The organism is Roseicyclus sediminis, from assembly GCF_025515305.1.
Classification (GTDB): Bacteria; Pseudomonadota; Alphaproteobacteria; order Rhodobacterales; family Rhodobacteraceae; genus Roseibacterium; species Roseibacterium sediminis.
The window spans coordinates 1-113,062 of the sequence record NZ_JAOPHT010000011.1; the positions used below are offsets into that span (position 1 = coordinate 1).

A 113,062-nucleotide genomic window follows, 5' to 3' on the forward strand; every position below is an offset into this window, starting at 1 on the left:
GAGGAAATCGCCTATGGCCAGGGCTGGATTTCCGCCGAAGACCTCGCCGATCGTATCGGTTTGTTCACCAAGAACGCCTATGGCGACTACCTGAAGTCAATGCTCTGAGTCTGCCACGGATCGCGACGCTTCGGCGCCCCGAGGCTTCAACGTAGGACTGGTTCGTTGATCGATCCTTTGCAAGCACTGTTCATGCATTTGGCATCGTTGGTTTTTGTTTATCTAAATTAAAGCTACCCTCAGATTTCAGAAGCGTTACCCGAATTTACAAAAATCAACACCAAATGGCGCCCCCTCCCCCCCCCGAAATTGGCCAAGCGATGAAAAAAACTTCTGAGAAATTGTATCAGTCGTTGCAGCTCCTATCTCGAAGCCATCTGGATGCGCAACAAGGAAATATAACACTTCAGTTATTGCGCGAGGTTGAAGATTGGGATCTATTTCTGTCGACCGCAACGCGCAAGTTTGGCCTGCCGCTAATTTATAGAAATTGCCGAAGGTTAAGTAACGGCGTCGTGCCAGAGGAAGTGTTACAGCAAATGCGCCAAGGCATTCGAATTGCCTCGATGAACATGCTTGCGGCGAATTCAGCCAACATTCTTTTCCATAAGAAATGCATAGAGCCGCTGGCGGCACGGCATTTTTATATAAAGGGCCCAAGTCTATGGGCTCGTTATTACGATAAGGGAGTTGTGCGAAATTGTCGAGATATCGATATCGTAGTCGAGAAAAAGAAATTTTTCGAAATTCTAAATTTGGCGCAGGAAAACGGCTATCAAATTGTGGGTGAATCCACACAAAAATTAATATCACCAAACGAACAGTATTTAAGGGCAATCTCGAGATATCAAGATGTGGTGACATTGTTTTCTCCAGAAGGAATCATTATCGAGGTGCACAAGCGGATCGATAAGAGTATGGGCGTTTTTTCTTCCCAGAAATTGTATAATGATCTTGATCAGGTGGAGCTTGGCTCACGCAAAATCAACGTGTTGCCAACATCAAAATTAGCAGTCTATATTTGCTACCACAGCACTCAGCATTTATGGTCACATTTAAGCTGGATAACTGATTTCGACGCAATTATTAATGATGCGACCTTCAAAAGGACCGAAGCGCAAGAATATGCGAATAAGCTGGGGCTAGGCAGGCTTTTTACTGCGACCATTTCATTCTTTGAACTGATGGGGCGCTTTGATCAATCAAGTGGTCTTCCGGAAGGGGCTCTTGCTGGAAGTATGTACATGAAAAGTATTATGAGCTTAGCAGGTGATTTGGAAAACGAGCACAAGATGACCAGAGAGGAGTGGAGGAGGGGTATAGGAGAGCGCTATGCTGGGTCTTTAAAATTTGCAGCCCAGTCGTCTACTTCCACATTTCTGTTGTCACTCAGGCCAAAAATATGGCAATATGAAAAGCAGCCTTTGCCAGATTATTTGCAATGGGTTTATTTTCCCTTGCTGATGGCCGAATACTTAAGGCAGTTCGTTAGAAAAAGGTTGCTTAGAAAACTTTAGATTGAATTTATGGAAGTGAAAGACATTCGTTGCTACGGTGAGCCTGATCGCCGTGTCCCAGATCGGTGAGGCGGGGTATTAAATAACCGATGTTGAGTGAGGCGGGTAAAATTTTTTTTTTTTTTGAACGACATTCTAGTCTTGGATCGGTCTCAGGGAAAGTCATGTGGCATCTCAAAAAGGTCTTCTCGTGACGAATATCTTGGTTTGGCTGCAGGAGAAGGAGAAGCAAAGCGCCCAATTCGAATGGTTTGCCTTGTTGAGCGGATCCAAAGATTTCGTGGGGATTCTTCACCTGCGTTGCGCAAAGTTGGACTCTATTGATGCCGAACGTTTGTGCATTGATGCTGTGATGAAGTCAAACACAGAAAATCAAGAAAAAAATGGCCTTCGGGCTTGTACCTAGATTTTTCATTCACGGATCAGTTTGGGATGCCGGTCGCATGACATTTCTAAGTAAAATGCGGGATGTGTTGGGGCTCTACCGGCAAGTCTGGAGGCTTCTTAGCTACTCAAGTCGTAGTCTCAGCATCTTGGTGGCGCTGGTGACCCTTGGGGAGGCTGTTGCTGCCATCCTCGGTCTTTGGTTAATCAAGCTCTTGATAGATGTGCTGTCCGCGCCAGAGGCATTTGAGGACGGGATTTGGGAAATCTATTTGATCCTGGGCGGCGCGGGTCTGGTTACCTTCATCGCCCTCGTGGTTCAGTCTTATGGCAATCTCTTGCGATCCCGCCAGGGCATGATGGTGGCTGACTACATTGATCGTGAGATCCATGATCGCGCCATTGAGGTGGATTTAGGCTTTTATGAAAGCCCTGCTTATTTTGACTCCCTCCAGCGAGCTCGACAAGCGGGACCCCAACGTCCAGCTCAAATGGTTTCGGGTGCTCTCGTGTTTTCGAAAAGCGTGATTTTCCTTGCCGCCATCTTGGTGATGTTGGCCGGTATCGAGTGGAAATTATTGCCGGTTTTGCTTTTCACTGTCGTTGTCGCGCTGATTGTCCGGTTGTATTTCACAAGAAGGCTCTATCAATGGCAATACGAAAGAGCTCAACTAGAGCGACGCGCGTCTTACTTTGATTGGCTCTTGACTTCTGATCTGCACGCAAAGGAATTGCGTCTTCACGGTTTGGGTGGATATTTTCGAAATGTCTATTCTAATCTCAGGCGTGACATACGCGCCCAGCAACTGAAAATAGAGACTACTAAGTCGTTCGCAGAGATTGGGGTGGCGGCTGTCGGTGCCGCGGCCTTCATTGGAGCGATTACATTTCTCATTTCAAGAACTGTTGCCGGTGATTTTACTTTGGGCGACATCGTTCTGTTCGTGCTTTTATTTCGTCGAGCTGAGCAGAGCGGTCAGCAATGCGTGTCCAGTCTCAGTGGCCTGTTCGAAAATCAACTTTATCTTTCCCAGCTGTTCTCGTTCCTTGAGGTGAAGCCGAACATTCAAGGCCCTGCAGAGCCTGCAGCCATTCCCCGCAGGCTGGAGCGTGGTTTGGTGATGGATAATGTGTCCTTTCGATACCGCGACGCGGATCACGATACGCTGAAAGACGTGAGCCTTGAGGTGCCCCCCGGAAGGCTAGTGGCGCTGGTGGGCGAGAACGGCTCCGGGAAAACGACGCTCATTAAGCTACTGACCCGCCTCTACGACCCCGATTCCGGCCGGATAACACTTGATGGCATCGATGTACGCGAGTTTGACCCTCTGGCGTATCGCAGACTCTTCAGTGTAATTTTCCAAGATTTCGCAAAATATGCTGCGACCGCTGCTGATAACATTTGGTTTGGTGACGTCGCGCATCCACGTGATGATGAAAAAGTCCTGGATGCAAGCGACCGGGCAGGGGCTTCATCGTTCTTGCGCGAGCTTCCAAAGGGTTTCGACACGCCCCTTTCACGCATCTTTGATGACGGGCAGGAACTTTCGATCGGCCAATGGCAACGCGTTGCGCTTGCGAGAGCCTTCCTTCCGAATACACGGTTCATCATCATGGACGAACCCACGAGTGCAGTGGACCCGCGTGCTGAGATGGAGCTTTTCGATACGCTTCGTGACCGGATTGGAGACCGTGGCGCCTTGATCATCAGTCACAGGTTGTCGACCATTCGCCACGTCGACTACACGTACGTGCTTGACGACGGTCGCATGCTAGAGCACGGGACACACGAAGAGCTCTTGGCGAAGGGCGGTCGTTATGCGTCGCTTTTTGGCCGGCAGGCGGCTTATTTCAAGTAGGGGCTTCGAGCTGGAGCAGTTTGATTTTGTTCTCTCTAGAACGGATGGTGCCTTGTTTGGTCTTGAGAGCATATCGACTGGATGTCAGGCGTCTCGTTCGGAACTTTCTGTTTGGAAAAGGTATGTTGGTCATTTCAACATTGAGCCAAAAGTCATTGGATAAATGAAGCGGAATTACACACTCTATGGTCTTCGCGTAGAAAGCGAAGTAGAGCTTCCTGAAATCGCCGGATCCGAGGTTTTGGTAGACGAAGAACCAATCGTGATCGAGCGAGGCCACGTTCCTGAAGAATTGCGCAACGGTCGAAAGTTTGGCTCCTCGATGCAAGTGGCCGACAACCTGTGCCTCTATGAATTTCCGGGTGCCGGTCGCTATCTTGTTGAGGGAGGTAGAAGGATAGTTGTTGCTGCGCAGCGGGATGCTGCAGCAAATGATGTTCGCGCTTTTTTGTTCGGATCAGTTATGGGAACGCTGTTGCACCAAAGAGGCCTGCTGCCAATGCATATTAGCGCAGTCGTTTCATCGCGGGGGGTAATCGCCTTCACGGGACCATCTGGCGCTGGCAAATCTACGACTGCGGCTATTATTCACCAGCAGAAGGGTTGGCCGATATTATGTGACGATGTGGCCGTTGTGCGCATGACTTCTGGAAAGCCCGTTCTTTCGGCTGGCTTGGTGAGGCTGAAGCTTTGGAAGGATGCACTGAACCGTTTGGACATCCATGAGCACGGCCTGGATCGCGATCTTCTTCGCTTCGACAAGTTCCACGTCTCTGCGCCAAATATGTTTGCCGGAGACACGCAAGTGCTACAGAGCCTTTTTGAGTTGGCTTGGGGAGACAATGAAACGCTGGAACCATTAAAGGGGGTGGATGCGTTTCGGACGGTAATGGCTGCTGTCTATCGTCCTTACCTCGCGGACCTGGTCGGGGATCGAGCATTGATGACGGCGAATTGCATGGCCGTTGCGAAGAAAATTTCGGTTGCACGCCTGACGCGACCCAAAGACCACAGTCATATTCAACGTCTCGAGTTGGAAAGCACCGTGGACTCGTAAGACAAAAAAAAAATTATCAAAGTGACAATACGAAAAGCTTAGTGCGCGCAGATTGAATGATACTCCAATCTATTTGCGTATGGGACTGTTGGCTGCAGTTCATACGATATCGTCCCGGACCCGAGGAACCCCGAACCGGATATGGAGACGTCGGCCGAATATGAACAGAGTTTTCGTGATCGTATAAAAAAACAGCCCCACCGACGGTGGAGCTGTTCGGAAGCTTAGAGCTGGATCAATCACATCAGCGGAGCATGCCCCGATGCCAAGCAATCCAGGCTTCAGCTCGCGTTAAAGATCGGGAATGCTGGATCATCCTCGAGGCCCGGAAAGTCCGCTTCCGAAAGCGAGCTGTCACCGCCACCGAGTGTTTGCGCTACGTCAAGCTCTTCGAGCTTGGGTGCTGTATACTCTTTCTTCATCACATAACCCCCTAGACTAGGATACCGTCATTGTTCCCCAGTTTAAGGATTGTCGATGCACATGCAAGGGCCGCATAAGGTTGCAGGCGCGTCCGGGGCCCTTTTTTCCGGTGAAACCTACACAAAAGCGCGAGATGCACACTGCTGACAGCTTAAATTTTAGTCAAGATCTCGCATCGTGATGAGTGCGCGGGCATACAAGCGGTCACTGTCAACAGAGGCCTGAAGACGGAAAGCCTTGAAGTCATTCGGTTTGGCGATGTCTTGATTCGTGGAGCAACAGGGTAGCTTACCCCGTGAGGTACAGGACCCGGGTTGCACCGAAAATATTTGCGAACAGGCGTCGTTCGCCGCGAAGCTGGGCTGGTGACATTCGAGCTGCGGCAACCCGGGCCTCGCGAAACTTACCCTGATCCAACCATGGCGTGAGTTCAGCGCGCCGTATGGTGTCTTCGTGCTCAACGAGTTGTCTTAGGCAACGCATTCGCATCACCTGACGCTTTCGTTCGTTGACCACATCCGTCTTGCTGATCTTTTTGGGAAGCATGGAGCGGAACGCCTTTACAGGTAGCGTTCGACCGTAGCCATGATCGTATCGCTCATTGGGAGCCAGAGACAGGATAAAATCGAGCAGGCGACGATCTGTTAACGGGTAGCGATAAGTTATATTGCTCTTAGCTCCCCAAGAGACCCACGTTTCCATTCTTGTCGCGATATGCCCTCGGGCGATCATTTCCTGGTCAAGGATCGTAGGGGCTGAGTGAATCCGAAGGTTTTTTCTTTGAAAGACCCCTGATTCGTTTGCGTTTCTCATGAGTTCTTGATTGGCAAAACACTGATCTGGGAAGAGATCATAAAATGGTGAAACCCTCCGAAACAGTATGTTGGGCAGCATTGGAATTATCCCGCTTCGCCAGACGTAACCCGAAGTTGTTGCCAAGCCCAACTGCTTGCGCCGAACATTAATCGCTCGCGCAGCATCGCCAAACCGTTGATGTCGCAGCATCCATGCCAGATAACCAAATCCATGTGATGAGAATGCCTCATCGCCGCCCCAACCAGACAACAATACTCTTACTCCATCCGCCTTGGCCTTGGACAAAACATCGATCTCTTCTGCCAAGTCCGCGGTTCCCTCATAAGCCATAGGCCGAAACAGCGTTTGTAGTCGGGTTTCACTTTCCTGAGAATCGGAATATCGGAGCGTAAAATTGTAGCGCTCGCTGCAGTCTTTAAGTATTCGGCGTTCGTCATCGGGACCGATATCTGGGAACTCTCCGCTCACGCCGGGCGACCATGTATAGCCGCCGGCCAACGCCCGACCTTCAGCTGCCAGCGCTTGAGCGCTTAGGCCGGTGACGATTGTCGAGTCGATTCCACCGCTGATATGGGCACCTACCGGAAGTTCTGTATCGATGCGGCAGCGTACTGCGGTCTCCGTCAGATCACGAAAAACCTCTACCACTTCGTCTGGCCGTCGGTGCCCTGGAGCAGTCACCGCTTTCGGCTGCCACCATAGTTCAGTGCGCACGCCGACCGCATCAAGCGCAGTTATGCCGCCCGGATGAACACTGTTAATGTCCTTGAAGAACGTCTTGGGCATCGGCCTGTAAGGGTCGTCGAGATAGTGAGCAACCATGTGCTCGTCGATACCCCAGTTGAATTCGTCGAACGCGACGATTGCACGAATGTCAGTCGCGAATATGACCGTATCCTTGCGGCGTGACCAATAGAGCGGACGCGTGCCAATATGATCTCGGACGAGCCAGCAGCGTCGCTTTTCGTCCTCCCAGACACCAAACGCAAAATCCCCTACAAGTTTGTCAACGCAGGCAGAACCAAATCGATTCCATGCGGCGAGGATTAGGCCAATGTCACTATAATCCCGTGCCTCGCGGGTATCCATGCCCAGCGAAGCAGCTAACCCTGCACGATCATCTAGAATGACGTCGCCAACAATTGTCAGGCCATTCTGGCTGAGTGGTTCCGCCGCGATTGGCCGGCCACGCGCCACTCCTTGGTCGCACATTGCGAAGGCGCAATTTTGCTCAACCACTGAGCTGAAGTGCTGCTGACCATATGGTCGGATTATGTCTGCGGCTTTACGGAAATGCGCCTCAATAATGGGGCGACCGTCAAGCTCTATTCGACCAATGATCGCACCCATCACACTTCGCTCTTAGACTAATCGCCAGCGTGCACGCGGGCGATACTAACTGCCGCCGATGATGCCGACGAGAGGCGTTTTCTTCGTAGGGCACACCGAGAGACTCGGGCCCGGACGCCAAATGGCGACACCGCCTCGTATGGCTAGCTCTTACGACACCTTGATGAGCCCCCGGTTCTCAAGCGCATTGAGAAACTCGATCACGTCGGCCTCGCAGGTCGCGCGTTCGACTTCGAACTGCTCCATGAGGGCGTCGCAAATATCCGCGACAACACGTTCATCGGAGATCATCGACCAGATGCAATCGCCCACGGCCCCTGAACCGAAGTACGATCCCTGATCGGGATCGAAGAGTACAAGTTCATTGTCGATCGCCGTTGCGAAAACGTCTTTCCGCGCGATCACGGAATTATCCAAAGAAACTGCCATTAAATCAAACCCTTCAGCTTCGCGCTGCAAAATATGCGCCACATAGCTACAACATTCCCGTTCCCTCAAGCAAGCACTGTTCAAATCGTGGGTCTCTTGTACCGTGTCGTCAGGGCCTGGCGACCATGAGCCTGGAACACTTCGCTCGCTGATGTATCCATGGCGGAATCGCAACCTTGCCAGACGGCTCACCGCCCGATGCTACTCTGGTCAAAGCTGCAACGTGCATCGTTCAGCGTCTGCGAGGTGATGAACTCGATCGTCCAGGCTCTGGAAGATGACTGTTCACGTCGTGTGGTTACCTTGACGAGTCTCGCCATAGATTGGTTGGCGAAAGAGTGCCAAACATCCTATGACAAAAAATCGCAAACCTGCCGCGTTGCCATGACATTTACCGTGCCGCCTGATGCCGCTTGGGCGACCGTGCTGCAATCGATCAGTGGGCCGCTTGGGCACTCGAATTTTCAGCGCCAACGTTCATGGAAAAGATTGGCGTAAGATCCACGCGGACCATAGCTGGCGCGGAAGGCGTGGGTGCCGCAGGTCAGCTACCGCGCGACAACAGAAACGCTTGCAAGCCAAACGCCTGCCTGAAATTTCTCAGGAGCAGAAATCGTATCCAGGGTTCTTCCCGTTACCATTGCCCGTAAGGTCTTCGGGGGCGCTCGAGGGACAGTCAGTAAGGGTCATTCCGATCCCCAATTCTTGCAGAACGGGGCTTTCCCAAGCCATCTTCGACTGACTGTGCAGTGTTTCTGTTTCGGTTCGCATGTTCTGATCCTCCCAGCGCCCTACTGGGTACACCAAGAACATGTGCCGCGCACCAACAATCTGGTTTGAGAGCCATGCGCGGCCACCATCGAGGAAAAGGTTCAACCTAGAATTCGTGACACTGAATCACTTCTTCGGTAGTCGATCGTGAAGGTGGACCATGCGCATGGCGCCCAAAATATCACTGAATTTCAGAAGGTTGTCCGATTTCATGTCGTCCGGAACATTGCAAATCATGGCCCGTAGGTCTTTTGATCGAAGCCAGTTTTCGGGGATGTCCATGGTGCCGGCGATCACTTCACGCCTAAGCAACTCCCAGCACTCACGTTTGAAGCAAGAGCGGCTTCGCTGATTCGCTGGATCCTGGGTGCTCAACCTTTTCGGAAGTTCGTCTGAAAACGCCTTTCTTGCCAGGTGCCTCGACTGTCCATCGGCAAAAAGCAATTCCGCTGGCAGGCTGAGGATAAAATCCATGAGGCGGCGATCCGTGAGCGGATAGCGGTAGATAGTACCGCGTGACCACGCCCAGCTATCCCAGGTGCGCATTCGTTCGCCGAGATGCCCATATTCGATTAGGCGAGCCATGTATTCCTTCGGATCATTTCCAACCTGAAATGGAGCGCTGGCCTCGGCGACCGCTTCCGGATGGCGCCGCTCCAGGGCTTCGGAAATGAAACAACGTTCGGGGTAAATGGTGTCGAATGGCGACCAGATTGCCGATAACTTTTGGGGCAGATTTGGCGCGATACCGGACCTCCAAAGAACTTTCAGAATGCGTTTGGGATGCCTGCTGCGCGCATAGCGCCGCAACACGCGCCATGCTCGATCGAATTGTCCGGTCCGAAGAAGATATGCTAAGTAGCCCAACCCGTTCGCGGAAAACGCTTCATCGCCGCCCCAACCGGAGATGATCACCCGAATATTTCTGTCTTCCGCATCCTTGAGGGTCTCAAGCTCGTCCAAAAGGTTGGCGGGGCCATCGAGTTCGATCGGCCCCGCCATGAAGTGTCTGAGGTCTTGTCCGCTTGTAGACCCGAAATGACAGTCCAGTCCCTCTGCTTGGGCAAGTTGTTGTATGATGTGCCGTTCGTCCCTATCGCCGAGGTCCGGAGCACCATCGGAAATGGCGGGTGCCCAGGTATAGGTCCTAAGCGTTCGGCCTTGCCGGGACAGTTCTCTGGCCGCGAGCGTCGAGACAAGAACGGAATCAATCCCTCCGCTTAGGTGCGAAGCGATCGGGAAGTCAGTGTCGATCCTGCATAGAGTTGCATCTTTCACGAGGCCACGAAGCTCTTCTGAGCATTCCTCGGGAGTGAGTGAAGGACGCTGCGGTTTCCGAGCCGGCGTCCACCAAGTAGCCTCTGACACGCCATTGTTACGGAGCGTGGTGACTGTCCCAGGTCGCGCAATATGCATTCCTGACCAGAAGCATTTTGCAAGTGGGCGACTTGGGTTACAGAGGAAGCGGGCGACCACCTCTTCGTCGATGACCCAAGACAGATCTTCAAAGGCGAGCAAAAAACGAATATTGCTTGCGAAGACCACCGACTTTCCTTGTTGAGACCAGTAAATCGGCCGCGTGCCGACGTGATCTTGAACAATGTTCAGTTCCCGCTCTTCTCTGTCCCATACGACGAAAGAAAAATCGCCAATGACATGGCGCGGGCTATCGGCGTTCCAGCGGTCCCAAGCTGCAAGCAGGAGGTCGCAATCCGCCGCTTCAGGCCACGCCGAGGGTGATCCCGTGAGATCGCCAACGAGGGACGGGCGATCGTCAAGTATGGCATCTGCAATCAGGGTATGACGGCCATCAGATGCCACTTGGCGGGGTTCCTGCGATGTTCGGGATACCGGCAGATACAGACCTGCGAAAGCCATGTGCCTTGAAATGCGTATTTCTGGTGAGGTTAATCGCTTCGTGATCATCGCGCTTGCGGCGGTCCTGAAGGCGTCTTCATCTATCGGACGACCATCCAATTCGATGCGACCGAGAATGGCACTCATGCCGCTTGTCGCGGTCGTGTCCACGTCCGCATCGGAGCGGGGGACTCATGTCCGATTTCAACGGGCAAGACTGGCATGGATCGGCAAGGAAAAGCTTGGGCGGCAATGCGCGTCATTTCTTCAGTTAACAACGCGTTGACCCGACATGTCCAGATAACACTCGGCTAGCGCATATGGAGCGCACGGGAAACTCCTTGTTCTCAAGCCCACGGTTTGACCCACTTCCCCAAGGGACAGGCTCGCGATATGACGGAGCAACAGCCATCAGACATCCGCTTTTGTTCATGCGCGCTTTGACACTGCTCAAACAACCCCGGGCCCGGCGTCAACTGGTCGCCGAGGCTCTCCGCGAGCTTCTGCGCGCTTGGTGGCTGGTGCGGTTTCGAGAGTTCCGCACTTATTCTAGCGCCTTGGGTGAGGCGCATCCGGCCGGCTTCACGACAGAATTCGCCCATGGCGAAGTTGCGCTCCTTAGCGACATTCGATGGGCCATCGACGCGATCAACAGGACGGTCGGCGGCCGTTTCACCTGCCTGATGCAGGCCATGGCGGGCAAGGCCATGCTGAACCGCCGTGGAATGGAGAACACTCTTGTCCTCGGTGCGAAGTTGAAGCGAGACAAGGAGGATGGGGATGATGCGCCCATGGCTGCGCACGCATGGTTGCGCGTCGGCCGGACAGTCGTACTCGGTGGGGAAGCAAGTGTCGGATATGTTCCAGTAGCAAGTTATCACAGCGCAAAATGAGATACGAAATCAATGTGCGAAACTGAGCCACGGCGTTTGATCCGTTCGCTTGGTTGCTGACTTTGACTGTCGACCAGTGCCTTCTCGCGATGCCAGGGCGATCAAAAACCTCAACCTTGTTCTGATAGCCAAACGTCCAACAAATCACCCAAAAGGGTATCCGCCGCAGGCAGTTGCGTTGAGCGCTGGAGCTTGTAGAGGCCGATTGTATGGTTGCCCTCGAGAATAATTGGCCCATCTTCGCTGAAGATCACATCCCATCCGACAGCAACCATACGGCCTGGGAGTGCCGTGTGAGCTGCTCTGGTAATTTCACATGCTCTTTGCCAGTCAGGAACAATACTTGGGAGATTCGGAGGGGCGATAGAGGCCGATGGCCAAAAGGCGCGAGAAGGAGAAAGCGCCCCGTCCGACAAATCTATAGGCAGTTCGTATCCGTGTCCAATGTTGGACGCAAATTGACCTGGCTCGGGTAACGACAGATACGCTCCGAGAAGCTTAACGCTGCCACTTGGCCATCGGCCTGTCATAATCCTTGCCACGGGTGCGCCGAGGATCCCGGATTGAACAATTGCGTGGTGTTGCTTCACTTCTGGTTGGAGGATGCGCGCTTCGGTTCGGCTAACCTCCGCAAGGTGGTTGACGATCGCCTTTCTCGATACCACCGATGTTCCGTCGGTGTAGCCGTCGCCAATTTTCGTCCACCGGATAACAGCCCGCCCGCGAGCACCACGCGCTGGTTTTTCGACTATGTTGTCCGGCCACGGCTCAGAAATCGCTATCTTCTGGGCGCCGCCTTCCCAGTGCTCGAGAATATGAGGCGTCGGCAAGCCGTGAGTATTGCAGAATTCAGCAAATTTCACCTTGTCGTTCAGCAGCTGACGCGGACCGTTCGAATTCAGGAACCCCCAGATCAGAGTTGTTTCCCGGTCGTTTATCCAGGCATCCGGCCGCGCATCAGGTGCCAGCATGTCAAACTGAACGACATCGACCGGAGAATGGTTGTATCTCAACGCGGTGTACCAGACCGCGAGGGAGCCGTTTCGCTCCCGACCATGCAACCTGACGGCCTCGGGGGAAAAGCGAAGCACTTTGCGGCTCATGGTCAACGCTGCTACTGGCCAGCAAAGCAGCATGAGCAGTGGGGCGAGAGGTCGAAGATACCTGGGCCATCTCCGCAGCATCAGTCTTCGACCGGTTCGCCGCCGACGTGTGTCCGCCTCGGACGCGTTGGTGGCAGGGAGGTGGAAGGGGGCCCCGGAGTAAGCGGACAGATACATCAGATACCTGAGCTTTTCCTTTACTCTGAAGGCCATGCGGTAGATTACTCCCTTCTCCAATCGTGATCACTTTCGACCACTCTGGCACGGTACGATTGTCATCCCAAGTGTCTAGGGTTCCTGTTCTCCTTCTTTGTGGTTCTCGTTTCGCCATGATGCCGCGTTCCTTCCTCGTATCGGCCTGGTAATCGATGCACTCAATCGTAGGCAGTCCCAAAATCTCGCTAAATTATTCACGGTGCAGCGAGGCAGCCCCCGATGAAAGAGCAGCTCTATCTGAGAAACGATATCACCCGAAACGAAGGCCTATGGAGGCGCCTTTGCGCTGCAGACGGTGCTTTTCCTCGTCCCTGGTCCTGAAAGAACCTGAATATTGTATCGGAGGTCGCAGGTAGGGGCTCCAGGCCGGGGGTTGCACACCACGTCTCGAACGCCTCGACATCCGCGTGACAGCTGCGCATAGTGCCAGACGCGTGGGCGCCATCGAGGCGCCTTAACTCGGAGCACCAATCATTGTATGGGGCAACAAGTATGCGCAGAGATCATCCTGATCGCACAAAATCGGCAGTTCCTGGTCATTAACGGCAATGGTCTTGGGGTGCAGATACGAGGTGCAAAAGCAGTGCTGGGATGGTCGGCAGGCATGTTGGCGACCGCAAGCGGTCTTCCGCTCCGAACGATCCAAACGATCGAGAATTCCAAAAGCTCTCATCGGGCTTGCAAGAGCTCTTTCTGGGCCGTGAAAGCCGGTTTGGAGGGCGCTGGGGTTGATCATCGGCACATCGGGCGAAGGCCCCGGCATTCGCTTTTGGAAGAAAGTCGACCCGCTGCGGACAGTATCGAACGCAAGTCTGTCTAGCGTCCCGCAACCGTCTCTTCAGATCGAGTTTTTCCTTGCCACGTCATACCGACCACGCTGATTCCCGAAACGGTGGCACGAGGTTCCAGGCAGCTGCGCTGGTCGTGACGGCGTTGCTCGCCCTGGTCATCGCGGGCCTGACGCTGGCGCCATCGGTTTCGCCGCCGCCCACGAGGTTAGGTTTGACCGACAAAGCCTATCACGCCATGGCCTTCGCCGCCCTTGTGCTGCCGGCCGCCGCCGTGTTTCGGGGACGACTTGTCTGGGTTGCGACGGCGACCTTTCTCTACGGGGCGATGATCGAGGTGATCCAGCCGTATGTCGGGCGCGGCGCCGAGTGGGCGGATCTTGCAGCAAACGCCTTTGGCATCCTGTTAGGCCTCCTCCTGGGCCGGCTCATCCATTCAATGACGCGTTCCCTGAGCACCGTTCCGCCAGGCTCTTCCGATCCCTAGTTAGCTCTGATCCAGGCGCGCACCCGCTGGCGCGCTCGCGCCGCACCATGGATCCATGCTCTTATGTGCACGCGGGCAGGCCACTGAGACAGGAGCGCTGTCCTGGACTGCGAGTTTTCTTGGTGGCGCGCTGGATCGGGTGACGACGACATGAGCCCGCGCGGTGCGGCCCACTATTGCGCAACCCCCTGGTGAAATGCGTGTGGGTCTAGAACTCCAGGTGGGGTGCGGGCTGGTTGACGCCCTCAAAAATAGTATTCGGCGCTGAATGTCTTTGTAGACGGCCGCCAACCAGCCTCACTTCAGGTTTAATCCACGCGGTCCGGTAAGCAATCTGGCGGCTCCAAGAATTGTTGAGATGCAAGATTTGGAAACAAAATTTCAGAAACAATTAAATATATTTTTCGGAATTGAACAAATTTAGGAAACAACCGGCGACCGCGACCAATCGGGCAAGGCTCTTCAAAGGCCCATCGCAACCTCGTCGGAGTGCGGGGCAGTGAACGCGCTCCTCTGACGTGAGCATCATCAAGGGGCATGAGGTTTCCCGTGGCATCGGATTGGGCTCAGAGGGGGCAGTGTCGGTCGGGTTCTAGCCCACGAGATCGCGACACGCGTCACCATCTGTTCATGTTTTAGAACCAATAATGCATAAATCTGTTTATTTTCTCGAAATTATCAACAATGATATCCACATGCACGCTCAACATGTGTGGAGGCGCGTGATGCTGGGCCCAATCTTCGTCGGTTCCATCCTGGGATGGTTGATCTTCCTGGGCGCATGGTTTGCCCATATCGGCCTGTTTCCTGCAGTTTTTTGGGGACTGGCAACCGGCGTTCTGGCAACGATTTCGCTCTCCCTCTTCAACGCATTCGGCTCCTCCTTGCTCCGTGGGCAGGAAGGATACGACGTCAAGGCAGGCGCTCAGAATGCGAGGGCGACGCGCGACTGAGGTCTCCGTAAGGGTCAATTTGTTCTCTCTCCGAAACGGCAGGCGCCGCGAGGCCCTGTTTTCCGGCGGAGACAGGTATTCATGGGGTCGCCATGGGGCAGGCCATGCGGACGTTCACGGCCAGGCGTGCCTGGCAGGCCTTTTCGATCAACCAATGGGCAGAGCGCAATCGGGTGCAATGTTTCCGTCGTGAGAGCGGAAGGATTCGGAAATACGAACGAGAACAACGACCTGCTACACAGATGATGCTGCCGCTGCTAAGATGCATGGGCTGACGCATTTTCAAGGTAGGCTCCTTGCTCACGAAACGTGACGACGACTTCTCGGTCCAGTACAGCCTGCCCTCGAGCAGGACATTCTGGGTGCGGGTGGAGAAGCCCTTCGATCGGCTGAGGATCACGGATCTGAACTTCGCTGACGAGGAGACCGACAGCGCGATCGAGGCGCTCAGGGAGGTTTTCGGGAGCCTCGGCGATGACCGCCCGAGGGAGATCACCCTCACCAACATACTGCCGTCGCCAAAGGGTTTGGCCGCGTCAGAGGTGCCACCAGTTTTTGACCGCCTCGTACACGTGGTGCAGGCCGCGCTTCCGGAGCTTCATGCCAGGAAACTTGAGCCACGACTGGAGCTCAGTGGGACGCGGTTCGACATTTCTTTCCGGATCAGGACCTGATCGAGGAAAGCCCGTGACAAGTAGACTATGGTAAGGGGTTGGCTTTGAAGAAAATTCTGGTTCTTGGGCGGATGGTTCCCAGCTACGATGAAAGCCTTGCTCGCAGCGATGATACGATCAGGACTGCGAACATCGCGTCGGCTGCGATCGACAGGCTGCGCGCAGCGGGAGAGGTTGTCGATACCGAGTACAGCGTTGCGGCGCCCGTACTTCAAGGCGGTCGCCTGTTCTCCGGGTTCATGGACGAGCTCCTGGGCTCGGACCTGGTGATCTTCAATCTGACGGACGTTTCCGCCAACGTTGCCTACGAGTTCGGGATCGTTCAATCCTTGGGGAGACCCTACCTCTTCGTTTGCTCTGGGAAGGAGCTGCCAGCCTATTTCCAGGGCGAAATCGGGATTCTCAACTTCCGGAACGTCGAGGAGTTTGATGCAGAGGATGCCTCGCACATCGACCTCTACAACTCCCTGAAGGATTGTTTCTCGAGCAGCGCGATCCCGTTGCGCTTCTCGCGCACCCAGATCACCGAATACTTCGATGGTCTTGCTCTCAGTGACGTGTCCGCAGCGTCTGGCCTGGCGGCAGGTTACTTCAGAAACAGCCTTCGCAGGTTCGATCGAACGAATGGCTTTTTCGGCAGGAAATGTAGCGGAATGCTGCGGCCCGCCGGACAGGATCGCATTGAGTTTGAAGGCAAAATTCCGGAGATGTACATTGCCGTCGAACCGCCCTCACGTCTGACGGATTCCTATCTCAGGGACTTTGAGCAAGTTGAGGAGCGCCTTGGTGAACTGGGGTTTGCCTTGGTGGACTTCCACATCAACAAGGGGAAGGACGAGGCCGATTTCAGGAATTTTGGCGGTCACGTTCTCGCCAAAAGGGAACAGGGACAGATCATCGAACCTCGCGGCTTGGTCGTTTTCGAAGTTCCCACGTTCCTGTATGCGCTGCAATATTCCGCGCTCTACAGTGCGTTTTTCAAGACGGACCTGAATGCGGAAGAACTCGATCGAAGAGGCGCGATGGAGGAGGACCTCTTCGATGGCATGATCCTGCGCGTCAAGAGATCCATCGATCACTACTATCGCCACGACAAGGAGGTTCCCAATGCCTCGCGACGTTTCAAGTGGACGACGATCGAGGCACTTCCGGACCTCTTGGCTGAGATCGGTCCCCAGTTTCTTTGAATTTTATGCCTGTGGCAGCACAGTTTCTTTGGAGAATGGGAGCGTGCCGGGTTCGTCCCGGTCACCAGCTATCACAGTGCGTGATCATCCGCCGCCACGGCGTCGGAGCGTCGGGGCCATGGTTCGGCGCAGGTTCCCGTGTGTGTTGCCCCCAGGTCACGCGTCGGGTGAATTCGGTCGCAGCGACGAGCACGATTTTCCCTGAAACCACGGCTTTGTTCTGAAAATTGAAACAAACCAGCTGTGATTATCCTGTGCGCAATTGGCCTCAGCCTGTGGGTAAACCTGTGCAGTCTCGCCCGGGCTGTGGGCAGGTTCGGCATTTCGGCGACTTATCCAGAGCGGGTTTCCCATTCGGCGACAATGAAGCGAGAACGGCTCTCCTGTTTCCCGAAATGATGGCGCCCGGCGGCTGTCTTGCCGGTGAAACGAACGACGGCTAGCCTTTTGGAGAGCCAGCTCGTTCCCCAAGTAAGGTTTTATGTCGCAGGGATTTTTTCGGGACGGGCTGGTTCGCCTTCCTCCGAAGACAAGCGCCCTGAGCCTGCAATCCGCGGCCTTGGGAAACCGGTGCCCTAGAGCGCCACGATTTCGGGACGAAGCTCCATATCGGCGAGAGCTGTCCGGATCTCCTCGACATAGACGGGGTTCATGACGATGACCGTATCGGGTGGGTCGGCGGCAAGTGCGGCCGGCGCCGACACGACATGCCCCGTCCCGGGCAGATACTTTCCCTGCTTGTGCAGGTTGATGTCGATGACGTGCCCGATCTCCGCGCCGAGCCCGTTCGTCGTGAGGAAGGCCACGGCCTTCGACCCGCCGCCCCAGATCGCCGTCGCCCGACCGGCACTGTGCGCGGCCTGAACCTTGTCGAGCCAGAAGGCGCGCGTCTCGGCGATGCGCGCGGGGAACGCCTCGGCCAGCGCGAGCGTGGTTTCCAGGTCCCGCTCCTCGGCATGGGGTTCGCCCTGGCCCGGTTCGGCATACTGGATGATGTACTGGTCGCCATAGGCGAGGTAGCTCTTCGTCACGTTCAGGCCCGCCGCGCGGAACAGGCGCGCATGGCAGCCGAGCGTGAAGTACGAACAATGCTCGTGATAGATGTCCCAGAACGCGCCTTCCGCGAGGACGCGCGCGGCATCCGGCGTCTCGAACATCACCTGCACGTCGTCCCTGCCATGGGTGACGGCCATGACATCCTCCATGAAGCGGCCGACCTCGGGGATGTGTTCGAGCGTATGGCGGCAGACGATGAGGTCCGGTGTCTCCTTGATCCGGTCCGGGTCGAAATACTCCCTCAGGAAGCGGATGCGCCGCCCTGCTGCACCCGGCAGCCGCTCGGGGATGAAACCGGGGTCTACGCCCAGCGCCTGCGCGCCGGTGATATCAACGAGTTCCTCCAGGAAATCGCCCTTGCCGCAGCCGATCTCGAGGATCAGCCGCCCGTCGAGGTCCTGTCGCCCCGCGATCTCGGCGGCGAGGTCTTTGGCGAAACGGTTGAACGTACCCGAGAAATGCTGGCTCTCCTCGGTCGTCGAGGAATAGTCCACGAGGCCCGCGTCGAAGGTCGCGTTGAACATGAACCCGCAGCCCTGGCAGAGCGTCAGGGTCAGTTCGCCTTTGGGGTAGGCCACCGCCTCTTCCCGCGTGTCGAGCAGAACGACGCTCTGCGACGGGATCGCCGGAAGGTGGTAGAGCGCCCTAAGATCGGACCCGCCGCATGCGGGGCACGTCTTTCGCGGCGTCATGCCCCCACCATCTCCAGGTCCGGGATCGGCACGAGGATACGTCCCCCGCGCGCGAGATAGTCGCGCTGCTGGCGCACGATCTCGTCCCGGAAGTTCCACGGCAGGAGGATCAGGACATCCGGCGGGTCGGCCTCGAGACGTTCCGGCCCCACGATCGGGATGCGAACTCCGGGCATGTACTTGCCCTGTTTCGCCGGGTTCCGGTCGACCGCGAACTCGATCACGCGGGCGTCGAGCCCGAGGTAGTTGAGCATGATCGTGCCCTTGGCCGCTGCCCCGTAGGCCGCGATGCGGCCACCCGAGGCGCGGATCTCGCCGATCATGCGGCGGGCCTCGTTGCGGAAGGTCCGCACCTGAAGCGCGAAGTCCTCGTAGTAGGCGGCGGTGTCGAGCCCGAGCGCGCGTTCCTCGTCCAGCAACTCGGCCACGCGGGCCGTCGGGGCCGCGGTCTTGCCGAAGGTCAGTCGCAGGGACCCGCCGTGGATCGGCAGCCGTAGCACATCGTTGAGATGCAGGCCGTGGCGGGCGAACAGCGCCTGCGCCGAGCCGAGCGAGAAATAGCAGCGGTGCTCGTGGTAGATCGTGTCGAACTCGCCATGGTCGATCAGGTCGCGGACATAGGGGAACTCGACGACCACGACGCCGTCCTCGGCCACAAGCTCGGCCAGCCCGGCGACGAGGTCGTTCTGGTCTTCCACATGGGCCACGACGTTGTTGGCGATGATCACGTCGGCCTTGCGTCCCCGCTCGGCCACGACGCGCCGGGCCAGAGCTTCGCCGAAAAAGTCGTTGATCGTCTCGACGCCTTTCTCGCGGGCGATCTTGACCGGCTGCGACGCCGGGTCGATCCCGAGCACGTCGATGCCGGCCTGCAGGAAGTTCATCAGCATGTAGCCGTCGTTCGACGCGATCTCGGCCACGAGGTTGCCCGGCTTCAGCCCGCGCGCCTCGATCAGTGCCTGGGCGTGGTTCCGGCTGTGGGCCAGGAGATCCTCGGACACCGAGGAGAAATAAACGTAGTCGTCTCCGAACATCTCCTCCGGCGGCCGCGTCTCCAGCAGCTGCACGAGCCCGCAGGAGGCGCAGAAGCCCAGGCGCAGCGGAACCAGTCGTTCCTGCCCGCCGAGATCCTCCTCGCGCAGCAGGCCGTCGGACCGTGGCATCTCGCCGAGGTCCAGAACCGGTGCGAGGCCCACGCCACCGCAGGAAATGCAGCCGCAGGCGGCGGCATCGCGGGCGAACTCCGCCGTCGTGGCGGTCATCTCGCGGTCCCAGCTTGCGCGGGCCTTCTCCGTGTGGGCGAGGGTCCGGTCGATCCGCTCTTCCTCGATCAGCTGCATGATGTGGCCGATCCGCTGATAGCGCGGCCCCTCGAACTCCTCGAGCGTCAGGCCCGAGGACCGGCAGGCCTCGTAGATCTCCTCGGCTCCCTTCTTCGGTGTCCATTGCGGAACGAAGCCGGGCAGGACGCGGCGGATCTTGTCGCAATTGACGCGGTAGGACCGCAGGTCGGGGCCCGCGCCCTCGGCGAATTGAAGCTCGCAGTCGGGAACCACTTCGGCCACGATCTTCGCGAGGTCGCGGATCTGGTAGTTGTGCTCGGTCACGCCGACGTTGAAGGCCTCGCCGCGCACCACGTCCACCGGCGCCTCGGCCACGCATTTGAACGCAAGGGCGATGTCCTTGATGTGGGTGATCGGCCGCCAGGACATGCCGTCGGACTTCATGTGGATGCGGCCCGTCGTGACGGCCCATGCGACGAGATTGTTGAGCACGAGGTCGAAGCGCAGGCGCGGCCCCAGCCCGTAGGCGGTGGCCGACCGCAGGTTCGTCACGCAGAAGCCGTCATCGATGAGCCCGGCCAGTTCCAGCTCGGAGCGCACCTTGCTCTCGCCATAGGGAGTCACCGGGTTGAAGGGCGAGGTCTCGTCGATGAAGCCGCTGCCGGCCGCGCCGTAGTTCGAGCAGGTCGAGGAGAAGATGAACCGCTCCACGCCCGCGGCCTTTGCCGCGCGGGCGACGGCCATCGTGCCCTCGTAGTTGATCGAGAAGGTCGTTTCGGGACGGAAGTTGCCCAGCGGATCATTGGACAGGCCGGCCAGGTGCATGACCGCGTCGAAGCCGAGGAAATCCCCCGGCTCGGCCGCACGCACGTCCTTGCGGATCCACGGGAGGTCCGGGACCTCGCCGCCGGGGGCGAAGGTGCAGCGTTCATAGAGGTCGCTGTCGAGGCCGACGACCTCGTGACCGGCTTCCATGAGCATCGGTGTCAGGACCGTTCCGATATAGCCCTGGTGTCCCGTGACGAGAATTCGCATGGCTTCACTCTTTCTCCCAGACCGCCCAGGGGCGGCCGCCGTCGTTCCAGAGGTTCTCGAGCACCCGCTTGTCGCGCAAAGTGTCCATGGCCGACCAGAACCCGTCGTGGAAATAGGCCATGAGCTGTCCGTCGCGCGCGAGGTTTTCCATCGGCGCGTGCTCGAACATCACCATATCGCCGTCGATGTAGTCGAGCACTTCGGGTTCCAGCACGAAGAAGGCCCCGTTGATCCAGCCCTCGGCCGTCTGGGGCTTTTCCTCGAAGGCCACGACCTGGTTGCCCTCGAAGCGCATGTGCCCGTAGCGCGCCTGCGGCCGAACGGCCGTGACGGTCGCGAGCTTGCCGTGGCTCTTGTGGAATTCGATCAGCTTCTTGATGTCCACATCCGACACGCCGTCGCCCCAGGTCAGCAGGAATGTCTCGTCGCCCAGCCAGTCCTTGAGGCGCTTGACCCGTCCGCCGGTCAGGGTCTCGTCGCCCGTCTCGACGAGGTGGACCGTCCAGTCCGGCATGTCGGAGGTATCGCGGATGGCCGTCGCGTGCTCGCCCATCCGGAACGTGAGGTTTCCCGAAAGGTTCGTGAAGTCGTGGAAGTAGCGCTTGATGACCTCGCCCTTGTAACCGAGCGCCACGACGAATTCGTCGAAGCCGTAGTGCGCGTAGATTCGCATGATGTGCATCAGGATCGGCAAGCCGCCGATCTCGACCATGGGTTTCGGCCGCACGACGGTTTCCTCGGCAAGCCTCGTGCCTTTGCCACCTGCAAGTATCGCGACTTTCAAATTCTCGTCCTCGCTATGAGTTTGCCCCAAAAAAACGGGTGAAAGACTTTCAAAAAATTCTCAGGCGACGGAAGCCCGGACCGCGTCCTCCCTGAGTGCCGCCGCCGCATCTTCCAGCGTCTTCAACCTGCGCGTCAGGCCCTCGGGTTTCTCCAGGCCCTCGACCTCCAGAATCTCCGCAAGCCGGTGTCCCCAGTCATGGCGGAGCGACATCTGCACGAGGTTCTCGCGCGACGCACGGCGGATCCGTTGATCGTCGGCCAGAAGCGCGACCAGTTCATCGGTCGCCGTTTTCGGGTCGCCCGACAGGTCGATGACCGCATCCGTCCAGTCGAGAAGACGCGCGCGGTCCTCCGTCTCGGGCGCGCGGCCGATGACGACGGTGCCGGCGGCCAGGCTCTCGAACCAGCGGGGCCCGACGTAGGAAAGCTGCGCCTTGCCCTCGTTGGCGAAGAAGTGGTCGAACGCGGTCGACAGCCTGCTGCGCCGCAAAAGCTGCCAGAACATGTCGCGGTAGCGCCAGAGATCCGTCGCGTGACCCAGCTTCAGGAGGTTGGAGTAGTAGACCAGCTCGGAGCTGTCCGGACGGTTGAGCCGGTCGCAGAAAGCCTCCAGAATGTCCTTCTTCTGGCGCCCGAAGGCGTTGACGGCGATCGGCCGGTCGTCGCGGGACACGTAGGGCGCCGCCCCGACATCAAGAACGTTGGCCGCCATCGGCAGGTAGTGGGTCTTCACGTTCAGCCGGTCGGCGATCATGTCGGCGTCGTCGCCGATCCCCAGATACAGCCGGTCGAAGCGCGAGAACCACGCCTTGCGCCGACCCAGCATCCGCTTCACCGGGTTCAAGTTGACCGAATTGACGCCGTAGGACCCGAAAAGATAGCCGATCAGCGGACCGTCGATCCGGTCGCGCACCTTGGGAAGAAGCCGCGCGAGGCTGTCCTCGATCCTCGGATAGGAGATCCCGAAAATGAATGCGATGTCGTAGCGGCGTTCAAGCTGCGCCAGATCTGTCGCGGAGGTCAGGAGGTCTGCACCGAGCGCGTCGACAATCGCGTCTTCGGCATCGTAGGCACAGGCATCGGACAGATGCACGTGATCTGCCCTGCTACTGATTACAATCGCCTTCATGTCGGTAATCCAATTCAAGTTGTGTCATTAATTTCTGCAGGTGCATCGTTCCAAGGATGCGACCGAAACCCGGTGTTTCAAGTGGCAAACATCATATCTTCCAAACGGATTTTCCAAACGGACCTGGGCGTCGCTGCCCGGCTGTCGCTCGGTCTCGTGGTATGCGCCCCAGCAGCGCGCCATGAAATACCTGGCGTCCGCGTGAAGAGCTTCGAAACCTCCTTCCGAATCCAAAGATTTGGACAATCCCCTTGTTTGTCAATGGTAATGCGCCCCAAAGGGGGGCGCGCCGGGCAACTTTCCGATCCGTGCCCGATCTGACGGCGATATGCGTGTCCTCGCCTTCCTCGGCGCTTCGAATGAACCGCCGCGGCATCGCCGCAGTTGCGCGGTCGTCGGACCTGTGCCAAGAAGCCCAAGACAAGAACTAGACGAACCGGTTCAGTTTCATGGCGGATTTCGCGAGACAGCGGCTGACGATGGTCGACACGCAGGTGCGGCCCTCCGATGTCACCAAATTCCCAATCATCGACGCCATGCTTGCGGTCCCGCGCGAGGACTTCGTGCCGTCCGCCCGGCGCGACCTCGCCTATGTCGGCGGCCCGATCGAGATTGCTCCCGGACGGACGCTGCTCGACGCGCGGACCATCGCGAAGATGCTCGATGCGGCGGACCTCGAACCCGGTGACGCCGTCCTCGAGATCGGCTGCGGACTGGGCTACACCACCGCCCTGCTGGCCCACATGGTCGAAGCTGTCGTCGCGGTCGAGGAGGACGAAGCCCTCGCCGCCGAGGCCGAGACCGTTCTCGGCGCCCACGGTTGCGACAATGCTGCGGTGGTGACCGGCGCGATGAACGAGGGTCATGCCAAGGCGGGCCCTTATGACGCTATCATGATCTTCGGCGGCGTGGAGGAGTTTCCGCCCGCCTTGGCCGACCAGCTCAAGGAAGGCGGACGGATCGTCGCCGTGTTCATGGACGGCGCTTATGGCGAGGTGCGCGCGGGCCTCAAATCCGACGGTCGGATGAACTGGCGGATGGCCTTCAATGCCACCGCCGAGGTGCTGCCGGGTTTCGCGCGCGCGCCGAGCTTCACGTTCTGAGCCGCCTGGCCCGGCCATGTGCCGGGACTGGCGAGGTCATCCCAGCTGCTCTTGATGGATGGCCGGACAAACGGGATCGCAATCGCCTCGGGGGGGTGTGCATGTCTGGAACGATCGGTGGATTTGCACGCGCGGCGACGCTGTGCGGGGTCGTTGCGCTCGGTCTTTTCGCGGCGCCCGCCGTCGCGCGGGCCGACACGCTGCGCAGTGCCATGGCCGACGCCTACGTGCACTCTCCGCTGCTCGAGCAGAACCGCTATCTCCTTCGCATCGAGGACGAGGGCGTGGCCCAGGCCGTGGCGCAGCTGCGCCCGACGCTGTCCTTCGTGACCTCGGTCGACCGCGATATCGTTAACGACACGACCACCGGCACGGCCAACCTCGTGGCCGAATGGGTGCTCTATGCCGGCGGGTCGCGCCGCCTGAGCCTCGAGGCTGCGCGCGAGACCGTGCTGGCCGCGCGGCAGGGCCTCGTCTCGGTCGAGAGCCAGGTGCTGTTCGACGCGGTCACGGCCTACCTCAATGTCTGGCGCGACATGCAGGTGGTGAACGTGCGCGAGGCGAACGTCCGCGTCGTCACCCAGCAACTTCGCGCCGCCCGCGACCGTTTCGAGGTCGGCGAGGATACGCGCACCGACGTGGCCCAGGCCGAGGCGCGGCTCGCCGAGGCGCGTTCGGCGCTCGCCGCCTCGCAGGGCCAGCTCGAGATCAGCCGCGAACTCTTCGCGCTCGCCGTCGGGCGCCATCCGGGCGCCTTGTCGGGGCCGGGCGCTCTTCCAGGGCTGCCGCGCTCCGAGGCCGAAGCCGACGCGCTTGCGCGGCAGAACACACCCTCGATCCGCCGGCTTCAGCACGAGGTCGCCGCCGCCGAACTGGCGGTGCAGGGCGCGCGCGCGGCCTACCGGCCGACGATCACGCTCGACGGTCGGGTGGGCAACACGTTCGAATCCCCCTTTCCGGGCGGGGAGGGCGAGAGCGGCTCCATCGGCATCACGCTTTCTCAGCCGATCTATCGCGGCGGACAGCTCGCATCGCTCGAGCGCCAGGCGCTGGCACAGGCCGCCGCCGTCCGCGCGGCGCTGAACCTGCAGACGCTCGTCAACGTCCAGACCATGGGCGATGCCTGGGCGCGGCTCCGCATTGCCAACGCGCAGATCCAGGCCGCCGATCAGGGCATCGCAGCCGCCGAGCTTGCCTTCGAGGGGGTGCGCGAGGAGGCGTCGCTCGGCGCGCGGACCACGCTCGACGTGCTCGATGCCGAGCAGGACGTTCTGAACGCTCGCATCAGCCGGATCGAGGCGCAGACCAATCTCTATCTCGCGGCCTACTCGATTCTCTCCGCGGGCGGTCTCATGACGGTGGAGCATCTCGATCTCGACGTGCCCGGATATGACCCTTCGGCATATTCCGACCTCGTGTCGGGCGCGCCCGCCCGTGTCCCGAGTGCACAGGGCGAAAGGCTCGACCGTATCCTCGGGCGGACCGGGCGCGACTGATCCCGCAGGGCCGCTGCCCCGGGATCGGTATCGGGGCGCGGGGCAAGCCCCGGTTTAAGGTGAAGTTTTATGCGAGCTTTCCGTGAAGCGCGGCCGCAATCCGTTGTGCCGCGAGCGCCCTGCCGTTATCCTGCGCCGAGTCCGGGACAGGCGCAGCCGTCCCGCTGGGTAGGGGCTACACAGTCCGTGCATTGCGCGGGCGTCGTTTGAATTAGGGCCGGGCAGGGCCCGATTGAGGAGTGAGCGCTATGCCCGATCCGGTGAAATCCATGGGTGATATCGACGACGTCCTGTCGTCCATCCGCAGGCTCGTGGCCGATCAGCCGACCGCCTCTCAACGCAATCCGATGCGGACCGAGTCGGCCTCTGCCGCTGCCGATGGCAAGCTCGTCCTGACGCCGTCGTTGCGGGTGACCGACCCTGACGCGGCCTGGCCCGCGGGTCTGAGAACCGCCGAGCACAAGCCGCGAGAGGAAGAAGCCGTGGCCGTCGCGCCCGCCGAGGCGGCGCAGATGCCGGAGGATGACACCCTCGGCACCGAAGCGCCCGTCGACACCGGCGTCGAGCCCACGGACGCCCAAGCTGCTGCGGTCGAGGAGGAGGGCGCCACCGCCGCCGAGGAGCACGCGGAACTCCCCCAGGCCGCCCCCGTGACGGAAGAGCCGGTCTCCGACTTCTCCGAAGTCGAGCAGGCATTTGATGCCGCCGAGGAGGTTGCTGCGGCCCAGATGGAGGCGCAGCCGGAAGCCGGATCGACCGAAGAGGAAACCGCAACGCTGCATCTGTCCGATGCAGACACCCTCGAAGACACGATCGCCGAGGATGGCGTCCCGACCGCCGATGCCGAGCCGGAAGCCGGCGACCTCGTGGCCGAAACCGAATGGGCCGAGGAGGCGGACACCGCAATCTCCGAGGCCGTCGAAGAGGAATCCACGGTCGCCGCCGCCGTCGAAGAGGCCGTTGACACCGCCCAAGCGGCAGAGGCCGGTCTGGCCGCCGCTGAGCTGGAAGACAGCGATGACATGACGGCGGAAGGTCCCGCCGACACGTCCGGGGACCTCCCCACCGCGACCGGGCAGGACGGCGATGTCACGGCCGACGAGGATGCGCCGCAATCGCCGCGCGCGGTCGGGGGCGATGGTTGGCGGCCCGAGATGCGGCTCTTCGATTGGGGCCGCACGCCGACCCCCGAGGCCGCCGGGGCGGATATCCCCGCGTCGGTGGAGTTCGAGTCGGACACGGGCGACGCGGGCTGGCCGGATGCCGGTGCCAGGCGGGCGCTGCTCGACCTGGCCGCGGTCCGCGAGGCGGCTTCGTCCGCACCTGCCGAGGTCGGGGAAGCGGCCAACGACGCCCCCGAGCCCGCCGTCGAGCGGGCCGCACCGGCGTCACCCTACACGCCCATGTTCTCGCGCCGTGCCTCCGACCTCGCTCCCGTCAACGACGAGGGGGACGAGGCTCTGGCAGGCGCCGATGCCGCGCCGAACGTCGAGATCCCCGAAACCGCGGAGCACACCGCGGCAGAGGCTACAGCAGTCAGCCACGCGGAGGCCGAGGGTGACGCCGTTCAAACGGCCCTGCAGGAATTCGGCCTCTCGGGTGCCACGGATCCATCCGAGGCCGCCACCGGATCGGAGGCCGGGGATCTGACGGCCGAGGACGCTGCTCGCATTTCCGCAGATGCAGCCGAACCCGGTCTCGACTGGGCTGAGGTCGAGCCCGCCTCCTTCGAGGCCGTTTTGCCAGAGGCGGACCTCGCGGCAGAGGCCTGGGATGTCGGTTTCGAGAGCGACGAGCCCTCGACTTCGATGCCCGAGACGGCAGCCTCGGACGCGGGTTTCGAGCTCAACCTCGATGGCATGGACATCGCCGGCGAAGCCGACACCGCGCTTTCGGCGGAACTGACCGGAACCGACCTCGCCCTGGATGTCGACACGGCATCCGAAGAGGCGCTGGAGGGCACCGGCGACGAAGGCGATATGGCCGACCGCGAAGCCGCCGCCTTCGCGGAAATTGACCTTTCCGATGCCGATGACACGGAGGAGCGGCAACTGGACGAGACCGGCCATGCCGATCCGTTCGGCCCGGACGCGACCTCTTCCGCGGACGATGTGTCCGGCGAGGCCGCCGATCCCGCCACCTTTGGCCCGAACGAGGCAGCAGCCGTTTCCCCGCTTGGGGAGGCCGCCGCTTCGTTCGCGGAAAACAGCCCCGAGCCGCCCCTCTCGTTTCGGCGCCACGAAGACCGCCCGGACAACGCGATGCTGGTCTCGGCTCTCGCCGGTGCCGCCCTTGGCGGGAGCATTTCCGAAGCCACGCCCCGCATCATCGGCATGTCGGCTGCACGCGCCGCCGAGCACGAGACGGGCGGCGCCCAGGAAGAGGGAATCCTCGACGAGGAAACGCTTCGCCGCATCGTCGCCGATGTGGTCCGGCAGGAACTCCAGGGTGCCCTGGGCGAGCGCATTACGCGGAACGTCCGCAAACTCGTGCGCCGCGAGATCCGCCTGATGCTGGCCGCCGACGAACTCGACTGACGCCCCCGGGGGCGTCAGGGGCGCCCCCGTCAACCGCACCTGTCCTTGACATGCGGGGGCGGGCCACCAGCTTCGGTTCATGTTCCCGATCCGCGATCACAACCCGTCCGACCGCACGCCCTTTGTCACCTGGGCGCTGATCGCCGTGAATGTGGTCGTGTTCCTCAGCTACTTTCCCGCGCTCGCGGGCAACGAGGCGCGACTGCTCGCCTTCTACGACACGTGGGCGCTGGTGCCCGCCGAGGCGGTCAAGGGCGGCGAGGCCCATACCATCCTGACGTCCATGTTCCTGCATGGCGGCTGGATGCACCTGATCGGCAACATGCTTTTCCTCTACATCTTCGGCGATAACATGGAGGATCTGCTGGGGCATCTCGGCTTCCTGCTGTTCTACCTCGCCTCGGGTGTCGCGGCCGCGGGAGGGCAGATCCTGGCCGATCCGTCCTCATCGATCCCGATGGTGGGGGCCTCCGGTGCGATCGCGGGCGTGATGGGGGGCTATCTCCTGATGTTCCCGCGGGCGCGGATCGACGTCCTCGTCATCATCGTCTTTCTCATCAAGATCTTCACCATCCCGGCATGGCTGATGCTGGGCATCTGGTTCGGTCTGCAGCTTGTGAACGGACTGGCGATGGATGTCGCGGGCGGCGGTGTGGCCTACTGGGCCCATGCCGGCGGCTTCATTGCCGGGGTCCTGCTCGTGCTCCCGGTATTCCTGCGACGCGGCGGGCCGGACTACTGGGCGCGCACCCACGGCAAGCCCCCCCATGACGAGGTCGAATACGTGCTGTCTCGCGGTCGGCGGAGTCCGATCCCGTCTGTCAGTCGCGTGCGTTCGGTCCGCCAGGCGGAACGTCCCCTCTCCGATCTCAGCCGCGTCCCGCGCGCGGGCGGTCGGCGCGGATCGCGAGGGCCATGGACCGGCGGGCGCGACTGAGACCTGGCGGATCGATGCCGCGCCGCGAGACGGCCGCAGATCCAGTGCCACCGATTCGACGACGCGCAAAATCGGGGACGAGTCGAGCGGAGGAGTTGCTCCGGATGTGGCAAAATCTTGACAAAAGCTTGTTTGCGCCGTGACCCAACCTAGATATGGGGCTGGATTGGCGAAAGAGACACCTGCCCTCGTGCGAAATCCCGCCGAGCCATGCGCCCAGAGAATACCACACCTGCAAAAAACGCATCACAGTTCTGCATGGAAATTGGGCATAAGGGGCGCCACGCCAAAAATTGCAAGAGCAAGATCAAAGGACGACGAAATGCGAGATTTCGTTGATGGCACCGCCTTCAACTTCGAACAGGGTCAGCGCGCGCGGAAGCTTTTCGCGGCGGTGGTTCTGGCTGCGCTCGACGACGCGATCGCGGATGACAAGAAATACGGCAACGGCCCCGAGCAGATCGCCCGCTGGGCGCGTTCTCGTGACGGTCGCGAAGTGCTGAGCTGTGCGGGCATCGACCCGAACGAGCGGGTGGTTCAGGGCCTGATGCGGTTCGTCGCCGCCGGCGTGCGGACTTCCGTGGCGCTCAGCCGCGAGGAAAGCGAGCGTCGCAGCCAGGCCGAGGCGGAAGCCGCCTGAGCAACTGAAGACCATGCTGCCAAAGAAGACGCGCCCGAGGGCGCGTTTTTTTTGGCTGTCACTCCATCGACAGGACCCGCGCCAACGCGGGGTTGGGAAAACGCCGGGGCAGGGTGATGGCCCAGAAGGCCTCGTGCAGGTCAGGCAGCGGCAGCGCCTCGATCAGGAGCCCGCTTTCCAGTTCGTCCTGCACGACGATCGGCGGCACGAGGCCTAGCCCCGCATCCTCGCGCACCAGAAGTCGCAGCATCGCCATGTCGTCGGCTTCGGCCGCGATGCGCGGGCTCAGGCCCTCACGCGCCATCAACCGGTCGAAATCCGCGCGCAGCGCGCTTCCCTCGGCCGGCAGGACGAGCGGTGCGGCCGAGATCAGCGCGGCGAGATCGGCGTCCTTGGGGATTCGGTGGGCGTGGCCGACAAGGCCGACAGGCTGATCGTCGATCCGGTGTTCCCGCCAAGGTGTCGCCGCGTCGTGGCGCGGGGGCGCGTTGGTCAGCACCACGTCGAGGCGTAGAGCCTCAAGTTCCGCCAGAAGCTCTCCGATCGATCCCGAGCGCAGGACGACGGACACCTCCGGGTCCTGCACCAGGGGACGCAGGAGGTTCAGCTGGAAGTTCCGTGAAAGCGTGGCGAGTGCGCCGACCCGCAGCACCGCCTGCGCGCCCGACCGTCCGGCCAGTGTCTCGACCAGTTCGTCCCCAGCCGCGAAGGCCCGTTCGGCGCAGTCGTAGGCGATCCGCCCCGCTTCGGTCAGGGCCATCGTCCGGCCGCGCCGCTCGAAGAGCGCGTGCCCGAGGCGCGCTTCCAATGCCTTGATCTGGGTCGAGACCGCCGACTGGGCGACGCCAAGCTTCTCGGCCGCCCGTGTCAGGTTCCCCTCGGCGGCGACGGCACGGAAGGCCCGGAGATGGGTGTAGTTGAGAAGGCTCATGCGTTCTTTATAAACGAACGAAAGCCTCGGAACAATATATTTCACTTGAGTGCGGGCGAAGGCTACCTCTCTCGAAACGTGCCGTTTGACGGAGGTCGCCATGTCCATGCTCGCCTATCTTCTGCCGCTGACGCTGTTCGCTGCGGCGATCGTCTGCTTCACCGGACCGGGCCTGCGCCCGCGCCGGAGCCTCGCCATCGTGGAGGGTGCCGCGCTCGCCGTGCTCGCCGGCGCGGTGATCTTCGGGACAATGGCCGCCACCTACGGCGCCGCCGGCTCCGCGCTGATCGGCGCGAACGGGATAGGCCTCCAGATCCGCGTCGACGCGGTCTCGGCGGTCATGGTCCTGCTGGTTTCCTTCATCGGCTGGGTCGTCATCCGCTATGCACGCACCTACATGGACGGCGACGCGCGGCAGGGCACCTTCATGGGCCGCCTCGCGCTGACGCTCGGCTTTGTCCTGTTGCTCGTCACCTCAGGCAATGTCGGCCAGCTGGTCCTCGCCTGGATCGGCACGAGCCTGTCGATGCACAGGCTGCTCCTGTTCTACGGCGATCGTCCCGTGGCGCGGCTTGCGGCCGGCAAGAAGTTCCTCTTCGCCCGGATCGGCGACGTGTTCCTGATCTCCGCCGCCGTTCTGCTGGTACAGGGCTTCGGAACCGGCGAGATCGCTGCCATGTCCGCCGCACTCGACGAAGGTTTGGTGCCCCAAGGCACGGGCTGGGCGGCTTTCTGCATCGCGATGGCGGCACTTCTGAAGTCGGCGCAGTTCCCGACCCACGGCTGGCTGACCGAGGTGATGGACGCCCCCACGCCGGTCTCGGCGCTGCTCCATGCCGGCGTCATCAACGCGGGCGGTTTCCTCGTGATCCGCTTCTCGGACATCTTCCTTGCCGCGCCCGGTTTCGCCATGGCCCTCCTGGCCGTGGTCGGCGGCCTGACGGCGGCGCTGGCCTCGCTCGTCATGCTGACCCAGACCGCCGTGAAGTCCGCGCTCGCCTGGAGCACCGCGGCGCAGATGGGCTTCATGCTGCTGCAATGCGGGCTCGGGGCCTTCCCGGCGGCGCTCCTGCACATCGTCGCGCATTCCCTCTACAAGGCGCATGCCTTCCTCGGCTCGGGGTCCGTCGTCGATCTCGCGCGGGCCAAGCTCGGCCATCGCCTGTCCCCGGTGCGCCCACGGGACGCGGTCCTGTCGCTCGCGGTCGCGCTCTGCGCCGTCGGGCTGACCGGCTGGGCCTTCGGTGTGACCCTCGAGACCAAGCCCGCCCTCGTCGTGCTGGCCGCCATCCTCGTGCTGGGATTGGCTCAGCTGGTGGCGCTCTCGATGGGGCAGGGCGCGCGCGGTCCGCTCGTGATCCGGGCGAGCCTCGTCTCCTTCGGTCTCTCCGCGGTCTATTTTGCCCTGCAGCTCGGCGCCGAGACGCTGACGGCCGGCACGCTGCCCGAGACCGGCTCCGTCGGCCCCATGTTGCAGGTCGTGATGGGGATGATCCTCGCGCTCTTCGTCGCCACCGCGGCGGTGCAGATCCTTGCGCCGGTGCGCCTTGCCGAAGGGCGCTGGCGCCCGCTCGTCACGCATCTGCGCCAGGGGCTCTACGTGACGCCCGTTCTGAACCGCCTTCTGGCTCCCAAGCTCGCCTGATCCCCGGAGGACCCAAGCCATGACCCTGATGACCCAAGTCGATGCTGCCGTCACCGAGGACGAGGCGCTTGCCGCCGCTGACCAGGCCGGCCGCCTGATCGCCCCGCTCTGGCCGCTCTCGTCCTTCGTCGCGGTGAACCCGTTTCTCGGCTTCGCGGAACGCGATTTCGAGGCCGCGATGGTCGATGTCGCGCGCCTCGCCGGCGCCAGGATGACCCAGGGCCCCGGCGCCTATGCCGAGGCGATCGCCACCGGGCGCATTGCGCCCGATGATCTCGATGCCGCCGCGTCGCTGCATCCGGGTGTCGCCGCAAGCGGTGCCGCCTTGGCCGAGGCGGCGCGCGGCGCGGCCGATATCGCGCCCAAGGCGCTTCCCACCCTGGCGGATCTTGCGGGGGAGGCCACGGGCGAGGCCTGGCCGCAGCGCATCGCGGGCCATGTCTGCGACTACGCGGCCCAGCACTTCGACGCGGGCCAGGGGGCCTGGTCGGCCGCGCGCGGCGACCTCGGCCTGTGGCAGGCCTGGCGCCTCGACGCGGGGCACGACCTCGGACTTGCCGCCCTCGGACTGCAGGGGGCCTCGAAGCGGATCGCGGCGCTGCCGGATGCGCCCGGCGCAGCGCTCGCGGCGCTGGCCGCATCGCTCGACCTGTCGGGCCCCGCGCTCGAAAGCTGGTTCGCGCGGCTTCTCTATACCGTTCAGGGCTGGGCCGGCCACGCGCGCTACCGCCTCTGGCAGGCCGAGCTTGCCGGCGGCACGGATCCGGTGCTGACCGATCTCCTCGCCATCCGCGCGGTCTGCGACTGGTTGCTGGTCGACAAGGTTCCGTCCACGGCCTGGGAGAGCGCGAAGGCCGCACATGCCAACCCGCCGTCCCCCGGCGACAACGAGGCGCTTCTGGCCGCGCTGCAGACGGCCTACGAAGCCGGCTGGCGGCGGCATGTCTTTGCCGCGCTGGGCAAGGGCGAGGCCGGGACCGGCAGGCCCCCGGTTCAGGCGGCGTTCTGCATCGACGTTCGGTCGGAGGTCTTCCGCCGCGCGCTGGAGACCGCAATGCCCGGCGCCGAGACGCTGGGCTTCGCGGGGTTCTTCGGCGCGGCCGTGTCCTACCGGCCGCTCGGCGCCGCGTCCGAGACCGCGCGTTGCCCCGTTCTGCTTTCGCCGTCGGGCTGTGCCCATGACGAGGGGCCGGACGCGCTGGCCGCGACGCGGGCGGGTCGCATCGCCGCGACATCGGTCTGGTCGCGCTTCAAGCAGGCGGCGGTGTCGAGCTTCGGATATGTCGAGACCATGGGCCTCACCTATGCCGCACGGCTCGCGGCGCAGAGCCTCAAGGCCACGACCGCCCTCGCTCCGCGCCATCCCGGTCTGAAGACGGAAGAGGCGGCGCTTCTCGCCCCCTCGCTCGACGTGATCCCGCAAGACGCCCGGGTCGCAACAGCGGCGACCATCCTAAAGGCCATGTCGCTGACCGGTCCCTTCGCGCGGATCGTCGTCCTCGCGGGCCATGGCGGCACGTCGCAGAACAACCCGCATAATGCCGGTCTCGATTGCGGGGCCTGCGGCGGGCACGACGGCGAAGTGAACGCGCGCCTCGTGGCGCGGCTCCTGAACGACCCGGAGGTGCGCAAGGGCCTTCCGGCGGAGGGGATCGATGTGCCCGCGGACACCGTCTTCCTGCCCGCGCTCCACGACACCACGACCGACGAGGTGACGCTCTACGACACCGCGCGGTGGAAGGAGACGCATGGCGAGGACCTCAAGGCGCTTCGCGATGCGCTGGCTGAGGCTGGGAAGATCGCCCGGAGCGAGCGGGCGATGCTTCTGAACCTCGATCCGGACGTGCAGGTGGACGAGGCCGTTCAGGCCCGCGCGCGCGACTGGTCGCAGACCCGGCCCGAATGGGCGCTGGCCGGGTGCGCGGCGTTCATCGTCGCCCCGCGCCACCGGACGCAAGGGGTCGACCTCGGCGGCCGCGCCTTCCTGCACAGCTACGGCTGGAAAGCGGATGCCGCGAACGGCTACCCGGTGCTCGAGCTGATCCTGACCGCGCCGCTGATCGTGGCGAGCTGGATCAACCTGCAATACTACGGGTCGACCGTGGACAACGCCGTGTTCGGCGCGGGCAACAAGGTCCTGCACAACGTCTCGGGGTTCACCGGCGTTATCGAGGGCTCGTCGGGCGATCTTCGTCCGGGCCTGCCGTGGCAGTCCGTCCATGACGGGGAGCGTTTCATCCACGAGCCGATGCGCCTTGCCGCGATCGTCGAGGCCCCGGCCGAGGCGATGTCCGACATCATCGGCAGGCACGAGGGGCTGGCGGCGCTGCTCGACAATTCCTGGTTGCATCTCTTCCGGATGGACGAGACGGGCGCGGTGGCCGAGCGCTATGTCCCGGGCGGTGGCTGGGCCCCGCTCACGGAGCCGGAGGACACCGCGCGCGTTGCCCGCGTCGCCTGACCCGAGGGGGGCGGTGTCGCCCCCCTTCCGATTTGGCGGATGACCCGTTCGGCCAGCGTGTCGACGGCGTCTGCCACGTCCGGGGACAACCCGCTGCCATGGTCGAACCCGGCGGCTTCCACGGCAAGCAGGCGGCATTTGGGGGGCAGGCCATAGAGCCCACGCACCAGGTCGACCGCATCCAGGAGCGGCATGCCGTGGCTTGCCCGCCGCGCCGCCGGGGGGCTCGCCATCGTCAGGTCGTAGTCCCGCAGGCTTCCCGGTCGCTCGCCGGACCTGCACGCATCGACGAGGATGGCCACCCTGCGCCCCGCAAGGGCCGAGTGGAGGTCGCCCGGATCGGGCCGCAGGTGCAGAAGGTCCGCCATGGCCCCAAGCTCGGCCAGCCTGTCGAGGAGGGCCGGCCCCGCCCCGTCGTCGCCCCGGTCGCGCCGCCCGACAGCGATGACCACCGCATCATGCATCGAGGAAGCGCAGGTCTAGGAAATGCGTCGCGCAGGAAATGCAGGGATCGTAGTTGCGGATCGCCTGCTCGGCGAGATGCGTGATCTCCGCCTCGCTCCGCCCGGCAAGCGAGGGCAGGAAGGCGCGCAGGTCCGCCTCGATGGCGGGCTGGTTCTGCGAGGTCGGGGGCACGATCTGCGCGTGGGTGATGAGCCCGTCGCCGTCGATCTCATAGCGGTGAAACAGCGTGCCGCGCGGGGCCTCCGTCGCGGCAGCCCCCACGCCCGCGCGCGGCTCAACCGGCGCGGCGGAACGCTCGCCGGGCTGGTAGGCCTCGATCAGGCGCACAGCCTCCTCCAGCGCGTGCAGCGTCTCGACCATCCGCATGGTTATCGTGCGGAACGGGTTGCGGCAGTCGGGACCGAGGCCCGCGCGTCCCGCCGCCTCCCGCGCGCCTTCGGAGAGCCGCCCGAAGTTCAGCGCAAGCCGCGCCATCGGCCCGACGAGGTATTCGCCGCCCTCCCGGTCCCGCGCCTGAAGCGCGTTGGAATGCGGCACCTGGAATTCCTCGAAATGATCGCGCCAGGCATCGTTGGCGCAGTCGAGCCCGGCGGTGGACCTCAGCCGTCCCTCGTTCATCGGGTATTCGTCGGGATGCCAGAGGCTCACCAGCGTGTAGTCCCGGGCGTGGTCGGGGATGTCGAGCGAAGCCGTCCAGTCGAGGACGCGAACCGCCTTGGGGATCGCGGCTAGCAGCTCCTCGCGCAGTGCCGCCAGAGCGCGTCGCTCGGGCAGTTTCCAGAAGCCGCCGACGCGCACGTTGATCGGGTGGATCTCCCGCCCGCCGACGACGGAGACGATGCGGTTGCCGGCCTCCTTCACTTCCAGCGCGTCGCGCACCAGCCCCTCGTGGCCCGCTGCCGCAAGCTCGAAGGCGCTGCCGTATCCGAGATAGTCGGGGGCATGCAGGAGGATGGCGTGCAGGACGTGGCTCTCTATCCATTCGCCGCAGTAGAGCAGGCGGCGCACAAGGCGCACGGAGGGATCGATCCCGACCCCGAAGGCGGCCTCCATCGCGTGGACCGCGCTCATCTGGTAGGCGACGGGGCAGATGCCGCAAATCCGCGAGGTGATGTCGGCAGCCTCCTCGTAGCCGCGCCCGCGCAGGAGCGCCTCGAAGAAGCGCGGCGGCTCGAAGATGCGGAACTCGGCGCGCGTGACCTTGTCCCCCCGCATGTCGATCCTGACCGCGCCCTCACCCTCGACGCGCGTCAGGAGGCCGACCTCGATCCGGCGCTCAGTCATCGCCCTGTGCCTCCGCTTCGGCCCGGAACTCGGGCGCGTTGGTGTTGAAGGTTGAGAAGGCCCTCGCGATGCGGGCCGGGCTTTCCCCGAGCGCGCCCAACTGCGCCGAGAGGGATGCGGTGTTCGCCGTCTCCTTTGGCCCGAAACAGCCGTAGCAGCCCCTCGCATAACCGGGACAGAGCGCGCCGCAGCCCGCGTGCGTGACCGGACCGAGGCAGGGTTTCCCCTCGGCCACCATCACGCAGACCTGCCCCGCGAGCTTGCACTCGAGGCAGGTCGCGTGCGGCTCCGTCTGGGGCCGCCGACCCGCGAGAAGCGCCGCGATCAGCTCCAGCAGCTGGTGTTTGGAGATCGGGCAGCCGCGCAACTCATGATCCACCTTCACGTGGTCGGAGATCGCCGTCGCGCTCTCCAGCGTGTGGAGCCATGCGGGCGTCGGGTAAACCATCTTGAGAAACCCCGCCGCGTTGCCGCCGTTTTTCAGGGCCTGGATGCCGCCCGAGGTGGCGCAGGCGCCGATGGTGACGAGTGTCGTCGACCGCGCGCGGATGTCGTGGATGTGCAGCGCCTCGGCCTCGGTGGTCACGGAGCCTTCGACCAGCGCGACGTCGTAGTGGCCGGTATCCTCCGCCGACACGGCTTCGGCGAAATAGGCGATCTCGAGGGCGCCGGCGACGTCCAGCAGCTCGCGTTCGCAGTCCAGAAGGCTCAACTGGCAGCCGTCGCAGGAGGAGAACTTGAAGACGCCGAGGCGCGGGCGAGGGGGCATCAGAGGTCCTCCACCATCATCAGCGGCCGCGCGCGCGCCCAGTCGAGCACGGGACCGTCCCGGCAGAGAAGCACCGGGCCAAGCTGGCAATGGCCGCAAAGGCCCGCGCCGCATTTCATGTTCCGCTCGAGCGACAGGAAGATGTCGCCAGCATCGACGCCCAGTGCCTGAAGCCGCATCGCCGACACGCGCATCATGATTTCCGGCCCGCAGACATAGGCGACCGTCCGGCCCGGCCCCGCGCTGATGAGGTCGGTGACCACGCCGACCCGCCCGGGCCAGCCGGGTGGCGCGTGGTCCACGGTCAGGGCCAGGTCGATGCCCGCGCCGCGCCAATCGTCGTAGTCCTGGAGAAAGCCGAGATCGGCGGGGCTCCGCGCGCCGATCACGAGCCGCACGCGCCGGGCGCGCGCGGTCTCCGCGAAATGCCGGATCACGGGCCGAAGCGGGGCGAGGCCGAGGCCGCCCGCGACGATGGTGACCTGCGCGCCGTCAGCCGCCTCCACGGGCCAGCCCCGCCCGTATGGACCCCGCATCGTGAGTGCGGCGCCCGGTTTCAATGCCGCCAGGCCACGCGAGACGGGGCCCACGGCGCGGATCGTGTGCAGAACCTCGCCCGGCGTCCGCGTGCCGCCGGAGACGCTGATCGGGACCTCGCCGAGACCGGGCAGGCCAAGCATGTTGAACTGCCCCGGCGCGCAGCCCTCCCAGCCGTCCCACGCGATCCGGTGCGTGACGACGTCGGGCGCCTCGGTCCGGCAGGACAGGACCCGTCCGACGCCCGGCAGCATGCCGTCCTGGGGCAGGGGTTCAGCGGGGTGTGCCATAGACATCCAGAAGCTGGAGGCGCGTGCCCTGCAGGCGCTCGACGATGGGCTGCATGAAACGCTTGAGAACGGCATAGCCCACGGCCGGGTCCGCCTCGCACTTGGCCCGCAGGCATGTCGCGTCGATCTCGACCGCGCGGACCTCTTCCAGGGCGGTGGCGTCGTAGCGCCAGACATAGGGCGGGACGAGCCAGGACAGGCCGAGAACATCGTCGGGGCCGACCGTCTGGATGCGCAACCGCCCGCGTCCCGGCGCGACGACGTCGAGGCCCACGTGGCCCGCGCGCAGGAGGTAGAGGTGGTCGAAGCTCGCCCCCTCCCGCGCAAGAACGGTGCCCGGGCGGAACACCCGGTTCGCCGAGCATCCCGCCACGAGGTCGAGGAACGCGGGGTCGAGGCCCGCGAACAGTCGATGCTGGCCGATGACCTCGCCGAGGTCCCTGATCATCATGGCTCCGTCCTCCTGAGGCTTGCCGCCTCCTCGGTGATGTCGATGCCGACCGGGCACCACGCGATGCAGCGCCCGCAGCCGGTGCAGCCCAGTTCGCCGAACTGGTCCTCCCAGGTCGAAAGCTTGTGTGTAAGCCATTGCCGGTAACGCGCGCGGCCGCTCTGTCGCACCGCGCCGCCGTGCAGATGGCTGAAGCCCACGTTGAAGCAGCTATCCCAGCGCTGCTGCCGTTCGGCGTGCGCGCCGGTAAGATCGCTCACCTCCACGGTGGTCGAGCAGAAACAGGTCGGGCAGACCATCGTGCAGTTGGTGCAGTTGAGGCAGCGCGTGGCGACCTCGTCCCAGTGCGGATGTTCGGCGGCGGCGCGGATGTCCCGGGCCAGCCCCTCCGTCTCGATGGCGCGTGTCTGTGCGTCGGCGGCCGCGGCGGCGTTCCACCGCGCCTCGGCAAGGTCGGCCTCCGTCGCCGGAGCGACGTCGAGCGCCTCGAGAAGCGCGGATCCGGCCGCGCTCCCCACCTCGATGAGAAAGCGCGTCTGCGCGCCCGTGCCCAGTTCACTCAGCGCAAGGTCATATCCCGCGTCGGCGCGTGGTCCGCTCCCCATGGAGGCGCAGAAACACGTCTCCGCCGAGACCCGGCAGTTCACCGCGATGATCAGCGTGCCGTTCCGCCGCGCGGCATACCGGGGGTCGGGATGCGCGCCACCGGTCATGACACGGTCGAGGACCCCGATGGCCGCGAGATCGCAGGGCCTGACCCCGAGAAAGGCGAAGCTCGCTTGCGGAAGGGGCGTCGCCTCCACCTCGATCCCGTCGTCGCTCCGCGTCATCGAGTAAAGCGTCTCGCGCGGCGGGTGGAGAAAACGCTTCCAGGGCGTCGGTCCGATCACGTGGTCGAACCACGCCGTGCCGTCCCGTTCCATGCGGTAGTGTCCGGGGCGGCTGTCGATCCGGACGCCGCGCGCGATCTCGGCAGGGTCCTCGATGGCGTCGTAGACGACCGCGCCGTCCCGGGCCACCGGCGCGACAACGCTGCGGCCTTCGGCGAGCAGATGCGCGGCGAGCCGCTCGATGCCGCCGCCGTCCATCACGAAAGCCTCGCCCATGGCCCCGCTCTGTCGCACGTCTGGCATGTCCGTTCTCCTTTCAGCCATGGTGCAACGACCGGCGCGGGGGGGTATTGACCGAGATCAAGCGGACGCCCGACGCCGGGACCGTGCCGAAAGGATCGTCTTCACCGCCTCCGGCACGATCAGAAGCGGAAGGGCGAGCGCGGCGATCATCAGCCAGACGCCGCCATCCAGCGGGACCGTCTGCAGCATGGTCTGCAAGGGCGGCCAGTAGACCGCCGCCACCTGCAGGCCCAGCATGGCCGCGAACGCCAGCAGAAGCGTGCGGTTGGACAGGAAGCCGAGCTTCCAGCAGGGGCTCTTGAGCGACCGGAACGCGAAGACGCTGACCTTCTCGAACACGACCATCGCGGTGAAGGCCGCCGTGCGGGCCACGTCGACCCCCAGCGGCAGGAGCGCCTCGAAGAGCCAGACGCAGGCCAGGCCGGTATAGAGACCGAAGGCGAGGATCAGGGGCGCGCTCTTGAAACTGAGGATGCGCTCATTCCGCGCGCGAGGCTTCTCGCGCATCTGCGCACGGTCAGCGGGTTCGAGGCCGAGCGCCACGGCGGTGACCCCGTCGGTGACGAGGTTCATCCAAAGGATCTGGGTCGGCAGGAAGATGAGCGGCGACAGGAGGATCGTGTTGAGGATCAGCGCCACCACCTCGCCGGCGTTCGACGACAGAAGGTAGCGGACGAACTTGCGCGTATTGTCGAACTGCCGCCGCCCCTCGCGGATCGCCGCCACGATGGTGGCGTAGTTGTCATCGAGCAGCACGAGGTCCGACGCGTCCTTGGCCACGTCGGTGCCCCGTATGCCCATGGCGATGCCGATATCGGCCTTGCGCAGCGCCGGCGCGTCGTTCACGCCGTCACCCGTCATCGCGACGGTCAGGTCCTGGGCCTGCAGCGCTTCGACGATCCTGAGCTTGTGGGCGGGCGAGACGCGGGCAAAGGCGACATCGGTGGTGAGGGCCTCCTTCAGCGCCTCGGCGTCGAGCGCGTCGACTTCATCGCCGGTCAGGACCCTGCTCGCGCCGATGCCGAGCGCGTTGGCGATGTTGCGGGCGGTTGCCGGGTGATCGCCGGTAATCATCAGCGTCCGGATGCCCGCCCGGTTCGCGGCGCGGATCGCGTCGCCGACTTCCTTCCTCGGTGGGTCGATCAGGCCGACGAGGCCGAGAAAGATCATTTCCCGCTCTTCGATCTCACCGTCCTGCGCGTCGCGGAAGGCGAGGCCGATGACGCGCAGGCCTTCGGCCGCCATCTCTGTCGCGGCGTCGTGGAGCGCGTCTCGGTCGGCCTCGGTCATCGGCCGGGCCTGCCCGTCGCACCACACGAAAGACGAGATGGGAAGAACCGTCTCGGGGGCTCCCTTCATGCACAGGCGCAGGCCGTCGCCGTCCCGTTCCAGCACGCTCATCCGCTTGCGCTCGCTGGTGAAGGGAAGCTCCGCGACCCGGTTCACGGGATCCGGCGTCTCGGCCCATGCCTTGTGCGCAAGCACGATCAGTGCTGTCTCGGTCGGGTCGCCGATCGGTTGCCAGCGGTCGCCTTCCCGCACCAGCCGGGCATTGTTGCAGACCTGCGCAACATGGCAGACGAGCGCCAGCGTCGCGTCGCTCGCGGCATGGACCTTGATGCCCGCGCGCTCGACGTGGCCTGCCGGGTCATGGCCCGTGCCGGTGATCGAGTAGGCGCTGTCCTCGGTGCGCAGGCGGTTTGCCGTCATCGCGTTTTCGGTCAGAGTTCCGGTCTTGTCGGTGCAGATCACGCTCGCAGCGCCCAGCGTTTCGACGGCCTGGAGCCTGCGCACCAGCGCGTTCTGCCGCGCCATGGCGCCTGCGCCCAGGGCCAGCGTCACGGTCACGACGGCGGGCAGGCCTTCGGGAACCATGGCAACGGCCATGGAAAGGCCGAGCATGAACACCTGAAGCGCCTCGAGCCCGCGCCAGATGCCAAAGCCCGCGACGAGGGCCGCAACGCCGAGCGCGATGTAACCCAGCTGCCGCGCAAGGATTCCCAGCTCCCGCTGGAGCGTGGTTTCGCGGTCGTCCACGGCTCCCGTCAGGCGTGCGACCTCGCCGAACTGCGTCTCCATCCCGATCGCCGTCACGGTGATCTCGGCGTGGCCCGAGGAAACGGTGGTTCCAGACAGGGCCATGTCGTCGGGGCCCCGCGAAACCGGAACGGATTCGCCCGTCAGCGCGCTTTCGTTCAGCCTCAGGCCCGCCTCGGCGACGATCCGGCCATCGGCGGGCACCCTGTCTCCCTCGGCCAGAAGCACGAGATCGCCCGGCAGAAGCTCGCGCGAGGGGATGGTCGTCTCGCTGCCGTCGCGCAAGACCACCGCATGCGGCGTGAGCATCGCGCGCAGGGCCTCGATCGCGCGTTCGGCGCGCCATTCCTGCACGAAACCGAGCCCCGCGTTGAGGATCACGACCGCCCCGATGGCGAGCGCGTCCACCGTTTCGCCAAGCGCCGCGGCGATGCCTGCGGCGACGATCAGCATGACCACGAGAAGGCCGGTGAACTGGCGGGCCAGGACCTGAAGGGGCGTCGGCGGCGGCTCCACCACCAGCTCGTTCCAGCCGTGGCGCGCGCGCAATTCCGCGATTTCCGGCGTGGACAGGCCGCGCGGGCGCAGGGGCGCGGAGGCGCCGGGGGCCATGCCTGGCGTTTCCGTCGGGGCCTGGGTCACGGAGTTCGGGCGCTTGACTTGCGGTTCGCTCGGTACATCGGCGACAGGCTATGCCGCGGATGCGGACCCGCGCCTTGCGCTGCATCAAGGAAAGGCGCGCTACGCGGGGTGTCCGCGCGGCTGTGGTGCGGGCGGTGGGATTTGAACCCACACGGCCTTTCGGCCCACGGATTTTAAGTCCGATATGTCTACCAGTTCCATCACGCCCGCCGCTAAACCGGGCTACCGCGCGGGGCGGCGGAATTCAACTTGGCATGGATGGGTCACGATGGCGGCGAGAGTGGCTGCGTGCCCGCATGCGTCGCAGGTGTGGGGTAGGGCACGCAGCCGTCTCGTCGCTGCAAGTCGCAGAAGAGGCCCAAGGTCTTCGACCGTCGGGCCCGTCCATGTTTGTCAGGAATTGCTTAACAGGGCGTTAAGGCGCGCGGTCCAGACGCTTTGCGACAGATCAAGGTGGCCCGGTCCGTGATGCGGCATCTTCAGTGCGAAGCGCGCGCAATGCCATTGGAGGAGACCGCCATGCCGCGGAGCCTTCGCGATCTGGTGACCGTGTCGCCGCCGACATTCGACCGGACATCCTTTCCGGGCGTAGATCGGCAGCTCGGCGCGGCCCATGCCCCCTTCGACCGTGCCTGGCTCATGGCCCGGTTCGACGAGGGGCTTCAGATCCGCATGCTGCCACCGCCCCAGTGCGGGATCGTCCTGTTTCAACCCGGACGCCTCAGCTGGCGACCGATCGAGGGGCTGGAAGACGCCGTGGTGGTCCATGATCTGCGTGTCGATGCAAACGGCGCGCCGCGCGTCGCGGCCGAAAGGCTCTGGGACGGCGTCGTCGATTTCGCCCGGTTCTACGGGTTCACCAGCGTACTGGCCATCGTCGGAGCCGAAGAAGGCCTGATCGCCCCCGGCGTCGCGCCCGGACGCGGCTGGCTTGCGCTCGACCGGGGACCGGGCGGCGCCCGGCTCGTGGCGCGGATCCTGCAAGGTCCCGTGGCGATGCCGCGTTTTCCGCGCGACTGGAAGGCCCGGGGCGCATCGCTCGGGCCCGGCTGCATCCTTCAAACGACGGGCGAAAGCCCCGCGCTCGAGACCCGCGCCGCGCGGCTCGTCGCGCGCGCGGCCGAAGCGGGCATCGTGGTTCGGCGCGACCGGCTGACCTGCCCCGAGCAGGCTCGGGCGCGGGCGGTCAGTCCGGGTGCCACCTTCTCGGTGATCTGCGAGGGCGTGCGTCTGGGCGGGGCCGAGATGAGCGATACGGAGATCCTTGCGGCCTTCGCCTCTCAGAGGCCCTCGTAGGTGCAGATGGCGTGGACGGACATGCCCATGTCCTCCAGCCGTTTCCGCCCCCCGATATCGGGCAGATCCACGACGAAGGCGCAGCCCACGACCTCGCCGCCGAGCCGCTCGATCAGGCGGATGCCCGCCTCCGCGGTGCCCCCTGTCGCCAGGAGGTCGTCGACCAGCAGGACTTTCTGGCCCGGTTCCACCGCGTCGTCGTGAATCTCGACGATGGCGCGGCCGTATTCCAGTTCGTATTCCTGCTCGATCGTGGCGGCCGGCAGCTTGCCCTTCTTGCGGATCGGCACGAACCCCTTGGACAACTGATGCGCCACCGCGCCGCCGAGGATGAAACCGCGCGCCTCGAGCCCGGCGACGAGGTCGATGCGCTGGCCCACGAAGGGCGCGAGCAGCTGGTCCACAGCAAGGCGGAAGCCACGCGGGTCCTGGAACAACGTGGTGACGTCCCGGAACAGGATCCCTTCATGCGGAAAATCGGGGATCGTGCGGATGTAGTCCTGGACAACCTTGGTATCGAGCATCGTGGCAGAGCCTTTCGGAATGCGGCCATGGGAGGCGGCCGTCAGAGGCGGGGATAATGGCGGCGCAGCGCGGCGGCGTCCTGGCCGCGCAGCCGGGTCACGGAGTTCCCGTTCTCCGAGAAGATCGAATCCTCGTAGGCGGGCGAGACGATATCGGTCACGAGGCCGAGTGACTGCACCAGTTCCTCCAGCACGACCGAGGCGATCTCGCGCCGCTGGATGTCGGCGGAAATGGCGATGGCAGCACTCGTGATCTCGTCGCCGCGCGACCGGATGGCGACGCGCCCGATCGAGATTTCCGATCCGTCGAGGTCTGGTACGCTGGTGCCCGAGATCTCGCCGCCCTGGGGGGTGTCGACCAGGTAGACGGGGACGTCGAAGGGACCCTCGAAGGCGCGTTCCAGGAACAGGTGCGCCCCCGCCCCATTGATCTCGGCGATGGCCAGATCGAGGGCGCGGTCCACCAGGTCGAAACGGTAATTCACGAAGGTCTCGGAGATCTGGGCGATGCCCACGCGCAGCCTCAGGCGGCGCTCGACCGGCCACCAGATGAACGGCTTGGCGCAGTCGCCGCCGGGAGGGGCGGCGCAGGCGACCATGCGGTAGAAGGCCTCGTCCGAGACAAGGTCTGGCACGGCGATGTATTCCTGTGCCCCGCCCGCCCTTGGCAGGAGGAGGAAGGATAGGACCGCGACCATGACAGCCTTGCGCCACATGCCGATGTGATCGCAAGCCGCGCGCCCGGGATCAAGCGTCTGCCCGAGCGCGGCCCGCATCCTGTGGCGAAGAGAACGCGGACGCCGAAAACCGATCATGGCCCGAGCGCCTCGCTGAGGAACCGCAGGACGGCTGCGCGCATCTCCGGGGTCTCGACATGTCCGCCCGGGCCGTCTGTGACAACCTCGAGCCGTTCGTCGGCATGCATTTCGGCATAAGCTGCGCGAAGCCTGGCGAGCGCCGGGTCGAACGCTTCGGGCGGGGTCAGCGGATCGGCCAGCCCGGCGCAGACCAGCTGCGGGCGCGGCGCGATCAGGGACGCGACCCCCCCCATGTCGCCGTGCCGCAGCAGGCTGGGGACGGTCATGTAGATACCGTGGAGGTCGTGGCCCCCGCCGGCGATCAGTGGCCCCATGTCCGCGAAGGCGCAGAGGTGCGCCGCCGCCGCCACCCGGTCATCGAGCGCGGCGAGCCAGTAGGCATGCGTCGCCCCCATCGAAAGCCCCAGGGTGCCGATCCGGTCCGCATCGACCCGTGGATCCTCCGCGAGGATGCACAGCCCTTGGGCGAGGTCCCCGAGCATCCGGCCGAGAAGGGTCTCGCCCCTCCAGAGCGCGGCCTTCGCAAGCGCGCCTTCCGGGCCGTCGCCCTGCCGCTCCCCATGGCCGGTCATGTCGAGGCAGAGAACCACGTATCCCGCCGCTGCCAGAACCGGCCCATAGGCCCCGGAGGGGAGCGCGCGCCGCCCCTCCATGAGTTCGCGGCGCCCGATCTCCCAGGCATTGCCATGGGCGTGGCAATAGAGGATCGCGGGAAATGGGCCGTCCCCCGCTGGCCGCAGCCCTGTCGCGGGTATCGGGCCGCGGTCGGTGTCGAGGATCAGCTCCTCCCGGAGGAAGGCGCCGTGGTCGCACACCTCCCGAATACGCGCCGGCACCGGGTCAACGGGCCATGCCTCCACCCCCAGAAGCCGCCGGAGCGTGGACCTGTCCAGCCCCGCCTCTCTCACCCCTGCACCCGTCTGAGCGATGCCGTCAGCAGGCCCATCGCGATCAGCGACACGCCGCCCGCGCGGGTGAGCCAGGCTATGGCGCCCGGCGCCAGAAGCCGCGCCCGCATCGCGTCCGCCACGAAGGCGAACGACAGCGCGTTGAGCGTGGCGAGCGTCACGAAACTCGCGATCATCGTTACGAATTGCGGCAGGAGGGGCGCGGACGGGTTCAGGAACTGCGGCACGAAGGCCACGAAGAACGCGATGGACTTGGGGTTCAGTGCCGTCACTCCCGCTGCGTGGACGAAGGTCCTCCGCGCCGTGACCGGACCGGACGCCGCGAAGCGCGCATCGTCCGTCCCGGCCGAGCGGATCAGGCGGACGCCAAGCCAGACGAGGTAGACCGCGCCGACCCACTTGAGCCAGGTGAAGGCCGTGGCCGAAGCGAGGACCAGCGCGCCCAGTCCCGCCAGCGAGGCCGTCATGGTCACGAGATAGCCGAGCGCCACGCCCCCCGCCGTGGAAAACGCGACGCGCCGGCCCTGGCTCAACGCGTAGGACACGACAAGCAGCACGGTCGGCCCCGGAATGACGAGGAGAACCGCGGAGGCCGCCACGAAGGCGAGCCATGTGTCGAGCTGCATTGCCGGTCTCCCGTGCCGATGCCGCCACTCAACCCCAAAGCGGGGGCCGTGTCACCATCAGCCAGAAGACGACCAGAAGCGCCGCGAAGGCAGGCCAGCCAAGCGCGAACCAGAGCCGGTAGGCGGCGCGCGCCTCGGGCGGCAGGGGGGCGCCCGCCGCGGCTGCCTCCCGCGCGAGATCGCGGATGCGGATCTGCAGCCGCACGACCGGCACCCAGCAGGCGAAGGCGACCGCATAGAGCGCGTAGGTCACCACCAACCACGGCGCCGTCAGCGGGTAGCCGGCCAACCAGACGAGCCAGAGGCCCGTCGCGGGCTGTACGATCCCCGCCGGCGTCGTGAACAGCCAGTCGGCCACGACCACGCCCGCCGCCACGCCCTGCACCTGCACGGGATCGCCGCGCCACATCACCCAGACCATCTGGAACGCCGTTCCGATCCCGGTTCCGAACAGGACCGTGGCCGACAGGATGTGCAGCCACTTGGCGAGGAGGTAGGGGTCGATCACCGCTCGTCCTCCAGCACCATCCACACGAGGATCAGGGCGAGGATCGGCAGGTTCTTCTGCAGCCCCCCCAGCGGCAGGAACCACAACTCCGGCGCGATGAAGCTGAAGGAGATCGTGTAGGCGCCCACGAGACCCAGCTGGAAGATTCCCGTCAATCGTGGCCGCCAGTTCCGCAGGAGCAGCCCGACAAGCACCAGGTCCGCCACTCCGCCAAGCCGCGCCATCGCGATCCAGGCCGCATCGGGCACCGGGCTGCCCTCGACCAGCGGCAGGAATTGCGCCGACGGCAGGAACAACCCGAGAAGCCCCGAGAAGAGCCACAGGAAGGCGAGCGTCAGCCTCAGGACCGGTCGCATCAGGTAGAGCCGCGCATGCCAGAGGTCCTGCGTGCCCGCCGGCCTCGCCGTGGCGAAGCGGCTCACGCCGTCCGGAGCGAGGCCGAGTTGCCGGGTCAGCGCCGTCTCGTCTGCCTCGACCCCGCGCGCCAGCTGCGTGACCGCGGTCAGCGATACGGGCCCCAGCCGTAGCAAGTCCCCGACCCGTCCGAGTGTCCGCGCCATGGGCAGGGGAATGCGCAGGACCGGCACCGGAGCAAGTCCCATCCAGCCGCGCAGGAGACCCAGAAGTCCGGCCTGGGTGATCCGTTCGGGCCCGCCGATATCCTGCGGTCCGGGTGGCGGCGGCGTGTCGAGACAGGCCGCGATCACGCGCGAAAGGTCGCGCGCATGGATCGGGTTGAACACCTGTTGCCCGTCGCCCACCACCGGCGTCACGACGGGCAGCGCCGCCAGCGCACGGGCCAGCGAACTGCCGCCATAGGACGTGTCGCCGAGCACGAGGCCCGCCCGCAGGATCGTGGCGCCCGCCTCGGCCGCGACGGCCTCGCCCTCCCGCCGCCAGTGGGCGAAGGGCGTGTCGGCCTCGAGCCCCACGGCCGAGAGCAGGAGCGCCGGCGCCCCTGCGGCACGGGCGGCATAGGCCGCGCGTGGTGCTGCGACATGCACCCCGCGGAACGCTGCCTCGCTGCCGGTCAGGAGGCCGGCCGCGTTCACCACCGCGCGCCCGTCCGCCAGGTGCGGCGCCCAGAAGGCCGCATCATGCGTCGCGGGATCCGCCAGGTCTGCCTGCAGGACCGCGAAGCCCATCCGCTCCAGCCGCGAGACGCGCCGGGCCGAGGCGAGCACGTCCCAGCCGGCATCGCGCAGGTGGTGGATGATGTAGCGGCCGATGAAGCCGTCGGCACCCAGGACCAGGGCCCGACGCGTCAAAGGACACGGCCCGCGATGGCCGAGAGCTTCTCGACCATGGCCGGGTCGCGCCTGTCGGGGGCGGTCAGGATCGCGGTGTCGAGCGCGCGGTCGCAGCCATGGGGGCAGGGCAGGCGCGCCGCCCCGAGAAGGGCCGGAAGGCCCGCCACCATCGCGCGCGCCTTGTCGGCATTGCCCGAAAGCGTCGCGATGATCTCGGCGATGTCCACTTCGCCGTGATGCGGGTGCCAGCTGTCGTAATCCGTGACCATCGCCACCGAGGCGTAGCAGAGCTCGGCCTCGCGGGCGAGCTTGGCCTCGGGCATGTTGGTCATGCCGATCACGTCGCAGCCCCAGACCTCGCGGTAGAGCTTCGACTCGGCGAGGCTGGAGAACTGCGGCCCCTCCATGGCAAGGTAGGTGCCGCCCTCGTGCACCGTCACGCCCGCCGCGCGGGCGGCCATGGCGCAGGCCTCCGACAGGCGCGGACAGGTCGGGTGTGCGACCGAGACATGGGCCACGAGACCCTCGCCGAAAAAGCTCTTCTCCCGCCCGAAGGTGCGGTCGATGAACTGGTCCACGATCACGAAGTCCCCGGGAGCCATCTCCTCGCGGAAGGACCCGCAGGCCGAGACCGAGATCACGTCGGTGACGCCCAGCCGCTTCAGCGCGTCGATGTTGGCGCGGTAGGGCACGGAGGTCGGCGAATGCACATGCCCCCGCCCGTGGCGCGGCAGGAAGGCCATCCGCACGCCGCCGAGCCTGCCGGTCAGGACCTGGTCCGAAGGCGTGCCGAAGGGGCTTGCCACGTCGACCCACTCCGCATCGTCCAGCCCGTCGATCTGGTAGACGCCGGATCCGCCGATCACGCCGATCATGGTTTCCATGGCAGGTCTTCCCCCGTTGCTGACGTCGCGCCTGCGCTAGGCAACCATCCGCGGGCCCGCGGTGCAAGCGCGGGGCGGCCGCAAACCCCGCCGTTGCTTCATCTTTCCGCAAATACGCATCGCGGCGCCCGCCGCCGCGCGGGGCGCCGGGGACGTCACTCCCCGGGTCGGTTCAGGCTGAACTTCTCGCGGATCACCGAATAGTCGCGGTATCCCATCCGCGTCAGCGGGTTGAACCGCAGCACGTCGAAGACCCCGTCGATCACGCAATCGTCGCGCATGTGGACGCCGATCACCTCCCCGAAGACCGCGAAATTCGCCTCCCCCTCCAGCTTCACGATCTGGGTCATCCTGCATTCGAGGTTCGCGGGTGCCCCCGCCACGCGCGAACAGGGGATCGTCTCGCAGGCGGCGCGCTCGATCCCCGCCAGCTCGAACTCGTCGGTCTCCTTCGGCCATGGGCCGGATGTCAGGTTCATCGCATCCTTCATCGCGTATTCCACGATGTTCACGCAGAAGACTCCGGTTTCGCGGATATTCGCGACACTGTCCTTGGTGTCGCCCCGGTCCTCCTTGGCGGAGGTCGAGGCGAACATGACCTGCGGCGGCACGTAGGCGACCGCGTTGAAGAACGAGTAGGGCGCGAGGTTCTCGGACCCGTCCGCACCCCGCGTCGAGATCCAGCCGATGGGGCGCGGCGTCACGATGGCGTTGAACGGGTTGTGCGGAAGGCCGTGGCCGTCCTGCGGTCGATAGAACATGTCTTCCTGTACCTCCTCGCGGTTTGGCAAAGGGGTAGCCGCGTGATACGCCCGTGGCCAGAGGCAAAGACCAGAGTCTTTCTGGGGGCAGACGGCAGACCCTGTGTACGACTTTCTCCGCGAAGAACCCCAGGACAAGTGGGAGGTCGAGGCGCTTTACGACCTCTGTTTCGCGCCGGGACGCGAGGCGCTTTCGTCCTACAGGCTGCGCGACGGCGTTCCGCCCGTGCGCGACCTCTGCCTCGTGGCGCGCGACGATCTCGGCATCCTCGGCGGCGCGATCCGGTTCTGGCCCGTGCGCGTCGGCCGGCACGAGGCGCTCCTTCTCGGCCCCGTGGCCGTGCACCCGACCCGGCAGGGCGAGGGGCTTGGCGGCGCGCTGATCCGCGAGGGGCTGCATCGGGCCGAGGCGGCCCGCTGGCCGCGCGTGATGCTGGTGGGCGACGAGCCCTATTACCGGCGCTTCGGCTTCGCCCGGCTCGACGGTGTCGAGATGCCGCCGCCCACCAACCCCGCCCGCGTCCTGGGGATCGGCGCGTGGGAGGGGGTTGCGGGCAAGGTCACGCGCTGGGCGCATTGAGGCCGGACGAGGCATGCGTATTTGAAGAAAGATGAAGTTCAGGACGCGCCCAGGTCTTCATCTTTCCCGAAATACGCAATCCGGCCCTCAGCGCAGGCGCGCGCGGATCATGTCGGAGGCCTTCTCGGCAATCATCGTGACCGGTGCATGGGTGTTCCCGCTGGTGATCGCCGGCATCACCGAGGCATCGGCGACGGATAGGCCGCCGATCCCGTTGACCGTGAGCTCGGGGCTCACCACCGCTCCCGGATCGCTTCCCATCCGCGCGGTCGAGACGGGATGGAAGATCGTCGTCGAGATGTCGCCCGCCGCCCGAAGCAGCGCCTCCTCGCCGTCGACTTGCGGCCCTGGCTTGATCTCTATCGGGCGGAACTCGGCCATGCGCCGCGTCGCCATGAGCGCGCGTGCGTGCCGGATCGAGTCTACCGCCACCCGCTGATCGGCGGGCGCGGAGAGGTAGTTCGGCCGGATCTCGGGCGGCGACCTCGGGTCGGGGCCCGCGACGTGCACCGAGCCCCGGCTTTCGGGCCGCAGGTTGCAGACCGAGACGGTGAGCGCCGGGAAGCGGTGGAGCGGCTGCCCGAAGGCGTCGAGAGACAGCGGCTGAACGTGATACTCGATGTTCGGCGTCTCGTGCTCGGGTGAGGACCGCGTGAAGATGCCGAATTGCGAGGGCGCCATGGCCAATGGCCCCGATCGCTTGAGCGCGTAGTCGAGCCCGATCTTCAGCTTGCCCCATGGGCTTGCGTACCAGTCGTTCAGCGTCCGCGCGCCCTCGATGCGGAAGATGGTGCGGATCTGCAGGTGGTCGGCGAGGTTCTCGCCCACGCCTTGGGTATCCTGAACGACGTCGATGCCTAGCCCCTGCAGGAGGTCCGCCCGCCCGATGCCGGACAGCTCCAGTATTTTCGGCGTGCCGATGGCGCCGGCGGCCAGCACCACCTCGCCGCCCGCCCGCGCATGGAAGGCCGCGCCGTCCTGCACGAAGACGACGCCGGTTGCGCGCCGGCCCTCGAAGGTCAGGCGCGCGACTTCGGCCCCCGTCACGATCCTGAGGTTCGGCCGCTTGCGTGCAGGGTCGAGAAAGGCGCGCCGCGCGTTCCAGCGCAGGCCGCCCTTCTGGTTTACCTCGAAATATCCCGCGCCCTCGTTGTCGCCCCGGTTGAAGTCCTCCGTGCGCGGGATGCCCAGTTCTCCGGCCGCCTCCGCCACCGCATCGAGGATCGGCCAGGAGAGCCGCTGCTTCTCGACCCGCAACTCGCCCTCGCCGCCATGCTCGGCGTCGGCGCCGGCGTGGTGTGCCTCGGACCGCCGGAAGTACGGCAGGACATCGTCCCAGCCCCAGCCGGGATTGCCCATCTGCCGCCACAGATCGTAGTCCCGGGCTTGGCCCCGCATGTAGATCATGCCGTTGATGGAGGAGCATCCGCCGAGCACCTTGCCGCGCGGGTAGTTCAGCGACCTGCCGTTCAGGCCGGGGTCGGGCTCGGTCTTGAGGCACCAGTCGAGCGAGGGGTCGCCCATCGCGTAGAGGTAGCCCACGGGAACATGGACCCAGAGGCGCCTGTCGCTGCCGCCCGCCTCGAGAAGCAGGACCTTCCGCGTCGGATCGGCCGACAGCCGGTTCGCCAGGACGCAGCCCGCCGACCCCGCGCCGACCACGATCACGTCCCAGTCACCGAAATCGCCCGCTTCCATGTCGCCTCCCGCATGCCCGTAGGGTGGGCGGTCCGCCCACCATGCCCCGGCACGGTCTACCCCTACCGGTCCGGCGGCGTCCAGTCGGCCGGCGGGACCTCGCGCCGGCGGAGCCTCAGCGCGAGGCCGAGCGTCACGCCGACCCCGATGGCGACCGTCAGGTCGGCGAAGACCGTGAGCACCAGCGTCAGCACGAGAAGCACCCGGTCTGAGATCCGCCCCTCGGTCAGGTAGCCCCGCCAGTGCTGCGGTTCGCTCATGTTCCAGGCGGTCACGAGGAGAAGCCCCGCCAGCGCGGGCATCGCGAGGTATCCCGCGAGGGGGGCCGCGGCCCACATGACGCAAAGGATCGTCAGTGCATGAAAGATGCCTGCCAGCGGCGTCCGCCCCCCCGCGCGCACGTTCGTCGCCGTCCGGGCGATGGCCCCGGTGGCCGGCAGTCCGCCCATCAGCGCCGAGCCGATATTGGCAACGCCCTGCGCGAGGATCTCGGCGCTCGGCCGGTGTCTGCCCGCCACCATCCGGTCCGCGACCATGGCCGAAAGGAGCGACTCGACGCCTGCGAGGAAGGCGATGATGAGGGCCGAGGGCAGCAGCTCCACAAGCCGGGCCGACGTGATCTCCGGAATGGCAGGTGCGGGCAGGGTGGCGGGCAGGGCGCCGAAGCGCGCCCCGATCGTATCGACCGGCAGGCCGAAGAGGGCGACCGCGGCCGAGGCCCCGGCCACCGCGAGGATCAGGCCCGGAAACCGCGGAAAGGCTCGGCGGAGCGCCACGATGGCCGCGATGGTGCCGAACCCGAGGGCGAGGCTCGCGACATCCACGGTATCGCGCGCCGCCCAGAGCGCGGGCAGACGTTCCAGCACGTCCGCCGGCGTACCCTCTGCCAGGGTCATTCCGAAGGCGTCGGGCAGCTGGCTCAGCGCGATGATCGCGGCGATGCCGATGGTGAAGCCGTTTATGACGGGCTCGGGCACGAGACGGATCAGGCTTCCGGCCCGCAGGAGGCCCGCGACGACGAGGATGATCCCCGCCATCAGCGTTGCCAGCACGAGGCCGTCGAAGCCGTGCGTCGCGATCACGCCATGAACGACCACGATGAAGGCGCCGGTCGGCCCGCCGATCTGCACCCGGCTTCCGCCGAGCGCGGAGATCAGGAAGCCCGCGACAATGGCGGTCACGAGGCCGGTCGCGGGCGGCGCGCCCGAGGCGATGGCAATGGCGAGGCTGAGGGGCAGGGCGACCATGGCGACGGTCACGCCTGCCACGAGGTCCGCCAGCACGCTTTGCCGCGTGCTCTCGGGCAGCGTCGTCAGGATCTTCGGTTTCAGGATCGGAGCGTTGTGCATCGGGGCGGGGCGGTCCGGCGCGTTTCCGGGGCCTTTCCCCGCATCCGTTGGCCGAGACAGGCTTACGCGTCGTCCGGATGCGCCGCAAGGGGCGGGGTCAGGCGTTCCGCCGCAGCCAGTCCATGACGACGGGCCGCACCGATTGCGCCCCGCTTCCCCGTGCATGGTCGATGACCGCGCGCGCCTCCTGCAGGTCGACACGCCGCAGAAGCGACTTCACCGGCCCGATGGAGGCCGGTCGCATCGACAGGGACCTGAGGCCCATCGCCGCGAAGCAGACCGCCTCGACGGGGCGGCCGGCATCCTCGCCGCAGAAACTGAGCGCCGTGCCCGTCTCGGCGCAACGGTTCACGATCTGCTCGATGAAGGTCAGGTAGGAGACGTTCAGCGTGTCGTAGCGCCGGCGCACCCGCTCGTTCTCGCGGTCGGCGGCGAAGAAGAACTGCTTGAGGTCGTTGCCGCCGATCGAGATGAAATCGGCCAACTCGTAGAACTGCCGGGGTGCGAAGCCGAGGGAGGGCGTCTCGAGCATCGCGCCGATCTGAAGGCTTTCCGGCAGCACACGCCCCAGCGCCGCCTCGCGCTCGAGCTCGCGCAGGAGGTGGTCGCGCGCCTGCGTGAACTCGTCGAACTGCGCGATGAAAGGGAACATCACCGTCAGCGGCCGGCCATTCGCCGCCCGGATCAGCGCCTGGAGCTGCATCCGCATGACGCCCGGCTTGTCGAGGCCGACGCGAATCGCGCGCCAGCCAAGTGCGGGGTTCGGCTCTTCCGTGGGTTTCATGTAGGGCAGGACCTTGTCCGACCCGATGTCGAGCGTGCGGAAGACGACGCGCTTGCCGCCCGCGGCATCCATCACGCGGGAATATAGCGCGGCGAGCTCACCCCGCCGCGGAACCTTGTTGCGGGTCAGGAACTGGAGCTCGGTCCGGAACAGGCCCACGCCCTCCGCCCCCGAGGACGGAAGCGAGGGCAGGTCGGCCATCAGCCCTGCGTTCATGTGCAGCGACACGACCGTGCCGCACAGCGCCTCGGCCGGCTTGTCCCGGATCGAGGCGTAGCGCTCCTGCGCCGCGGCCTGCATGGCGAGCTTGTCGCGGAAGGCCGAGGCGACGGCGTCTTCGGGGCGGAGGTGCACCACGCCCTCGTCCCCGTCCACGAGGATGAAATCGCCGTTCAGCGCCTCGGTCGTAATGCGGCTGGCATGGATGACCAGCGGGATCGCCAGCGCGCGCGCAACGATCGCGGCATGGCTTCCGACCGACCCCTCCTCCAGCACCACGCCCTTCAGCCTTCGGCCATAGTCCAGAAGCTCCGCCGGCCCGATGTTGCGCGCCACGAGGATCGGATCGTCGGGCAGTTCCGCGCCGGTATCCCGGCCCTGTCCCGTCAGCAGCCGCAGGAGACGGTTCGACAGGTCGTCGAGGTCGTGCAGCCGGTCGCGCAGGTAGGCGTCGGGCACCGTCTCCATCCGCGCGCGGGCGGTGGACTGTTCCTTCTCGACGGCCGCCTCGGCGGACAGGCCGCGGGCGATGTCCTCCTCCATCCGGCGCATCCACCCGCGGGAGCGGGCGAACATGCGGTAGGCCTCCAGCACTTCGCGCTGCTCGGCGTCGCCGGGCGCCACGTGGTCGAGCATCCGGTCGACATCGACGCGCAGCCGATCCACCGCCGCCCGAAGCCGGTCGAGTTCCACCGCCGGGTCGTCGGCCACCGGGCGTGTCACCACGACGCGCGGCTCATGCAGCCAGACATGGCCCATCGCCGCGCCTTCCTGCGCGCAGCCGCCGCGCAGCATCACCTGCGCCTTGTGCCGTTCCCTGAGCGCCGCGCCCTCGCCGGTGAACGCGCCGAGTTCGGTCATTTCGGCCAGCACCATGGCCACGACCTCGAGGGCGTAGACCTCGTCGTCCGAATATTCGCGTTCGTCCTTGGACTGGACGACGAGAACGCCCAGCCTTTCACCAAGACGCATGATCGGCACGCCGAGGAAGGAGGAATACCGTTCCTCTCCGGTCTCGGGCATGTAGCGGAAGCCGCGCTCGGCCGGGGCGTTCGCGGTGTTGATCGGGCGCGAATGCTTGGCCACGCGCCCGACAAGGCCCTCGCCGATCCGCATCCGCGTGACGTGGACTGCTTCCGGCGCAAGGCCCTGCGTGGCGCAAAGCTCCAGCGTGTCGGCGTCGCGCAGCAGGTAGATCGAACACACCTCTGTGCCCATCGAATCGGCGATCAGATGCGTGATGCGGTCCAGCCGCTCCTGTCCCTCGACAGGTTCGGCCATGACCGCCTGCAAGCGCGAGAGGAGCTTGCGGCTTTCGCTTTCGCTTTGCTGGACCATCGACCCCTGATCCCGTGGCGCCCGTCCTGAGCTGCCGACCCGAGGGACAGGCATAGCCCGAGGTTGCGGCGCGGCGCAACGTTCAACCGGGGCCTGTCAGGGCCGTCCGTGCGAGCCGGAGGATCTCGTCGATGTAGTCCTCCTGCGACCAGCCGCAGGCCTGTGTCAGGTGTTCCCAGAGGGACACGGACAGGAGGCCAGCCAGCAGGTCCGTCGCCCGCTCCTCCGTAAGCCCGGGGCGCAGGTCGCCGTCCCGAGCGAGCGCTGCAACTGCCGCAGCGCAGCCATGGCGGACGGCCGCCATCCGGTTCTCCCAGGCCGCGCGCGCCTCGGCGTCCGTCGCCATCATCGCCATCAGGGCCCGGCCCACCGGGTAGATCACCGGGATATGCCCGCCCCAGGCGGCGATGAAGGCCGGAAGCCTTTCGGCCCCGGTCGTGGCGGCGCGGCTCTCGGCGAGCGTGGCGTCGATGTCGACCTTCTCGTCGAGGCGCTTCGTCGCCGCGATCAGCAGATCCGCGCGATTCGGGAAATGCAGGTAGACCGCCTGCCGCGAAAGCCCCGCGGCCTTCGCGATGTCCGACATACGCGTGCGCTCGGGGGCCCCTGATTCCAGCAGGTTGAGCGTGACGTCGAGGATGCGGGCGCGGGTGTCTTCGGATTTTCTTGACATGCTGTAAAGTGGCAGGTTATTGACACGGCGTCAACTTGACATCGTGTCAAGAAATTGCAGGAAAGGACACGCCATGAACGTCATCGTCTTCGGAGCCACCGGCACGGTCGGCAAACTCGCCGTCTCGGAACTCCTCGCCTCGGGCCACGCCGTCACCGCCTTCGCCCGCCATCCCGAAAGGCTCGGCCTCGACCACCCACAGCTCTCGCACCACGCGGGCGACGCGCTGGACGCCGCCGACGTCTCGGCCGCCGTGAAGGGGCAGGACGCCGTCCTCGTCGTCCTCGGCGCAGGCATGTCGCGCAGGTCGCGCATCCGCTCGGACGGCACGCTGAACGTCATCCGCGCAATGCAGGCCCACGGGCCCCGGCGGCTGATCGTCCAGTCGACGCTCGGCGCGCGCGACAGCTGGAACACGCTGAACTTCTGGTGGAAAAGGGTGATGTTCGGTGCGCTTCTCGCGCCCGTCTTCCGCGATCACGAACTGCAGGAGCGGCTGGTGGAGGCATCGGGCCTCGACTGGACCATCGTGCGCCCCGGCGCCTTCACCGACGCGGCGACGAAGCGCCCGGTGATCGAGGATGTGCCCAACACGGCCCGCGGGCTGGATCTCAAGATCCGCCGCGCGGACCTTGCCCGGTTCCTCTGCCGGCAGGTCGCGGACCGCACCTACCTTCACCGCGCCGTCGGGCTCTCGAGCTGAGGGGAGGCACGGACATGGACATTCTCCTGACCGCCGCGGGCCTCCTCATGGCGCTTGTCGCCGGGGTCTTCCTCAGCTTTTCGGACTTCGTCATGCGGGGCCTCGCGGAGGCGCCCGAGGGCCACGGCGCGGCGGGGATGGTGGGGCTGAACCGCACCGTCTACCGCTCGGCCTTCATGGGGCTTCTGATGGGCTTCGCGCCGGGATCGCTGGCGCTCGCCGCGCTGGCGCTCTGGCACCTCGACGGCGCCGCGCGCGTCGTGGTGGTGGCCGGGACGGGGGCCTACATTCTCGGCGTCATGGCGGTCACCGGCCTTGGCAACGTGCCGATGAACACCCGCCTCGACGACCTGTCTCGCAGCGCCGAGGGAACGTCCGGCTACTGGCCCGGCTACGCGGCCCGCTGGACCCGGCTCAACCACCTGCGCGTGGCGGCCTCGACCTTCGCCGCCGCGGCCTGGCTCATGGCGGCGCAGCTTGCCTGAGCCGACCCCGGGCGGCGGATCTCACGCCGCCCGGTCGAGCCCGAAGGCGTCGTGCAGCGCCTGCACGGCCAGTTCCATGTACTTCCGGTCGATCAGCACGCTGACCTTGATCTCGGAGGTCGTGATCACCTTGATGTTGATCCCCTCGTCGCGCAGCGTCTTGAACATCTTGGCCGCGACGCCCGCGTGGCTCCGCATCCCGATGCCGACGATCGAAACCTTGGCGACGTCTGTATCCGCCACGATCCCCCCGAAATCGACCTCGCCGCGTGCCTTGGCATCGGCCAGCGCCTTCTCGGCCCGCTTCACCTCGTTCACCGGGCAGGAGAAGGTCATGTCGGTCATGCCCTCCTCCGAGATGTTCTGCACGATCATGTCGACATTGACCCCCGCCTCGGCGAGCGGCCCGAAGATCGCCGCGGCGATGCCGGGGCGGTCCTCGACGTCCGTCAGCGTCAGCTTCGCCTCGTCGCGCGAATAGGCCACACCGGCCACGACATTGCTTTCCACGATGTCCTCCTCGGCGCAGACCAGCGTGCCCGCGCTCTCGTCGGGTTCCTCGAAGCTCGAGAGCACCCGCAGTTTCACCTTGTAGCGCATGGCCAGTTCGACCGATCGCGTCTGCAGCACCTTCGCGCCGAGCGAGGCCAGCTCCAGCATCTCCTCGAAGGCGATCCGCTCAAGCTTGCGGGCCTTCGACGTGATCCGCGGGTCGGTCGTGTAGACCCCGTCCACATCCGTGTAGATGTCGCAGCGCTCGGCCCCGAAGGCGGCGGCGAAAGCCACCGCGGTGGTATCCGATCCGCCGCGTCCCAGCGTCGTGATCCGGCCTTCGGGGCTGATCCCCTGGAAGCCCGCGACGATGGCCACCCGCATGCCTTCGGCGAACTTCGCCATGATGTTCTCGGGCGGGATCGCCTCGATCCGGGCCGAGGCATGGGCCGAGGTCGTCTGCACCGGCACCTGCCAGCCCTGCCAGGACCGCGCGGGCACGTCCATCTCCTGCAGCGTCAGCGCCATCAGGCCGGCGGTCACGTTCTCGCCCGAGGAGACCACGGCATCGTATTCCCGAGCGTCGAAGAGCGGCGAGGTCTCCTCGACCCAGCCCACGAGTTCGTTCGTCTTGCCCGCCATGGCCGAGACGATCACGATCACGTCGTAGCCGTTGGCGACCTCGCGCCCGACACGCTTTGCGGCCCGTCGGATGCGGTCGAGCGTGGCGACGGACGTGCCGCCGAACTTCATCACGAGAATGGGCATCTGGCCCCCGGTCCTTCGCCTTGCCGCCCACGGATCGCCTCCGGGCGGGATCGCCGCGCCTCTTACGGCCCGCGGCCCCGTGCCGCAAGGCCCGTCATGTCGCGCGGCCCCTCCTTCATCTTTCCCCAAATACGCATCGCGACGCCGCGGTCAGAACGGATGTTCACGTCCGTCCCAGGTCAGGAACTCTCCCGTCGTCGCGGCCGACAGAGCGTCGAACCGCGCCACGAGGCCCTCGACGCTTTCACTGAGCGTGATGTCGGCCTCCGATCCACCCATGTCCGTCCGGACCCAGCCGGGGTGGTAGATGCCCACCGCGATGCCGCGCGGGGCGAGGTCGCGGGCGAGGTTCCGCCCCAGGTTGGTCGCCGCCGCCTTCGAGGCACGGTAGATGTAGCTTCCCCCGTTCGCCCGCATGTTCGACCCCATCTGGCTCGACACGATGGCGATCTTCGGTGCCGAGGCGCGGGACAGATGCGGGAGGAACGCCTGCACCGTCAGGAAAACCCCCGTCACGTTGACCGCGAAGGTGCGCGCCCAGAGGTCCGCCCCGAACCCGTCCTCCAGCCGCTCGCCCTTGTCCTGATAGATGCCCGCATTGCAGACGAGGAGGTCGAGCGTCCGGTCCGCCAGACCTTCCGCCAGCGCCGCGACGGAGGCCGGGTCGGTCACGTCGACGGCCGCGTCGCCGCCTGTGCGGGCCGCCGCGATCACGTCCTGGCCGCGCGCGCGGTAGGCTTCGGCCAGTCCCGCGCCGATCCCGCGATTGGCCCCGGTGATGAGAATGGTCATGTGCGCCTCCGTTGTTCGCTTCCCGGGCTAGGCGTTCGCGGCCGGGCTTGCAAGCATGCCCGGCCCGCGCGAGGCTTGGGCCGCGCCCTGAAGGAGACGGACATGCAATTCACCAAGGACGAGCTCGAGGCCGCCCATGCCCTCGTCACCGCCACGATGTTTCCAACGCCGCAGCATGCATGGCCGCTCCTGGCCGAGCGCGTCGGCGCCGAGGTGTTCGTGAAGCACGAGAACCACACCCCCACCGGCTCGTTCAAGGTGCGCGGCGCGCTGACCTTCATCGACTGGCTGACGCGGACGCACCCGGAGGTGACAGGTATCTGCACCGCGACGCGCGGCAACCACGGGCAGGGACAGGCCTGGGCCGCGACCAGGGCGGGGCTGACGGCGAAGGTCTACGTGCCGCGCGGCAATTCGGTCGAGAAGAATTCCGCGATGCGGGCCTTCGGGGCCGAGCTGATCGAGTTCGGCGAGGATTTCGACACCGCGCGGGAGGAAGCCTACCGCGTCGCGGCCGAGGAGAACCTGTTCATCGTGCCGCCTTTCCACCGCGAGCTTGTCCGGGGTGTGGCGACCTATGGCTACGAGCTCTTCACCGCCGTGCCGGACCTCGATGCGGTCTATGTGCCCATCGGCTGCGGCTCGGGCATCTGCGGCACCATCGCCGCCCGCGACGCGCTGGGCGCCAAGGCCGAGGTGATCGGCGTCGTCTCGGAGAACGCGCCGACCGCCAAGCTTTCGGTCGAGGCCGGGCGCCCGATCGAGACCGACAGCGCCCGCACCTTCGCCGACGGCATGGCGGTCCGCGTGCCCGTTCCGGAGGCACTGGCGATCTACGGGGAAAAGGCCGCGCGCATCCTGACCGTGTCGGACGCCGAGGTCGCCGGAGCGATCCGCGCCTACTACACCGACACCCACAACCTCGCCGAGGGGGCGGGGGCGGCGCCGTTGGCGGCCCTGATACGGGAACGCGACCGGATGCAGGGCAAGAAGGTCGCGGTCATCCTTTGCGGCGGAAACATCGACCAGGAGTGGTTCGTGACCGTGCTCGAGGGGGGCGTGCCGGCGGTTTGATCCGGTCGGCGCGCCATGCGCGCCGACCGGAGCGAGAGGGCTCTGCCCCCTCGCGCTCCCCCGGCGTATTTTGGGAAAGATGAAGAGGCGGCGGGGTGGTGTCAGGCCGTCGGGGCGGTGTCCTCGCCGAGGTGCCGGGCGGCTTCCTTCCGGGCCCAGGGCTTCAGCCGCGGGCCATTCGTCTGCAGGAACGCCTGCGCGCGGCTTCTGTCCTTCTTCGAAAGGTCCCGCACCCACCAGGCGACCGCCTTCTGGATGAACCAGTCGGGGTCCTCCGCGTAGCCCGCGCACCAGCCCAGGATGCGGTCGCGCGCGGCCTCCTCCGCGGGCCTGGGGTGGCGCGACTTCGTGAAGGGGAGCGTGAAGACCAGCGCCGCGCGGCGCGTCCACATGTGGTCCGAGCGTGTCCAGCCCTCGATCTCGTCAAGGCGGGCCGGGTCGGCCACCACTCGCTTCTGGCCGGCCTGTGCCACGGCGTCGGCGATGGCCCAGCTGTCGAACTCCGGCACGAAGCCCGTGAGGCAGGCCCAGGCCGGTCCGTCGTCGGGACGGATGCGGGCCTGCAGGAAGAGCTTTCCCGCCGCGATGCGCGCCTCGTAGACATCGCTTGCCCAGAGGTCGCGGGCCAGCGCCACGCGCTCGTCGAGGGACAGGGCCTTGCGCCATGCCGTCGCGAGATCCGTCACCGCCGCATTGGACAGGCCAAGATAGGGCCGGTCGACCTTGTGATAGGCCGCCATCCCCTCGGCCCGCTCCGGGTCGGCCAGGGCGCGGAGCGCCGCGAGTGCCCCCTCGCCCGTCACCGCGGCCGCGCGAGTTGCCAGTCGAGATGGGCGCGCACCGACGGCCAGTCGGACGCCGTGATCGAATAGACCGCGGTGTCGCGGATCGTGCCGTTCGGCAGGCGCATGTGTGCGCGCAGGATACCGTCGAGCTGCGCGCCCAGCCGCTCGATCGCGCGGCGCGACTGGGCGTTGAGGCGGTGCGTCCGGAACTCGACCGCCAGGCAGCCCCAGACCTCGAAGGCGTGCGCCAGCATCAGGCGCTTGGCCTCGGTGTTGAGGGGGCCGCGCTGCGCCGAGGGCGCGATCCAGGTCGAGCCGATCTCGACGCGCGGTGTCGCGTGGTCGATATGCATGAACGTCGTCATGCCGACAGGCCGGCCGCCTGCATCGCAGGTCGCGAAGGGGATCATCGAGCCGAGGTCGCGCAGTTTCAGGCGGCGGGCGATCTCGGCGTTCATGCCTTGGGGTGACGGCACCGAGGTGTACCAGAGCTCGTGCAGGCCACCCTCCGCGCTTGCGTGCGAGAGTGCCGCGGCATGGCCCGGATCCAGCGGCACAAGCGTCACGTGCCGGCCCGACAGGCGCAGGTCCGGCGGGCCCAGGCGGCTCATTCGACGGTGACCGACTTCGCCAGGTTGCGCGGCTGGTCCACGTCGGTCCCCTTGTGGAGCGCGGTGTGATACGCGATCAGCTGCGCCGGCACCGCGTAAAGAAGCGGCGCGAGGATCGGGTCGACCTTCGGCATGACCAGAGTCTCCCAGACGCCGTGTCCCGCCGCCTCGATGCCCTCCGCATCACTGACGAGCCAGACCAGACCGTCGCGGGCCATGACTTCCTGCATGTTGGACACGGTCTTGTCGAACAAGGCGTCGCGCGGTGCGAGGACGATCACGGGGACGGATTTGTCCACCAGCGCGATGGGGCCGTGCTTCAGCTCGCCCGAGGCATAGCCCTCGGCGTGGATATAGCTGATTTCCTTCAGCTTCAGCGCGCCTTCGAGGGCCATCGGGAACATGGGGCCACGGCCAAGGAACAGCACGGACTGCGCCTCGGCGATGCGCCCCGTGACCGTGCGGATACGCTCCTCCAGCGCCAGCGCCTGGTTGATGAGACCCGGCAGGCTGCGCAGGGTGGTGACCAGTTCGGCCTCGCGCGCCTCGGTCAGGTGCCCGCGCTGGCGCCCCGCGAGGATCGCGAGGTTCGCCAGGGCGCCAAGCTGGTTCACGAAGGCCTTGGTCGAGGCGACGCCGATCTCCACGCCAGCGAGGATCGGAAGCGCCGCGTCGCTTTCGCGCGCGATGGAGCTTTCGGCGACGTTGACGATCGAGATGACCGACCGGGCCTTTTCCCGCGCGTAGCGCAGCGCGGCCAGCGTGTCGGCCGTCTCGCCGGACTGACTGACGAAGAGCGCCGTGGCGCGGTCCGAAACGGGCGGCTCGCGGTAGCGGAACTCGGACGCGATATCCACGTCGCAGGGCAGGCCGGCGAGTTGCTCGAACCAGTACTTCGCGACCTGGCAGGCATAGTGCGCCGTGCCGCAGGCCACCATGATCAGACGGTCCGTCCCGGCGAAGTCGATCTGGAAATCGGGCACGTCCACCCGGTCGCCCGATGCGTAATAGGAGAGGCATTCGGACAGGACCGTAGGCTGTTCGAAGATCTCCTTGGCCATGAAGTGCTTGTGCCCGGCCTTGTCGACCTGCGCGGCCTGCGCGGCGATGGCGCGGGTCTCGCGGTTGGCAAGCCGCCCTTCCACGTCATGGATTTCCACGCCCGCCCGGGTGACGAAGGCGTAGTCGCCCTCTTCGAGATAGGTGATGCGGTCGGTCAGCGGGCTGAGCGCGATGGCGTCCGAGCCCACGTACATCTCGCCGTCCCCGTGCCCGATGGCCAGCGGCGAGCCCTTGCGCGCCGCCACGATCAGGTCTTCCTCGCCCTCGAAGAGGAAGGCGAGCGCGAAGGCGCCCTCAAGGTGCTTCAGCGTCTCGGCGGCGGCCTCACGGGGGGACAATCCCTTTTCCATGAATGTCTCGCACAGGTGGGCGACCGTCTCGGTGTCGGTGTCGCTTTCGAAGCTGCGGCCCGGCATGCGCTCTTTCAGTTCGCGGAAATTCTCGATGATGCCGTTGTGGACGACGACGACCCGGCCCGCGAGGTGCGGGTGGGCGTTCTTCACCGTCGGCCCGCCATGGGTGGCCCAGCGGGTGTGGCCGATGCCGATGCGCCCCGCGAGCGGCTCGTAGACCAGAAGATCGGACAGGTTGTGCAGCTTGCCGACCGCGCGCCGCCGGTCGAGCGCGCCGTTCTGCACCGTCGCGATCCCCGCGCTGTCGTAGCCGCGATACTCGAGCCGCTTCAGCGCCTCCAGAAGGATCGGTGCGACCTCGTGGTCGGACAGTACCCCGATGATCCCGCACATGGGCCTTATCCTTTCCTGCTGCTCTTGATCGCGCGCAAACGTTCCATCAGCCGCACCGCAAGGCCGGGTTTGTTGACCTGCCTCGCGCGGGCAACGGCGAGCGCACCCTCGGGCACGTCCTCGGTGATGACCGAGCCCGAGGCGGTCATCGCCCGGTCGCCGACCGTGACAGGAGCGACCAGCATCGTGTCAGACCCGATGAAGGCATGCCGTCCGACGACCGTCCGGTGCTTCATCACGCCGTCGTAGTTGCACGTCACGGTGCCCGCGCCGACGTTCGTGCCCTCGCCGATGTCTGCATCGCCGATGTAGCTCAGGTGATTGACCTTCGCGCCCTCGCCGATGGTGGCGGACTTCACCTCGACGAAATTGCCGATCCGCGCGTCGTTGCCGATCTCGGCATCCGGGCGCAGGCGGGCATAGGGGCCGACGACCGCGCCGGCCGAGACATGGCAGCCTTCCAGATGCGAAAATGCACGGATGCGCGCCCCGCTCTCGACCGTGACGCCTGGACCGAAGACCACGTGGGGCTCCACCACCGCGTCGCGTCCGATGACGGTGTCGGCCGACAGGATCACGCTGTCGGGCCAGGTCATCGTGACGCCGTTTTCCATTGCTTCCGCCCGCAGGAGAGACTGCAGATGCGCCTCGGCGCCGGCCAGTTCCGCGCGCGAGTTGATTCCGAGCGTTTCGGCCTCGTCGCAAAGGATGGCGGTCGCCGAAAGACCCTCGGCGACGGCAAGTTCCACGAGGTCGGTCAGGTAGTATTCCCCCGCCGCGTTATGCGGCCGGACGCGTGACAGGAGGTCGGTCAGCACACCGGCATCTGCGGCCAGAAGACCGGAATTGCAGAGCGTGATCGACAGTTCCTCCGCCGTCGCATCCTTGGCCTCGACGATCCGCAGCAGCCGGTCGCCCTCGGTCACGAGGCGGCCGTAGCGGCCCGGCTCGGCGGCCTCGAAGCCAAGCACGACCACGTCGTGATCGGCCCGCGCGGCGCGCATCCGTGCCAGCGTGTCCTGCGAAACGAACGGGGTGTCGGCATAAAGCACCACGGCGTCGCCGGCGAACCCCTCGAGCGCGGGCGCGGCCTGCAGAACGGCATGGCCCGTGCCCTTCTGTTCCTCCTGCCGGACACAGACCGCGGCGGGTTCGAGCCCGGCGACGGCTTCCTCGACTTCATCGGCGCCATGTCCCGTCACGACGACGATGCGCGAGGGCTCCAGCTCGCGGCCCGCCATCAGCGCGTGACCGATCAGCGGCAGACCGCCCAGCGGATGCAGCGGTTTGGGCAGATCGGAGTTCATGCGTGTGCCCGCGCCCGCGGCCAGCACGACGAGGGCGACGGGAACGGCTTCGGTGCTTGCGGCGCTGTGGCCCATGAAAGCGGCTTTCCCTCGTTTTCCGGCCGTCCTAACAAGGGGATGGACGCCCGGCAATACAGGGTTCGGTCACTTTGGCCGACAGGGTGTTTCAGCAGATGCGCGGAACGTTGCCGATTCCGCGCCCATGGTTGGAAAGCGGGTGGATGCGACGCACGGCGATCTTCGATCTCGACGGCACGCTGGCGGACACCGCGGGCGACCTCATCGCGGCGGCGAATGCGGCGCTGGTGGCCATGGAACTCGACCCTGCACTGGTGCATGGGCGTGACGACGCGACGGCCTTCCGGGGCGGCAGGGCGATGCTGGAACTCGCCGCGCAACGCCTCGGCCTGGGCGATGGCGCTGTCATCGTGGAGCGGGGTTATCCCCTGCTTCTGGAGGCCTACGGGGATGCCATCGATGTCCATACATACCTGTATCCAGGTGCCGTGGAAGCGGTGAAAAGGCTGCGAGACCAAGGGTTTGCCCTGGGGGTCTGCACCAACAAGCCCGAGGCGCTGGCGCTTCGGCTGCTGGACCGCTTCGACATCCTCGACCTGTTCGGTTCGGTGGTCGGCGCGGATACGCTTCCCCTGCGCAAGCCCGATGCCGCGCCCTATATCGCGGCCGTGGATCGGGCCGGCGGCGCTCTCTCGCGATCCTTCCTGCTCGGGGATACCGAGACCGACCGCAAGACCGCCCGGGCGGCGGGTGTGCCCTGCGCGCTCGTCACCTTCGGGCCGGGGGGGGATGTCGTGCGCGGCCTGGAGCCGGAGGCCCTGCTCGAGCATTTCGACGATCTGGACGCTGTCGCGGCGCAACTGCTTCCGTGAGCGCTTGACCGCGGTTCGAGGGGCGCGGATTGTGCGGACCATGGAAAAAACGGTCTTCAAAGGCAGCTTCACGCAGCAGGAGCCGATCCCCGAGGCGGCGATCGAGGCCGCCGTCGAGGTCATGCGCTCCGGGCGGCTCCATCGCTATAACCTCGCGCCGGGAGAGGCCGGGGAGGTCGCACTGCTGGAGGAGGAATTCGCCGCATTCACCGGAGCGAACTACTGCCTCGCCGTGGCCTCCGGCGGCTACGCCATGTCCTGCGCGCTCCGCGCGATGGGAGTGGGGCACGGCGACAAGGTGCTGTCGAACGGTTTCACCCTCGCGCCCGTTCCCGGCGCCATCGCGAGCGTCGGCGCGGACCCAGTGTTCGTCGAGACGACCGAGGCCCTGACGATCGACATCGACGATCTCGCGCTCAAGGCGGAAACCAGCGGCGCGCGTGTCCTGCTCCTCAGCCACATGCGCGGACATATCTGTGACATGGCCCGCCTGATGAGTGTCTGTGATGCGGCCGGCATCGACGTCGTCGAGGACTGCGCCCACACCATGGGCGCGGAGTGGGACGGGGTGCCCTCGGGCCGCCACGGGCGGGTCGGTTGCTACTCCACCCAGACCTACAAGCACATCAATTCCGGCGAGGGCGGGCTGATCGTGTCAGACGACGCGGAGCTCATGGCTCGTGCGATCATTTTGTCGGGAAGTTACATGCTTTATCCCCGGCACACGGCCAGACCCCCTGTGGATACGTTTGAAAATGTAAAGCTCACGACACCCAATGTGTCGGGCAGAATGGATCATCTGAGGGCCTCCATCCTGCGCGTGCAGCTGGCGGACCTCGCTGCGCAGGTCGACAGGTGGAACGCGCTTTACCGCACCGTGGAAGAGGGGCTTCGCAACACGCCCGGCCTCAAGATCGTGGAACGCGACCCGCGCGAACGCATCGTCGGTTCCTCGATCCAGTTCCTTTTGCCCGGGTTCTCGCCCGGGGAGATCGGGGCCGTCGTCGAGGCCTGCCGCCTGCGCGGTGTGGAGCTCAAATGGTTCGGCGCCGAGGAGCCGGTGGCCTTCACCTCACGCTATGACAGCTGGCGCTATGCCCCGGCCCAGCGTCTGCCCCGGACCGATGCGATCCTGGCCGGGCTCATGGACATGCGACTGCCCCTGACCTTCTCGGTTTCCGACGCCGGGCTGATCGCCGAGATCATCCGCGACGAGGTGCAGTCGGTGCATCGGCACGCGGCGGAGTGACGGCGTCCGCAACCGGGCCTTTCCCGAAAGCGGATGTCGCCGCACCTTTCAGACCAGTCGCGAGTTGTCTTTCGCCGCGCGGATGAAGTCGCGGAACAGGGGATGCGGTTCGAAGGGCTTCGACTTCAGCTCGGGGTGGAACTGCACGCCGATGAACCAGGGGTGGTCCTTCACCTCGACGATCTCGGGCAACCGCCCGTCCGGCGACATGCCCGAGAAGATCAGGCCCTGCTGCTCCAGCGCATCGCGGTACTTGATGTCCACCTCGTAGCGATGGCGGTGCCGTTCCTCGATCGCCGTGGTGCCGTAGACCTCGGCCACGCGCGAGCCCTCTTTCAGGACGGCATCATAGGCTCCGAGGCGCATCGTGCCGCCCTTGTCGTCATCGGCCTTGCGGGTCACCTTGTAGTTGCCCTGCACCCATTCCTTGAGGTGGTAAACAACGGGTGTAAAACGCTTTTTTCCCGCCTCGTGGTCGAATTCCTCGGACCCGGCATCGCCCAGGTCGGCCAGGTGGCGCGCCGCCTCGATCACCGCCATCTGCATGCCCAGGCAGATGCCGAGGTATGGCACGCTGCGGGTTCTCGCGAACTCGGCGGCCTTGATCTTGCCCTCCGTGCCCCGCTCGCCGAAACCGCCGGGCACCAGGATGGCGTCGAATTCCTCGAGATAAGGCGCCGGGTCCTCGCGCTCGAAGATCTCGGCATCGATCCAGTCGGCGATGACCTTGACGCGATTGGCCATCCCGCCATGGGTCAGCGCCTCGGCGATGGATTTGTAGGCGTCCTCGAGCTGCGTGTACTTGCCCACGATGGCGACGCGGACCTCGCCCTCGGGGTTGTTGATCCGGTCTGCCACATCCTCCCAGCGTGAGAGGTCGGGGCGCGGTGCCGGGCTGATCTGGAAGGCATCGAGCACCGCCTGGTCCAGCCCTTCGCGATGATAGGCCAGCGGTGCCTCGTAGATCGATGCGAGGTCCTGCGCCGCGATCACCGCTTCGGGCCGAACGTTGCAGAACAGCGCGAGTTTCTCGCGCTCCTTCAACGGGATCGGCCCTTCGGAGCGGCAGACGAGAATATCGGGGGCAAGACCGATCGAACGCAACTCCTTCACCGAGTGCTGCGTGGGCTTGGTCTTCAACTCTCCGCTCGCCTTGATGAAGGGCAGGAGGGTGAGGTGCATGAAGATGCACTGTCCGCGCGGTTTTTCCTGCGCGAACTGGCGGATCGCCTCGAAGAAGGGCAGCCCCTCGATATCGCCGACGGTGCCGCCGATCTCGCAGAGCATGAAGTCGACCTCGTCCTCGCCGATATGGATGAAGTCTTTGATTTCGTTGGTGACGTGCGGGATCACCTGGATCGTCTTGCCAAGGTAGTCGCCGCGCCGCTCCTTCTCGAGCACGTTGGAATAGATGCGCCCCGAGCTGACCGAATCCGTCTTGCGCGCCGCCACGCCCGTAAAGCGCTCGTAGTGCCCGAGGTCGAGGTCGGTTTCCGCCCCGTCGTCGGTCACGAAGACCTCGCCATGCTCGAAGGGCGACATCGTGCCGGGGTCGACGTTGAGGTAGGGATCGAGCTTTCTCAGCCGCACGGTATATCCGCGTGCCTGCAGCAACGCCCCGAGTGCGGCCGATGCCAGTCCCTTGCCAAGCGACGAGACCACCCCGCCGGTGATGAAGATGAAGCGCGCCATGTCGGACTGGTCTCCCCGTGTCAGGCCGTTTTCCGCTTTGGCCGGCCTGGTCAAAAATGCTCAACCACGGGATTTGAGAATATCAGGATTCGCACCGGGGCCGCAAGGCGCACCCGCTACATGATGTGAGTTTTCTGGCGAATTGCCCCAGATGTTTGAAGAATCCGGGGCTTTCCGGGGTCAGTCCGCGCGGGGCGGAAGGATCGGCGCATCGCTCGATGGCGGGGGAAGGAGGTCGCTTGCCGGCGGCAGGTCCGCTCCATCCTGCGCAGCCGGGGCGGTCTCTGCGCCGATCCGGTCGAGCACCGATTGTCCGGCCGAATTCTGCGCCGCGATGATTGTCAGCGTGATCGAGGTGGCGAGAAACGCGATGGCGAAGGCCCAGGTCAGCTTGCCGAGCGCGGTTGCCGCCTGACGGCCCGTCATGACGCCGCCGCCGCCGCCCATCCCGAGGCCGCCGCCCTCCGATCGCTGAAGCAGCACGACACCGATAAGGCAGATCGCGAGGATCAGGTGGACGACGAGAATGACGTTTTCCATCAGCGGGTCCCTGTTCAGGTGCCGAGCGTTTGCGGCTACTTATGAGATGCGACAGGCCGCCGCAAGCCCATGTCACTCAACCATAGGGCGAATCGGGCGGGGTCGCGCAAGCTTTTCCTTTCAAATGAAGGCTATTCCCGTCGCCAACAGCATGCGACAGCATACAATGAAGCCTTTCGCGGATCGCCCGCGCGGCACGATACCGTGCTTGCGGAAGCCGAATCGCGGCATCGACGAGCGGGACCGCACGGCGCGCCGGCCCCGGAGAAAGCGGTTTCTTCCCGCGACGCCGCCCGCTATAGCTCGCGGCGGTTTTCCGGCCCGAGGCGATGGTCCCCGGGCGATGGCGAGATGAGGCTGATATGGCGAATGTCGTGGTCGTCGGCGCGCAATGGGGCGACGAGGGCAAGGGAAAGATCGTCGACTGGCTGAGCGAGCGGGCGGATGTGATCTGCCGCTTTCAGGGCGGGCACAATGCCGGCCACACGCTGGTCATCGACGGCGAGGTCTACAAGCTCCACGCGCTGCCTTCGGGCGTGGTGCGCGGCGGCAAGCTCTCGGTCATCGGCAATGGCGTTGTCCTCGACCCGTGGCACCTCGTGAAGGAGATCGAGACGATCCGCGCGCAGGGCGTGGCGATCACGCCCGAAACCCTGATGATCGCCGAAAACACGCCCCTGATCCTGCCGTTTCATGGCGAGCTCGACCGCGCCCGTGAAGGACAGAACAGCGTCGCCAAGATCGGCACGACGGGCCGGGGCATCGGTCCGGCCTACGAGGACAAGGTCGGCCGCCGCGTGATCCGTGTCGCCGATCTCGCCGACGAGGCCACGCTCAGCCTGCGGGTCGACCGCGCGCTGGTGCATCACAACGCGCTGCGCTCGGGTCTTGGCCTCCCGGCCGTCGACCGCGATGCACTCATCGCCGAGCTTCAGGCGATCGCGCCGAAGATCCTGCCCTACGCCGCGCCGGTCTGGAAAGTGCTGGACGAGCGCCGCCGTGCGGGCAACCGCATCCTGTTCGAAGGGGCGCAGGGCGCGCTTCTCGACATCGATTTCGGCACCTATCCCTACGTCACCTCCTCGAACGTGATCGCGGGGCAGGCGGCGACCGGCGTGGGCCTCGGCCCCGGCGCCATCGACTATGTTCTGGGCATCGTGAAGGCCTACACGACCCGCGTGGGCGAGGGGCCTTTCCCGACCGAGCTTCATGACGCCGACGGTCAGCGCCTTGGCGAGCGGGGGCATGAATTCGGCACCACGACGGGGCGCAAGCGGCGCTGCGGCTGGTTCGACGCGGCGCTGGTGCGCCAGACCTGCGTGACCTCGGGCGTGAACGGCATCGCCCTGACCAAGCTCGACGTGCTCGACGGGTTCGACACGCTGAAGATCTGCACGGGCTACGAGCTCGATGGTGAAGTGCTCGACTACCTGCCGACGGCGGCAGACGCGCAGGCGCGCTGCATCCCGGTATACGAGGAGATGCCGGGCTGGTCGGACAGCACCGAGGGCGCGCGCAGCTGGGCGGACCTTCCGGCCGCCGCCATCAAGTACGTGCGCCGGATCGAGGAATTGATCCGCTGCCCGGTCGCCCTACTGTCCACCTCGCCCGAGCGGGACGACACGATCCTCGTGACCGATCCCTTCGCAGACTGACTGCGCATAGCGGGCGGAACGACAAGGAGGACCGGCGATGGCGCTGAGCTACAAGACACGGCGGAGGCTTTCGCTTCTCGTGCTGCTCGTGGGGCTGCCGGCCTACATCGCGATGGCCTGGTTCATCGTCAGCCTGTTCGAGCGGCCATCGGTCTTGGTCGAACTGATGGTCTACGTCGTGCTCGGCATCCTGTGGGCCTTGCCGCTCAAGGCCGTGTTCCTCGGCGTGGGGCAGGCCGATCCCGATGCCCCGAAACGCGAAGACGGCCCGTCGGGCCCGCAGTAGACAGATCGGCGCGGTCGAGCCGTCTCAGTCGGCGTCGCGGGCGGTCAGGCGATAGCGGCCGTTCGGGCTCTGCAACAGGACACCACGCTCGGACAAACCGGCGATCGCTGACATGGCCGCGTCGCGGCCGATGCTGTCGTCGGTCGCCATGCGCACCAGCCGGATAAGCTGTACGCGCTTGAAATCGCTCTGGCCGAGGTCACGGGTGATGTAGACCGCGCCCATCTCGACGACTTCCTCGATCTCGGTCGCGTCGCTGCTTTCGAGCATCGCGGCGAACCGGGTCACGAAATCAGGCAGGTCGCCATCCGACGCGGCGGGGGCCTGGGACGCTACGACCGGCGCGGCGTCCTCGGCGGGCGTTTCTTCGGCGCTGTCGGCAACCTGTTCGGCCGGCGCCTCTTCGGGCGTCTCCGACACGGCCTCTTCCGGGGTCGGAATGGGTTCTGCTTCGGGCGCTTCTTCCTGCTGCGCCGGTTCCGCGGCGGTGTCGCCGTTGCCGCGCACGATCAGGCCGGCGCGCTTGGCCAATTCAGCCAGCGACCTTGCGATCTTGCGGGGCGGTGCGGTCGGAACGGCGACGGCCGGCGCATGGCTGAAAGCACTGCCGCCAGCCCGCATCAGCCCGGGCATTTCTTCTTCGGCATAGGCGATGTCGCCGACCGTTGCCTCTTCCTCTTCGGCACTCACACGGCGGGGCCGGACCGTGCCGGTGGCCGCAAGCTGTTCCTCGCGGTCGATCCGCTGCTCGGAGACGAGCACGAGCGGGGCCGGACGGGTGTCGCGGCGGCGGCTGACATCGACGCGGACACGCGTCGGGCGCATGACGCGGGCGAGGTCGGCGCGGTATTCCGCCGTGGCGTCCACCGGCTCGTCGCTGTCGCGGACGCCCGCTTCGACAAGGCGGCGCTCGGCGACCCGTGCCGCTACGGCGGCCTTGAGGTGCTGGATGTTGGCGCGGCGGCGGCTGTTCTCGACATTCGCAAGACGGCTGTCCGTGGCGTCGAACAGGCGGTCCATGTCGCCGCTGTGGCCCGGGCCCATGCCGGCGCCAAGCCGGGCGGCCTTCTCGCTCGCCGCGGCATCGTCGACGTCGTCCTCGTCACGCTCGTCACCCTCGACAGCCGCCGTTTCACCGGTGGCGGACTCGTCCTCGTCGGCATCCCCGCGCGCGAGCGCGGCGAGTTCGGCCTGAAGCGCGGCTTCCTCGTCCTCGGGCAGGGCCGCTGCCGCCTCGCTTTGTGCGATGGCGTCCAGTTCGGCGCGGAGCGCGTCGTCTTCCGCATCGGCGGCTTCCGCTGTCTCCTCCTCGGAGAGGTCCTCGGGCGCGTGATCGATCCCGGCTTCGGGGCTGTCTTCGTCGCGGGCTTCGTCGGCCTCCACGTTCTCCTCGGCCAGCTCGGCGAGGATCCAGCCTTCCTCCAGGGCGGCGGGGGCGTCTTCGTCTTCTACCTCGTCGTCCTCATCGGCGGCGGCAACGGCCTCGTCCTCATCCGCGCCCCAACGCGGTTCGGCGAAGGCGAAAGGGCCGGCATCTTCTCCTGCCGCTTCGGTCTCGTCCAGATCCGCCTCGGCCTTTGCGGCTTCGCGGATACGGGCGAGCCGTGCGGCCACGGAATCGTCCTCGGTCTCGTCGGTCGTGTCGAGCAGCGCCTCGGGGGCGTCCTCGCTCCAGGCCGGGTCGGCACCGGCGAAGAACGCCTCGATGCTGTCCTCGCCCGCGATCTCGGCGATCTCGTCCGCCTCGTCTTCGGCGTCGTAGTCCTCGGGGCCGCGGTTCGCGGCGGCCATGGCGGCCGCGACGGCGATCAGCGTATCGGCGCCTTCGGCACCCGAGACGCCCGTCTCCACCTCGTCGTCCGCCTCGTCGGTGTCGATTGCCTCGATGCTGTCGGCGCCGAGCGGCGCCTCTTCGATCTCGGCCGCGTCCTCGGCTTCCGCGACGAACGCCTCGTCCTCGAGGTCCTCGTCGCTGGCCGATGCTTCGGCCTCCATCCCGGCGGCGCCTTCGCTCACCGTATCGGCAAGAAGGGCGGCCAGCGCGGCGTCCTCGACCTCGTCGCCGGCATCGGTCAGCGTGTCGCTCTCGGCAGGCTCGTCTTCCTCCGCGGTGTCGGCGAGGGTCGGCGCTTCCGCCTCGTCGCGCGCTTCGACGGCTTCCGGCTCGACCTCGGCCTCGTGTTCCGCGGTCGCTTCAGCCGTTTCCGCGGCCTCGATCTCCTCGACCAGGGCGGCCTCGTCCCCGGCGTCTTCCGTTTCCATTTCGGAAACGGTTTCAGCGGCGTCTTGATCCTCTGCCGCGGCCTCTTCGACCGTTTCGTCGCGTGCCTCGGTCTCTTCCTGGGGTCCGACGTCCTCGGCAGCCGATTCCTCGGCCGCGGTCACTTCGACGTCATCCTCGCCCGTCGATGCGGCTGCTTGGGTGGTTTCGGCTTCCGGGGTCTCGGCCTGCTCGGGCGCAGCCTGAGGTGCGGCCCGACCCATATCGGCTGCGGTCTCCGCGATGTCTTCCGAGGTTTCGGGACGCAGCAGGAGGCCATGCTTCATGATCCGCGCTTCGACGCGGCGCTGGATCGCGGCCTCGGTGATCCGGTGCAGCGTCTCGGTGTCGGGCGTCGGAGGTTCGGCCCCGAAGTAGCGGTCTTCGGCGGCAAGGTCGCGGAAATACTCGGCAATGGCCTTCATAGCGTTGAAGGGATCTTCAAAACCCTCCAACGTGCACGAGAACGTGCCGTAGGACACCGTAAGGATTTTGTTCGCGTCACCCATCTTTAACTTCACTCTGCCTTCGATCCACTCGCCCGGCCGATCGCCGGAGGTTATCACCTAGCCATTGCCCGCTCAAAACTGATTCCAGAAAAACGCGACGGGAATAGGGCCATTCGATGGAGATTGTCGCCGTGAACGGCCAGAAAATGCCACCGGAAAGACCTGTGGTCGCAGGCGCGCAGGCCGCCACCCTGCTCGGCGGCGGGGTGCTCGGCCCGCGCGATCTCGCCGAGGCGATGGCCGTCGCGCCGGTGCTCGTGGCCGCCGATGGGGGGGCGGACGCGGCCATTGCGGCGGGGATCGTGCCCCGCGCGGTGATCGGCGATCTCGACTCGCTTTCCGATGCGGCACGGGCCCGGCTGCCGGCCGATATCCTCTACCAGATCACCGAACAGGAAAGCACGGATTTCGACAAGGCCCTGCGCCGGCTCCAGGTTCCGCTGGTCCTGGCGGTCGGGTTCACCGGCGGGCGGCTCGACCATGAACTTGCGGTCTATCACACCCTCGCGACCCGGCCCGAACACCGCTGCATCGTCTTCGGCGGACTCGACATCGTGTTCCACGCGCCGCCGACGATCGAACTCGACCTGCCGCAAGGGACGCGGGTCTCCCTCTTTCCGATGGCGGGTGTGACCGGGCGCTCGCGCGGTCTGCTGTGGCCGATCGACGGGCTGGAGCTTCACCCAGCCCGCCGCATCGGCACGTCGAATGCGGCAACCGGCGGGACGGTCGAGATCGTGACCGACGGCCCCGGCCTTCTGATCATCCTGCCGCGAGAAACATTGCCCGCGGCGGTCGCCGCGCTTGGTGCGCGTCCGCGCGGGGCGGTGAACGTTTAGCCCTCGCACCCGGCGGCCGCCTTCGCTAAGAACGGGGCCGGATCACGCTGACAACAGAAACGGAGCCGAGTATGCCGGCCGAGCTTTCCCCCATCGACAAGGCGAAATACGTCGCCGCCCGCCGCGCCATCGAATACGTCGAAGACGGGATGCGCGTGGGGCTCGGGACCGGCTCGACGGCGGCCTGGATGGTGAAGTGCCTCGGCGAGGTCGTCCGCGAGGAAGGCCTGATGGTCACCACGGTCGCGACGTCGGTCCGCACCGCCGAGCTGGCCCGCAAGGTCGGTCTGCCGGTCGCGACGCTGGACGAGGTGCGCTGGCTCGACCTGACCATCGACGGCGCGGACGAATTCGATCCCGGCCTCAACCTCATCAAGGGCGGGGGCGGGGCGCTTCTGCACGAGAAGATCGTGGCGACGGCCTCGGACCAGATGGTGGTGATCGCCGACCGCACCAAGCAGGTGGACCGGCTGGGCGCCTTCCCGCTTCCGGTCGAGATCATTCCCTTCGGCTGGCAGACCACCAAGGCGCTGGTCGAGGAGATCCTCGCCAATGTCGAGGTGCTGGGCCGCTCGGTCGCGATCCGCATGAACGGGTCCGAACCCTTCCGCTCGGACGAGGGCAACCTGATCCTCGACCTGCACCTGCGGCGGATCTCCAATCCCGCGCAGCTGAGCCTGGTTCTCAACCAGATCCCCGGCGTGGTGGAGAACGGCCTGTTCCTCGATATCTGCGACGTGGCGATCGTCGGCAACGCGGACGGCACGGTCGAACTGCACGACATCCACAGGGGCACGGTCGAGCAGGAGCGCGTGGACATCGTCGACGGTGACAATCTCTTCGTGGACATCGTCGACTGACACTGCGGCCAGTCCCTCGGGACGAGGACCGAAACGACGCAGGAGGACCCCCGATGGCTTTCGACTACGATCTCTTCGTGATCGGCGGCGGCTCGGGCGGGGTGCGCGCCGCGCGCGTGGCCGCGGCCGGTGGCGCCAGGGTCGCGCTGGCCGAGGAAAGCCGGATGGGCGGCACCTGCGTCATTCGCGGATGCGTGCCCAAGAAGATCATGGTCTTCGCAAGCGCCTACCGGGAAGGCTTCGCCGATGCGCGCTCCTACGGCTGGGATCTGGGCGAGGGCAGCTTCGACTGGGCGCGGTTCCGGTCGCGGCTTCATGGTGAACTCGACCGCCTCGAAGGTGTCTACCGCAGCCTCCTCTCCGGCTCGGGCGTGACGACCTTCGATCAGCGCGCGGTCCTCGACGATCCGCACACGGTGCGTCTCGCCGACGGGTCGACCCACAGCGCCAAGCATATTCTTGTCGCTACTGGCGGACGGCCCGAGCGGCCGGGCCTTCCGAACGACCATCTCGGCATGGTTTCGGACGACATCTTCAACCTCGAGGAACTGCCCCGGCGCCTTCTGATCGTGGGTGGCGGCTACATCGCGTGCGAATTCGCCTGCATCATGAACGGCCTCGGCGTGGAGGTGACGCAGTTCTACCGCGGCGCGCAGATCCTGCGCGGCTTCGACGGCGAGGCGCGCGGCCTGATTTCCGAGATGATGCAGGAAAAGGGCGTCGACCTGCATCTCGGTACGAACATCGTCGACATGGCCCCGGCCACGGCCGATCACGTCGCCTCGGCGGCCGTAACGGGGGGCGGCATGGCCGCGCCCGCGGGTGAGACCTCGGCGCGGTCGGCGGCGACCGGCGGGCCGGTCTGGGTCAAGGCCTCGAACGGGCACGAGCATGTCTTCGACGCGGTTCTCTTCGCCACCGGGCGGCGGCCGAACAGCGACGGGCTGGGACTGGCGGAGGCCGGGGTCGGGATCGGGCGGCGCGGTCAGGTCGTGGTCGACGAATTCTCGCAGACCGCCGTTCCATCGATCTACGCCATCGGCGACGTGACGAACCGCGTGAACCTCACGCCGGTCGCGATCCGCGAGGGCATGGCCTTCGTCGAGACCGTGTTCAACGGCAACCCCACGCCGGTCGACCACGACCTCATTCCCTCGGCGGTGTTCACCCAGCCCGAGTTCGGAACCGTGGGCCTTTCCGAGGAGGAGGCGCGCGAACAGGAGGCGGTGGACATCTACTGCACCTCGTTCCGTCCGATGCAGACAGCCTTCGCGGGTCGGCCCGACCGGGTGCTGATGAAACTCGTCGTGTCAAAGGCGACGCAGAAGGTTCTCGGCTGTCACATCGTCGCACCGCAGGCCGGGGAAATGATCCAGCTGGCCGGGATCGCGGTGAAGATGGGCGCGACAAAAGCCGATTTCGACCGGACCGTCGCAGTGCATCCGACCATGTCGGAGGAACTGGTAACGATGAAGGCACCGGTCCGGAGCGTGTGAGGACACCGAAAACTGTGCCCGGTCGGGGTGCAATCGGGTCAGATGGCCCCATATACACCCCCGAGGCTTGTCAAATAAGCATGTCCAATACCTGTCAAAGCGTGAGGGGAACAACGATACATGGCTGGCAATAGTGGCGGACCCTGGGGCGGTGGAGGCTCCGGCGGCGGCAACCGCGGCAACAACGGCTCCGGCGGATCCGGTGGGCCGGGTGGCCCGCGTCGCCCCGGCGGCGACCAGCAGATCCCGGAGATCGACGAGATCGTTCGGAAAGGCCAGGAGCAGCTGCGCGTCCTGATGGGCGGCCGTGGCGGTCGCTCCGGTGGCGGCGGTGATGGTGGCGGGGGCTTCAAGCTCACGCGCGGGACCATCGGCCTTGCGGCGCTGGCGATCGTGGGGCTTTGGGCCTTCAACTCATTCTACACCGTGCGGCCGGAACAGCAGTCGGTCGAGCTTTTGCTCGGCGAGTTCTCTTCGGTCGGAAACCCGGGCCTGAACTTCGCGCCTTGGCCGGTCGTGACCGCCGAAGTGATCGAGGTCACGACCAACCGGACCGAGTCGATCGGAACCGCGCGGTCGGGCGGCTCCGACGAGGGCCTGATGCTGACGACCGACGAGAACATCGTCGACATCGATTTCGAGGTCGTCTGGAACATCTCGGACCCCGCGCTCTACCTTTTCAACCTGCGCGATCCCGAGGCCACCGTGCGTGCTGTGTCCGAGGCGGCCATGCGCGAAGTGATCTCGCAGAGCCAGCTTTCGCCGATCCTCAACCGGGACCGTGAACTGATCGCGGCCACGGTGCAGGAGCTGATCCAGTCCACCATGGACAGCTACGCCTCGGGTGTGAACATCGTGCGTCTCAACCTCGACCGCGCCGACCCGCCGGCCGAGGTCATCGACGCCTTCCGCGACGTTCAGGCCGCCGAACAGGAGCGTGACCAGCTCGAACGCCAGGCAGATGCCTACGCCAACCGGGTGCTTGCAGGCGCCCGAGGCGAGGCGGCCCAGATCCTCGAACAGGCCGAAGCCTACCGCGCTCAGGTCGTCAACGAGGCCGAGGGTGAGGCAAGTCGCTTCCTCGCGGTTCTGACCGAGTACGAACTGGCCCCCGAGGTCACCCGCCGCCGTCTCTACCTCGAGACCCTCGAGCGCGTGCTGGCCGACGTGGATCTCGTGATCCTCGAAGGCGAGGGTGGTTCGGGCGGTTCGGGCGTCGTGCCCTACCTGCCGCTCGACCAGTTGCGGCGCGGAACGACCGGAACCACCACGACCACGGGGAGCAGCAACTGATGAAACGCATCACTTTCCTCATCCCCGCCGCTGTTCTTGCGGTGGCCGTGCTCCTGAGTTCGATCTTCGTCGTCGACGAACGGCAAAGGGCTCTCGTGCTCCAGTTCGGTCAGATCCGGCAGGTGATCGAAGAGCCGGGGCTGAACTTCAAGATCCCGTTCATCCAGGAGGTGGTCTTCTACGACGACCGTATCCTGTCGCTCGACACCGCGCCGATCGAGGTGACGCCCTCGGACGACCGGCGACTGGTGGTGGACGCCTTCGCGCGCTATCGCATCGTCGACGTGGTGCAGTTCCGGCAGGCCGTCGGCGTTGGCGACATCCGCCGCGCCGAGCAGCTTCTGGAAGACATCCTGAACCCGCAGATCCGGGCCGTGCTCGGTGCGGACGGCGTGACCTCGAACACGATCCTGTCTGCCGACCGCGCCGCGCTCATGGTGCGGATCACGGCACAGGCCCGTGCGCTGGCAGAGCCCCTCGGCCTCGAGGTGCTGGACGTGCGGCTGAAGCAGACCGCGCTTCCGGCGCAGAACCTCGACGCCACCTTCGCCCGGATGCGGGCCGAACGGGAACGGGAAGCGACCGACGAACGTGCCCGAGGCAACGAGGCCGCGCAGCGTGTCCGGGCGCAGGCCGACCGGACCGTGGTCGAGCTTGTCTCGGAGGCGCAGCGGGAAGCCGAGATCACGCGCGGTGAAGCGGACGCCCAGCGGAACCGCATCTTCGCCGAGGCCTTCGGGCAGGACCCGGAATTCTTCGAGTTCTACCGCTCGATGACGGCCTACGAACGTGCCCTCCGGCAGCAGAACTCGACGATGGTCATTTCACCGGACAGCGAGTTCTTCGAATACCTTGGCGGCTCGGGCGTGCGCCCGTAGCCCGCGCAGAACCGAAACGGCGGCGTCCGGTGGCCCAGATGACACCGGACGCCCCCCTTTTCCGGGCAGGCCCGTTCCGCCGATCGGGGCAGGGCGACCGGATGACGGAACCTTCCCATGAGCATCGGTTTCGCACTTCTCCTCGGCCTCGGCATGGTCCTCGTGATCGAGGGCCTGGTCTTCGCGCTTGCGCCCGGGCGGATGGAGGACATGCTGCGCATGATGGCCAATATCCCGACCGAGACCCGGCGCCTCATCGGCCTGTCGGCGGTGACGCTTGGCGTGGTGCTCGTCTTCTTCGTGCTGAGGGGCTTCGGCTGAGGTCCGCGCGGGTCGATCCGCCGCCTGCGGGAAACCCGCCCTTTCGCCCATGTCACGCTCATGTGACACCGATCTCGACGACCCGCGTGCGCGAAAAGGTTGATCCCGGCCCTCAGCGCGCAAATATGTTGCTCAGACAGCCGGTGCGCGCGCCCGCGCATCGCTTGCGGCTTCTACAGGAGGTGAGTTCGTGACATCCCAACTGGCCCATCGCCGGCGGTTCGCTGCAGACGTTCCCGCGTACAAGGTGGCAGACGCCGCCGTGATGTCGCGGACGCCTGCCGCACCTTCGGCCTACCGCACCGCGACAGGCGCGCTCATCGCGTTCCTAGCGGCTTTCGCACTGATCCTTGGCATGACGCAGGCCCGTGCCCAGACTGCGCCGCCATCCTTCGCCGACCTCGTGGACCAGGTCGGCGACGCCGTCGTGAACATCACGACCTCGGCCATCGTGGCCACCCGTGAGGGTCCTGCGCCGAACGTGCCCCCGGGCAGCCCCCTCGAGGACTTCTTCAACGATTTCCTCGACCGCCAGCAGGGTCCCGAACAGGCGCCCCGCCGCAGCCAGGCACTTGGCTCGGGCTTCGTCATCTCCGAGGACGGCTACATCGTGACCAACAATCACGTGATCGAAGGCGCCGACGAGATCATGATCGAATTCCGTTCGGGCCGCGAACTGGAGGCCCAACTCGTCGGGACGGACCCCAACACCGATATCGCGCTCCTGAAGGTCGAGGCAGACGCGGCACTGCCCTTCGTCCCGTTCGGCAACAGCAACGCGATGCGCGTGGGGGACTGGGTCATGGCGATGGGCAACCCGCTCGGCCAGGGTTTCTCGGTGTCTGTCGGTGTCGTGTCCGCGCGGGAACGTGCGCTTTCCGGCACCTATGACGACTACATCCAGACCGACGCCGCCATCAACCGCGGCAACTCCGGCGGCCCGCTCTTCAACATGGCGGGCGAGGTGATCGGCGTGAACACCGCGATCCTGTCGCCCACCGGCGGCTCGATCGGCATCGGCTTCGCCATGTCGGCCTCGGTCGTGACCAACGTCGTCGACCAGCTTCGCGAGTTCGGAGAGACGCGGCGCGGATGGCTCGGTGTCCGCATCCAGGACGTGAGCGACGACATCGCCGAAGGTCTCGGTCTTGCCGATGCCCGTGGCGCGCTGGTCACCGACGTGCCGGAAGGCCCCGCCCTCGACGCCGGTGTCGAGGTTGGCGACGTGATCCTCAGCTTCGACGGAGAGGACATCCAGGACACCCGCGAGCTCGTGCGCATCGTCGGTGAATCGGGCGTCGGCGAGACCGTGCGCATGCTGGTCTACCGCGACGGCGCGACGCAGACCCTGCTCGTGACGCTCGGCCGCCGGGAAACGGCGGAAGGCTCCGGGGCCACTGCGCCCGACGGCGCGCCGATCCCCGAGCCCAGCGCCGAGATCCTCGGCCTGACCGTGTCGCCGCTCACCGATGAGCTGCGCGAACAGCTCGACGCCCAGGGCGTGGCCGGTGGCCTCGTGATCGAAGCGGTCGATCCCGCGTCGGACGCGGCGTCCAAGGGGCTGCAGGTCGGCGACATCGTCACCGAGGTCGGTCAGCAGCCCGTGCGCAGCGCCGATGATTTCCGCGCCCGCGTCGACACCGCCGAGGAGGCCGGCCAGAAGAGCATCCTTCTTCTGATCCGCCGCGCCGGCAACCCGCGCTTCGTGGCGCTGTCCCTCGAGGACTGACGCGACCCCTTCCATCTGACACGGCGAAGGCCCCCGGCGATCTCGCACGGGGGCCTTTTCCTTTACGGGGCTTCGGTTGCCGCCTCTGGAACGGTTTCCCAGACAACGAGGCCGAGGGCGCGTGCCGCGGCGAGCGACAGGACCCCGCTGTCGAGGCCGAAGTCGCGCTGGTAGGCGGTTATGGCCGCCCGCGTCGGCGGGTCGAGCCTGCCTGTCGCAGGCCCGCCGTAAAGGCCCCGCGCCGCAAGCGCGCGTTGCACCGAGGCGATGAAGGCCGCATCGGTTTCCGCCCGGCAGGGGTATTCGAACCACAGCGGCCCCTCCGCATCCGCGCCGGACGGCAGGGGGCCGAGCGCCTCGGCCAGGGGTGTCGCGTCGCGGGCGTAGCAGGTGTCGGGCGCGGCCTGTGGCGGCGGCACGCCGCGGGCCGCGGCGACGGCGCGCGTGTCAGGTGGCGCACGCTCGCCGCCGGCGGGCACACAGGCCGCAAGCGCGGCAAGACCGGCGAGAGTTGCGGCGATCTTCTTCATTCGGCGGTTCCATGGGGCCTGCTCGGATGGCCCTTGCCTGTTCTCGGGGACAGTTCCCGGGAAGCCTAGCGCGCTTCGCCGCACCGGGAAAGCGCACCGCGCCATCCGCCCCCGGATCGGCGGAGAGGGGCCGCCCCGGATCAGGGGCCGTCGGCGAAACGCGCCGGTTCGTGCAGGCGGACCAGGTCGTCGAGCATGTCCGAGATGTCCTCCACGCGCTCGGCCACCACATGGGTCACGCCCGACTGCCGCTGCACCCGCCCGGTCACCCGCAGGAGCCGCCCCGCGATCACCGCGCGGCGGAAGGTCTGGTAGATCTTCTGCCACACGACGACGTTGGCCACGCCGTACTCGTCCTCCAGCGTCACGAAGATCACCCCCTTGGCGGTGCCCGGCCGCTGCCGCACGAGCACGAGCCCCGCAACCGCCACCCGTGCTCCCTCCGGCGGCAGGTGCAGCAGGTGATGCGGCAGGCAGTCGGGCGGCCTGGGCCAGCCCGGGGCTCGGATCTGTGGCTCCATGAGAACAGAAATAGAACATCTGTCATGCCACGCAAGCCCGGGATTTCGGGCTGGAAAGCCCTTGCGCCCCGTATTACCTAGACCCCCGGATCCGGGCATGGCCGCGCAGAGGAAAGGCAAGAGATGGCGAAGATCACCTATATCGAGCACAACGGCACCGAGCATGTGGTGGACGTGCCCAACGGCCTGACCGTCATGGAAGGCGCGCGCGACAACAACATCCCCGGCATCGAGGCCGATTGCGGCGGTGCCTGCGCCTGTTCGACCTGCCACGTCTACGTCCATCCCGACTGGGTGTCGAAACTCCCCGAGATCGACCCGATGGAAGAGGACATGCTCGAGTTCGCCTACCAGCCCGACCCCAAGCGCTCGCGCCTGACCTGCCAGCTCAAGGTCTCCGACGCGCTCGACGGGCTGATCGTCCAGATGCCGGAGAAGCAGATCTGACCGCCGGTCCCGCGGCGCCGGGCCCCGTGTTCCGCCTCGCCCGCGCCGCGACGCTGGCGGCGGGCCTTTGCCTGGCCGGGGCAGGGACGACGCTCGCCTGCGAGCAGCCGCCATGGACCGGCACCGCGATCGAGGGTTCGCTGACGCAGGGCGGCGGCACCTCGGGCATCGCCGCCGCCTGGTTCGAGGAGCCGACCACACGCTACGCCCACGGCGTCCTCGGCGACGCCATCGAGGCGGGGACCCTCGCCGCCCAGCTCGACAACGCCCCGAACTGCGTCACCGGACGCGTGACCCTGCCGCAGGCCGAGGTCTTCGAAGACCTTGCTCCCCGCCTCGCCGATCTCGATGGCGATGGCCGCGCCGAGATCATCGTCGTCCAGAGCCACCGCGACCTCGGCGCGCGGCTCGCCGTCTATGGCCTCGCGCCCGACGGGCAGGGGCTCCGCCTCCTTGCGGCCACGCCCAATATCGGCCGCACCAACCGCTGGCTCGCGCCCGTGGGCGCCGCCGATCTCGATGGCGACGGCTACATGGAGATCGCCTATGTCGATCGCCCGCACCTCGCCCGAACGCTCCGTGTCTGGCGCTACGTCGACGGCACCCTGACCGAGATCGCCGCCGCCTCGGGCCTCACCAACCACCGGATCGGCGAGGCCTTCATCACCGGCGGCATCCGCGATTGCGGCGCGGGTCCCGAGATCATCACCGCCGATGCCGACTGGTCCCGCCTCGTCGCCACGCGCCTCGCGCCCGACGCCACGCTCCACGCCCGTGACCTCGGCCCGTTCACCCGCGCGGCCGCCCGCGCCGCGCTGGCCTGCGCCAACTGACCCGACCCTTCATCTTTCTCCAAATACGCCTGCCGGAGGCAGTCGCCCGTCGGGGGCTCGATGCCCCCGACGGGCGAGCCCCGCGGGGTTGACTTCGGCCCTTCCGCGCGCTCTATCGCCGCGACGCCCGATACCGCCGAAGCCCCTGCAAAGGACCCCGACCCATGCACGCCTATCGCAGCCATACCTGTGCCGCCCTGACGCGCGAGAACGTCGGGCAGAACGTGCGCCTCTCGGGCTGGGTGCACCGGCGGCGGGACCATGGCGGCGTGGTCTTCATCGACCTGCGTGACCATTACGGGATCACGCAGGTCCTCTGCGACCCCGACAGCCCGGTTTTCGCCCAGGTCGAGAAGCTGCGCGCCGAATACTGCATCCGCATCGATGGCGAGGTGAAGGCGCGCGATCCCGAGCTGGTGAACCCCAAGCTCCCCACCGGCGAGATCGAGGTGTTCATCCGCGACATGGAGGTCCTGGGCGCCGTCGACGGCGACCTGCCGCTGCAGGTCTTCGGGGATCAGGAATACCCCGAGGAGACGCGTCTGCGCTACCGCTACCTGGATCTGCGGCGCGAGGCGATGCAGGCCAACATGACGCTGCGGTCGGACGTCGTGGCGTCGATCCGTCGGCGGATGTGGGATACGGGCTTCCGCGAGTACCAGACGCCGGTCATCACCGCCTCCTCGCCCGAGGGCGCGCGCGACTTCCTGGTGCCCTCGCGCCTCCATCCGGGCAAGTTCTACGCGCTGCCGCAGGCGCCGCAGCAGTTCAAGCAGCTGCTCATGGTCTCGGGCTTCGACCGCTATTTCCAGATCGCGCCCTGCTTCCGCGACGAGGATCCGCGCGCCGACCGTTCGCCCACCGATTTCTACCAGCTCGACATGGAGATGTCCTTCGTCGAGCAGGAGGACGTGTTCCAGACCATCGAGCCGGTGCTCAAGGGGGTCTTCCACGAGTTCGGCAAGGGCAAGACCGTCGACGAGGTCTGGCCGCGCATCTCCTACAAGGACGCGGCGCTGTGGTACGGGACCGACAAGCCCGACCTTCGCAACCCGGTGAAGATGCAGGTCGTCTCGGAGCATTTCGAGGGCTCGGGCTTCGCGATCTTCGCGAAGATCCTCGAGCACGAGGGCACCGAGGTCCGCGCCATTCCCGCCCCCACCGGTGGGTCGCGCAAGTTCTGCGACCGGATGAATTCCTGGGCGCAATCGCAGGGACTGCCGGGCATGGGCTACATCTTCTGGCGCGAAGCCGAGGACGGAAGCGGGCTCGAGGGCGCAGGACCCCTGGCCAAGAACATCGGCCCCGAGCGGACCGAGGCGATCCGCCGTCAGCTGCACCTGCACAAGGGCGATGCGGTCTTCTTCCTCGCCGGCAAGCCGCACGAATTCGAAAGCGTCGCGGGCCGCGCGCGCGACCAGATCGGACGTGAGCTCGGCCTCATCGACGAGAGCCGCTTCGCCTTCGCCTGGATCGTGGACTTCCCGATGTACGAGAAGGACGACGAGACCGGCCGCGTCGACTTCTCGCACAATCCCTTCTCGATGCCGCAGGGCGGGCTCGACGCGCTCTCGGGCGACCCGCTCGAGGTTCTCGGCTACCAGTACGACCTCGCCTGCAACGGCTACGAGATCGTTTCGGGCGCGATCCGGAACCACAAGCCGGAGATCATGTTCAAGGCCTTCGAACTCGCGGGCTATGGCGAGGACGAGGTGCGCAAGCGCTTCGGCGGCATGGTCGGCGCCTTCCGCTACGGCGCGCCGCCCCACGGGGGCTGTGCGGCGGGCATCGACCGGATCGTCATGCTTCTGGCGGACACCGCGAACATCCGCGAGGTGATCCTCTTCCCGATGAACCAGCGGGCCGAGGACCTCATGATGAACGCGCCGTCCGAACCGACGGCCGAGCAGCTCATGGAGCTGGGCTTGCGCGTCATCCCCCGCGACTGAGCGCTGCCGGGTCCGGACCGTGCCTCAGATCGGCACCGGCAAGGCCTGGATGCGCTGGGACAGCATGGCCCGCAGCGCGAGCCGGTCATGGCCCGTGAACCCCCCGTCCATGGCCAGCGCAGAGCGCTCCAGCGGATCGTCCTCCGCCGAGCGGGCGAGCCCGATGAGAAAGCGGCGCAGGTAGCCGACGGGCGGCGCCTCGAGCGCGAGCAGGTCCATCGCATGGGCGAAATCCTCGCGCAGCGCCAGAGGATCGGGCGAAACAGCCGAGACATCCGCGTCGCGCGGCCCCGAAGGACGCAGGGCCTCGGGCAGGTGGCGGAGCACCTCTGACTGGAATGCCGCCAGCGAGGCCACGGGCTTGGGCAGGAACCCATTCGCGCCCGCGCGCGTGCAGGCTGCTGCCGCCGCCTCCCGCTCGGCGCCCGACGTGCCAAGGAGGATCGGCACCCGGGGGCGGGCCGCATGCATCGCCGCGATGAGGTCGAGGCCCGAACCGTCGGGCAGGCCGAGGTCCACGATCGCGGCCGAGGGGCGGTAGACGTTGAGGTGCCGCTGCGCCGAGGCGACGCAGTCGGCCCGCCGGATGCGCGCGCCCGAGCGCAGGCACATCTGGCGCAGCGCCTCGGAACTGTAGCGGCTGTCCTCGACGACGAGAACCGTCAGGCCGAGAAGCGGTCGTGCGGCGGTCGGCCGTGGCTGAAGTGTCAAAACGTCAAAATCGTCGTCCATCCCATCCCCCTCGGATTCGGATCGAATCCATTCAATTCCGACCGATAGAACCCCGTCACGGTTGACCATTGGTTAAGGCGCGGCCCTTCGCCGCTTGGTATTCCGGGGTTGCGCGCGCCATATCTCGGCAAGCCCCGCGATACGCCAAGGAGTGAGCCATGATCGGACGCCTGAACCACGTCGCCATCGCCGTGCCCGACCTCGAGGCCGCCGCCGCGCAGTATCGCGAGACACTCGGCGCGAAGGTTGGCGCCCCCCAGGACGAGCCCGACCATGGCGTCACGGTGATCTTCATCGAGCTGCCCAACACGAAGGTCGAGCTGCTCTATCCGCTGGGAGAGAATTCGCCGATCAAGGGCTTCCTCGAAAAGAACCCCTCGGGCGGGATTCACCATATCTGCTACGAGGTCGAGGATATCCTTGCCGCGCGCGACCGGCTCAAGGCGTCGGGCGCGCGTGTCCTCGGCGACGGAGAGCCCAAGATCGGTGCCCACGGCAAGCCGGTCCTGTTTCTTCACCCCAAGGACTTCACCGGAACGCTGGTCGAGCTGGAGCAGGTCTGATGGGTGTCGTCACAGGTCTCGTTCTCTACGCGATCATCTGGTTCCTGACGCTTCTTGTCGTGCTGCAGACCGGCGTCGTCAGCCAGGACGAGGCGGGGGAACGCGTGAAGGGCACCCATGGCTCGGCGCCCGCGAACCTGCAATTCGGCCGGCGCCTCCTCGTGACGTCGGGGGTGTCCTTCGTCATCTGGGCGGTGATCGCCGCCGTGATCCTCTCGGGCGCTGTCACGATCGAGGATATCGACCTCTTCACGCGGTTCGGACTGGGCGCCCCCCCGCCGCAGTGAGGCGGTGGTAGAGGTGCGTGAAGGTCGCCGCGCCCAGGATCGGAACCAGGAGGTTCACCACCGGGATCGTCAGGGGAACCGCCATCAACACGCCGGCGAGAAAGATCGTCGGCCTGTTCCGGCGGCGGAAGGCAGCCGCGCCTGCCGCGTCCGAACGGCGAAGCGCCACGAGTTGCGCGTATTCCCGCCCGAGCAGGATGCCGTTCACCACCCAGAACAGGATCGGGGCGAGCGGCGTGAAGATCACGTAGAGGACGAGGGCGGCAAGGTTCACGACGATCAGCACGCCGAGGAACTTCAGCGCATCGACAATCCCCTCGACGATGCCGACGGTCCGCGCGGGCGGCAGGTTCGGGTAATGCTTGCGCTCGACCGCGGCGGCGATGGTCTCCAGGAACATGCCGATGAAGGCCGAGGCCACCGGCACCATCAGGAAGGTCGAAAGCACCAGCATGAGCGGCACGCTGGCCCAGGTCAGCGCGGTATCCACCCAGGTGATTTCGCCGATCCAGGGCAGGCTGAAGCTTTCGGGCACGACCCAGCCGATGGCCGTGACGAAGACGAAGGAGAACCCGACGAGGAGCGCGATGGTCAGGCCGAGACCGAGTGCCAGCACGCCGAGAAACCTGCCGTCCGTCAGCTGCCCGAGCGCCTTCAGGAAATCGTTCAGGATCATTCGGTCATCCAGATCGTGATCGCGTCCATGTCCGGCCGCGGACGTTCGGGCGGCGGGCGTGTCTCGGTGCCGATATGGACGAAGCCCGCGACGCTTTCATGGGCGGCGAGGCCAAGGCCGCGCGCGCAGAACCCGCCATGCCTTGCGCGCCAGCCCGTCAGCCAGCCCGCGCCCCAGCCTGCGGCCAGGCAGGCGTTGACCAGCGAGAGGCACACCGCGCCCGCCGACATCTCCTGCTCCCATAGGGGGATCTTGGGCGAGTCCTTGGGCGACAGGACCACCGCCACGACGAGGTGCGCATCTGCCAGTCCCGCGACATCCTTTGCCAGCGCGTCGGCGTCACGACCCTCGGCGGCGCCGATCTCGGCGGTGAGGGTGGCAAGCCTCTGGCAGGCGCCGCGCTCCAGCACGATGAAACGCCAGGGCTCGAGCTTGCCGTGGTCGGGCACCCGTGCCGCGGCCTGCAGAAGGGGCGTAAGCTCAGCGCGCCCCGGCACCGGCGGCGCCAGCGTCTTGGGCGGCCGGGATCGGCGCGTCAGCAGAAAGTCGAGGACTTCGGGACGCTGGGAAAGCGGTGCGGCGGCGGCCGGGCTCTGATCGGTCATGACACCTGTCGGCGGAGGGGTTTCTGGTCCCTCCCGATGTCGTCTTCCCGGCGCGTGAGATCAAGGGCTTGTCTGTCGGCCCGGCCGTGTGCCGCACGCCGGGGGCGCTTGCCGGGCTGCGGTCAGAGCGCGCCCTGGAGGGCGGCGTAGCTGACGAGCGCGGCGCCACCGGTGAAGGCCAGAAGGACCGAAAGGCGCGACGCGGTATCCACGAGATAGGCCACGATCAGCGGGATCATGAAGCCAACGGCGTAGGCGAAAGCGCCGAACATGGCGAGCACGATCCACTCGACGATGCTGCGCGGCAGACCACCCATCAGGACAAGCGCGAACCACAGCGACATCAGTGCCGTCAATGCGCCCAGCGAATGGAACAGCCAGGCGGGCATGCGATCGAGAAAATCGTCGAAAGCCTTGAAAACCTTGAATGTTCCTTCGTCGTCCATCTCGTGCTCCGACCTGCCCACGGGTGCCGGGAAGTCTGAATTTCGCATGCTATCCGAGGGCGCGAACCTTGCGCCGCGATCCGTACCGAACATCTGCAAACCCCCAGGTTCAGCTTGTGTTCTCCTCATACCTGAGTCGCCCCGGGGCCCGGTATGGCGGGAAACCCGACGCGAGAGGCATGGTGACGGAAATGCCACGCCCGCGCCGGGGCGATGGGCGATTCCCTGCCGATCCCGCAAAGCGGGTGGCAGGAAAGCGCGCGGCACAGAGGATGGAGAGGCCGTGGACGGCGACGGCCTAGGGCCAGGGCATCCAGGACGGCCAGAACCCGAGCGCCCAGATCGCGCCCAGAACCACCGCCCAGAACAGCGCCACGAGCGCCAGCTTCGCCGCGAAATCGGCGAGCAGGATCGCCAGGTGGATGGCCACCATCCCGACCAACAGCCCCGCGAGCCCCATGACGCCCAGCCAGATCCAGCCCGTTTGCGTGTCGGGCCAGCCGCCGGACACCTCCACGGTGTAGACGATGGCCACCGCGCCCAGAACGAGGCCGATGACGAAGTGCAGCCAGGTCGGAACCGCCTCGAGCAACCGCTGGAAGATCGGCAGCGGCGGCGCGGGGGGCATGGACGGCGCAGGGCCGGCCGCGGCTTTCCGTCGGTCCCCTGCAAGCTTCTCGGAATAGCCGATGGCTCCGGCCGGGGTGTTGATCGCTGCTCCGTGGCGACCGGCGGTGTAGTCCTGAACCGCCCGTCCGGTGGGATCCTGTCCAGACATCGTGCCCTCCGCAATTTCGAACGGCGCGTATGCTAACCGACGCCCTGCGGATGCGCCAAGTTTCTGGCGAGGTATCTTGCCGGCCTCAGCCCGCCTTCTTCTTCTTTGCGGTGCTCTTGGCCGGGCTTGCACGCTTGGCCTTGCCCTTGCCACCCTTGGCCTGCTTTTCGGCAATAAGCTCCACCGCGCGCTCCAGCGTGACGTCCTGCGGGTCGAGGTCCTTCGGCAGCGTCGCGTTCACCTTGGCCCACTTCACGTAAGGTCCGTAGCGCCCGCTCATCACCTGGATCGGGCCGCCTTCGCCCGGATGCTCGCCGAGTTCCTTCAGGGGGGCCGCGGCCGCACCGCGTCCGGCCCGGCCCGCGGCCTTGGCGGCGATCAGTTCTACCGCGCGGTTCATGCCGATGGTGAAGACCTCGTCCGCATCGGGCAGGTTCGCGTAGATGCGCCCATGCTTGACGTAGGGCCCGTAGCGGCCGATCGCGGCCTCGACCGGTTCGCCGTCCTCGGGGTGGTCGCCCACCTTGCGCGGCAGGTGCAGAAGCTTCAGCGCCTTCTCGAGATCCATCGTCTCGACCGCCCAGCCCTTGGGCAGGGAGGATCGCGGCGGTTTCGGAACCTCCTCCGTCGCCTCGCCGAGCTGCACATAGGGGCCGAAGCGGCCGGATTTCAGGTAGACGGGTTCGGACGTGTCGGGATCGACGCCCAGCATCTTGCCATCCGGCCCGAGGCCGTCCGCACCGCCGTCGCCTTCCATGCCCGGCGGGCCGAAGGGGCGTGTGTAGCGGCATTCGGGGTAATTGGAGCAACCGATGAAGGCGCCGCCCGACCGCGCCGTCCGCATCGACAACCGCCCGGCCCCGCAATTGGGGCAAAGGCGCGGGTCGGATCCGTCGGGTTTCGGCGGGAAGAGGTGCGGCTCCAGCACCTCGTTGATCTTCTCCAGCACGTCGGTGATGCGCAGCTCCGCCGTCTCCTCCACCGCCGCGGAGAAGTCGCGCCAGAACCGGTCGAGCACGTCCTTGTAGTGCCTTTCGCCCGCCGAGACGTCGTCAAGCTCGCTCTCGAGATTGGCGGTGTAGTCGTATTCGAGGTAGCGGCGGAAGTAGTTGACCAGGAAGGCCGTCACCAGCCGCCCCTTGTCCTCGGGAATGAGCCTGCCCTTGTCCTTCGTGACGTAGCCGCGCGCCTCGATCGTGTCGAGGATCGAGGCATAGGTCGACGGGCGCCCGATGCCGAGTTCCTCCATGCGCTTCACCAGCGTCGCCTCGGTGTAGCGCGGCGGCGGCTGGGTGAAATGCTGCTGGCCCAGGACGGCGCCTTCGTCCGACAGGATCGCCGCCTCCGCGCCGTTGGCCTCCGTCAGCTTGCCATGCTCGGACGCCAGCGCCCGGCCCACGGGCTTCAGCGCATCGCCCGCGGTCACTTGCGGCAGGCGGCGGCCATCCTCGTCCTCGCCCGAGCCGACGTCGTCGCGGCCTTCCTCATAGACCTTGAGAAACCCGTCGAAGAGGACGACCTGGCCCGTGGCACGCAACTCGACCTCGCCATCGCGGCTGGCGACCGTGACCGTGGTGCGTTCCAGCCGCGCGGCCTCCATCTGGCTGGCGATCGTGCGCTTCCAGATCAGGTCATAGAGCTTGCGCTGATCGTCTTCGGAGAGTTTCAGCTCGTCCGGCGCCCGGGACATGTCCGTCGGCCGGATGCATTCGTGCGCCTCCTGCGCGTTCTTGGCCTTGTTCTTGTACATCCGGGGGCTGCCCGGAACGTACTCCTTGCCATATCGCGCGGCGATGGCGTCACGGGCGGCATGCACGGCTTCCGGCGCCATGTCGATGCCATCGGTCCGCATGTAGGTGATGTGGCCGGCCTCGTAGAGGCGCTGGGCCGCGCTCATCGTCTGCTTGGCGCCCATGCCGAACTTGCGGCTCGCCTCCTGCTGGAGGGTCGAGGTCATGAAGGGGGGCGCGGGGTTGCGGGTGGCGGGCTTCGCCTCGACCGCGGTGACCGACAGCGCGCGGGAGGAGACGGCCTTGACCGCGAGGCCGGCCTCGGCGCCGGTCGCGAGGTCGAAACGGTCGAGCTTCTTGCCGCCCATCGCCACGAGGCGCGCCTCGAAGTGCTGGCCACGCGGCGTCTCGAGGACGGCGCGCACCGACCAGTATTCGCGGGGGCGGAACGCCTCGATCTCCATCTCGCGGTCGACGATGATCCGGAGGGCGACCGACTGAACGCGGCCCGCCGACTTCGCGCCGGGCAGTTTGCGCCAGAGGACCGGCGAGAGCGTGAAGCCCACGAGATAGTCGAGCGCGCGGCGCGCGAGGTAGGCCTCGACGAGTTCCATGTCGACGTCGCGCGGCTCGGCCATGGCCTTCGTGACGGCATCCTTGGTGATCGCGTTGAAGGTCACGCGGCGCACGGACGCGTCCTTCTTCAGTGCCTTGCGGTTCTCCAACGCCTCCCGCAGGTGCCAGCTGATGGCCTCGCCCTCCCGGTCGGGGTCGGTGGCGAGGATCAGCTCGGGGTCGTCCTTGAGGGCGTCGGCGATGGCCTTGACGTGTTTCTTGCTGTCGGCGGCCACCTCCCAGGTCATCTCGAATCCATGGTCGGGGTCCACCGATCCGTCCTTGGACGGCAGGTCGCGGACATGTCCGTAGGATGCGAGAACCGTGTAGCCCGGCCCGAGATACTTGTTGATCGTCTTGGCCTTGGCCGGGGATTCGACAACGACAACGGGCATGAAAAACGGACCTTCAAGGGCAGGGGAAGCTGTGGCGGCGGAACATGTGGGGCCACGGGGGGGCTTGTCAATGCGTCACGGCCTCGGGGTGGATCGCGGCTTCGCCGCGGCCCTTCGGGCCGGAATCCCTGGGGAATCGAATGCAACGCCCGTCGGATTCCGGTGTGAAAAACCCGGTTTCTCCTGTTCTTGAGGCTCAGTTGCTCAGCGCGACCGATCCGCCTGCGCTGCGGGTGACACGACCGGCCATCTCGAGCACCGCGAGCGCGCGGGCGACCTCGCGCGGCGGGTGGCCCAGCTCGCGGATGAGCTGGTCCTCCTCGAGTGGGGTCGCCTCCAGACGCGCAAGCACGAGCGCCTCCAGCCCGCCCTCGGGCGGCACGGCCACGGCCCCGGCAACAGCGGGCTTCGGGGTTGGCCGCACCTCGGCCTTCGTGACCCGACCGCCGGCCGGAAGCCCGAGCGCCTCGATCACGTCATCCGCCCCGCGCACCAGCGTCGCGCCGTCCCGCAGCAGGATGTTGCCCCCCGAGGCGCGGCTGTCGAGCGGGTGGCCCGGCACTGCCATGACCTCGCGCCCCTGATCGAGCGCGGCCCGCGCGGTGATGAGCGAGCCCGACCGTGCCGCGGCCTCCACCACGATCACCGCCTGCGCGAGCCCCGACACGATGCGGTTGCGGCGCGGGAAGTGGCGGCCCTGGGGCTGCAGGCCGAAGGGCATCTCCGAGACGCGAAGGCCGGTCTTGCCGATCTTGCCGGCCAGTTCCGCGTTCTCGGTGGGGTAGACGACATCGAGCCCGCCCGCGTGAACGGCGACCGTCCCGGTGTCCAGCGCCGCGTCATGGGAGATTGCGTCGATCCCGCGCGCAAGGCCCGAGACGACGACATAGCCCGCCTCGCCGAGATCGCGGGCAAGCCGCCGCGCCATGCGCGCGCCGAGCGCCGAGGCGTTGCGGGTGCCGACGATCGCCACGGCGGGGCGGGACAGAAGATCCACACGGCCAAGCGCCCAGAGAACGGGGGGCGCGTCGGAGATACCGGCGAGAGACGCGGGATAATCCGCATCGCCCAGGCACAGCATGCGGGCGCGCAGACGTTCGGCGGCGCGTAACTCGGCGGCGGCCACGGCCTCGGGGCAGGGGGCGTAGTCCTGCACGCCCGCCGCGTGGGCGATGCCGGGAAGGGCCGCCAGCGCGGCTTCGGCGCCACCATGCTCCGCCATGAGGCGCAGGTAGGTCGCGGGCCCCACGCGGCGCGAGCGGACCAGGCGCAGGCGCAACAGGCGTTCGCGCATGTCGCCCGCGGGGGGCGGCGCATAGTCGAGCGGGGGCTCGGCGAATCCGAAGGCATCGTCGTGAACCATGCGCGACGCTATGACCGTATTGGTTAACAAGGTGTTACCGCCGGCTGTGTCCCGCCGCTGATCCGTCTTTGCCTTGCGTCTTGTCAGGCGCCTTTGCAGGGGCTTTGCCGGGCGTGGCCGTGATGGCCCCCGCGAGGAACGGCTGCGTCACGGCTGGCGACGAACGCCTGCCTCCCTGACGCATCGAGCACGGAGGCGCCGACGTTTCAGGACCGCGCCGCCTTGCAGGAGGGGTCGGACAACCTGAGGAATGATCGTCGTCAGGCCGGGAAAGAGACAGGTTCAGCGATGAAGCCACCGGGGACCGGCCGGGTCGCGCGTCGGCATGCGTGACGCCTGTCCCCGTCGCAGGCGTCATCCGGCCGCGGAGCCGCCCACCGTCAGCCCGCCGATCATCAGCGTCGGCTGGCCCACGCCCACCGGCACCCACTGGCCGGCCTTGCCGCAATTGCCCATGCCGGGGTCGAGCGCCATGTCGTTGCCGATGGCGCGGATGTTCTGCAGCGCCGTCGCGCCGTCGCCGATCAGGGTCGCGCCCTTCACTGGGGCGCCGACCTTGCCGTCCTTGACCCGGTAGGCCTCGGTGCAACTGAACACGAACTTGCCGTTGGTGATGTCGACCTGCCCGCCGCCGAAACCGACCGCGTAGATCCCGTCCTTGAGGTCGGCGAGGATCTCCCCCGGGTCCGCGTCGCCGCCCAGCATGTAGGTGTTGGTCATCCGGGTCATCGGCGCATGGGCGTAGCTCTCGCGCCGTCCGTTGCCGGTGGGGGCGACGCCCATGATCCGGGCTGACTGCCGGTCCTGCATGTAGCCCACGAGGATGCCGTCCTCGATCAGCACGGTCTTGCCGGCGGGCGTCCCCTCGTCGTCCACCGTGATCGATCCGCGGCGGTCGGGAATCGTGCCGTCATCCAGAACGGTGACGCCCGGCGCGGCGATCCGCTGGCCCATCAGCCCGGCGAAGGCCGACTGCTTCTTGCGGTTGAAGTCGCCCTCCAGCCCGTGGCCGATGGCCTCGTGCAGCAGGATGCCCGGCCAACCGGGGCCGAGGACCACGTCCATAACGCCCGCGGGCGCGGCCTCGGCGCCGAGGTTCACGACCGCGATTCTGAGCGCTTCTCGCGCCACGCCCTCCCAGTGGGCGCGCTCGAGCAGGCCGGTCATCCCGATCCGCCCGCCGCCGCCCGCGCTGCCCGACTCGCGGCGGCCGTTTTCCTCGACGATGATGCTGACGTTGAGGCGCACCATCGGGCGGATGTCGGCGACATGGCCCCCCTCGGGCCGCAGGATCACCACCTCCTGGTGGGACGCGGCGAGGCTCGCGCTGACCTGAACCACGCGCGGGTCGAGCGCCCGGGCGAAGGCGTCGATTTCGCGGAGCGTGTCGAGTTTCACCCCGAACTCGGCGTCCGCCATGGGATCGGCGTCGGTGTAGAGCCGCGTGTTGGTGCCGGCCGGCCCCTGCGCCAGCGTGCCGCCGCCGTCGCCCACGGCAAGGCGCGCGGTCTCGGCGGCACGGCGCAGCGCGGCTTCGGAAATCTCGGTCGAATGGGCATAGCCCGCCACGTCGCCCTTCACCGCCCGAAGTCCGAACCCTTCGGCCGCGTCGTAGCTTGCGTTGCGCACGCGTCCGTCATCGAAGACCAGCGCCTCCGAGCGGCGGCGTTCAAGGAACAATTCCCCGTCTTCGGCGCCGTCGGTTGCCGCGCGAAGGATCGCCAGCGCCGCCGCCTCGTCGAGAAGGGTTTCGAAGGGGCGGAAGGGGTCTGACATGCGTGGGGCCTCCGGTGCGTTGGGAGCAGGAAATGATCCAGGTCAATTTCTGGTCGGGTGAGACATTTTTGACCAATGTCTTGTCCTCCCGGTAGCTATATGGTCTGCGCAGCTTGGAACGCAACGGTCGGCCGACGAGGGACCCCGCACGCGGGGAACGGGGGGCGACCGCGAGATACAGGACAGGTGACAATGGCACTTCGGACGAAGATCGGCGGCCTCTGGGCCGCATTCGGCGCAAGCCTGGCCGCGACCGCGGCCTCGGCGCAGACCGCCAGCCTGCGCGAGGGCCTCGAGGTGATCGGCGCGCCCACGTCGGGCGGCATCAACTTCCAGCCGGGCGTGACCGGGGTGGCGCATGACATCCGCGCGCTCGACACGCTTCTGCTGGTGATTACGGCAGCGATCGTGCTCTTCGTCACGGCGCTTCTGGTGTGGACGATGCTGCGCCACAATGCGCGTGCGAACCCCACGCCCGCCACCTTCACCCACAACACCAAGATCGAAGTGACCTGGACTGTCGTCCCGCTCCTGATCCTGGTCGTGATCGGGGCCTTCTCGCTGCCGGTGCTGTTCCGCCAGCAGACGATTCCGGAGGCGGACGTCGTGGTGAAGGCCACGGGCTACCAGTGGTACTGGGGCTACGAATACCCTGAAGAGGGGATCGAGTTCCTCTCGGTCATGCTCGCCGAGGATCAGCTTGCCGAATACGGCTACACCCGCGACGAGCATCTGCTTGCGACCGACGCCGCGATGGTCGTGCCGACAGGCCAGACTGTCGTCGTGCAGGTCACCGCGGCCGACGTGATCCATTCCTGGACCGTTCCCGCCTTCGGCGTGAAACAGGACGGCGTTCCGGGCCGCCTGGCCGAACTGTGGTTCGAGGTCGAGCCTGGCCAGGAAGGCGTCTATTTCGGCCAGTGCTCGGAGCTTTGCGGCTCGGCCCATGCCTTCATGCCCATCACGGTCTTCGCCGTGACGCCGGAGGAGTACGAGGCCTGGCTTGCAGGCGAGGCGCAGGAATTCGCCTCGGCGGGCGGCATGCGCGCCCCGCGCATCATCGAACTGGCCGCAGCCGAATGATGTAGGGCGGGACACGTCCCGCCCCATCAAGCACAGGACCGACCATGACCGACGCAACGACCAACACCAACGTCCAGGCCGCCGAGGGCGAAGCCCGCTTCGGCGACTACGTGGCGCTTCTGAAGCCGCGGGTGATGTCGCTCGTGGTCTTCACGGCGCTGGTCGGACTTGTCGTCGCGCCGGGCGGCATGTCGCCCATGATCGGCTTCACGGCGATCCTGTTCATCGCGCTGGGCGCGGGCGCGTCGGGCGCTCTGAACATGTGGTACGACGCCGATATCGACCTGATCATGAAGCGCACGCGCGGACGGCCGGTGCCGTCGGGTCGCGTCGAGGCCGGCGAAGCGCTCTCGGTGGGCGTGGCGCTCTCGGCGATCTCGGTGGCGATGCTGGGCCTTGCCACGAACTGGGTGGCCGCCGGTCTTCTGGCCTTCACGATCTTCTTCTACGCCGTGATCTATACGATGTGGCTGAAGCGGGCGACGCCGCAGAACATCGTCATCGGCGGTGCCGCGGGTGCTTTCCCGCCGGTGATCGGCTGGGCCGCGGTGACGGGGGACGTGTCGCTCGAGGCGGTCCTGATGTTCGGCCTCATCTTCATGTGGACGCCGCCCCATTTCTGGGCGCTGGCGTTGTTCATGAAGGCCGACTACCACGAGGCGAAGGTGCCGATGCTCACGGTCACCCATGGCCGGCCCGAGACACGGCGGCAGATCTGGATCTACTCGCTCCTGCTGGCGCCGGTGGCGATCGGTCTTGGGCTGACCTCCATCGGCGGGCCCGTCTACCTGTCGACCGCGATCGTCCTGAACGCCATTTTCCTGCGCCATGCCTTCGCCGTGCGCGGGCGCGACGAGGCGATGGCCGAGGCCGACGGCTATGCCGCCGAAAAGCGGCTGTTCCGCTTCTCGCTTTATTATCTCTTCCTGCATTTCGGCGCGCTTCTGGGCGACGCCGGTCTGCGGATGACCGGTCTTCTGGGGGGTTGAACGCATGCCGATCACCGAGACCCACGAACTGCACAAGCGCCGCTTCGGCCGCAACCTCGGCGTGGCGCTGAGCCTCGTGGCCTTCGCGACCATCGTCTTCGGCCTGACCATCGCCAAGATCCGCGAAGGCTCGACCATGGAGGCCTTCGACCATCAGCCGCGCGTCTCGATCACGCCGCTCGTGGAGGACGGCCAATGACCGCGAACCAGAAGGTCGTCTCGCGCCTTCTCGGCGTCGTCGTGGTCATGGGCGCGCTCGCCTGGGCTTCGGTGCCTCTCTATGACTTGTTCTGCCGCGTGACCGGTTTCGGCGGCACGACGCAGGTGGCCAGCGAAGGCAGCGACACGGTGCTGGACGATATGATCCGCATTCGCTTCGACGCGTCGCTTGCCCGCGACATGCCCTGGACGTTCCGCCCCGTGGAGCCGCATGTCGACATCCGCATCGGCGAGACGGGGCTTGCCTTCTACGAGGCGCACAACCCGACCGACCGGCCCATCGCGGGCACCGCGAGCTTCAACGTCGCGCCCTTCGAGACCGGGGCCTACTTCGTGAAGATCGCATGTTTCTGCTTCGAGATGCAGGTGCTGCAGCCCGGCGAGACCGTGCTGATGCCCGTCACCTTCTTCGTCGACCCCGAGATCGTGAACGATCCCGAGACGGTCGGCATCCCCGCCATCACCCTGTCCTACACGTTCCATGTGACGGACATGCCCGAGGATTATGCCGCGCTCGCGCCCCAGGCGCCTGCGGCGAACTGACGATCACCCCCGGAGGACCCGCCCATGGCCCACGCCAAACACGACTACCACATCCTGCCGCCCTCCATCTGGCCGCTGATGGCCGCAGGCGGCGCCTTCGCCATGCTGTTCGGCGCGGTGAACTGGATGCACGGCTCGGGGCCGTGGCTGTTCCTCATCGGCTTCGCTGCGGTGCTCTATGTCATGTACGGCTGGTGGGCGGACGTCGTCGCCGAGAGCCAGCAGGGCGACCACACGCCCGTCGTGCGGCTTGGCCTGAAGTACGGCTTCATCATGTTCATCATGTCCGAAGTCATGTTCTTCGCGGCCTGGTTCTGGGCGTTCTTCAAGCACGCCATCTATCCGATGAACACCTACGAGGCCTCGACCTACGTGCCGCCCGAGATCTACGCGGTCGATCCCTTCCACCTGCCGCTCATCAACACGCTGGTGCTGCTGCTGTCGGGGTGCGCGGTGACCTGGGCGCACCATGCGCTGGTGCACAACGAGAGCCGCAAGGACGTCGAGGCGGGTCTGGCCATCGGCATCTTGCTCGGCCTCGCCTTCACCGGCCTGCAGGCCTACGAGTACTGGGAACTGATCGCCCACAAGGACTGGACCTTCGGCGGCGACAAGTTCTTCTCGACCTTCTTCATGGCGACGGGCTTCCACGGTCTGCACGTCATCATCGGGACGATCTTCCTGTTCATCTGCTACCTGCGGGTGCGCGCGGGCCAGTTCACCGCCGAGAAGCATGTCGGGTTCGAGGCTGCGGCGTGGTACTGGCACTTCGTCGACGTGGTCTGGCTGTTCCTGTTCGCGGCCGTGTACATCTGGGGCCAGGCCGTCGTGATCTCGTGAGCCGGCGCAGGGGGGCTCTGCCCCCCGCCTTCGGCTCCCCCCGGAGTTTTTCGACCAGGATGAAGGGGCCGCCCGGTCCCGGGTTCCCAACCGGAGGCCCGCCGCGAGGTGGGCCTTCTTCCTTGGAGGTGACATGATCGGACGGATGATCTGGCCGCTGGTCTTCGGTATCGGCGGCGTTGCGATCCTCGTGTCGCTGGGGGTGTGGCAGGTCCAGCGCCTCGCCTGGAAAGAGGCTGTCCTGGCCGAGATCGAGGCCGAGATCGCCGCCCCGCCCGTGGCGCTTCCGCAGGCGCCGGACGCCGCGACGCATGGATACCTTCCCGTGCAAGCCACGGGCGTGTTCGGCGCGGACTACCTTCGCGTGCTGGTCAGCCAGCGGGGGCAGGGGGCCGGCTACCGCGTGATCTCGCCCTTCGAGACGGGTGGCCGCTCGATCCTCGTCGACCGGGGCATCATGCCGACCGAAGGTCAGCCGCCCGCGCATGCGGGGCCGGTCACCGTGACGGGCAACCTGCACTGGCCGCAGGAGGTGGACGGCTTCACCCCGGACCCCGACATCGCCCGCAACATCTGGTACGCGCGCGACGTGCCGGCGCTGGCCGCGCGCCTCGGGACCGAGCCGGTCCTCGTCATCGCGCGCGAATTGTCGGTTTCCGACGCCCCCGTGACGCCCCTGCCCGTGGACACGAGCGCCATCCCGAACGATCACCTGAACTACGCGATCACCTGGTTTTCGCTGGCGGCGCTTTGGTTGGGGATGACACTCTATCTTCTGTGGCGTATCAGGCGGCGAACGGTCTGAAGGAAATCCATGCGTTACGTGTCCACGCGGGGGACGGCCCCGGAGCTGACATTCGAGGAAGCCATGCTGACGGGGCTCGCCCGCGACGGCGGCCTTTACGTGCCGGCGGAGGTGCCGGTCATGGCGCCGGGCGACATCGCGGCGCTTGCGGGACTGAGCTACGAGGAAGTCGCGTTCCGCGTGATGCGCCCCTTCATCGGCGATGCCTTCACCGACGAGGAATTCGCCGACCTGATCGCGCGGGCCTATGCCGGGTTCGGCCATGAGGCGCGCGCGCCGCTCAAGCAGCTGCAGCCCAACCATTTCCTGCTGGAGCTGTTCCACGGTCCGACGCTCGCCTTCAAGGACTTCGCGATGCAGCTGATCGGCCAGCTCTTCGAGGCGGCGCTGAAGCGGCGGGGCGAGCGGGTGACGATCGTGGGGGCCACGAGCGGGGATACCGGCTCGGCGGCGATGGAGGCGTTTCGTGGGCTGGACGCGGTCTCGGTCTTCATCCTCTTCCCCCATGGCCGCGTGTCGGACGTGCAGCGGCGGCAGATGACGACCGTCTCCGAGGACAACGCCCATGCGCTGGCGCTGACCGGCAATTTCGACGATTGCCAGGCGCGCGTGAAGGACATGTTCAACGACTTCGCCTTCCGCGACCGGGTCCGTCTGGCCGGGGTGAACTCGATCAACTGGGCCCGCGTGCTGGCGCAGGTCGTCTATTACTTCACCGCCGCCGTCAGCCTCGGCGCGCCGCACCGGGCGGTCAGCTTCTGCGTGCCGACCGGGAATTTCGGCGACATCTTCGCGGGATACATCGCCCGGCGCATGGGCCTGCCGATCGAAAAGCTCATCGTCGCGACGAACCAGAACGACATCCTGCACCGGGCGCTGAGCTCGGGCGACTACGTGCCGGACGGTGTGACGCCCTCGATCAGCCCGTCGATGGATATTCAGGTCTCCTCGAACTTCGAGCGCGCGCTGTTCGACGCCTATGGCCGCGACGGGGCCGCCGTGGCGCAGCTCATGGACGAGCTGAAGGCGGGCGGCTTCCACATCAGCCAGGGCGCGCTTCAGGCGCTGCGGGCCGATTTCGCTTCGGGCCGCGCATCCGAGGCCGAGACCTCGGCCATGATCGCGCGCGCGCGTGCCGAGATGGGCGAGCTTCTGTGCCCGCATTCCGCCGTTGGCGTCCATGTCGCGCAGGCCTTCACCGGGCCGACGCCGCTTGTCACGCTGGCGACGGCGCATCCCGCGAAATTCCCCGATGCCGTCGAGGCCGCGACCGGGATCCGTCCGGCCCTGCCGCCGCGCATGGCCGATCTCTTCGATCGGCCCGAGCGGGTGCGCCGCGTCGAGAACGATCTCTCGGAGATCGAGGCCGTCATCGAGGAGGGCGTTTTCGCGTGAGCGTCGAGCTTCATACCCTGTCCAATGGCCTGCGCATCGTCGTGGAGCCGATGCCGGGACTGCAATCCGCCTCGATCGGCCTCTGGGTCAGCGCGGGCGGACGCCACGAGCGGATCGATCAGAACGGCATCGCCCACTTCCTCGAGCACATGGCCTTCAAGGGCACCGCGCGTCGCAGCGCCCTCCAGATCGCCGAGGAGATCGAGGACGTCGGCGGCTACATCAACGCCTATACCTCGCGCGAGGTGACGGCCTATTACGCCCGCGTTCTGAAGGAGGACGTACCGCTCGCCATCGACCTCATCTCGGACATCGTCCTGAACCCCGCCTTCGCGCCCGACGAGATCGAGGTGGAGCGCGGCGTGATCCTGCAGGAAATCGGGCAGGCGGCCGACACGCCCGACGACATCATCTTCGACTGGCTCCAGGAAGAGGCGTTCCCCGAACAGCCCCTGGGGCGCACGATCCTCGGGCCCGCGGAACGGGTGCGCGGTTTCTCCCGCGGCGACTTCGACCGCTTCGTGGCCGAGCATTACGGGCCGGAGCAGCTGATCCTGTCGGCTGCGGGCGGGGTCGATCCCGGCGAGATCCTGCGTCTTGCAGAGGCGGCGTTCGGCCATCTCTCCCCGGTCGCGCTGGCCACGCCCGAGCCCGGGCGCTTCGCCGGCGGCGAGAAACGGGTGGTGAAGGATCTCGAGCAGGCGCATTTCACGCTCGGGCTGGAGGCGCCGGGTTACCGCTCGGACGACATCCATACGGCGCAGATCTATGCAACGGCCCTCGGTGGCGGCATGTCCTCGCGGCTGTTCCAGGAGATCCGCGAACGTCGCGGGCTGTGCTACACGATCTATTCGCAGGTCGGCGCCTTCGACGACACGGGCCTTCTGACGATCTATGCCGGCACATCCGGAGAGCAGATCACGGACCTCGTGAACCTGACGCTCGACGAGGTGCGCCGGTCGACCACCGACATGAGCGTCGCCGAGCTGGAGCGCGCGCGGGCACAAATGAAGGCCGGACTGCTGATGGGGCTCGAGAGCCCGTCGGCGCGGGCCGAGCGGAATGCCCGCCTCGTGGCGATCTGGGGCAGGGTGCCGCCCCTGGAGGAGACAGTATCGCGGATCGACGCGGTGACGCTCGCCGGCGTGAAGGAACAAGCCGCCGCGCTTGCTTCGTCGGGACGGGCCGCCATGGCCCTTTACGGGCCCGTGGCCTCGGCGCCCGACCTCGACCGCGTCAGGGAGCGCCTGGCTGCCTGATGTTGAGCCGCAAGCGGCACCTCCGGATCGAGACCGACCGGCTGACGCTGCGCCTGCCGCGCCACGCCGATTTCCGGAGCTGGATCGCGCTGCGCAGCGCGAGCCGCGAGTTCCTCACCCCGTGGGAGCCCTCCTGGGCCGTGGATCACCTCACGCGCAAGGCCTTCACCAACCGCGTCTACTGGGCGCAGCGTGCCATCGGGCAGGGCTCGGCGGTGCCGCTCTTCATCCACCGGCGCGCGGACGAGACGCTTCTGGGCGCCATCACACTGGACAACATCCGCCGGGGGCCCGCGCAGGCGGGAACGCTCGGCTACTGGATCGGTGCCGCGCATGCCCGGCAGGGATACATGCGCGAGGCGATCGAGGCGGTGGTCCACTACGCCTTCCGCACGCTGGACCTGAGCCGGCTGGAGGCCGCGTGCCTGCCCGAGAACGTGGCCTCGCGCGGGGTGCTGGAGAAATCCGGCTTCAAGTACGAGGGCGTGGCGCAGAGCTACCTTCAGATCGACGGACGCTGGCGCAACCACGTGCTTTACGCGAACCTGCGCTCTGACCGGCGGGGGCGCACCGATGTGGGATGAGGGACCCGGCAAAGCGGGCTTTGCCGCAGCGGGAACCGCGCGTTTTCCGGCCCGTTTCCCTCGGGGAAAACGCGGCCTAGGTTCCACCGCATGACCCAGACCCTGACCGATCTTCACGCCGCGGGCCTTCCGCAATCCGTCCTTCGCGACGCCGAGCCGCGCTACCTCGAGGAGCCGCGTGGCCGGTGGCACGGGCAGGCGTTGGCCGTCGCCGCGCCCGGCTCGACCGAAGAGGTCGCCGCCGTGATCCGCGCCTGCGCCGCGACGGGAACGCCCGTCATCCCCTATGGCGGGGGCACCGGCCTTGTCGGCGGGCAGCTGGCCGAGGGCGGTCGCCCGCCCCTGATCCTGTCGCTGGAACGGATGCGCGCCATCCGCGCGATGGACGTTGCAGCAGGGACCATGACGGTCGAGGCGGGCGCAATCCTTGCCGACATCCACGCGGCTGCGGAAGCCGAGGGGCTGCTCTTCCCGCTCACCCTCGCCAGCCAGGGCTCCGCCCGGATCGGCGGGCTTCTGGCGACGAACGCGGGCGGGGTGAACGTGCTTCGCTATGGCAACGCGCGCGACCTGTGCCTCGGGATCGAGGCGGTGCTGCCGGACGGTTCGGTCATGCACACGCTGTCGGGGCTGAGGAAGAACAACATGGGTTACGACCTCCGGCACCTCCTGATCGGCGCCGAGGGGACGCTGGGCGTGATCACGGCGGCCACGCTGCGCCTGTTCCCCAGGCCCGCCGCGACCGGGGCCGCCCTGATGGTCGTGCCGGACCCCCAGGCGGCGCTCGCGCTTCTGCGGCTGGCGCAGGGGCGCATCGGCGAGGGCGTCTCGGCCTTCGAGATCATGCACCGGATGGGCCTCGACTTCCTGCGCGAGGTGGGCCCGGAGGTGAAGCATCCCTTCGATGAGCCGCCCGAGTGGATGGTCCTGATCGACCTCGGCCTCGGTCAGGGGCAGAGCCCGGAGGACGCGCTCGAAGGGCTGTTTGCCGAAGCCTTCGAGGAGGGTCTCGTGACCGACGGCCTCGTCGCCCAGTCGCAGGCGCAGCGGGCCGAGTTCTGGACCCTGCGCGAGACGATCCCGCTGGCCAATCGCCGGATCGGCGCGGTCTCCTCCCATGACATCTCGGTGCCGCTGGCCGCCATCCCCGGCTTCATCGACGCAGCGCCGGGGCGGCTGTCGGCGATCGGCGACTACCGGATCAACTGCTTCGGGCATCTCGGCGACGGGAACCTGCACTACAATGTCTTCCCCCAGAAAGGCCGGACCCGCGCCGACCACGAGGACGAGCGCAAGGCGATCAAGGCCTGCCTCCACGACCTCGTCCACGAGATGGGCGGCTCGGTTTCGGCCGAGCACGGGATCGGGCGTCTGAAGGTGGACGATCTCGAGAAATACGGCGACCCGGCGAAGCTCGCCGCGATGCGGGCGATCAAGGCGGCGCTCGATCCCAAGGGGATCATGAACCCCGGCGCGGTCCTGCGCGCCTAGTCCAGAAGCGCCCGAACGAGGCCGCTTGCCGCATCGGACAGCCCCTCGACGATCGAGAAATGGTCTTCTCCCGGCAGGTAGGCGTCGGCCACGTCGCCCCCCTTCAGCCCCCACGCCTCGGCGATCAGGCGGGTCTGGCGCAAAAGTTCGGGCCTCTCCTTCGCGCCGACGTGGAAGCGGACGGGAAGGCCCACGCGCGGGGCGTGCAAGGCGGGGCTTTCGGCCTCGGCCTCCCCGGCGTCGAGGTGCAGCGCCGCGTTCATTTCCGTAAGCAGCAGGGGACGCAGATCGTGGATGCCGCTGATGGACAGGACACGTGCAAGCCGCGCCGCGACTGCGGCGGGCAGGGGCGTGTCCGCGCAGGCCATGCGGGACACGAGGTGCCCGCCCGCCGAATGCCCCGCAATGCGGACCGGCCCGGCCACATGCTCCGCTGCCGTCGCGATGGCCGATGCGACCTCGCGCACGATGCGGGAAACCCGTGCCTCGGGGGCGAGCGAGTAGCTCGGCATCGCCACGGCCCAGCCTTGCGACCGCGCCCCTTCGGCAAGGTGGGAGAAGAGGCTCCGGTCCATCCACTGCCAGTAGCCGCCATGGACGAAGACAACGAGGCCATGTGCCGGGCCCGATGCGGGCCGGAAGAGGTCGAACCGGTTCCGCGCGCCCGGCCCGTAGGCAAGGCCGAGCTCGGCCACCCCCTCGGCGAGGACCGCCTCGCGGTAGGCCTGCGCCCGCGCCGCCCAGAGGTCGGGCAAGCCGTCGCTTCCGGGAACGTAGCTCGAATTGTCGAAGGCGTCGGTCCAGTCGATCATCGTCGGGACGCCATGAACATCGGCCCGCCGCGCCAGCGGGGGAAGCCGTAGCCGTTGATCATCACCACGTCGATCGCCTCGAGCGAGGCCGCGATGCCTTCGGCCAGAAGCGCCGCGCCTTCGGCCTGCATCACGCCGAGAATGCGATCCATGATCCGTTCCGCGTCGAAGGCCTGCCGCGCGATCCCTTTCCGGGTCGATTCCGCCTCGATCAGCGCGGTCACCCACGGATCGACCGCGCCCCTGGGGTCGTCGGTGTAGTCGTACCATCCGCGCCCGGTCTTGCGTCCAAGCCGCCCCGCCTCGCAGATGCGGTCCGCGATCTCGACATAACGTGCCGCCGGGTCCCGCGTCGCGGCCTGCCGCTTGCGCATGGCCCAGCCGATGTCGAGCCCGGCGAGGTCGGCCATCTGGAAGACGCCCATGGGAAAGCCGAAGTCCCGCATCGCGGCGTCGACCTCGTGCGGCAGGGCGCCGTCCTCCAGCATGAAGTCCGCCTCGCGCCGGTACGCCGACATGACCCGGTTGCCGATGAACCCGTCGCAGACACCGGCGGGCACGGTGATCTTGCGCAGCCGTTTGCCAAGCGCGAGGCCCGTGGCGAGCACGTCCGGCGCCGCCTTTTGCGTCACGATCAGTTCCAGCAGCTTCATGACATGCGCGGGCGAGAAGAAATGCAGGCCGATCACGCGCGAGGGGTCGCGCGTCCCTGCGGCGAGCGCATCGATGTCGAGATAGGAAGTGTTGGAGGCGAGGACGGTATCGGCCCGCGTCACCCGGTCGAGCTCGGCGAAGACGGCGCGCTTCACATCCATGTCCTCGAACACCGCCTCGATCACAAGGTCGCAGTCGGCGAGCGCGCCGTAGTCCGCCGCCGCAAGGAAGGCCGCCCCGGCCGCCTCGCGCCCGCCGGACGACAGAATGCCTCGCGCCGCGCTGTCGTCGAGAATGGCGAGGACGCGGCCCCGCCCGGCCTCGGCCGCCTCCTCGTCGCGCTCCACCATCGTGACCGACAGTCCGGCGAGCAGGCACGCCGCCGCGATGCCCGCCCCCATGGTGCCGCCCCCGACGATGCCGATGCGGGACAGCGGGCGGGCCTCGGCACCTTCCGCGCGGGCGATCCGCGAGACGCTGCGCTCGGCGAAGAAGACGTGGCGCAGCGCGGCGGATTGTTCGGAGTCCCTGAGCGCGACGAAGGCCTCCCGTTCGGCGTCGAAAGCCGCCTGCGCCTCCATCGCCAGAGCCCGTTCCACGGCCTCGATGCAGGCCACGGGCGACATCTGCCCGCGCGCCTTCCTGCGGATTGCGGCCTTCTGCGCCTCGAAGCCCTTCGGGTCGGAGGGCGGGATCGCGTCCCGTTGCATCAGCGGGACCGGCATATCCCGGTCGGCCGCGTCCAGTGCGAAGGCCCGCGCCTCTTCCAGAAGGTCGCCCGTGGCGATGCGGTCGACGAGGCCGGTTTCGGCCGCCTGCTCCGCGCCCACGGGCTTGCCGCCTGCGATCATGGCAAGCGCCCGGTCCGCCGGCACGATCCGGGGCAGCAGGACCGTGCCCCCCGCGCCCGGGATGATCCCGAGGTTCACTTCAGGCAACCCCAGCTTCGCACCCCTGGCCGCGATCCGGTGCGAGCAGCCGAGCGCCACCTCGAGTCCGCCGCCGAGCGCGACGCCCGCGATGGCCGCGACGACCGGCTTGGTCACGCCATCGAGCATCCGCACCACGTCGGGCAGCGAGGGCTCCCTCGGCGGCAACCCGAATTCCCGGATATCGGCGCCCGCGATGAAACTTCCGCCTGCGCCGATCACCACCGCGGCGCGCACGTTCTCGTCGGCCTCGATCCGCTCCACGGCCTCGGCCAGCCCCTCGCGGATCGCCTGGCTCAGCGCGTTGACCGGCGGGTTCGAGAGAGTGACGGTCGCGACCCCGCCCTCGATCTCGACGGTGACGCCCATCGCCTCAGGTCCGGACGCCCGAGAAGCGCGCGGCCCACTCCTCGCGGTCCTCGTCGGCGATCTTGGCGAAAAGGACATCCGGCACCGTGAACGGGTGGCCGCCGGGAAGCGCATGAAGTGCCGCCTCGGCGCTGTCCGGCCAGGTAGGTTCCACCCCCATCGCGCCCGCCATGGTCGCGGCGGCATCGGGGATGAAGGGGGCCGACAGCCCGGCATAGAACGGGATCAGGTTCAGAGCGAACCGCGTGATCGCGGCGGCGCGGTCGGGGTCTTCCTTGAACACCGTCCAGGGCCCGGCGGCCTGCAGGTATTCGTTCCCCGCCACCCAGATCGCGCGAAGCTCGGCCGCCGCCTTCCGGACCTCGATCGCGTCCATGTGCGCTTGGTAGCGGTCGAGCCGCTGCTGCAACTCGGCGATGAGTGCGGTTTCCTGCGGGCCGTAGGTGCCGCCCTCGGGCACCACCTCGCCGAATTTCGAGCGGCAGAACTTGGTTATGCGACTGACGAAGTTTCCAAGGACGTCGGCGAGGTCCTTGTTCACGTCCTGCTGGAAGGCTTCCCAGGTGAACTCGCTGTCGGAGGTTTCCGGGGCGTGGGACAGGAGCCACCAGCGCCAGTAATCCGGTGGCAGGATCTCGAGCGCCTGGTCCATGAAGACCCCGCGCCCCTGCGAGGTCGAGAACTGGCCGCCGTCATAGTTCAGGTAGTTGAACGACTTGATGTAGTCGACGAGCTTCCACGGTTCGCCCGAGCCGAGGATCGTCGAGGGGAAGGACAGCGTGTGGAACGGTACGTTGTCCTTGCCCATGAACTGGACGTAAGCCACGTCCTCGGCGCCCTTGTCGGTGCGCCACCAGCGTTCCCAGTCATCGCCCTTGCCCGCATCCACCCATTCGGCGGCGCAGGCGATGTACTCGATCGGCGCGTCGAACCAGACGTAGAAGACCTTGCCCTCCATGCCGGGCCAGTCCTGATCGCCCTTCTTCACCGGGATGCCCCAGTCGAGGTCACGCGTGATCCCCCGGTCCTGAAGCCCGTCGCCGTCGTCGAGCCATTTCCGCGCGATGGACGTCGTCAGCACCGGCCAGTCGGTCTTCGAGTCGATCCACTCCCTGAGCCGGTCGCGCATCGCCGACTGGCGGAGGTAGAGGTGCTTGGTCTCCCGCACCTCGAGGTCGGTGCTGCCCGAGATGGCCGAGCGCGGGTTGATGAGGTCGGTCGGGTCGAGCTGCTTGGTGCAGTTCTCGCACTGGTCGCCGCGGGCCTTGTCGTAGCCGCAGTTGGGGCAGGTCCCCTCGATGTAGCGGTCGGGCAGAAAGCGGCCGTCGGCGTTGGAATAGACCTGCTTTTCGCTCACCTCGCGGATCAGGCCGGCCTCCGCCAGCTTGCCCGCGAAATGCTGCGTCAGCTTGTGGTTCTGCGGGCTGGAGGAGCGTCCGAAATGGTCGAAGCTGAGGCGGAAACCCTTCCCCAGCCGGTCCTGGACCTGCCACATCTCGGCGCAGTATTCGGCCACGGGCTTGCCCGCCTTGGCCGCGGCCAGTTCGGCCGGCGTCCCGTGCTCGTCCGTCGCGCAGAGGAACAGAACCTCGTTGCCGCGCGCGCGCATGTACCGGGCGTATAGGTCGGCCGGAAGCTGGGAGCCGATGAGGTTTCCCAGGTGCTTGATCCCGTTGATGTAGGGGATCGCCGAGGTGATGAGGATGCGTGCCATATGCCCTTGTCCGCCGCTTGGTCTGCGCGAGACCTTCCGTTTAGCGCCACGAATGGACGGTGGCCAGAGGCCGAAGCCTCAGTCCCCGCGCGGGGCCCGGCGGAACACGCGGCCCACCTGGAAGGATGTGCGCGGGATCCAGACATAGGGGCCGCGCGTTTCCGCCGAGGGACGCCGGCGCATCCGCCAGAGTCCGAAGACCAGCAGACCCACATGGGCCACGGCGATGAACGAGAACAGAGCGCCCGGCCCGTAGGCCGCGATCAGGCCCGAGGTCACGAGGGGCGCGAAGATGGCGCCGAGTGCGTAGAAGAACATGAGTGCCGCGCTCAGTTCCACGCGCTGGCCGTCCTCGGCCCAGTCATGGGCGTGCGCCGCCGAGATCGAATAGATCGGGAAGGTCGCCGCGCCGAAGACGAAGGCCGCCGCGAAGATCGCGGTGATCCCCATTCCCGAGCTGCCCAGCGTCACCCCGCAGGCGAGGATCGATGCGATCGAGAACCAGATCAGGACCCGGCGGCGGTCGTTGCGGTCGGCGAGCCAGCCCGCGGGCCATTGCGCCAGCGCGCCGCCCAGGACGAAGGCGGCGAGAAACAGCGCGATCTGGTTGGCTTCGAGGCCGACCTGCGTGCCGTAGAGCGGGCCGATCATGCGGAACGACGCGCCCGAGACGCCCGCCACGATCACCCCCGCCACCGCGAGCGGCGAGAGCTGCCAGGCGAGGCCGGGCCGCAGCCTCGGCGCGGTTCCCGTGTCAGGCTGCTGCGCGCGCGTCAGCGTCAGGGGCAGAAGCGCCGCGCAGCAAAACAGCGCGAGCAGGTTGTAGGAGATGTAGGAGGCCGGAGCGAGCACCCCGATCAGGAGCTGCGCGGCGAGAGATCCGCCGGTGTCCACCATCCGGTAGACCCCCATCGCACGGCCCCGCGTCTCGTTCGTGACCTTGGCCTGAAGCCAGGCCTCGATGATCGTGTAGCACCCCGCGATGCAGAGCCCCGAGGCGACCCGCATCAGCGCCCAGGCATAGGGGTCTATGACCATCATGTGCGCGAGGACCCCGATCGCCCCCATCGCCGTGAAGGCCGCGAAGGCGCGCGAATGTCCGACCGACCCCATCAGCCGCGGCGCCCACCAGCAGCCAATGAAGAAGCCGAAGAAATGCGCCGACCCCAGAAGGCCGATCTGCCCGGTCGTGAACCCCAGTTCCGTGCCCGAAAGCACGTCGAGCGGTCCCACCCCGCCCGAGGAGAGCTGCAGGAGGATGACCGAGAGGAACAGGGCCGCGAAGGAAATCAGAAGGCGCATGGGGCCGGAACAAGGACATGAGTCGGTGTGTCCGACCAAACCGGGACAGGGCGGGATGCGCTAGCCCCTTTGCGCCCGGACAGGGTCGTTTTGTGCCGGTGGCGTCCGGCCGGGGGTGCGCGTGGAGACGCAATCGCGTGGCGCGCCCGCGTTCATGCGGGCTCCGCGGCCCGCATCTCCAGCGTCGCGGCACCGTCCGGCCTTCGCACCACCGTCCATTCCCCCGGGGCGGCATCCCGCGCCCTGAGCCGCGCAAGCCGCCAACCCGCCGTCGCCCCGCCGCCGGGCGCCGGGGTGTATGCCGGGTCGAGCTTCCAGCGCGTCTCGACGCCGGCCGCCCCCCCGTCCCCTGGCGTGAGCAGAAGGCCGAGGGGCGCGCGGCCCGTCCGCTCCGCCCCCGTCTCCGCCGCCAGGTGCAGCCGTCGCACCGGCGTCAGTCCCGGAGGATCGGTCAGTTCGGCCACCACGAGCGGCACGATCCCCGCGCGCAGCGCCTCCTCCATGGACCAAAGGATGTCGTCGGCCCGCGCCGGCTCGACGAAGAGCAGCCGGCCGGGCTCTATCTCCTGCCGCGCGCCGGCCATGTGCAGCCTGTCGGGATGCCATGCCGGACGGATCCACAGCACCGGACCTTGCGTTTCGCGCGCCAGCCACAGCGCCAGTCGCCGGCGCGCGGGCCCGCAGGCCTCGTGCGCCCGGCCCCCGGCCAGCCGGAAGCGCCCCAGAAGCGGGACGGCCGGCCGGTCGCTGCGGTGCGAGGCGCGGGTGATGCGGGTCAGGTCCATGTGGTGGAGTATATATGTTCACTTTATGTTCTCAAGTCGCATCTCGCCTTCCGCCTTGCCCTCGCCGCACGGGCGCCTAAGGTCCCGCGAACGTCAAGAACAGGGGACAGATCCATGCGCCGCATTCCGCTCGGCTCGACCGACCACATGATCACCGACTACTGCCTGGGCACGATGACCTGGGGCAACCAGACGCCCGAGGCCGATGCGCACCGGCAGATGGACATGGCACTCGAGGCGGGGATCGACATCGTCGACACCGCCGAGATGTACCCGGTGAACCCCGTGAGCGCCGAAACCGTGGGCGTGACCGAGGAGATCATAGGGCGCTGGAACGCGAAGAACCCGGGCCGCCGCGGCGAGTACACGCTGGCGACGAAGATCACCGGAAAGAACGCCGGTTTCGTGCGGCCGGGGCAGGACATCACCGGCGCGACCTTCACCGAGGCGCTCGACGCCTCGCTCCGCCGCCTGCAGACCGACCACGTCGAGGTCTACCAGCTACACTGGCCCAACCGCGGCAGCTACCATTTCCGGCAGAACTGGACCTACGACCCGTCCGCCCAGGACAAGGCCACCACGATCGCCCACATGATCGACGTTCTCGAGGCCGCCGAGGCGGCGCGAAAAGCGGGCAAGATCAGCTACTTCGCCCTGTCGAACGACAGCGCTTGGGGCGCCGCCCAATGGCTGCGGCTGTCGGAGGAGCGCGGCATGCCGCGGGTGCAGTCGATCCAGAACGAGTATTCGCTTCTCTACCGGCTCTACGACACGGACCTTGCCGAGTTGGCGGTGAACGAGAAGGTGACGCTGCTGGCCTATTCGCCGCTCGCCGCGGGATTGCTGACGGGCAAGTACCAGGGCGACGTCACCCCCGCCGGAAGCCGCCGCGAGCGCAGTCCCGAGCTTTTCGGCCGGGCCACCGCGCGCGCCTTCGAGGCAGTGGACGCCTATGGCGACGTGGCGCGCCGCCACGGGCTCGACCTCGTGCACATGGCGCTGGCCTTCACCGTGCAGCGGCCTTTCCCGGTCTCGACGATCTTCGGAGCGACCACGTCGGAGCAGCTCGCGCATATCCTCGCTGGCCTCGACGTGACGCTCGGGGAAGAGGTGCTTGACGATATCGCGGCCGTCCACAAGGCAATTCCGATGCCGTACTGACACGAAGCGGGGCCTGTGGATCGATTGAGGACGAAGGTTCGAAATCCATTAGCCAGGCTCGAAAACCGGTTCCCGGGCCCCGTTTCATGCTTGAATTTGACAAGTCGTGATGCCGCGTTTTGGTCGTATCCGAACGACGGAGCGTCCTGTTCCGGCATCATGATCGCCCTTTCCGAGCGGGAGCTGGCACGCCTAGACTGCCCTTGCCTCGACCATCCCTTTTCCGGAGCCGGCCATGTCG

101 protein-coding genes and 1 tRNA gene (1 of these 102 cut by a window edge) are annotated in these 113,062 nt (G+C 66.5%); 48 read left to right on the forward strand and 54 right to left on the reverse strand.

What is annotated here, in order from left to right:
- Positions 1 to 284 precede the first annotated feature (284 nt).
- The 3 genes from N8I71_RS13805 to N8I71_RS13815 all read left to right on the forward strand — a co-directional run bounded on the left by N8I71_RS13805 (position 285) and on the right by N8I71_RS13815 (position 4,817).
- Positions 285 to 1,517: a nucleotidyltransferase family protein gene (locus N8I71_RS13805; protein WP_262878589.1), complete on the forward strand. Its 1,233-nt coding sequence runs from the start codon at positions 285 to 287 to the stop codon at positions 1,515 to 1,517.
- Positions 1,518 to 1,960: 443 nt separating this feature from the next.
- Positions 1,961 to 3,760, forward strand: a complete 1,800-nt coding sequence (locus N8I71_RS13810; protein WP_262878590.1) for an ABC transporter ATP-binding protein — start codon at positions 1,961 to 1,963, stop codon at positions 3,758 to 3,760.
- 163 nt (positions 3,761 to 3,923) lie between these two features.
- Complete coding sequence (locus tag N8I71_RS13815; RefSeq protein ID WP_262878591.1) at positions 3,924 to 4,817, forward strand: P-loop NTPase family protein; 894 nt, start codon at positions 3,924 to 3,926, stop codon at positions 4,815 to 4,817.
- Between the two features lie 281 nt (positions 4,818 to 5,098).
- Here the strand turns inward: N8I71_RS13815 and N8I71_RS13820 are convergent, their stop codons facing one another.
- The 4 genes from N8I71_RS13820 to N8I71_RS13835 all read right to left on the reverse strand — a co-directional run bounded on the left by N8I71_RS13820 (position 5,099) and on the right by N8I71_RS13835 (position 10,634).
- On the reverse strand, positions 5,099 to 5,239 hold the full coding sequence (locus N8I71_RS13820) for a paeninodin family lasso peptide (RefSeq protein WP_262878592.1): 141 nt from the start codon (positions 5,237 to 5,239) through the stop codon (positions 5,099 to 5,101).
- Between the two features lie 289 nt (positions 5,240 to 5,528).
- A complete protein-coding gene (locus N8I71_RS13825; RefSeq protein ID WP_262878593.1) occupies positions 5,529 to 7,406 on the reverse strand; it encodes an asparagine synthase-related protein in 1,878 nt (625 codons plus the stop codon).
- Between the two features lie 150 nt (positions 7,407 to 7,556).
- Positions 7,557 to 8,027, reverse strand: a complete 471-nt coding sequence (locus tag N8I71_RS13830; protein ID WP_262878594.1) for a PqqD family protein — start codon at positions 8,025 to 8,027, stop codon at positions 7,557 to 7,559.
- Positions 8,028 to 8,732: 705 nt separating this feature from the next.
- Positions 8,733 to 10,634 carry an asparagine synthase-related protein gene (locus N8I71_RS13835; protein WP_262878595.1) on the reverse strand — a complete coding sequence of 634 codons (1,902 nt, stop codon included), beginning with the start codon at positions 10,632 to 10,634 and terminating at the stop codon, positions 8,733 to 8,735.
- A 269-nt stretch (positions 10,635 to 10,903) separates the two neighbouring features.
- Here N8I71_RS13835 and N8I71_RS13840 point away from each other — a divergent pair, with 269 nt between their 5' ends.
- Positions 10,904 to 11,356, forward strand: coding sequence for a lasso peptide biosynthesis B2 protein (locus N8I71_RS13840; RefSeq protein WP_262878596.1), 453 nt, complete (start codon positions 10,904 to 10,906; stop codon positions 11,354 to 11,356).
- A gap of 110 nt (positions 11,357 to 11,466) precedes the next feature.
- Here the strand turns inward: N8I71_RS13840 and N8I71_RS13845 are convergent, their stop codons facing one another.
- Positions 11,467 to 12,459, reverse strand: a complete 993-nt coding sequence (locus tag N8I71_RS13845) for a sugar-transfer associated ATP-grasp domain-containing protein (protein WP_262878597.1) — start codon at positions 12,457 to 12,459, stop codon at positions 11,467 to 11,469.
- 1,140 nt (positions 12,460 to 13,599) lie between these two features.
- Between N8I71_RS13845 and N8I71_RS13850 the strand changes: the two genes are divergently transcribed.
- The 4 genes from N8I71_RS13850 (at position 13,600) to N8I71_RS13865 (ending at position 16,764) form a co-directional block, all read left to right on the forward strand.
- Positions 13,600 to 13,950 carry a VanZ family protein gene (locus N8I71_RS13850; RefSeq protein ID WP_262878598.1) on the forward strand — a complete coding sequence of 117 codons (351 nt, stop codon included), beginning with the start codon at positions 13,600 to 13,602 and terminating at the stop codon, positions 13,948 to 13,950.
- 647 nt (positions 13,951 to 14,597) lie between these two features.
- Positions 14,598 to 14,903, forward strand: a complete 306-nt coding sequence (locus tag N8I71_RS13855) for a hypothetical protein (protein WP_262878599.1) — start codon at positions 14,598 to 14,600, stop codon at positions 14,901 to 14,903.
- A 296-nt stretch (positions 14,904 to 15,199) separates the two neighbouring features.
- Positions 15,200 to 15,577: a hypothetical protein gene (locus N8I71_RS13860; protein WP_262878600.1), complete on the forward strand. Its 378-nt coding sequence runs from the start codon at positions 15,200 to 15,202 to the stop codon at positions 15,575 to 15,577.
- 44 nt (positions 15,578 to 15,621) lie between these two features.
- Positions 15,622 to 16,764, forward strand: a complete 1,143-nt coding sequence (locus N8I71_RS13865) for an STING domain-containing protein (protein WP_262878601.1) — start codon at positions 15,622 to 15,624, stop codon at positions 16,762 to 16,764.
- Between the two features lie 575 nt (positions 16,765 to 17,339).
- On the opposite strand, the gene N8I71_RS13870 is transcribed toward N8I71_RS13865, so the two are convergent.
- From N8I71_RS13870 to N8I71_RS13885, 4 genes are read right to left on the reverse strand one after another with little or no spacing between them, the layout of a single operon-like run.
- The gene (locus N8I71_RS13870) at positions 17,340 to 18,512 is read right to left on the reverse strand and encodes a class I SAM-dependent methyltransferase (protein ID WP_262878602.1); all 1,173 of its coding nucleotides are present in this window, start codon (positions 18,510 to 18,512) and stop codon (positions 17,340 to 17,342) included.
- Positions 18,509 to 20,830, reverse strand: coding sequence for an NAD-dependent epimerase/dehydratase family protein (locus N8I71_RS13875; RefSeq protein WP_262878603.1), 2,322 nt, complete (start codon positions 20,828 to 20,830; stop codon positions 18,509 to 18,511). The genes N8I71_RS13870 and N8I71_RS13875 overlap by 4 nt, the downstream gene beginning before the upstream one ends.
- 4 nt (positions 20,831 to 20,834) lie before the next feature.
- On the reverse strand, positions 20,835 to 21,644 hold the full coding sequence (gene rfbF / locus N8I71_RS13880; RefSeq protein ID WP_454824045.1) for a glucose-1-phosphate cytidylyltransferase: 810 nt from the start codon (positions 21,642 to 21,644) through the stop codon (positions 20,835 to 20,837).
- A gap of 30 nt (positions 21,645 to 21,674) precedes the next feature.
- Positions 21,675 to 22,745 carry a glycosyltransferase gene (locus tag N8I71_RS13885; protein ID WP_262878606.1) on the reverse strand — a complete coding sequence of 357 codons (1,071 nt, stop codon included), beginning with the start codon at positions 22,743 to 22,745 and terminating at the stop codon, positions 21,675 to 21,677.
- Between the two features lie 449 nt (positions 22,746 to 23,194).
- Between N8I71_RS13885 and N8I71_RS13890 the strand changes: the two genes are divergently transcribed.
- The 5 genes from N8I71_RS13890 (at position 23,195) to N8I71_RS13910 (ending at position 29,458) form a co-directional block, all read left to right on the forward strand.
- A complete protein-coding gene (locus N8I71_RS13890) occupies positions 23,195 to 23,848 on the forward strand; it encodes a protein-L-isoaspartate O-methyltransferase family protein (RefSeq protein WP_262878607.1) in 654 nt (217 codons plus the stop codon).
- A gap of 101 nt (positions 23,849 to 23,949) precedes the next feature.
- Complete coding sequence (locus tag N8I71_RS13895; RefSeq protein WP_262878608.1) at positions 23,950 to 25,344, forward strand: TolC family outer membrane protein; 1,395 nt, start codon at positions 23,950 to 23,952, stop codon at positions 25,342 to 25,344.
- A gap of 269 nt (positions 25,345 to 25,613) precedes the next feature.
- Positions 25,614 to 27,881 (forward strand): hypothetical protein, encoded by a 2,268-nt coding sequence (locus N8I71_RS13900; protein ID WP_262878609.1) that lies wholly within the window; start codon positions 25,614 to 25,616, stop codon positions 27,879 to 27,881.
- A 79-nt stretch (positions 27,882 to 27,960) separates the two neighbouring features.
- Positions 27,961 to 28,818 (forward strand): rhomboid family intramembrane serine protease, encoded by an 858-nt coding sequence (locus tag N8I71_RS13905; RefSeq protein ID WP_262878610.1) that lies wholly within the window; start codon positions 27,961 to 27,963, stop codon positions 28,816 to 28,818.
- A 322-nt stretch (positions 28,819 to 29,140) separates the two neighbouring features.
- Positions 29,141 to 29,458: a DUF6280 family protein gene (locus N8I71_RS13910; protein ID WP_262878611.1), complete on the forward strand. Its 318-nt coding sequence runs from the start codon at positions 29,141 to 29,143 to the stop codon at positions 29,456 to 29,458.
- A gap of 58 nt (positions 29,459 to 29,516) precedes the next feature.
- On the opposite strand, the gene N8I71_RS13915 is transcribed toward N8I71_RS13910, so the two are convergent.
- The gene (locus N8I71_RS13915; RefSeq protein WP_262878612.1) at positions 29,517 to 30,389 is read right to left on the reverse strand and encodes a LysR family transcriptional regulator; all 873 of its coding nucleotides are present in this window, start codon (positions 30,387 to 30,389) and stop codon (positions 29,517 to 29,519) included.
- A 100-nt stretch (positions 30,390 to 30,489) separates the two neighbouring features.
- On the opposite strand from N8I71_RS13915, the gene N8I71_RS13920 reads away from it, so the two are divergent.
- On the forward strand, positions 30,490 to 32,034 hold the full coding sequence (locus N8I71_RS13920) for a proton-conducting transporter transmembrane domain-containing protein (RefSeq protein ID WP_262878614.1): 1,545 nt from the start codon (positions 30,490 to 30,492) through the stop codon (positions 32,032 to 32,034).
- Positions 32,035 to 32,053: 19 nt separating this feature from the next.
- Complete coding sequence (locus tag N8I71_RS13925) at positions 32,054 to 34,495, forward strand: YbcC family protein (RefSeq protein ID WP_262878615.1); 2,442 nt, start codon at positions 32,054 to 32,056, stop codon at positions 34,493 to 34,495.
- Here the strand turns inward: N8I71_RS13925 and N8I71_RS13930 are convergent.
- The 8 genes from N8I71_RS13930 to N8I71_RS13965 form a co-directional block, all read right to left on the reverse strand.
- Positions 34,423 to 34,947, reverse strand: coding sequence for a hydrogenase maturation protease (locus N8I71_RS13930; protein ID WP_262878616.1), 525 nt, complete (start codon positions 34,945 to 34,947; stop codon positions 34,423 to 34,425). The two genes, N8I71_RS13925 and N8I71_RS13930, sit on opposite strands and share 73 nt — an antisense overlap.
- 4 nt (positions 34,948 to 34,951) lie before the next feature.
- Positions 34,952 to 36,244: a Ni/Fe hydrogenase subunit alpha gene (locus N8I71_RS13935; protein WP_262878617.1), complete on the reverse strand. Its 1,293-nt coding sequence runs from the start codon at positions 36,242 to 36,244 to the stop codon at positions 34,952 to 34,954.
- Positions 36,237 to 37,013 (reverse strand): NADH-quinone oxidoreductase subunit B family protein, encoded by a 777-nt coding sequence (locus N8I71_RS13940; protein WP_262878618.1) that lies wholly within the window; start codon positions 37,011 to 37,013, stop codon positions 36,237 to 36,239. The genes N8I71_RS13935 and N8I71_RS13940 overlap by 8 nt, the downstream gene beginning before the upstream one ends.
- Positions 37,013 to 37,840: an FAD/NAD(P)-binding protein gene (locus N8I71_RS13945; RefSeq protein ID WP_262878619.1), complete on the reverse strand. Its 828-nt coding sequence runs from the start codon at positions 37,838 to 37,840 to the stop codon at positions 37,013 to 37,015. Before N8I71_RS13945 ends, N8I71_RS13940 begins: the two co-directional genes overlap by 1 nt.
- Positions 37,824 to 38,291 (reverse strand): cyclic nucleotide-binding domain-containing protein, encoded by a 468-nt coding sequence (locus N8I71_RS13950; RefSeq protein ID WP_262878620.1) that lies wholly within the window; start codon positions 38,289 to 38,291, stop codon positions 37,824 to 37,826. The genes N8I71_RS13945 and N8I71_RS13950 overlap by 17 nt, the downstream gene beginning before the upstream one ends.
- Entirely contained in the window at positions 38,288 to 39,424 is a 1,137-nt protein-coding gene (locus tag N8I71_RS13955) for a 4Fe-4S dicluster domain-containing protein (protein ID WP_262878622.1), read from the reverse strand. The genes N8I71_RS13950 and N8I71_RS13955 overlap by 4 nt, the downstream gene beginning before the upstream one ends.
- A gap of 57 nt (positions 39,425 to 39,481) precedes the next feature.
- Positions 39,482 to 42,073, reverse strand: a complete 2,592-nt coding sequence (locus N8I71_RS13960; protein ID WP_262878623.1) for a cation-translocating P-type ATPase — start codon at positions 42,071 to 42,073, stop codon at positions 39,482 to 39,484.
- Positions 42,074 to 42,226: 153 nt separating this feature from the next.
- Positions 42,227 to 42,313, reverse strand: a tRNA-Leu gene (locus tag N8I71_RS13965).
- Between the two features lie 309 nt (positions 42,314 to 42,622).
- Between N8I71_RS13965 and N8I71_RS13970 the strand changes: the two genes are divergently transcribed.
- Complete coding sequence (locus N8I71_RS13970; protein WP_262878624.1) at positions 42,623 to 43,399, forward strand: hypothetical protein; 777 nt, start codon at positions 42,623 to 42,625, stop codon at positions 43,397 to 43,399.
- On the opposite strand, the gene N8I71_RS13975 is transcribed toward N8I71_RS13970, so the two are convergent.
- The 8 genes from N8I71_RS13975 to N8I71_RS14010 form a co-directional block, all read right to left on the reverse strand.
- On the reverse strand, positions 43,384 to 43,923 hold the full coding sequence (locus N8I71_RS13975) for an adenine phosphoribosyltransferase (RefSeq protein ID WP_262878625.1): 540 nt from the start codon (positions 43,921 to 43,923) through the stop codon (positions 43,384 to 43,386). The genes N8I71_RS13970 and N8I71_RS13975 overlap by 16 nt on opposite strands.
- A gap of 41 nt (positions 43,924 to 43,964) precedes the next feature.
- Entirely contained in the window at positions 43,965 to 44,639 is a 675-nt protein-coding gene (locus N8I71_RS13980; RefSeq protein WP_262878626.1) for a DUF2927 domain-containing protein, read from the reverse strand.
- 95 nt (positions 44,640 to 44,734) lie between these two features.
- Positions 44,735 to 45,649: a dienelactone hydrolase family protein gene (locus N8I71_RS13985; protein WP_262878627.1), complete on the reverse strand. Its 915-nt coding sequence runs from the start codon at positions 45,647 to 45,649 to the stop codon at positions 44,735 to 44,737.
- Entirely contained in the window at positions 45,646 to 46,275 is a 630-nt protein-coding gene (locus tag N8I71_RS13990; RefSeq protein WP_262878628.1) for a LysE family translocator, read from the reverse strand. Before N8I71_RS13990 ends, N8I71_RS13985 begins: the two co-directional genes overlap by 4 nt.
- A gap of 28 nt (positions 46,276 to 46,303) precedes the next feature.
- Positions 46,304 to 46,783, reverse strand: a complete 480-nt coding sequence (locus N8I71_RS13995) for a DUF2269 family protein (RefSeq protein WP_262878629.1) — start codon at positions 46,781 to 46,783, stop codon at positions 46,304 to 46,306.
- Positions 46,780 to 48,051, reverse strand: a complete 1,272-nt coding sequence (locus N8I71_RS14000; protein ID WP_262878630.1) for an SDR family oxidoreductase — start codon at positions 48,049 to 48,051, stop codon at positions 46,780 to 46,782. The genes N8I71_RS13995 and N8I71_RS14000 overlap by 4 nt, the downstream gene beginning before the upstream one ends.
- A complete protein-coding gene (locus tag N8I71_RS14005) occupies positions 48,048 to 48,917 on the reverse strand; it encodes an S-methyl-5'-thioadenosine phosphorylase (protein ID WP_262878631.1) in 870 nt (289 codons plus the stop codon). Before N8I71_RS14005 ends, N8I71_RS14000 begins: the two co-directional genes overlap by 4 nt.
- 155 nt (positions 48,918 to 49,072) lie before the next feature.
- The gene (locus tag N8I71_RS14010) at positions 49,073 to 49,678 is read right to left on the reverse strand and encodes a flavin reductase family protein (RefSeq protein ID WP_262878632.1); all 606 of its coding nucleotides are present in this window, start codon (positions 49,676 to 49,678) and stop codon (positions 49,073 to 49,075) included.
- A 103-nt stretch (positions 49,679 to 49,781) separates the two neighbouring features.
- Here N8I71_RS14010 and N8I71_RS14015 point away from each other — a divergent pair, with 103 nt between their 5' ends.
- Entirely contained in the window at positions 49,782 to 50,258 is a 477-nt protein-coding gene (locus N8I71_RS14015) for a GNAT family N-acetyltransferase (RefSeq protein ID WP_262878633.1), read from the forward strand.
- A gap of 87 nt (positions 50,259 to 50,345) precedes the next feature.
- Here the strand turns inward: N8I71_RS14015 and N8I71_RS14020 are convergent, their stop codons facing one another.
- From N8I71_RS14020 to N8I71_RS14035, 4 genes are all read right to left on the reverse strand, one after another.
- Positions 50,346 to 51,956, reverse strand: coding sequence for a GMC family oxidoreductase (locus N8I71_RS14020; protein WP_262878634.1), 1,611 nt, complete (start codon positions 51,954 to 51,956; stop codon positions 50,346 to 50,348).
- Positions 51,957 to 52,018: 62 nt separating this feature from the next.
- Entirely contained in the window at positions 52,019 to 53,305 is a 1,287-nt protein-coding gene (locus tag N8I71_RS14025) for a SulP family inorganic anion transporter (protein WP_262878635.1), read from the reverse strand.
- Between the two features lie 97 nt (positions 53,306 to 53,402).
- A complete protein-coding gene (ptsP, locus tag N8I71_RS14030; RefSeq protein WP_262878636.1) occupies positions 53,403 to 55,646 on the reverse strand; it encodes a phosphoenolpyruvate--protein phosphotransferase in 2,244 nt (747 codons plus the stop codon).
- 82 nt (positions 55,647 to 55,728) lie between these two features.
- Complete coding sequence (locus tag N8I71_RS14035; RefSeq protein ID WP_262878637.1) at positions 55,729 to 56,319, reverse strand: TetR/AcrR family transcriptional regulator; 591 nt, start codon at positions 56,317 to 56,319, stop codon at positions 55,729 to 55,731.
- A 73-nt stretch (positions 56,320 to 56,392) separates the two neighbouring features.
- On the opposite strand from N8I71_RS14035, the gene N8I71_RS14040 reads away from it, so the two are divergent.
- Entirely contained in the window at positions 56,393 to 57,022 is a 630-nt protein-coding gene (locus tag N8I71_RS14040) for an NAD(P)-dependent oxidoreductase (RefSeq protein ID WP_262878638.1), read from the forward strand.
- A gap of 14 nt (positions 57,023 to 57,036) precedes the next feature.
- Positions 57,037 to 57,507 (forward strand): anthrone oxygenase family protein, encoded by a 471-nt coding sequence (locus N8I71_RS14045; RefSeq protein ID WP_262878639.1) that lies wholly within the window; start codon positions 57,037 to 57,039, stop codon positions 57,505 to 57,507.
- 21 nt (positions 57,508 to 57,528) lie between these two features.
- On the opposite strand, the gene N8I71_RS14050 is transcribed toward N8I71_RS14045, so the two are convergent.
- Positions 57,529 to 58,767, reverse strand: coding sequence for an aspartate kinase (locus N8I71_RS14050; RefSeq protein ID WP_262878640.1), 1,239 nt, complete (start codon positions 58,765 to 58,767; stop codon positions 57,529 to 57,531).
- A 150-nt stretch (positions 58,768 to 58,917) separates the two neighbouring features.
- On the reverse strand, positions 58,918 to 59,559 hold the full coding sequence (locus tag N8I71_RS14055; RefSeq protein WP_262878641.1) for an SDR family oxidoreductase: 642 nt from the start codon (positions 59,557 to 59,559) through the stop codon (positions 58,918 to 58,920).
- Between the two features lie 102 nt (positions 59,560 to 59,661).
- On the opposite strand from N8I71_RS14055, the gene N8I71_RS14060 reads away from it, so the two are divergent.
- The gene (locus tag N8I71_RS14060; protein WP_262878642.1) at positions 59,662 to 60,633 is read left to right on the forward strand and encodes a threonine dehydratase; all 972 of its coding nucleotides are present in this window, start codon (positions 59,662 to 59,664) and stop codon (positions 60,631 to 60,633) included.
- 101 nt (positions 60,634 to 60,734) lie between these two features.
- Here the strand turns inward: N8I71_RS14060 and N8I71_RS14065 are convergent, their stop codons facing one another.
- The 4 genes from N8I71_RS14065 to glmU are packed head-to-tail and all read right to left on the reverse strand — an operon-like array spanning position 60,735 to position 65,219.
- Positions 60,735 to 61,436 (reverse strand): DNA alkylation repair protein, encoded by a 702-nt coding sequence (locus tag N8I71_RS14065; protein WP_262878643.1) that lies wholly within the window; start codon positions 61,434 to 61,436, stop codon positions 60,735 to 60,737.
- Positions 61,433 to 62,029 (reverse strand): GNAT family N-acetyltransferase, encoded by a 597-nt coding sequence (locus N8I71_RS14070; protein ID WP_262878644.1) that lies wholly within the window; start codon positions 62,027 to 62,029, stop codon positions 61,433 to 61,435. The genes N8I71_RS14065 and N8I71_RS14070 overlap by 4 nt, the downstream gene beginning before the upstream one ends.
- The gene (gene glmS, locus N8I71_RS14075) at positions 62,026 to 63,837 is read right to left on the reverse strand and encodes a glutamine--fructose-6-phosphate transaminase (isomerizing) (protein WP_262878645.1); all 1,812 of its coding nucleotides are present in this window, start codon (positions 63,835 to 63,837) and stop codon (positions 62,026 to 62,028) included. The genes N8I71_RS14070 and glmS overlap by 4 nt, the downstream gene beginning before the upstream one ends.
- Before the next feature lie 5 nt (positions 63,838 to 63,842).
- The gene (glmU, locus tag N8I71_RS14080; protein WP_262878646.1) at positions 63,843 to 65,219 is read right to left on the reverse strand and encodes a bifunctional UDP-N-acetylglucosamine diphosphorylase/glucosamine-1-phosphate N-acetyltransferase GlmU; all 1,377 of its coding nucleotides are present in this window, start codon (positions 65,217 to 65,219) and stop codon (positions 63,843 to 63,845) included.
- 146 nt (positions 65,220 to 65,365) lie between these two features.
- Between glmU and N8I71_RS14085 the strand changes: the two genes are divergently transcribed.
- Together N8I71_RS14085 and N8I71_RS14090 are read left to right on the forward strand one after the other, a co-directional pair.
- Entirely contained in the window at positions 65,366 to 66,034 is a 669-nt protein-coding gene (locus N8I71_RS14085; protein WP_262878647.1) for an HAD-IA family hydrolase, read from the forward strand.
- A 40-nt stretch (positions 66,035 to 66,074) separates the two neighbouring features.
- Positions 66,075 to 67,283, forward strand: coding sequence for a DegT/DnrJ/EryC1/StrS family aminotransferase (locus N8I71_RS14090; protein ID WP_262878648.1), 1,209 nt, complete (start codon positions 66,075 to 66,077; stop codon positions 67,281 to 67,283).
- Positions 67,284 to 67,331: 48 nt separating this feature from the next.
- On the opposite strand, the gene N8I71_RS14095 is transcribed toward N8I71_RS14090, so the two are convergent.
- Complete coding sequence (locus N8I71_RS14095) at positions 67,332 to 68,975, reverse strand: CTP synthase (RefSeq protein WP_262878649.1); 1,644 nt, start codon at positions 68,973 to 68,975, stop codon at positions 67,332 to 67,334.
- 180 nt (positions 68,976 to 69,155) lie between these two features.
- Positions 69,156 to 69,515, reverse strand: coding sequence for a preprotein translocase subunit SecG (gene secG / locus N8I71_RS14100; protein WP_262878650.1), 360 nt, complete (start codon positions 69,513 to 69,515; stop codon positions 69,156 to 69,158).
- Between the two features lie 362 nt (positions 69,516 to 69,877).
- On the opposite strand from secG, the gene N8I71_RS14105 reads away from it, so the two are divergent.
- Together N8I71_RS14105 and N8I71_RS14110 are read left to right on the forward strand one after the other, a co-directional pair.
- Positions 69,878 to 71,170: an adenylosuccinate synthase gene (locus N8I71_RS14105; RefSeq protein ID WP_262878651.1), complete on the forward strand. Its 1,293-nt coding sequence runs from the start codon at positions 69,878 to 69,880 to the stop codon at positions 71,168 to 71,170.
- A gap of 37 nt (positions 71,171 to 71,207) precedes the next feature.
- Positions 71,208 to 71,456 (forward strand): DUF2842 domain-containing protein, encoded by a 249-nt coding sequence (locus tag N8I71_RS14110; RefSeq protein ID WP_262878652.1) that lies wholly within the window; start codon positions 71,208 to 71,210, stop codon positions 71,454 to 71,456.
- Positions 71,457 to 71,480: 24 nt separating this feature from the next.
- Here N8I71_RS14110 and N8I71_RS14115 read toward each other — a convergent pair whose 3' ends face one another.
- The gene (locus N8I71_RS14115; RefSeq protein ID WP_262878653.1) at positions 71,481 to 74,225 is read right to left on the reverse strand and encodes a hypothetical protein; all 2,745 of its coding nucleotides are present in this window, start codon (positions 74,223 to 74,225) and stop codon (positions 71,481 to 71,483) included.
- Positions 74,226 to 74,356: 131 nt separating this feature from the next.
- On the opposite strand from N8I71_RS14115, the gene N8I71_RS14120 reads away from it, so the two are divergent.
- The 7 genes from N8I71_RS14120 (at position 74,357) to N8I71_RS14150 (ending at position 81,641) form a co-directional block, all read left to right on the forward strand.
- Positions 74,357 to 75,064, forward strand: a complete 708-nt coding sequence (locus tag N8I71_RS14120) for a thiamine diphosphokinase (protein WP_316249253.1) — start codon at positions 74,357 to 74,359, stop codon at positions 75,062 to 75,064.
- 71 nt (positions 75,065 to 75,135) lie between these two features.
- Positions 75,136 to 75,924 (forward strand): ribose-5-phosphate isomerase RpiA, encoded by a 789-nt coding sequence (gene rpiA / locus N8I71_RS14125; protein WP_262878654.1) that lies wholly within the window; start codon positions 75,136 to 75,138, stop codon positions 75,922 to 75,924.
- 53 nt (positions 75,925 to 75,977) lie between these two features.
- Entirely contained in the window at positions 75,978 to 77,420 is a 1,443-nt protein-coding gene (locus N8I71_RS14130) for an FAD-dependent oxidoreductase (RefSeq protein WP_262878655.1), read from the forward strand.
- Between the two features lie 120 nt (positions 77,421 to 77,540).
- On the forward strand, positions 77,541 to 78,713 hold the full coding sequence (gene hflK, locus N8I71_RS14135) for an FtsH protease activity modulator HflK (RefSeq protein WP_262878656.1): 1,173 nt from the start codon (positions 77,541 to 77,543) through the stop codon (positions 78,711 to 78,713).
- Positions 78,713 to 79,591 carry a protease modulator HflC gene (gene hflC / locus N8I71_RS14140; protein ID WP_262878657.1) on the forward strand — a complete coding sequence of 293 codons (879 nt, stop codon included), beginning with the start codon at positions 78,713 to 78,715 and terminating at the stop codon, positions 79,589 to 79,591. Before hflK ends, hflC begins: the two co-directional genes overlap by 1 nt.
- A 117-nt stretch (positions 79,592 to 79,708) precedes the next feature.
- On the forward strand, positions 79,709 to 79,912 hold the full coding sequence (locus N8I71_RS14145; RefSeq protein WP_262878658.1) for a DUF2065 domain-containing protein: 204 nt from the start codon (positions 79,709 to 79,711) through the stop codon (positions 79,910 to 79,912).
- A gap of 265 nt (positions 79,913 to 80,177) precedes the next feature.
- The gene (locus N8I71_RS14150) at positions 80,178 to 81,641 is read left to right on the forward strand and encodes a DegQ family serine endoprotease (RefSeq protein WP_316249254.1); all 1,464 of its coding nucleotides are present in this window, start codon (positions 80,178 to 80,180) and stop codon (positions 81,639 to 81,641) included.
- A gap of 62 nt (positions 81,642 to 81,703) precedes the next feature.
- On the opposite strand, the gene N8I71_RS14155 is transcribed toward N8I71_RS14150, so the two are convergent.
- Positions 81,704 to 82,171: a peptidoglycan-binding domain-containing protein gene (locus N8I71_RS14155; RefSeq protein WP_262878659.1), complete on the reverse strand. Its 468-nt coding sequence runs from the start codon at positions 82,169 to 82,171 to the stop codon at positions 81,704 to 81,706.
- 140 nt (positions 82,172 to 82,311) lie between these two features.
- Positions 82,312 to 82,692 carry an OB-fold nucleic acid binding domain-containing protein gene (locus tag N8I71_RS14160; RefSeq protein WP_262878660.1) on the reverse strand — a complete coding sequence of 127 codons (381 nt, stop codon included), beginning with the start codon at positions 82,690 to 82,692 and terminating at the stop codon, positions 82,312 to 82,314.
- Between the two features lie 123 nt (positions 82,693 to 82,815).
- On the opposite strand from N8I71_RS14160, the gene N8I71_RS14165 reads away from it, so the two are divergent.
- The 3 genes from N8I71_RS14165 (at position 82,816) to aspS (ending at position 85,921) form a co-directional block, all read left to right on the forward strand.
- The gene (locus N8I71_RS14165) at positions 82,816 to 83,139 is read left to right on the forward strand and encodes a 2Fe-2S iron-sulfur cluster-binding protein (RefSeq protein ID WP_262878661.1); all 324 of its coding nucleotides are present in this window, start codon (positions 82,816 to 82,818) and stop codon (positions 83,137 to 83,139) included.
- A gap of 26 nt (positions 83,140 to 83,165) precedes the next feature.
- Positions 83,166 to 83,972 carry an FG-GAP repeat domain-containing protein gene (locus N8I71_RS14170; RefSeq protein WP_406676102.1) on the forward strand — a complete coding sequence of 269 codons (807 nt, stop codon included), beginning with the start codon at positions 83,166 to 83,168 and terminating at the stop codon, positions 83,970 to 83,972.
- Positions 83,973 to 84,136: 164 nt separating this feature from the next.
- Positions 84,137 to 85,921: an aspartate--tRNA ligase gene (gene aspS, locus N8I71_RS14175; RefSeq protein ID WP_262878662.1), complete on the forward strand. Its 1,785-nt coding sequence runs from the start codon at positions 84,137 to 84,139 to the stop codon at positions 85,919 to 85,921.
- Between the two features lie 24 nt (positions 85,922 to 85,945).
- Here aspS and N8I71_RS14180 read toward each other — a convergent pair whose 3' ends face one another.
- Positions 85,946 to 86,653: a response regulator gene (locus tag N8I71_RS14180; protein ID WP_262878663.1), complete on the reverse strand. Its 708-nt coding sequence runs from the start codon at positions 86,651 to 86,653 to the stop codon at positions 85,946 to 85,948.
- 158 nt (positions 86,654 to 86,811) lie between these two features.
- On the opposite strand from N8I71_RS14180, the gene mce reads away from it, so the two are divergent.
- Together mce and N8I71_RS14190 are read left to right on the forward strand one after the other, a co-directional pair.
- Positions 86,812 to 87,216 carry a methylmalonyl-CoA epimerase gene (gene mce, locus N8I71_RS14185; protein WP_262878664.1) on the forward strand — a complete coding sequence of 135 codons (405 nt, stop codon included), beginning with the start codon at positions 86,812 to 86,814 and terminating at the stop codon, positions 87,214 to 87,216.
- Positions 87,216 to 87,503, forward strand: a complete 288-nt coding sequence (locus N8I71_RS14190; RefSeq protein WP_262878665.1) for a DUF1467 family protein — start codon at positions 87,216 to 87,218, stop codon at positions 87,501 to 87,503. The genes mce and N8I71_RS14190 overlap by 1 nt, the downstream gene beginning before the upstream one ends.
- Here N8I71_RS14190 and N8I71_RS14195 read toward each other — a convergent pair.
- The 7 genes from N8I71_RS14195 to tldD all read right to left on the reverse strand — a co-directional run bounded on the left by N8I71_RS14195 (position 87,466) and on the right by tldD (position 95,887).
- On the reverse strand, positions 87,466 to 88,179 hold the full coding sequence (locus N8I71_RS14195; RefSeq protein WP_262878666.1) for an EI24 domain-containing protein: 714 nt from the start codon (positions 88,177 to 88,179) through the stop codon (positions 87,466 to 87,468). The genes N8I71_RS14190 and N8I71_RS14195 overlap by 38 nt on opposite strands.
- Positions 88,176 to 88,784 carry a nitroreductase family protein gene (locus N8I71_RS14200; RefSeq protein ID WP_262878667.1) on the reverse strand — a complete coding sequence of 203 codons (609 nt, stop codon included), beginning with the start codon at positions 88,782 to 88,784 and terminating at the stop codon, positions 88,176 to 88,178. The genes N8I71_RS14195 and N8I71_RS14200 overlap by 4 nt, the downstream gene beginning before the upstream one ends.
- 122 nt (positions 88,785 to 88,906) lie before the next feature.
- The gene (locus tag N8I71_RS14205; RefSeq protein WP_262878668.1) at positions 88,907 to 89,230 is read right to left on the reverse strand and encodes a hypothetical protein; all 324 of its coding nucleotides are present in this window, start codon (positions 89,228 to 89,230) and stop codon (positions 88,907 to 88,909) included.
- A 298-nt stretch (positions 89,231 to 89,528) separates the two neighbouring features.
- A complete protein-coding gene (locus N8I71_RS14210; RefSeq protein ID WP_262878669.1) occupies positions 89,529 to 90,008 on the reverse strand; it encodes a hypothetical protein in 480 nt (159 codons plus the stop codon).
- Positions 90,009 to 90,093: 85 nt separating this feature from the next.
- Complete coding sequence (gene topA, locus N8I71_RS14215; protein WP_262878670.1) at positions 90,094 to 92,748, reverse strand: type I DNA topoisomerase; 2,655 nt, start codon at positions 92,746 to 92,748, stop codon at positions 90,094 to 90,096.
- A 196-nt stretch (positions 92,749 to 92,944) separates the two neighbouring features.
- Complete coding sequence (gene dprA / locus N8I71_RS14220) at positions 92,945 to 94,042, reverse strand: DNA-processing protein DprA (RefSeq protein ID WP_454824046.1); 1,098 nt, start codon at positions 94,040 to 94,042, stop codon at positions 92,945 to 92,947.
- Between the two features lie 423 nt (positions 94,043 to 94,465).
- A complete protein-coding gene (tldD, locus tag N8I71_RS14225) occupies positions 94,466 to 95,887 on the reverse strand; it encodes a metalloprotease TldD (protein WP_262878672.1) in 1,422 nt (473 codons plus the stop codon).
- Positions 95,888 to 96,079: 192 nt separating this feature from the next.
- On the opposite strand from tldD, the gene coxB reads away from it, so the two are divergent.
- The 10 genes from coxB to N8I71_RS14275 all read left to right on the forward strand — a co-directional run bounded on the left by coxB (position 96,080) and on the right by N8I71_RS14275 (position 105,095).
- Positions 96,080 to 96,970, forward strand: coding sequence for a cytochrome c oxidase subunit II (gene coxB / locus N8I71_RS14230; RefSeq protein WP_262878673.1), 891 nt, complete (start codon positions 96,080 to 96,082; stop codon positions 96,968 to 96,970).
- A 44-nt stretch (positions 96,971 to 97,014) separates the two neighbouring features.
- Positions 97,015 to 97,959, forward strand: a complete 945-nt coding sequence (gene cyoE, locus N8I71_RS14235; RefSeq protein ID WP_262878674.1) for a heme o synthase — start codon at positions 97,015 to 97,017, stop codon at positions 97,957 to 97,959.
- Between the two features lie 4 nt (positions 97,960 to 97,963).
- Complete coding sequence (locus N8I71_RS14240; protein ID WP_262878675.1) at positions 97,964 to 98,158, forward strand: hypothetical protein; 195 nt, start codon at positions 97,964 to 97,966, stop codon at positions 98,156 to 98,158.
- On the forward strand, positions 98,155 to 98,721 hold the full coding sequence (locus tag N8I71_RS14245) for a cytochrome c oxidase assembly protein (RefSeq protein WP_262878676.1): 567 nt from the start codon (positions 98,155 to 98,157) through the stop codon (positions 98,719 to 98,721). Before N8I71_RS14240 ends, N8I71_RS14245 begins: the two co-directional genes overlap by 4 nt.
- Positions 98,722 to 98,745: 24 nt before the next feature.
- Positions 98,746 to 99,561: a cytochrome c oxidase subunit 3 gene (locus tag N8I71_RS14250; RefSeq protein WP_262878677.1), complete on the forward strand. Its 816-nt coding sequence runs from the start codon at positions 98,746 to 98,748 to the stop codon at positions 99,559 to 99,561.
- A 133-nt stretch (positions 99,562 to 99,694) separates the two neighbouring features.
- Positions 99,695 to 100,366 carry an SURF1 family protein gene (locus tag N8I71_RS14255; RefSeq protein WP_262878678.1) on the forward strand — a complete coding sequence of 224 codons (672 nt, stop codon included), beginning with the start codon at positions 99,695 to 99,697 and terminating at the stop codon, positions 100,364 to 100,366.
- 9 nt (positions 100,367 to 100,375) lie between these two features.
- Positions 100,376 to 101,761, forward strand: a complete 1,386-nt coding sequence (gene thrC / locus N8I71_RS14260) for a threonine synthase (protein ID WP_262878679.1) — start codon at positions 100,376 to 100,378, stop codon at positions 101,759 to 101,761.
- On the forward strand, positions 101,758 to 103,020 hold the full coding sequence (locus tag N8I71_RS14265; protein ID WP_262878680.1) for a M16 family metallopeptidase: 1,263 nt from the start codon (positions 101,758 to 101,760) through the stop codon (positions 103,018 to 103,020). The genes thrC and N8I71_RS14265 overlap by 4 nt, the downstream gene beginning before the upstream one ends.
- Positions 103,020 to 103,604 (forward strand): GNAT family N-acetyltransferase, encoded by a 585-nt coding sequence (locus tag N8I71_RS14270; RefSeq protein WP_262878681.1) that lies wholly within the window; start codon positions 103,020 to 103,022, stop codon positions 103,602 to 103,604. The genes N8I71_RS14265 and N8I71_RS14270 overlap by 1 nt, the downstream gene beginning before the upstream one ends.
- Positions 103,605 to 103,694: 90 nt before the next feature.
- Positions 103,695 to 105,095, forward strand: a complete 1,401-nt coding sequence (locus N8I71_RS14275; protein WP_262878682.1) for an FAD-binding oxidoreductase — start codon at positions 103,695 to 103,697, stop codon at positions 105,093 to 105,095.
- On the opposite strand, the gene N8I71_RS14280 is transcribed toward N8I71_RS14275, so the two are convergent.
- The 5 genes from N8I71_RS14280 to N8I71_RS14300 all read right to left on the reverse strand — a co-directional run bounded on the left by N8I71_RS14280 (position 105,092) and on the right by N8I71_RS14300 (position 111,660).
- Positions 105,092 to 105,907, reverse strand: a complete 816-nt coding sequence (locus N8I71_RS14280; protein ID WP_262878683.1) for an alpha/beta hydrolase — start codon at positions 105,905 to 105,907, stop codon at positions 105,092 to 105,094. The genes N8I71_RS14275 and N8I71_RS14280 overlap by 4 nt on opposite strands.
- Positions 105,904 to 107,859 carry a 3-hydroxyacyl-CoA dehydrogenase NAD-binding domain-containing protein gene (locus N8I71_RS14285; RefSeq protein ID WP_262878684.1) on the reverse strand — a complete coding sequence of 652 codons (1,956 nt, stop codon included), beginning with the start codon at positions 107,857 to 107,859 and terminating at the stop codon, positions 105,904 to 105,906. Before N8I71_RS14285 ends, N8I71_RS14280 begins: the two co-directional genes overlap by 4 nt.
- Positions 107,860 to 107,863: 4 nt before the next feature.
- The gene (gene metG, locus N8I71_RS14290; RefSeq protein WP_262878685.1) at positions 107,864 to 109,573 is read right to left on the reverse strand and encodes a methionine--tRNA ligase; all 1,710 of its coding nucleotides are present in this window, start codon (positions 109,571 to 109,573) and stop codon (positions 107,864 to 107,866) included.
- Between the two features lie 78 nt (positions 109,574 to 109,651).
- Complete coding sequence (locus N8I71_RS14295; protein WP_262878686.1) at positions 109,652 to 110,875, reverse strand: MFS transporter; 1,224 nt, start codon at positions 110,873 to 110,875, stop codon at positions 109,652 to 109,654.
- Between the two features lie 152 nt (positions 110,876 to 111,027).
- Positions 111,028 to 111,660, reverse strand: coding sequence for an ImuA family protein (locus tag N8I71_RS14300; protein ID WP_262878687.1), 633 nt, complete (start codon positions 111,658 to 111,660; stop codon positions 111,028 to 111,030).
- A 114-nt stretch (positions 111,661 to 111,774) separates the two neighbouring features.
- Here N8I71_RS14300 and N8I71_RS14305 point away from each other — a divergent pair, with 114 nt between their 5' ends.
- Both N8I71_RS14305 and N8I71_RS14310 read left to right on the forward strand, forming a co-directional pair.
- The gene (locus N8I71_RS14305) at positions 111,775 to 112,821 is read left to right on the forward strand and encodes an aldo/keto reductase (protein ID WP_262878688.1); all 1,047 of its coding nucleotides are present in this window, start codon (positions 111,775 to 111,777) and stop codon (positions 112,819 to 112,821) included.
- A gap of 235 nt (positions 112,822 to 113,056) precedes the next feature.
- Positions 113,057 to 113,062, forward strand: the beginning of a protein-coding gene (locus tag N8I71_RS14310) for an SGNH/GDSL hydrolase family protein (protein ID WP_262878689.1). Its footprint extends 639 nt past the window's final position; 6 of the gene's 645 nt are visible here — the first part of the coding sequence; the start codon lies at positions 113,057 to 113,059; its stop codon lies beyond the right edge, outside the window.

Excerpts from the sequence above, each read along its gene's own strand:
- N8I71_RS13915 (WP_262878612.1), bottom strand. The coding sequence starts at position 30,389 with ATGAGCCTTCTCAACTACACCCATCTCCGGGCCTTCCGTGCCGTCGCC.
- N8I71_RS13845 (WP_262878597.1), bottom strand. The coding sequence starts at position 12,459 with ATGAGCCGCAAAGTGCTTCGCTTTTCCCCCGAGGCCGTCAGGTTGCAT.
- N8I71_RS13935 (WP_262878617.1), bottom strand. The coding sequence starts at position 36,244 with ATGACTGAGCGCCGGATCGAGGTCGGCCTCCTGACGCGCGTCGAGGGT.
- N8I71_RS13990 (WP_262878628.1), bottom strand. The coding sequence starts at position 46,275 with ATGCAGCTCGACACATGGCTCGCCTTCGTGGCGGCCTCCGCGGTTCTC.
- N8I71_RS13925 (WP_262878615.1), top strand. The coding sequence starts at position 32,054 with ATGACCCTGATGACCCAAGTCGATGCTGCCGTCACCGAGGACGAGGCG.
- N8I71_RS14025 (WP_262878635.1), bottom strand. The coding sequence starts at position 53,305 with ATGCACAACGCTCCGATCCTGAAACCGAAGATCCTGACGACGCTGCCC.
- N8I71_RS14295 (WP_262878686.1), bottom strand. The coding sequence starts at position 110,875 with ATGCGCCTTCTGATTTCCTTCGCGGCCCTGTTCCTCTCGGTCATCCTC.
- N8I71_RS13885 (WP_262878606.1), bottom strand. The coding sequence starts at position 22,745 with ATGAAGGCGATTGTAATCAGTAGCAGGGCAGATCACGTGCATCTGTCC.
- N8I71_RS14200 (WP_262878667.1), bottom strand. The coding sequence starts at position 88,784 with ATGACCGATCAGAGCCCGGCCGCCGCCGCACCGCTTTCCCAGCGTCCC.
- aspS (WP_262878662.1), top strand. The coding sequence starts at position 84,137 with ATGCACGCCTATCGCAGCCATACCTGTGCCGCCCTGACGCGCGAGAAC.
- N8I71_RS14105 (WP_262878651.1), top strand. The coding sequence starts at position 69,878 with ATGGCGAATGTCGTGGTCGTCGGCGCGCAATGGGGCGACGAGGGCAAG.
- hflC (WP_262878657.1), top strand. The coding sequence starts at position 78,713 with ATGAAACGCATCACTTTCCTCATCCCCGCCGCTGTTCTTGCGGTGGCC.
- N8I71_RS13920 (WP_262878614.1), top strand. The coding sequence starts at position 30,490 with ATGTCCATGCTCGCCTATCTTCTGCCGCTGACGCTGTTCGCTGCGGCG.
- N8I71_RS13975 (WP_262878625.1), bottom strand. The coding sequence starts at position 43,923 with ATGCTCGATACCAAGGTTGTCCAGGACTACATCCGCACGATCCCCGAT.
- rpiA (WP_262878654.1), top strand. The coding sequence starts at position 75,136 with ATGCCGGCCGAGCTTTCCCCCATCGACAAGGCGAAATACGTCGCCGCC.
- N8I71_RS13815 (WP_262878591.1), top strand. The coding sequence starts at position 3,924 with ATGAAGCGGAATTACACACTCTATGGTCTTCGCGTAGAAAGCGAAGTA.
- N8I71_RS14110 (WP_262878652.1), top strand. The coding sequence starts at position 71,208 with ATGGCGCTGAGCTACAAGACACGGCGGAGGCTTTCGCTTCTCGTGCTG.
- N8I71_RS14205 (WP_262878668.1), bottom strand. The coding sequence starts at position 89,230 with ATGGACGACGAAGGAACATTCAAGGTTTTCAAGGCTTTCGACGATTTT.
- N8I71_RS14045 (WP_262878639.1), top strand. The coding sequence starts at position 57,037 with ATGGACATTCTCCTGACCGCCGCGGGCCTCCTCATGGCGCTTGTCGCC.
- N8I71_RS13890 (WP_262878607.1), top strand. The coding sequence starts at position 23,195 with ATGGCGGATTTCGCGAGACAGCGGCTGACGATGGTCGACACGCAGGTG.
- N8I71_RS14210 (WP_262878669.1), bottom strand. The coding sequence starts at position 90,008 with ATGTCTGGACAGGATCCCACCGGACGGGCGGTTCAGGACTACACCGCC.
- N8I71_RS13910 (WP_262878611.1), top strand. The coding sequence starts at position 29,141 with ATGCGAGATTTCGTTGATGGCACCGCCTTCAACTTCGAACAGGGTCAG.
- N8I71_RS13895 (WP_262878608.1), top strand. The coding sequence starts at position 23,950 with ATGTCTGGAACGATCGGTGGATTTGCACGCGCGGCGACGCTGTGCGGG.
- N8I71_RS13945 (WP_262878619.1), bottom strand. The coding sequence starts at position 37,840 with ATGGCACACCCCGCTGAACCCCTGCCCCAGGACGGCATGCTGCCGGGC.
- N8I71_RS14165 (WP_262878661.1), top strand. The coding sequence starts at position 82,816 with ATGGCGAAGATCACCTATATCGAGCACAACGGCACCGAGCATGTGGTG.
- N8I71_RS14245 (WP_262878676.1), top strand. The coding sequence starts at position 98,155 with ATGACCGCGAACCAGAAGGTCGTCTCGCGCCTTCTCGGCGTCGTCGTG.
- dprA (WP_454824046.1), bottom strand. The coding sequence starts at position 94,042 with ATGCGCGAACGCCTGTTGCGCCTGCGCCTGGTCCGCTCGCGCCGCGTG.
- secG (WP_262878650.1), bottom strand. The coding sequence starts at position 69,515 with ATGGAAAACGTCATTCTCGTCGTCCACCTGATCCTCGCGATCTGCCTT.
- N8I71_RS14130 (WP_262878655.1), top strand. The coding sequence starts at position 75,978 with ATGGCTTTCGACTACGATCTCTTCGTGATCGGCGGCGGCTCGGGCGGG.
- N8I71_RS14050 (WP_262878640.1), bottom strand. The coding sequence starts at position 58,767 with ATGCCCATTCTCGTGATGAAGTTCGGCGGCACGTCCGTCGCCACGCTC.
- N8I71_RS13940 (WP_262878618.1), bottom strand. The coding sequence starts at position 37,013 with ATGCCCCCTCGCCCGCGCCTCGGCGTCTTCAAGTTCTCCTCCTGCGAC.
- N8I71_RS14055 (WP_262878641.1), bottom strand. The coding sequence starts at position 59,559 with ATGACCATTCTCATCACCGGGGCCAATCGCGGGATCGGCGCGGGACTG.
- N8I71_RS14150 (WP_316249254.1), top strand. The coding sequence starts at position 80,178 with ATGTCGCGGACGCCTGCCGCACCTTCGGCCTACCGCACCGCGACAGGC.
- N8I71_RS13875 (WP_262878603.1), bottom strand. The coding sequence starts at position 20,830 with ATGCGAATTCTCGTCACGGGACACCAGGGCTATATCGGAACGGTCCTG.
- N8I71_RS14255 (WP_262878678.1), top strand. The coding sequence starts at position 99,695 with ATGATCGGACGGATGATCTGGCCGCTGGTCTTCGGTATCGGCGGCGTT.
- N8I71_RS13805 (WP_262878589.1), top strand. The coding sequence starts at position 285 with ATGGCGCCCCCTCCCCCCCCCGAAATTGGCCAAGCGATGAAAAAAACT.
- N8I71_RS14145 (WP_262878658.1), top strand. The coding sequence starts at position 79,709 with ATGAGCATCGGTTTCGCACTTCTCCTCGGCCTCGGCATGGTCCTCGTG.
- N8I71_RS14300 (WP_262878687.1), bottom strand. The coding sequence starts at position 111,660 with ATGGACCTGACCCGCATCACCCGCGCCTCGCACCGCAGCGACCGGCCG.
- N8I71_RS13820 (WP_262878592.1), bottom strand. The coding sequence starts at position 5,239 with ATGAAGAAAGAGTATACAGCACCCAAGCTCGAAGAGCTTGACGTAGCG.
- hflK (WP_262878656.1), top strand. The coding sequence starts at position 77,541 with ATGGCTGGCAATAGTGGCGGACCCTGGGGCGGTGGAGGCTCCGGCGGC.
- thrC (WP_262878679.1), top strand. The coding sequence starts at position 100,376 with ATGCGTTACGTGTCCACGCGGGGGACGGCCCCGGAGCTGACATTCGAG.
- N8I71_RS14085 (WP_262878647.1), top strand. The coding sequence starts at position 65,366 with ATGCGACGCACGGCGATCTTCGATCTCGACGGCACGCTGGCGGACACC.
- N8I71_RS14005 (WP_262878631.1), bottom strand. The coding sequence starts at position 48,917 with ATGGAAACCATGATCGGCGTGATCGGCGGATCCGGCGTCTACCAGATC.
- N8I71_RS13825 (WP_262878593.1), bottom strand. The coding sequence starts at position 7,406 with ATGGGTGCGATCATTGGTCGAATAGAGCTTGACGGTCGCCCCATTATT.
- N8I71_RS13950 (WP_262878620.1), bottom strand. The coding sequence starts at position 38,291 with ATGATGATCAGGGACCTCGGCGAGGTCATCGGCCAGCATCGACTGTTC.
- N8I71_RS13980 (WP_262878626.1), bottom strand. The coding sequence starts at position 44,639 with ATGTGGCGCAAGGCTGTCATGGTCGCGGTCCTATCCTTCCTCCTCCTG.
- N8I71_RS14280 (WP_262878683.1), bottom strand. The coding sequence starts at position 105,907 with ATGATCGACTGGACCGACGCCTTCGACAATTCGAGCTACGTTCCCGGA.
- ptsP (WP_262878636.1), bottom strand. The coding sequence starts at position 55,646 with ATGGTCCAGCAAAGCGAAAGCGAAAGCCGCAAGCTCCTCTCGCGCTTG.
- N8I71_RS14240 (WP_262878675.1), top strand. The coding sequence starts at position 97,964 with ATGCCGATCACCGAGACCCACGAACTGCACAAGCGCCGCTTCGGCCGC.
- N8I71_RS14070 (WP_262878644.1), bottom strand. The coding sequence starts at position 62,029 with ATGAGCCGCCTGGGCCCGCCGGACCTGCGCCTGTCGGGCCGGCACGTG.
- N8I71_RS13900 (WP_262878609.1), top strand. The coding sequence starts at position 25,614 with ATGGGTGATATCGACGACGTCCTGTCGTCCATCCGCAGGCTCGTGGCC.
- N8I71_RS14040 (WP_262878638.1), top strand. The coding sequence starts at position 56,393 with ATGAACGTCATCGTCTTCGGAGCCACCGGCACGGTCGGCAAACTCGCC.
- N8I71_RS14195 (WP_262878666.1), bottom strand. The coding sequence starts at position 88,179 with ATGATCCTGAACGATTTCCTGAAGGCGCTCGGGCAGCTGACGGACGGC.
- glmU (WP_262878646.1), bottom strand. The coding sequence starts at position 65,219 with ATGGGCCACAGCGCCGCAAGCACCGAAGCCGTTCCCGTCGCCCTCGTC.
- glmS (WP_262878645.1), bottom strand. The coding sequence starts at position 63,837 with ATGTGCGGGATCATCGGGGTACTGTCCGACCACGAGGTCGCACCGATC.
- N8I71_RS14155 (WP_262878659.1), bottom strand. The coding sequence starts at position 82,171 with ATGAAGAAGATCGCCGCAACTCTCGCCGGTCTTGCCGCGCTTGCGGCC.
- N8I71_RS13870 (WP_262878602.1), bottom strand. The coding sequence starts at position 18,512 with ATGACGCCGCGAAAGACGTGCCCCGCATGCGGCGGGTCCGATCTTAGG.
- N8I71_RS14250 (WP_262878677.1), top strand. The coding sequence starts at position 98,746 with ATGGCCCACGCCAAACACGACTACCACATCCTGCCGCCCTCCATCTGG.
- N8I71_RS13810 (WP_262878590.1), top strand. The coding sequence starts at position 1,961 with ATGACATTTCTAAGTAAAATGCGGGATGTGTTGGGGCTCTACCGGCAA.
- N8I71_RS13970 (WP_262878624.1), top strand. The coding sequence starts at position 42,623 with ATGCCGCGGAGCCTTCGCGATCTGGTGACCGTGTCGCCGCCGACATTC.
- metG (WP_262878685.1), bottom strand. The coding sequence starts at position 109,573 with ATGGCACGCATCCTCATCACCTCGGCGATCCCCTACATCAACGGGATC.
- N8I71_RS14180 (WP_262878663.1), bottom strand. The coding sequence starts at position 86,653 with ATGGACGACGATTTTGACGTTTTGACACTTCAGCCACGGCCGACCGCC.
- N8I71_RS14115 (WP_262878653.1), bottom strand. The coding sequence starts at position 74,225 with ATGGGTGACGCGAACAAAATCCTTACGGTGTCCTACGGCACGTTCTCG.
- N8I71_RS14020 (WP_262878634.1), bottom strand. The coding sequence starts at position 51,956 with ATGGAAGCGGGCGATTTCGGTGACTGGGACGTGATCGTGGTCGGCGCG.
- N8I71_RS14275 (WP_262878682.1), top strand. The coding sequence starts at position 103,695 with ATGACCCAGACCCTGACCGATCTTCACGCCGCGGGCCTTCCGCAATCC.
- N8I71_RS14010 (WP_262878632.1), bottom strand. The coding sequence starts at position 49,678 with ATGTTCTATCGACCGCAGGACGGCCACGGCCTTCCGCACAACCCGTTC.
- N8I71_RS14190 (WP_262878665.1), top strand. The coding sequence starts at position 87,216 with ATGGGTGTCGTCACAGGTCTCGTTCTCTACGCGATCATCTGGTTCCTG.
- N8I71_RS14270 (WP_262878681.1), top strand. The coding sequence starts at position 103,020 with ATGTTGAGCCGCAAGCGGCACCTCCGGATCGAGACCGACCGGCTGACG.
- N8I71_RS13960 (WP_262878623.1), bottom strand. The coding sequence starts at position 42,073 with ATGGCCCCCGGCGCCTCCGCGCCCCTGCGCCCGCGCGGCCTGTCCACG.
- N8I71_RS14305 (WP_262878688.1), top strand. The coding sequence starts at position 111,775 with ATGCGCCGCATTCCGCTCGGCTCGACCGACCACATGATCACCGACTAC.
- tldD (WP_262878672.1), bottom strand. The coding sequence starts at position 95,887 with ATGTCAGACCCCTTCCGCCCCTTCGAAACCCTTCTCGACGAGGCGGCG.
- N8I71_RS14035 (WP_262878637.1), bottom strand. The coding sequence starts at position 56,319 with ATGTCAAGAAAATCCGAAGACACCCGCGCCCGCATCCTCGACGTCACG.
- cyoE (WP_262878674.1), top strand. The coding sequence starts at position 97,015 with ATGACCGACGCAACGACCAACACCAACGTCCAGGCCGCCGAGGGCGAA.
- N8I71_RS14285 (WP_262878684.1), bottom strand. The coding sequence starts at position 107,859 with ATGGGCGTCACCGTCGAGATCGAGGGCGGGGTCGCGACCGTCACTCTC.
- N8I71_RS13955 (WP_262878622.1), bottom strand. The coding sequence starts at position 39,424 with ATGCCAGACGTGCGACAGAGCGGGGCCATGGGCGAGGCTTTCGTGATG.
- N8I71_RS14095 (WP_262878649.1), bottom strand. The coding sequence starts at position 68,975 with ATGGCGCGCTTCATCTTCATCACCGGCGGGGTGGTCTCGTCGCTTGGC.
- topA (WP_262878670.1), bottom strand. The coding sequence starts at position 92,748 with ATGCCCGTTGTCGTTGTCGAATCCCCGGCCAAGGCCAAGACGATCAAC.
- N8I71_RS14090 (WP_262878648.1), top strand. The coding sequence starts at position 66,075 with ATGGAAAAAACGGTCTTCAAAGGCAGCTTCACGCAGCAGGAGCCGATC.
- N8I71_RS14060 (WP_262878642.1), top strand. The coding sequence starts at position 59,662 with ATGCAATTCACCAAGGACGAGCTCGAGGCCGCCCATGCCCTCGTCACC.
- N8I71_RS14160 (WP_262878660.1), bottom strand. The coding sequence starts at position 82,692 with ATGGAGCCACAGATCCGAGCCCCGGGCTGGCCCAGGCCGCCCGACTGC.
- mce (WP_262878664.1), top strand. The coding sequence starts at position 86,812 with ATGATCGGACGCCTGAACCACGTCGCCATCGCCGTGCCCGACCTCGAG.
- N8I71_RS13855 (WP_262878599.1), top strand. The coding sequence starts at position 14,598 with ATGCATAAATCTGTTTATTTTCTCGAAATTATCAACAATGATATCCAC.
- coxB (WP_262878673.1), top strand. The coding sequence starts at position 96,080 with ATGGCACTTCGGACGAAGATCGGCGGCCTCTGGGCCGCATTCGGCGCA.
- N8I71_RS13905 (WP_262878610.1), top strand. The coding sequence starts at position 27,961 with ATGTTCCCGATCCGCGATCACAACCCGTCCGACCGCACGCCCTTTGTC.